This is a genomic window from Sinorhizobium terangae (assembly GCF_009601505.1).
Classification (GTDB): Bacteria; Pseudomonadota; Alphaproteobacteria; order Rhizobiales; family Rhizobiaceae; genus Sinorhizobium; species Sinorhizobium terangae.
On sequence record NZ_WITC01000026.1, the window covers coordinates 1 to 115343 of the forward strand.

108 protein-coding genes, 2 pseudogenes and 1 riboswitch (1 of these 111 running past the window's edge) are annotated in these 115343 nt (G+C 61.3%); of the genes and pseudogenes, 55 read left to right on the top strand and 55 right to left on the bottom strand.

Features of this window, described 5'->3' with window-relative positions:
- Window positions 1-53 precede the first annotated feature (53 nt).
- On the bottom strand, window positions 54-794 hold the full coding sequence (locus GHK62_RS04830; protein WP_184108779.1) for an ATP-binding cassette domain-containing protein: 741 nt from the start codon (window positions 792-794) through the stop codon (window positions 54-56).
- A 251-nt stretch (window positions 795-1045) separates the two neighbouring features.
- Here GHK62_RS04830 and GHK62_RS04835 point away from each other — a divergent pair, with 251 nt between their 5' ends.
- Both GHK62_RS04835 and GHK62_RS04840 read left to right on the top strand, forming a co-directional pair.
- Window positions 1046-2026, top strand: coding sequence for an NAD-dependent epimerase/dehydratase family protein (locus GHK62_RS04835; RefSeq protein WP_153437192.1), 981 nt, complete (start codon window positions 1046-1048; stop codon window positions 2024-2026).
- A 48-nt stretch (window positions 2027-2074) separates the two neighbouring features.
- Window positions 2075-3064: a sugar-binding protein gene (locus GHK62_RS04840; RefSeq protein WP_153437193.1), complete on the top strand. Its 990-nt coding sequence runs from the start codon at window positions 2075-2077 to the stop codon at window positions 3062-3064.
- Window positions 3065-3120: 56 nt separating this feature from the next.
- On the opposite strand, the gene eglC is transcribed toward GHK62_RS04840, so the two are convergent.
- Entirely contained in the window at window positions 3121-4518 is a 1398-nt protein-coding gene (gene eglC / locus GHK62_RS04845; protein ID WP_153437194.1) for an endo-1,3-1,4-beta-glycanase EglC, read from the bottom strand.
- Between the two features lie 203 nt (window positions 4519-4721).
- Between eglC and GHK62_RS04850 the strand changes: the two genes are divergently transcribed.
- Together GHK62_RS04850 and GHK62_RS04855 are read left to right on the top strand one after the other, a co-directional pair.
- On the top strand, window positions 4722-7592 hold the full coding sequence (locus GHK62_RS04850; protein ID WP_153437195.1) for a PAS domain S-box protein: 2871 nt from the start codon (window positions 4722-4724) through the stop codon (window positions 7590-7592).
- Window positions 7589-7954: a response regulator gene (locus GHK62_RS04855; RefSeq protein ID WP_153437196.1), complete on the top strand. Its 366-nt coding sequence runs from the start codon at window positions 7589-7591 to the stop codon at window positions 7952-7954. Before GHK62_RS04850 ends, GHK62_RS04855 begins: the two co-directional genes overlap by 4 nt.
- Window positions 7955-8052: 98 nt before the next feature.
- Here GHK62_RS04855 and GHK62_RS04860 read toward each other — a convergent pair whose 3' ends face one another.
- Window positions 8053-9276 (bottom strand): MFS transporter, encoded by a 1224-nt coding sequence (locus GHK62_RS04860; RefSeq protein WP_153437197.1) that lies wholly within the window; start codon window positions 9274-9276, stop codon window positions 8053-8055.
- Between the two features lie 116 nt (window positions 9277-9392).
- On the opposite strand from GHK62_RS04860, the gene GHK62_RS04865 reads away from it, so the two are divergent.
- Window positions 9393-10025 carry a TetR/AcrR family transcriptional regulator gene (locus GHK62_RS04865; protein ID WP_153437315.1) on the top strand — a complete coding sequence of 211 codons (633 nt, stop codon included), beginning with the start codon at window positions 9393-9395 and terminating at the stop codon, window positions 10023-10025.
- Between the two features lie 32 nt (window positions 10026-10057).
- Here GHK62_RS04865 and GHK62_RS04870 read toward each other — a convergent pair whose 3' ends face one another.
- Both GHK62_RS04870 and GHK62_RS04875 read right to left on the bottom strand, forming a co-directional pair.
- Entirely contained in the window at window positions 10058-10747 is a 690-nt protein-coding gene (locus tag GHK62_RS04870) for an alpha/beta fold hydrolase (RefSeq protein WP_153437198.1), read from the bottom strand.
- A gap of 244 nt (window positions 10748-10991) precedes the next feature.
- Window positions 10992-11243, bottom strand: coding sequence for a helix-turn-helix domain-containing protein (locus GHK62_RS04875; RefSeq protein ID WP_153437199.1), 252 nt, complete (start codon window positions 11241-11243; stop codon window positions 10992-10994).
- Between the two features lie 625 nt (window positions 11244-11868).
- Between GHK62_RS04875 and GHK62_RS04880 the strand changes: the two genes are divergently transcribed.
- Window positions 11869-13680 (top strand): ABC transporter ATP-binding protein/permease, encoded by a 1812-nt coding sequence (locus tag GHK62_RS04880; protein ID WP_153437200.1) that lies wholly within the window; start codon window positions 11869-11871, stop codon window positions 13678-13680.
- A 219-nt stretch (window positions 13681-13899) separates the two neighbouring features.
- Here GHK62_RS04880 and queE read toward each other — a convergent pair whose 3' ends face one another.
- The 5 genes and pseudogenes from queE to GHK62_RS04905 all read right to left on the bottom strand — a co-directional run bounded on the left by queE (window position 13900) and on the right by GHK62_RS04905 (window position 16903).
- Complete coding sequence (queE, locus tag GHK62_RS04885) at window positions 13900-14637, bottom strand: 7-carboxy-7-deazaguanine synthase QueE (RefSeq protein ID WP_153437201.1); 738 nt, start codon at window positions 14635-14637, stop codon at window positions 13900-13902.
- The gene (queD, locus tag GHK62_RS04890) at window positions 14634-14990 is read right to left on the bottom strand and encodes a 6-carboxytetrahydropterin synthase QueD (RefSeq protein ID WP_153437202.1); all 357 of its coding nucleotides are present in this window, start codon (window positions 14988-14990) and stop codon (window positions 14634-14636) included. Before queD ends, queE begins: the two co-directional genes overlap by 4 nt.
- A complete protein-coding gene (gene queC / locus GHK62_RS04895; RefSeq protein WP_153437203.1) occupies window positions 14990-15700 on the bottom strand; it encodes a 7-cyano-7-deazaguanine synthase QueC in 711 nt (236 codons plus the stop codon). Before queC ends, queD begins: the two co-directional genes overlap by 1 nt.
- Before the next feature lie 238 nt (window positions 15701-15938).
- Window positions 15939-16714 (bottom strand): annotated as a pseudogene (locus GHK62_RS04900) (amino acid ABC transporter ATP-binding protein).
- A 15-nt stretch (window positions 16715-16729) separates the two neighbouring features.
- Window positions 16730-16903: a hypothetical protein gene (locus GHK62_RS04905; RefSeq protein WP_234886771.1), complete on the bottom strand. Its 174-nt coding sequence runs from the start codon at window positions 16901-16903 to the stop codon at window positions 16730-16732.
- Between GHK62_RS04905 and GHK62_RS04910 the strand changes: the two genes are divergently transcribed.
- The gene (locus tag GHK62_RS04910; protein ID WP_234886772.1) at window positions 16887-17114 is read left to right on the top strand and encodes a hypothetical protein; all 228 of its coding nucleotides are present in this window, start codon (window positions 16887-16889) and stop codon (window positions 17112-17114) included. The two genes, GHK62_RS04905 and GHK62_RS04910, sit on opposite strands and share 17 nt — an antisense overlap.
- Window positions 17115-17211: 97 nt before the next feature.
- Here GHK62_RS04910 and GHK62_RS04915 read toward each other — a convergent pair whose 3' ends face one another.
- Window positions 17212-19068 (bottom strand): ABC transporter ATP-binding protein, encoded by a 1857-nt coding sequence (locus tag GHK62_RS04915; protein WP_153437204.1) that lies wholly within the window; start codon window positions 19066-19068, stop codon window positions 17212-17214.
- 489 nt (window positions 19069-19557) lie between these two features.
- Here GHK62_RS04915 and galE point away from each other — a divergent pair, with 489 nt between their 5' ends.
- A complete protein-coding gene (gene galE, locus GHK62_RS04920; RefSeq protein ID WP_184108781.1) occupies window positions 19558-20544 on the top strand; it encodes a UDP-glucose 4-epimerase GalE in 987 nt (328 codons plus the stop codon).
- Between the two features lie 67 nt (window positions 20545-20611).
- Here galE and GHK62_RS04925 read toward each other — a convergent pair whose 3' ends face one another.
- From GHK62_RS04925 to GHK62_RS04940, 4 genes are read right to left on the bottom strand one after another with little or no spacing between them, the layout of a single operon-like run.
- Entirely contained in the window at window positions 20612-21607 is a 996-nt protein-coding gene (locus tag GHK62_RS04925; protein WP_153437206.1) for an acyltransferase family protein, read from the bottom strand.
- A gap of 25 nt (window positions 21608-21632) precedes the next feature.
- Window positions 21633-22913: an O-antigen ligase family protein gene (locus GHK62_RS04930; protein WP_153437207.1), complete on the bottom strand. Its 1281-nt coding sequence runs from the start codon at window positions 22911-22913 to the stop codon at window positions 21633-21635.
- 8 nt (window positions 22914-22921) lie between these two features.
- Complete coding sequence (locus tag GHK62_RS04935; protein ID WP_153437208.1) at window positions 22922-24193, bottom strand: polysaccharide biosynthesis/export family protein; 1272 nt, start codon at window positions 24191-24193, stop codon at window positions 22922-22924.
- A 60-nt stretch (window positions 24194-24253) separates the two neighbouring features.
- Window positions 24254-24934, bottom strand: a complete 681-nt coding sequence (locus tag GHK62_RS04940; RefSeq protein ID WP_153437209.1) for a sugar transferase — start codon at window positions 24932-24934, stop codon at window positions 24254-24256.
- Window positions 24935-25714: 780 nt separating this feature from the next.
- Between GHK62_RS04940 and exoX the strand changes: the two genes are divergently transcribed.
- The 13 genes from exoX (at window position 25715) to GHK62_RS05005 (ending at window position 37984) form a co-directional block, all read left to right on the top strand.
- Window positions 25715-26005, top strand: coding sequence for an exopolysaccharide production repressor ExoX (gene exoX, locus GHK62_RS04945; protein WP_153437316.1), 291 nt, complete (start codon window positions 25715-25717; stop codon window positions 26003-26005).
- A 193-nt stretch (window positions 26006-26198) separates the two neighbouring features.
- Complete coding sequence (locus GHK62_RS04950; RefSeq protein ID WP_153437210.1) at window positions 26199-27224, top strand: glycosyltransferase family 2 protein; 1026 nt, start codon at window positions 26199-26201, stop codon at window positions 27222-27224.
- A gap of 114 nt (window positions 27225-27338) precedes the next feature.
- Window positions 27339-27671 carry a hypothetical protein gene (locus GHK62_RS04955; RefSeq protein WP_153437211.1) on the top strand — a complete coding sequence of 111 codons (333 nt, stop codon included), beginning with the start codon at window positions 27339-27341 and terminating at the stop codon, window positions 27669-27671.
- 290 nt (window positions 27672-27961) lie between these two features.
- The gene (locus GHK62_RS04960; RefSeq protein WP_234886776.1) at window positions 27962-28429 is read left to right on the top strand and encodes a thermonuclease family protein; all 468 of its coding nucleotides are present in this window, start codon (window positions 27962-27964) and stop codon (window positions 28427-28429) included.
- A gap of 18 nt (window positions 28430-28447) precedes the next feature.
- Window positions 28448-28705, top strand: coding sequence for a hypothetical protein (locus GHK62_RS04965; protein ID WP_153437212.1), 258 nt, complete (start codon window positions 28448-28450; stop codon window positions 28703-28705).
- 494 nt (window positions 28706-29199) lie between these two features.
- Window positions 29200-29595 carry a hypothetical protein gene (locus GHK62_RS04970; protein ID WP_153437213.1) on the top strand — a complete coding sequence of 132 codons (396 nt, stop codon included), beginning with the start codon at window positions 29200-29202 and terminating at the stop codon, window positions 29593-29595.
- A 5-nt stretch (window positions 29596-29600) separates the two neighbouring features.
- The gene (exoK, locus tag GHK62_RS04975; RefSeq protein ID WP_153437214.1) at window positions 29601-30392 is read left to right on the top strand and encodes an endo-1,3-1,4-beta-glycanase ExoK; all 792 of its coding nucleotides are present in this window, start codon (window positions 29601-29603) and stop codon (window positions 30390-30392) included.
- A 109-nt stretch (window positions 30393-30501) separates the two neighbouring features.
- Window positions 30502-31710 (top strand): glycosyltransferase family protein, encoded by a 1209-nt coding sequence (locus tag GHK62_RS04980; protein WP_153437215.1) that lies wholly within the window; start codon window positions 30502-30504, stop codon window positions 31708-31710.
- Window positions 31707-32699 carry a glycosyltransferase family 2 protein gene (locus GHK62_RS04985; protein WP_153437216.1) on the top strand — a complete coding sequence of 331 codons (993 nt, stop codon included), beginning with the start codon at window positions 31707-31709 and terminating at the stop codon, window positions 32697-32699. The genes GHK62_RS04980 and GHK62_RS04985 overlap by 4 nt, the downstream gene beginning before the upstream one ends.
- On the top strand, window positions 32696-33646 hold the full coding sequence (locus tag GHK62_RS04990) for a glycosyltransferase family 2 protein (protein ID WP_234886773.1): 951 nt from the start codon (window positions 32696-32698) through the stop codon (window positions 33644-33646). Before GHK62_RS04985 ends, GHK62_RS04990 begins: the two co-directional genes overlap by 4 nt.
- On the top strand, window positions 33643-34656 hold the full coding sequence (locus tag GHK62_RS04995; protein WP_153437217.1) for a glycosyltransferase family 2 protein: 1014 nt from the start codon (window positions 33643-33645) through the stop codon (window positions 34654-34656). Before GHK62_RS04990 ends, GHK62_RS04995 begins: the two co-directional genes overlap by 4 nt.
- Window position 34657: 1 nt before the next feature.
- Window positions 34658-35563 carry a UTP--glucose-1-phosphate uridylyltransferase gene (locus GHK62_RS05000; protein WP_153437218.1) on the top strand — a complete coding sequence of 302 codons (906 nt, stop codon included), beginning with the start codon at window positions 34658-34660 and terminating at the stop codon, window positions 35561-35563.
- Window positions 35564-35617: 54 nt separating this feature from the next.
- Window positions 35618-37984: a polysaccharide biosynthesis tyrosine autokinase gene (locus tag GHK62_RS05005; RefSeq protein ID WP_153437219.1), complete on the top strand. Its 2367-nt coding sequence runs from the start codon at window positions 35618-35620 to the stop codon at window positions 37982-37984.
- 129 nt (window positions 37985-38113) lie between these two features.
- On the opposite strand, the gene GHK62_RS05010 is transcribed toward GHK62_RS05005, so the two are convergent.
- The 3 genes from GHK62_RS05010 to GHK62_RS05020 form a co-directional block, all read right to left on the bottom strand.
- A complete protein-coding gene (locus tag GHK62_RS05010; protein ID WP_153437220.1) occupies window positions 38114-38326 on the bottom strand; it encodes a hypothetical protein in 213 nt (70 codons plus the stop codon).
- A gap of 148 nt (window positions 38327-38474) precedes the next feature.
- Window positions 38475-39269, bottom strand: coding sequence for a bifunctional hydroxymethylpyrimidine kinase/phosphomethylpyrimidine kinase (thiD, locus tag GHK62_RS05015; protein WP_153437221.1), 795 nt, complete (start codon window positions 39267-39269; stop codon window positions 38475-38477).
- Window positions 39270-39381: 112 nt separating this feature from the next.
- Window positions 39382-39485: riboswitch (TPP riboswitch) on the bottom strand.
- A gap of 86 nt (window positions 39486-39571) precedes the next feature.
- Window positions 39572-40165 (bottom strand): TetR/AcrR family transcriptional regulator, encoded by a 594-nt coding sequence (locus GHK62_RS05020; protein WP_234886774.1) that lies wholly within the window; start codon window positions 40163-40165, stop codon window positions 39572-39574.
- Between the two features lie 73 nt (window positions 40166-40238).
- On the opposite strand from GHK62_RS05020, the pseudogene bdcA reads away from it, so the two are divergent.
- Window positions 40239-40950 (top strand): annotated as a pseudogene (bdcA, locus tag GHK62_RS05025) (SDR family oxidoreductase).
- Between the two features lie 249 nt (window positions 40951-41199).
- Window positions 41200-41637, top strand: coding sequence for a hypothetical protein (locus GHK62_RS05030; RefSeq protein WP_153437222.1), 438 nt, complete (start codon window positions 41200-41202; stop codon window positions 41635-41637).
- Between the two features lie 282 nt (window positions 41638-41919).
- On the opposite strand, the gene GHK62_RS05035 is transcribed toward GHK62_RS05030, so the two are convergent.
- The gene (locus tag GHK62_RS05035; RefSeq protein ID WP_153437223.1) at window positions 41920-42435 is read right to left on the bottom strand and encodes an acyl-CoA thioesterase; all 516 of its coding nucleotides are present in this window, start codon (window positions 42433-42435) and stop codon (window positions 41920-41922) included.
- A gap of 302 nt (window positions 42436-42737) precedes the next feature.
- Between GHK62_RS05035 and GHK62_RS05040 the strand changes: the two genes are divergently transcribed.
- Entirely contained in the window at window positions 42738-43136 is a 399-nt protein-coding gene (locus GHK62_RS05040) for a GlcG/HbpS family heme-binding protein (protein ID WP_327791091.1), read from the top strand.
- A gap of 29 nt (window positions 43137-43165) precedes the next feature.
- On the opposite strand, the gene GHK62_RS05045 is transcribed toward GHK62_RS05040, so the two are convergent.
- The 13 genes from GHK62_RS05045 to GHK62_RS05105 all read right to left on the bottom strand — a co-directional run bounded on the left by GHK62_RS05045 (window position 43166) and on the right by GHK62_RS05105 (window position 58829).
- The gene (locus tag GHK62_RS05045; RefSeq protein ID WP_153437225.1) at window positions 43166-43987 is read right to left on the bottom strand and encodes a carbohydrate ABC transporter permease; all 822 of its coding nucleotides are present in this window, start codon (window positions 43985-43987) and stop codon (window positions 43166-43168) included.
- Window positions 43988-43990: 3 nt separating this feature from the next.
- The gene (locus tag GHK62_RS05050) at window positions 43991-44857 is read right to left on the bottom strand and encodes a carbohydrate ABC transporter permease (protein WP_153437226.1); all 867 of its coding nucleotides are present in this window, start codon (window positions 44855-44857) and stop codon (window positions 43991-43993) included.
- A gap of 55 nt (window positions 44858-44912) precedes the next feature.
- Entirely contained in the window at window positions 44913-46244 is a 1332-nt protein-coding gene (locus GHK62_RS05055) for an extracellular solute-binding protein (RefSeq protein WP_153437227.1), read from the bottom strand.
- A 53-nt stretch (window positions 46245-46297) separates the two neighbouring features.
- Window positions 46298-47824 (bottom strand): putative N-acetylmannosamine-6-phosphate 2-epimerase, encoded by a 1527-nt coding sequence (locus GHK62_RS05060; RefSeq protein ID WP_153437228.1) that lies wholly within the window; start codon window positions 47822-47824, stop codon window positions 46298-46300.
- Window positions 47825-47892: 68 nt separating this feature from the next.
- Window positions 47893-48642 carry a GntR family transcriptional regulator gene (locus GHK62_RS05065; protein ID WP_153437229.1) on the bottom strand — a complete coding sequence of 250 codons (750 nt, stop codon included), beginning with the start codon at window positions 48640-48642 and terminating at the stop codon, window positions 47893-47895.
- Between the two features lie 150 nt (window positions 48643-48792).
- The gene (gene gpmI, locus GHK62_RS05070; RefSeq protein WP_272950337.1) at window positions 48793-50319 is read right to left on the bottom strand and encodes a 2,3-bisphosphoglycerate-independent phosphoglycerate mutase; all 1527 of its coding nucleotides are present in this window, start codon (window positions 50317-50319) and stop codon (window positions 48793-48795) included.
- 28 nt (window positions 50320-50347) lie between these two features.
- Entirely contained in the window at window positions 50348-51310 is a 963-nt protein-coding gene (locus tag GHK62_RS05075; protein ID WP_153437231.1) for a LysR family transcriptional regulator, read from the bottom strand.
- A 37-nt stretch (window positions 51311-51347) separates the two neighbouring features.
- Window positions 51348-52853: an ethanolamine ammonia-lyase reactivating factor EutA gene (locus GHK62_RS05080; protein WP_202982036.1), complete on the bottom strand. Its 1506-nt coding sequence runs from the start codon at window positions 52851-52853 to the stop codon at window positions 51348-51350.
- 155 nt (window positions 52854-53008) lie between these two features.
- Complete coding sequence (locus tag GHK62_RS05085; protein ID WP_193571412.1) at window positions 53009-54235, bottom strand: cupin domain-containing protein; 1227 nt, start codon at window positions 54233-54235, stop codon at window positions 53009-53011.
- Between the two features lie 308 nt (window positions 54236-54543).
- Window positions 54544-55551, bottom strand: a complete 1008-nt coding sequence (locus tag GHK62_RS05090; protein ID WP_167528152.1) for a Bug family tripartite tricarboxylate transporter substrate binding protein — start codon at window positions 55549-55551, stop codon at window positions 54544-54546.
- A gap of 38 nt (window positions 55552-55589) precedes the next feature.
- Complete coding sequence (locus GHK62_RS05095; RefSeq protein WP_153437233.1) at window positions 55590-56594, bottom strand: Bug family tripartite tricarboxylate transporter substrate binding protein; 1005 nt, start codon at window positions 56592-56594, stop codon at window positions 55590-55592.
- 199 nt (window positions 56595-56793) lie between these two features.
- Window positions 56794-57321: a tripartite tricarboxylate transporter TctB family protein gene (locus tag GHK62_RS05100; protein ID WP_153437234.1), complete on the bottom strand. Its 528-nt coding sequence runs from the start codon at window positions 57319-57321 to the stop codon at window positions 56794-56796.
- Window positions 57318-58829: a tripartite tricarboxylate transporter permease gene (locus tag GHK62_RS05105; protein ID WP_167528153.1), complete on the bottom strand. Its 1512-nt coding sequence runs from the start codon at window positions 58827-58829 to the stop codon at window positions 57318-57320. The genes GHK62_RS05100 and GHK62_RS05105 overlap by 4 nt, the downstream gene beginning before the upstream one ends.
- Window positions 58830-59424: 595 nt before the next feature.
- Here GHK62_RS05105 and GHK62_RS05110 point away from each other — a divergent pair.
- From GHK62_RS05110 to GHK62_RS05125, 4 genes are all read left to right on the top strand, one after another.
- Window positions 59425-60012 (top strand): chromate transporter, encoded by a 588-nt coding sequence (locus GHK62_RS05110; protein WP_167528154.1) that lies wholly within the window; start codon window positions 59425-59427, stop codon window positions 60010-60012.
- Window positions 60005-60544, top strand: coding sequence for a chromate transporter (locus tag GHK62_RS05115; RefSeq protein WP_167528155.1), 540 nt, complete (start codon window positions 60005-60007; stop codon window positions 60542-60544). The genes GHK62_RS05110 and GHK62_RS05115 overlap by 8 nt, the downstream gene beginning before the upstream one ends.
- Window positions 60545-60756: 212 nt before the next feature.
- Entirely contained in the window at window positions 60757-61623 is an 867-nt protein-coding gene (locus GHK62_RS05120) for a substrate-binding domain-containing protein (RefSeq protein ID WP_153437238.1), read from the top strand.
- A 58-nt stretch (window positions 61624-61681) separates the two neighbouring features.
- Entirely contained in the window at window positions 61682-62722 is a 1041-nt protein-coding gene (locus GHK62_RS05125; RefSeq protein ID WP_153437239.1) for an amidohydrolase family protein, read from the top strand.
- Window positions 62723-62785: 63 nt separating this feature from the next.
- On the opposite strand, the gene GHK62_RS05130 is transcribed toward GHK62_RS05125, so the two are convergent.
- On the bottom strand, window positions 62786-63079 hold the full coding sequence (locus GHK62_RS05130; protein WP_153437240.1) for a hypothetical protein: 294 nt from the start codon (window positions 63077-63079) through the stop codon (window positions 62786-62788).
- Window positions 63080-63240: 161 nt separating this feature from the next.
- Here GHK62_RS05130 and GHK62_RS05135 point away from each other — a divergent pair, with 161 nt between their 5' ends.
- The 3 genes from GHK62_RS05135 to GHK62_RS05145 all read left to right on the top strand — a co-directional run bounded on the left by GHK62_RS05135 (window position 63241) and on the right by GHK62_RS05145 (window position 66064).
- Window positions 63241-64350: a zinc-dependent alcohol dehydrogenase gene (locus GHK62_RS05135; protein WP_153437241.1), complete on the top strand. Its 1110-nt coding sequence runs from the start codon at window positions 63241-63243 to the stop codon at window positions 64348-64350.
- Between the two features lie 29 nt (window positions 64351-64379).
- The gene (locus GHK62_RS05140) at window positions 64380-65057 is read left to right on the top strand and encodes an RraA family protein (protein WP_153437242.1); all 678 of its coding nucleotides are present in this window, start codon (window positions 64380-64382) and stop codon (window positions 65055-65057) included.
- Window positions 65058-65194: 137 nt separating this feature from the next.
- The gene (locus tag GHK62_RS05145; protein WP_153437243.1) at window positions 65195-66064 is read left to right on the top strand and encodes an alpha/beta fold hydrolase; all 870 of its coding nucleotides are present in this window, start codon (window positions 65195-65197) and stop codon (window positions 66062-66064) included.
- A 24-nt stretch (window positions 66065-66088) separates the two neighbouring features.
- On the opposite strand, the gene GHK62_RS05150 is transcribed toward GHK62_RS05145, so the two are convergent.
- On the bottom strand, window positions 66089-67024 hold the full coding sequence (locus tag GHK62_RS05150) for a LysR family transcriptional regulator (RefSeq protein ID WP_153437244.1): 936 nt from the start codon (window positions 67022-67024) through the stop codon (window positions 66089-66091).
- A gap of 165 nt (window positions 67025-67189) precedes the next feature.
- On the opposite strand from GHK62_RS05150, the gene GHK62_RS05155 reads away from it, so the two are divergent.
- A complete protein-coding gene (locus GHK62_RS05155) occupies window positions 67190-67786 on the top strand; it encodes a HupE/UreJ family protein (protein ID WP_153437245.1) in 597 nt (198 codons plus the stop codon).
- A gap of 216 nt (window positions 67787-68002) precedes the next feature.
- Here the strand turns inward: GHK62_RS05155 and GHK62_RS05160 are convergent, their stop codons facing one another.
- The 7 genes from GHK62_RS05160 to GHK62_RS05190 all read right to left on the bottom strand — a co-directional run bounded on the left by GHK62_RS05160 (window position 68003) and on the right by GHK62_RS05190 (window position 74368).
- Window positions 68003-68206: a hypothetical protein gene (locus tag GHK62_RS05160; protein WP_153437246.1), complete on the bottom strand. Its 204-nt coding sequence runs from the start codon at window positions 68204-68206 to the stop codon at window positions 68003-68005.
- Window positions 68207-68398: 192 nt separating this feature from the next.
- Complete coding sequence (locus GHK62_RS05165) at window positions 68399-69334, bottom strand: ABC transporter substrate-binding protein (RefSeq protein WP_153437247.1); 936 nt, start codon at window positions 69332-69334, stop codon at window positions 68399-68401.
- A 240-nt stretch (window positions 69335-69574) separates the two neighbouring features.
- The gene (locus GHK62_RS05170; protein ID WP_153437248.1) at window positions 69575-70540 is read right to left on the bottom strand and encodes a LysR family transcriptional regulator; all 966 of its coding nucleotides are present in this window, start codon (window positions 70538-70540) and stop codon (window positions 69575-69577) included.
- A 21-nt stretch (window positions 70541-70561) separates the two neighbouring features.
- Window positions 70562-71563 (bottom strand): FAD-binding oxidoreductase, encoded by a 1002-nt coding sequence (locus GHK62_RS05175; protein WP_153437249.1) that lies wholly within the window; start codon window positions 71561-71563, stop codon window positions 70562-70564.
- A gap of 2 nt (window positions 71564-71565) precedes the next feature.
- Entirely contained in the window at window positions 71566-72405 is an 840-nt protein-coding gene (locus tag GHK62_RS05180; protein ID WP_153437250.1) for an IclR family transcriptional regulator, read from the bottom strand.
- An 83-nt stretch (window positions 72406-72488) separates the two neighbouring features.
- A complete protein-coding gene (locus GHK62_RS05185) occupies window positions 72489-73010 on the bottom strand; it encodes a hypothetical protein (RefSeq protein ID WP_153437251.1) in 522 nt (173 codons plus the stop codon).
- Between the two features lie 71 nt (window positions 73011-73081).
- Complete coding sequence (locus GHK62_RS05190; protein ID WP_153437252.1) at window positions 73082-74368, bottom strand: aromatic ring-hydroxylating dioxygenase subunit alpha; 1287 nt, start codon at window positions 74366-74368, stop codon at window positions 73082-73084.
- A 227-nt stretch (window positions 74369-74595) separates the two neighbouring features.
- Between GHK62_RS05190 and GHK62_RS05195 the strand changes: the two genes are divergently transcribed.
- The 5 genes from GHK62_RS05195 (at window position 74596) to GHK62_RS05215 (ending at window position 79813) form a co-directional block, all read left to right on the top strand.
- On the top strand, window positions 74596-74913 hold the full coding sequence (locus GHK62_RS05195; RefSeq protein ID WP_153437253.1) for a non-heme iron oxygenase ferredoxin subunit: 318 nt from the start codon (window positions 74596-74598) through the stop codon (window positions 74911-74913).
- Between the two features lie 97 nt (window positions 74914-75010).
- On the top strand, window positions 75011-75781 hold the full coding sequence (locus GHK62_RS05200; protein WP_153437254.1) for a class II aldolase/adducin family protein: 771 nt from the start codon (window positions 75011-75013) through the stop codon (window positions 75779-75781).
- A gap of 314 nt (window positions 75782-76095) precedes the next feature.
- Window positions 76096-76845, top strand: coding sequence for an IclR family transcriptional regulator (locus GHK62_RS05205; RefSeq protein WP_153437255.1), 750 nt, complete (start codon window positions 76096-76098; stop codon window positions 76843-76845).
- A 209-nt stretch (window positions 76846-77054) separates the two neighbouring features.
- Complete coding sequence (locus GHK62_RS05210; protein ID WP_153437256.1) at window positions 77055-78293, top strand: cupin domain-containing protein; 1239 nt, start codon at window positions 77055-77057, stop codon at window positions 78291-78293.
- A gap of 11 nt (window positions 78294-78304) precedes the next feature.
- Window positions 78305-79813: an ethanolamine ammonia-lyase reactivating factor EutA gene (locus GHK62_RS05215; protein WP_153437257.1), complete on the top strand. Its 1509-nt coding sequence runs from the start codon at window positions 78305-78307 to the stop codon at window positions 79811-79813.
- Between the two features lie 64 nt (window positions 79814-79877).
- Here the strand turns inward: GHK62_RS05215 and GHK62_RS05220 are convergent, their stop codons facing one another.
- Window positions 79878-81491 (bottom strand): FAD-dependent monooxygenase, encoded by a 1614-nt coding sequence (locus tag GHK62_RS05220; protein ID WP_153437258.1) that lies wholly within the window; start codon window positions 81489-81491, stop codon window positions 79878-79880.
- Window positions 81492-81743: 252 nt separating this feature from the next.
- On the opposite strand from GHK62_RS05220, the gene GHK62_RS05225 reads away from it, so the two are divergent.
- From GHK62_RS05225 to GHK62_RS05250, 6 genes are all read left to right on the top strand, one after another.
- Window positions 81744-82733, top strand: a complete 990-nt coding sequence (locus GHK62_RS05225; protein WP_167528156.1) for an ABC transporter substrate-binding protein — start codon at window positions 81744-81746, stop codon at window positions 82731-82733.
- Window positions 82734-82818: 85 nt separating this feature from the next.
- Complete coding sequence (locus tag GHK62_RS05230) at window positions 82819-83511, top strand: class II aldolase/adducin family protein (protein ID WP_153437260.1); 693 nt, start codon at window positions 82819-82821, stop codon at window positions 83509-83511.
- A gap of 40 nt (window positions 83512-83551) precedes the next feature.
- The gene (locus GHK62_RS05235) at window positions 83552-84568 is read left to right on the top strand and encodes an amidohydrolase family protein (protein ID WP_153437261.1); all 1017 of its coding nucleotides are present in this window, start codon (window positions 83552-83554) and stop codon (window positions 84566-84568) included.
- 248 nt (window positions 84569-84816) lie between these two features.
- Window positions 84817-85899 carry a substrate-binding domain-containing protein gene (locus GHK62_RS05240; protein WP_153437262.1) on the top strand — a complete coding sequence of 361 codons (1083 nt, stop codon included), beginning with the start codon at window positions 84817-84819 and terminating at the stop codon, window positions 85897-85899.
- A 178-nt stretch (window positions 85900-86077) separates the two neighbouring features.
- Window positions 86078-88330 carry an ABC transporter permease gene (locus tag GHK62_RS05245; protein WP_153437263.1) on the top strand — a complete coding sequence of 751 codons (2253 nt, stop codon included), beginning with the start codon at window positions 86078-86080 and terminating at the stop codon, window positions 88328-88330.
- On the top strand, window positions 88323-89105 hold the full coding sequence (locus GHK62_RS05250) for an ATP-binding cassette domain-containing protein (RefSeq protein ID WP_153437264.1): 783 nt from the start codon (window positions 88323-88325) through the stop codon (window positions 89103-89105). The genes GHK62_RS05245 and GHK62_RS05250 overlap by 8 nt, the downstream gene beginning before the upstream one ends.
- 13 nt (window positions 89106-89118) lie before the next feature.
- Here the strand turns inward: GHK62_RS05250 and GHK62_RS05255 are convergent, their stop codons facing one another.
- The 7 genes from GHK62_RS05255 to GHK62_RS05285 all read right to left on the bottom strand — a co-directional run bounded on the left by GHK62_RS05255 (window position 89119) and on the right by GHK62_RS05285 (window position 96215).
- On the bottom strand, window positions 89119-90123 hold the full coding sequence (locus GHK62_RS05255) for a ScyD/ScyE family protein (protein ID WP_153437265.1): 1005 nt from the start codon (window positions 90121-90123) through the stop codon (window positions 89119-89121).
- A complete protein-coding gene (locus tag GHK62_RS05260; protein ID WP_153437321.1) occupies window positions 90102-90863 on the bottom strand; it encodes a formylglycine-generating enzyme family protein in 762 nt (253 codons plus the stop codon). The genes GHK62_RS05255 and GHK62_RS05260 overlap by 22 nt, the downstream gene beginning before the upstream one ends.
- Entirely contained in the window at window positions 90856-91917 is a 1062-nt protein-coding gene (locus GHK62_RS05265; RefSeq protein WP_153437266.1) for an ABC transporter ATP-binding protein, read from the bottom strand. Before GHK62_RS05265 ends, GHK62_RS05260 begins: the two co-directional genes overlap by 8 nt.
- Before the next feature lie 3 nt (window positions 91918-91920).
- Window positions 91921-92787: a carbohydrate ABC transporter permease gene (locus tag GHK62_RS05270; RefSeq protein ID WP_153437267.1), complete on the bottom strand. Its 867-nt coding sequence runs from the start codon at window positions 92785-92787 to the stop codon at window positions 91921-91923.
- A gap of 5 nt (window positions 92788-92792) precedes the next feature.
- Window positions 92793-93716, bottom strand: coding sequence for a carbohydrate ABC transporter permease (locus tag GHK62_RS05275; protein WP_153437268.1), 924 nt, complete (start codon window positions 93714-93716; stop codon window positions 92793-92795).
- Window positions 93717-93796: 80 nt separating this feature from the next.
- Window positions 93797-95056 (bottom strand): ABC transporter substrate-binding protein, encoded by a 1260-nt coding sequence (locus GHK62_RS05280; RefSeq protein ID WP_153437269.1) that lies wholly within the window; start codon window positions 95054-95056, stop codon window positions 93797-93799.
- A gap of 223 nt (window positions 95057-95279) precedes the next feature.
- Window positions 95280-96215 carry a LysR family transcriptional regulator gene (locus GHK62_RS05285; protein ID WP_153437270.1) on the bottom strand — a complete coding sequence of 312 codons (936 nt, stop codon included), beginning with the start codon at window positions 96213-96215 and terminating at the stop codon, window positions 95280-95282.
- A gap of 111 nt (window positions 96216-96326) precedes the next feature.
- On the opposite strand from GHK62_RS05285, the gene GHK62_RS05290 reads away from it, so the two are divergent.
- Genes GHK62_RS05290 through GHK62_RS05305 form a run of 4 tightly spaced genes read left to right on the top strand, consistent with a single transcriptional unit; the run spans window position 96327 to window position 100059 of the window.
- Window positions 96327-97409, top strand: coding sequence for a 4-oxalomesaconate tautomerase (locus GHK62_RS05290; protein WP_153437271.1), 1083 nt, complete (start codon window positions 96327-96329; stop codon window positions 97407-97409).
- 47 nt (window positions 97410-97456) lie between these two features.
- The gene (locus GHK62_RS05295) at window positions 97457-98458 is read left to right on the top strand and encodes an ABC transporter substrate-binding protein (RefSeq protein ID WP_153437272.1); all 1002 of its coding nucleotides are present in this window, start codon (window positions 97457-97459) and stop codon (window positions 98456-98458) included.
- Between the two features lie 13 nt (window positions 98459-98471).
- Window positions 98472-99302, top strand: coding sequence for an ABC transporter ATP-binding protein (locus GHK62_RS05300; protein ID WP_153437273.1), 831 nt, complete (start codon window positions 98472-98474; stop codon window positions 99300-99302).
- Entirely contained in the window at window positions 99286-100059 is a 774-nt protein-coding gene (locus tag GHK62_RS05305) for an ABC transporter permease (RefSeq protein ID WP_153437274.1), read from the top strand. Before GHK62_RS05300 ends, GHK62_RS05305 begins: the two co-directional genes overlap by 17 nt.
- A gap of 94 nt (window positions 100060-100153) precedes the next feature.
- Here GHK62_RS05305 and GHK62_RS05310 read toward each other — a convergent pair whose 3' ends face one another.
- Window positions 100154-101038, bottom strand: coding sequence for a DUF930 domain-containing protein (locus GHK62_RS05310; protein WP_234886775.1), 885 nt, complete (start codon window positions 101036-101038; stop codon window positions 100154-100156).
- Between the two features lie 321 nt (window positions 101039-101359).
- Here GHK62_RS05310 and GHK62_RS05315 point away from each other — a divergent pair, with 321 nt between their 5' ends.
- The 8 genes from GHK62_RS05315 (at window position 101360) to GHK62_RS05350 (ending at window position 110272) form a co-directional block, all read left to right on the top strand.
- Entirely contained in the window at window positions 101360-102277 is a 918-nt protein-coding gene (locus GHK62_RS05315) for an aldo/keto reductase (RefSeq protein ID WP_153437276.1), read from the top strand.
- Between the two features lie 47 nt (window positions 102278-102324).
- Window positions 102325-103005, top strand: a complete 681-nt coding sequence (locus GHK62_RS05320) for a DUF6064 family protein (RefSeq protein WP_153437277.1) — start codon at window positions 102325-102327, stop codon at window positions 103003-103005.
- Between the two features lie 111 nt (window positions 103006-103116).
- Window positions 103117-104094 (top strand): LacI family DNA-binding transcriptional regulator, encoded by a 978-nt coding sequence (locus GHK62_RS05325; protein WP_184108801.1) that lies wholly within the window; start codon window positions 103117-103119, stop codon window positions 104092-104094.
- Between the two features lie 39 nt (window positions 104095-104133).
- Window positions 104134-105372, top strand: coding sequence for an ABC transporter substrate-binding protein (locus GHK62_RS05330; RefSeq protein WP_153437279.1), 1239 nt, complete (start codon window positions 104134-104136; stop codon window positions 105370-105372).
- Window positions 105373-105438: 66 nt separating this feature from the next.
- Window positions 105439-106356 (top strand): carbohydrate ABC transporter permease, encoded by a 918-nt coding sequence (locus GHK62_RS05335; RefSeq protein WP_153437280.1) that lies wholly within the window; start codon window positions 105439-105441, stop codon window positions 106354-106356.
- A gap of 23 nt (window positions 106357-106379) precedes the next feature.
- Window positions 106380-107243 carry a carbohydrate ABC transporter permease gene (locus GHK62_RS05340; RefSeq protein ID WP_153437322.1) on the top strand — a complete coding sequence of 288 codons (864 nt, stop codon included), beginning with the start codon at window positions 106380-106382 and terminating at the stop codon, window positions 107241-107243.
- 22 nt (window positions 107244-107265) lie between these two features.
- Window positions 107266-109194, top strand: a complete 1929-nt coding sequence (locus tag GHK62_RS05345) for a glycoside hydrolase family 127 protein (protein WP_153437281.1) — start codon at window positions 107266-107268, stop codon at window positions 109192-109194.
- 4 nt (window positions 109195-109198) lie between these two features.
- Entirely contained in the window at window positions 109199-110272 is a 1074-nt protein-coding gene (locus GHK62_RS05350) for an ABC transporter ATP-binding protein (protein ID WP_153437282.1), read from the top strand.
- A 51-nt stretch (window positions 110273-110323) separates the two neighbouring features.
- On the opposite strand, the gene GHK62_RS05355 is transcribed toward GHK62_RS05350, so the two are convergent.
- The 5 genes in view from GHK62_RS05355 to GHK62_RS05375 are tightly spaced (at most 9 nt apart) and all read right to left on the bottom strand, a layout consistent with a single transcriptional unit that may run on beyond the window.
- Window positions 110324-111217 (bottom strand): intradiol ring-cleavage dioxygenase, encoded by an 894-nt coding sequence (locus GHK62_RS05355; RefSeq protein WP_153437283.1) that lies wholly within the window; start codon window positions 111215-111217, stop codon window positions 110324-110326.
- Between the two features lie 8 nt (window positions 111218-111225).
- Entirely contained in the window at window positions 111226-112980 is a 1755-nt protein-coding gene (locus GHK62_RS05360; RefSeq protein ID WP_153437284.1) for an FAD-dependent oxidoreductase, read from the bottom strand.
- A complete protein-coding gene (locus tag GHK62_RS05365) occupies window positions 112973-114058 on the bottom strand; it encodes a branched-chain amino acid ABC transporter permease (protein ID WP_153437285.1) in 1086 nt (361 codons plus the stop codon). The genes GHK62_RS05360 and GHK62_RS05365 overlap by 8 nt, the downstream gene beginning before the upstream one ends.
- 9 nt (window positions 114059-114067) lie before the next feature.
- The gene (locus GHK62_RS05370) at window positions 114068-114931 is read right to left on the bottom strand and encodes a branched-chain amino acid ABC transporter permease (RefSeq protein WP_153437286.1); all 864 of its coding nucleotides are present in this window, start codon (window positions 114929-114931) and stop codon (window positions 114068-114070) included.
- Window positions 114918-115343 carry the 3' portion of an ABC transporter ATP-binding protein gene (locus tag GHK62_RS05375; protein ID WP_153437287.1) on the bottom strand. Its footprint extends 294 nt past the window's final position, so only the last 426 of its 720 coding nucleotides appear in the window; its start codon lies off the right edge, out of view; the stop codon is at window positions 114918-114920. The genes GHK62_RS05370 and GHK62_RS05375 overlap by 14 nt, the downstream gene beginning before the upstream one ends.

Below are 115343 nucleotides of genomic sequence, written 5' to 3' on the forward strand. Positions count from 1 at the left end.
AGTGCTACAGCGTCCTTTGCGCGTCTGATAAGACGCGCGGCGCTGTAGTCCGATCATACTTGCTCGATCGCGCCGGTAATGAGTCCGGTAACTTCTTCCGGTGAGCTTGAGGCAATCGGCTTGTCTGCAACCTTTCGGCCTCGCCTCATCACGATGACGCGGTCGGCGACGTCGAAGACGTCGGGCATGCGGTGGCTGATCAGGATAACGCCGATGCCTCGGTCGCGCAGTTCCCGGATCAGGTTCAAGACTTCCGCCACCTGGCGAACCGAGATCGCCGCTGTGGGCTCGTCCATGAGCACGATCTTTGCCTCGGAGAGCATCGTGCGGGCGATTGCCACCGCTTGTCGTTGACCGCCCGACATCTGTTTGACGAGATCACGCGGCCGTGTTTCCGATTTCAGCTCCCTGAAAATCTCGCCGGCACGCTTGTACATCCTCTTGTGGTCGAGAATGCGCAGCGGACCGAGACCGCGCCGCAACTCTCGTCCGAGAAACACATTCGCCGCAGCCGTCAGGTTGTTGCAGAGCGCCAGGTCCTGGTAGACGATCTCGATCCCGTACTGGCGCGCCTCCACGGGGCGGTGAAGCACGAGTTCCTCGCCATTGAGGCGCATTGTCCCGTGGCTTGGCCGAAAGTTGCCGGCGATCATCTTGACCAACGTGGACTTGCCGGCGCCGTTGTCGCCCATCAGGCCGACCACCTGCCCCGCTTCCAGCGAAAGCGAAACGTCACTGACCGCCTGGATGGCGCCGAAATGTTTGGAAATGTTGGCGAGTTCGAGAACCGCCACGGCCTTCTATCCTCCCGATGGCTCCAGGCTTGCGGCCCCTCCACCTCGGATGCGGAGCCGTCGCGATCTCGCTTCTCCGATTTCCTCCCCGAAAGAGCGATTAAGCGAATTTACGCAAAACCTTCCGACAGCGTCAATCGATTGTCGTGCGATTCAAGTCGCTTCGCGCGGACAAGAATTCATTTTGTATTACAAATACTCGTTGACGAGCGAAGCGCGCGGATATTAGCTTTGAAAAGGGGAGCAAGAGCATGCTTATCCTTGTCACCGGTGCAACGGGCAAGGTCGGGCGGCACTTCATTGCTGGGCTGCTTGACGATCCGCGATTTTCCGAGGCGCGCATCCGTGCGCTTTGTCATAATCGCTTGTGCCCGGAAACCGACCGGGTCGAGGTGGCGCGGGGATCGATCGCCGACCGGCGCATCGTGTCCGAAGCGCTCGCCGACGTCACCCATGTGGTGCACCTCGTCACCTGCAAGGAGACTCCCGACGACGTCATGGATGTTACGGTCAAGGGACTTTTCTGGCTGCTGGAGGAGTTCCGCGCAAGCGCGACCGCGTCCCAGTTCATCCTCATCGGCGGCGATGCCGGCATCGGTCATTTCTATTATCGCCATGATGGGCCAATTACCGAGAAGGTGCCGCATCAGGCCTATCCCGGGTGCTATGCACTGTCGAAGGTGCTGGAAGAGGTGATGCTGGAGCAGTTCGGCATTCAGTACGGCCTCAATGGCTGCTGCCTACGCGCGCCGTGGATCATGGAGAAGGACGACTTCAAGTATACGCTGTCGTTCGGCAACGACGTCTTCGGCGGCCCAGTGTGGAAGAACCTCGTTCCGGAGGCCGATGCGAAGCGCTACGCCAGAGACGGCACGGTGCCGCTGCTGCGCGATGCCGACGGGCGGCCGCTGAAACGCAATTTCGTGCATGTCGATGATCTGGTCTCCGCCATATTGGCGGCGATCGACAATCCACGCGCGACGCGGCAGCTCTTCAACATCTCAATGGACAGGCCGGTCGACTATGGCGAAGTTGCCACCTATCTCGCCCGCACCCGCGGCCTCGGTTCAGTCGATATAGCAAGCCAGTTTCACTCGAACTGGATGGACAACAGCAAGGCGAAGTACCTGCTGAACTGGCGACCTGACTACGACATGGAAAAGCTTATCGACTCGGCTTGGCAGTACGAGCGTTCCCAGGATGATCCGCGCATCGTCTGGTACCCGGGTTGATTTGTGGAGCGGGCACGTGGGTGCCCGTTTGTTTCAAGGGAGGAAGGAATGAGGAAGGCACTATTGCTTGCCGTTGCCGTCTTGGCACTCAGCGCCGGAACGGCCATGGCCCAGAAGAAACAGCTCGTCATCGTGGTGAAGGGCCTCGACAACCCGTTCTTCGAAGCGATCAACCAGGGTTGCCAGAAGTGGAACAAGGAAAACCCGGATTCGGAATATGAGTGCTTCTACACTGGCCCGGCATCAACGTCGGACGAGGCCGGCGAGGCACAGATCGTCCAGGATATGCTGGGCAAGGCAGAAACGGCGGCCATTGCCATCTCGCCATCCAACGCAAAACTCATCGCCCAAACACTGAAGACGGCCAATCCGTCGATTCCGGTGATGACGCTGGATGCGGATCTTGCTGCAGAAGATTCAGCACTGCGCAAAACCTATCTTGGCACCGACAACTACCTGATGGGCGCGCGGATCGCCGAATACATCAAGAAGGCCAAACCGAATGGCGGCAAGATCTGCACGATCGAAGGCAATCCCGGTGCCGACAATATCCTGCGCCGGGCGCAGGGGATGCGGGACACACTGACCGGTCAAAAGGGTCTCGCAGAACTGAAGGGCGAAGGCGGCTGGACAGAAGTCGCCGGTTGCCCGGTCTTCACCAATGACGACGGCGCCAAGGGTGTCCAGGCCATGACCGATATCCTCGCGGCCAACCCGGACCTCGATGCCTTCGGCATCATGGGCGGCTGGCCGTTGTTTGGTGCCCCGCAACCCTATCGCGATCTCTTCAAGCCGATGGCCGACAAGATCGCCAAGAACGAGTTCGTCATCGGCGCCGCCGACACCATCGGCGACGAAGTCGCGATCGCGCGCGAGGGCCTCGTAACAGCGCTCGTCGGCCAGCGGCCATTCGAGATGGGTTACAAGGCGCCATCGGTCATGCTGGACCTGATCGCCGGAAAGCCCGTGGAAGACCCGGTGTTCACCGGTCTCGACGAGTGCACGAAGGATACCGTCGACACCTGCATTCAAAAGTAACGCCATATGATGGAGGCCGACCACTTGTCGTGCCGGCCCCCATCAAAGACTACATCTTAGATGTGCCAGCCGGCGTCGAGCGAATAGGCCTTGATGTAGTCGATCTTCATTTCAGCCCCGTCGACAAGACCGTCGGCCGGCGTGCCCGCGATACCTCCGACAGCGAGATTCACGAGCATATACATCGGATCGTGCATGTCCGAGGGTGTGTCGGCGTGTGCGATAGCGACGTCGTCGAAGTACCAGACGATCTCGTCTTCCGTCCAAAGCACCCCGTATTTGTGGAAGCCGCTGGTGTCGGCGACTTTAACGGCGCTGGCAATGCTGGTCTGCGAGCCGGTTTCGTTGGAGTGGACGGTGGCGATGATGGTGTTCGGGTCCTGCCCGCGCATTTCCACGACATCCAGTTCCGGCGGCCAGGAGCCGTCGGCCGGGAGCAGCCAGAAGGCCGGCCAGACGCCTTGGTCGTTCGGCATGTCGGCGCGAATCTCGAAATAGCCGTAAGTCTGGGCAAAGGACGAATGAGTCGTGAGCAGGCCCGAGGTATAGTCGTAACCGTTGATCTCAGCCTGAATGGCATCGGATGCCGGCGCCGCGGTGATCGTCAGGACACCGTTGTTGACCGAGAACGGATTAGCGGAAGCCGTCGGCTGATAGGCCGGGTTGATATACCATTGCAGTTCGCCGTTACCCGTGAGCGTGCTTCCCTTTTCCGGTGCCCACCAGAATTTTGCATCCCAGATACCGCTCGCGCCGTCACGGAGCTGCAGGGTATTAAAATCGTCGGAAAAGGTCTGGGTCAGAACGGACCGGTCGAGGCTCAACTGGAACTGGCTTGCCTGCAGTTCGTCGACCGTCGTATCGGCGAAGACCAGGCTCTCGCCGTTGGCGAAGCTAAGCCGGAGATTGCCACCTTCCTGCACCATATTGTCGAGGAGTTGGTTGAACGAAGTCACGCCATAGCCGTTAAGTCGCACGATGTCGTTCGAGCTGAAATCGGTGATCAGATCGCTGCCATTGCCCTTCGAGAAGACGAAGATGTCGGCGCCGCCCGCCCCGATCAGGACGTCATTGCCGCCGTCGCCGTCGATCGTCTGGCTTCCGGAGCCACCGGTGATGATGTTGTCGCCGTCATTGCCGAAGGCGAAACGTCCGTTGCCGGTGACGGTCAGGTTCTCGAAATTGTCCGGCAGGGTGTAGCTCATCCAGGTGTTGATTGTATCGACACCCTCGCCGGCCGCCTCATAGGCGCGGTTAATCCCTGAATAGAGATAATAAATGTCGTCGCCCTTGCCGCCGATCATGGTGACATTGACGGAACTGTCGCCCCAGATGGAATCGTTACCAGACGTCCCGTAGAGTGTGGGTCCCGATCCGGTGGCGGAAAACCAGGCCGTCGAACTTCCGCTGTAATACAGCGGCTTGCCCACGGCGTTCAGCACAGTTCTGCTCATAAAAACATCTCCGATTTTATCACTCGGTCCCCTCCACTGGTCATTCCAGTCTCTACTCCACCCGCCGGGAACCTAACATCGGGTTTGCCGACGATCTACAGTGTGACCTTGGGGGTTCTAAGGCAGGCGGCGTGCATGCCTATCCGGAACAAACCTGCCCATGCCGCGTTTCCCGGGGTCAGCGAGCGCTTGCGGAGGGACCTATGTGCAGCGCAGAGGCTCTGCCGAAAACTCTAGAGAGCAAAATCGGTGCTTTGAATTCGCCGGATTTTCGGGCGGTGCTGGATGCATTGCCTATGGCGGTGTACGCCACGGACCGCGAGGGCATCATTACCTACTTCAACCAGGCGGCCGCGGATCTCGCCGGCAGGGAGCCCAAACTCGGCAAGGATCGTTGGTGCGTCAGTTGGGAGTTGCGTCGCACCGACGGATCAATTCTGCCGCATGACGAGTGCCCGATGGCCCAGACACTCAAAGAAGGGCGAGCGATCACTGGGCGCGAGATTGTGGCTGTGCGGCCGGATGGAACGATGGTTCCGCTCCGTGCCTACCCGACACCGATCTTTGACAAGTCGGGGATGATCACGGGGGCGATCAATCTCCTTGTCGATATCAGCCAACGAAACGGCTCGGAAACTGTTCTGAGGGCGAAGCCAGAGCGAATAGACGTTCTAGACCCGGTCGTTTCCCGCTCCGGCGAAGTACACACAGCAACAGCGATCGACGACGCGAATTTACTGCTCGCCAGTCAGCTTGAGGCTGAACGCCGCCAGCGGGCCGAACAGGATTCCCGGTTTCTCGCAGCGATCGTCGAGTCCTCCGACGACGCCATCGTTAGCAAGGACTTGAATGGCATCATCACCAGTTGGAACAAGGGAGCCGAGCGTCTGTTTGGGTATGCCGCCGACGAAGTGATCGGGAAGCCGATCACCATTCTCATTCCGCCCGGCCATGAGAATGAGGAGCCGCATATCCTCGATCGCATCCGCAATGGATTGCGTATCGATCACTACGAAACGAAGCGTCAGCGCAAGGACGGACGCCTTGTGGATATCTCGCTCACGGTGTCCCCCGTTCGTGACGCCACAGGTCAAATAATCGGCGCCTCGAAAATCGCCCGCAATATCACGGAATGGAGGCAAGCCGAAGAGACTATGAAAGCGCGGCTGCGCGAGCAGGCTGCGCTCTACCACCTCACTGAAAAGCTTCATCGCGCCAAAGGCCTTGAAGAGGTCTACGACGCGGCGCTGGATGCCATCAAAGCGGCGCTCAATTGCAGCCGCGCGTCGATTCTGTTGTTCGACCAGTCCGACACAATGCGCTTCGTGGCGTCGAGCGGATTGTCGGAACATTACCGTCATGCCGTCGACGGCCATTCTCCATGGACCCGGGAGGCGCACGATCCGGATCCGATCTTCGTCGAAGACGTGGCCGGAGCCGACCTCTCCGACGATCTCAGAGCGACAATTGCATCGGAAGGCATTGCCGCGCTCGGATTTATTCCCTTGATTTCCGGAGGAAGGCTGATCGGCAAGTTCATGGCCTATTACGACGAGGCTCATGTGTTTACCGAGACGGAGATCAGCCTTGCGCTGACAATCGCCCGACAGCTCGGATTCAGCATACAGCGCATCCGGGCCGAACAGGCGAGGCAACTCGCGGAAGAGCAACTGCGATGCAACGAGGCCAGCGAACGGGCACGCGCGGCCGAAATGCAGGCCATTATGGAGGCCGTCCCGACGCCCATCTGGATAACACGAACGCCTGACTGCCGTGTCATCGAGGGTAACCGAAGCGCCTACGAGTTGCTTCGGCTACCGCCAGGTTCGAACCTCTCGTTTTCGGCGCCCCCTGAGGAGCGGCCATCCGGCTTTCAAGTTTTCTCGGCGGGCAGGATATCGTCAGCCGATGAACTGCCCGTGCAGCGCGCCGCACGCGGAGAAGAGGTCGAAAACTTCGAACAGGACATCCGGTTCGATGATGGTAAGTCGCGCCATCTCCTCGGCAACGCGACCCCGTTGCGGAACGCTCTTGGAGAAGTAACGGGCGCCGTGGCCGCCTTCATCGACATCACAGAGCGCAAGCAGACAGAGGAAGCCCTTCGAGAGAGCGAGCGCCGGCTCAAAATGGCTCTGGATGCCGGGCGGATGGGTGCCTGGGAGTGGAACCTGCAGAGCGGCAGAGTGATCTGGTCACCCGGACTTGAGGTGCTTCATCATCTCGAGCCGGGAACATTCGAAGGGACACTTGCAGATTTCAAGCGTGATATTCATCCCGCTGATCTTCCGGCCGTCGAACAGGCGATCGAGAGGGCCCTCGCGACCCGCGACGACTATCATGTCGTATACCGCATGCGCCTGTTCGACGGAACGATACGCTGGATGGAAGCCTTTGGCCGGTTCTCGCCCTCAGACAGCGCGGCGGGTGAGCGTCTGGCCGGAATTTGCATGGACATCACCGAGCGAAAGGAGACCGAGGCGCAGAGGGACCTGCTTGTCGCTGAACTCAGCCACCGCGTGAAGAATACGCTGGCCACGGTCAACTCGATCGCACGACAGTCATTTTCGATGAACCCGGACGCACGCGATGCGCAGCGATCGTTCGATGCCCGCATCCGGGCGTTGGCACAAGCACATACCCGTCTTGCAGAGACCAGGTGGTCAGGAGTTTCTCTTGAGACGATATTTTCCGATGAGCTGGCGCCCTATCGAAACGAGAACGTAGACAACATCTCTCTCTACGGCCCACCAACGACGCTGCCGCCAAAACATGCCCTGACCCTTGGTATGGCCGCGCATGAACTTGCCACCAATGCCGCCAAGCACGGCGCGCTCTCCGTAAAAGCTGGTCGCGTAAGCGTCGATTGGACTGTCGACCCGACCGACCACCGGCTTTGCATCCGCTGGAGGGAGACGGGAGGCCCTTCCGTCTCGCCGCCAAGCCGAAACGGTTTCGGGCGCTTGCTTCTCGAACGGGTCCTCGCTTCCGACCTGGGCGGTGATGTCCGCCTGGAGTTTGCGTCCAAAGGACTGAACTGCACGATCGACGTGCCCTATCTCAGGGGTGCCGAATGACCGAGTCCGAAGGATGCCGGGTCTTCGTCGTCGAAGACGAGTTCCTGGTGGCATTGCAGATCGAAGACGACCTCGTCGCAGCCGGCTACGTCGTGGTGGGCCCCTTCACGACCTTGCAGGGGTCAATCATAGCGTCGCGCGAACAGCAGTTCGAAGTCGCCACGCTGGACCTGAATCTACGTGGCGAATTTGTCTATCCACTCGTCGATGAACTGCTCGAGCGCGGCGTGCCCGTCCTGCTGCTGACGGGTTATACGGCGGCGGACTTGCCGGAGCGGTTCCGTGCGTTGCCTCGCCTGGCCAAACCCTTCGACGGCCCCGAACTGATCCGGCAGGTCGAAAGCCTTCTGCCCGCGACGTGATGGCCGCCCCGGTTTCCGTGCGATTCCGGGTCCGGGACGACAGATTGCTCCTGTTTGAATGACCTGCCCGCAGGGTTGTCGGTGAGTTGGGCTCTTTCCTACTCCGCGGGTTGGGGCAATGTCTCCTCCGCAGCCTCCGTTCTGCCTCCGGCCAGGATCCGCTGACCCGAAGCGATGATTGCCACGGACGCCACTCCGGCGATCACGGATACGAAGAAGCCGTGTTGCGCGCCGAAATTATCGACCACCCAACCCGCGACGAAGGCCCCAAGTGCCATGCCAATTCCAATGCCGGTCATCACCCACGTGACGCCCTCGGTCAGCATTGACTCCGGAACCCGACGCTCGATCAAGCCAAAGGCCGTGATGAAGGTCGGTGATATTGCGATGCCGCTCACGAAGACCGCGAGAGCCAGAAGCGGCACCGTATCGGCAACAGTGAGCGGCAGGGCCGTCACCGCAAGGACACTGACAGCGATCAACAGCTGCCTCTGCAGCGGCATGCGTGGGTTCAGGGCCCCGATGATCAGCCCGACGACGAACGACCCGATCGCGTAGACGCCGATGACAAGGCTTGCGGCATTTGGTTGCCCGAGCTCCTTGGTGATTGCAACGGCGCTGACTTCGGCCGTAGCGAACATCGAGCCGACGAATACCAGGGCGAGCGTTATGATCTGCACCGGTCGCAGCCGAATTGCCGATCCGTGGGAAACGCCGTGCTCCAGGTGACGCACTTTCGGTTCAGTCGACCGCTGCAGGACAAAAGCCGCAGTTCCGACCACAAGGAAGACGGTGCTGACCAGCATTCCCGCTTCCGGAAACAGCGCGACCGCCAGCCCGACCGAGAGCGATGCGCCGGCGATGTAAACCAGTTCGTCCGCTGCCGACTCAAAGGCGAAGGCCGTGTTCAATTCGGGACGGTCGCGGAAGAGCTCTGTCCAGCGCGCGCGCAACATCGCGGGAATGCTTGGCATTGCCGCCGCGAAAAAGGCGGACACGAACAACGCCCACGCTGGCCAATCCTGGTTCGCTCCTACTATGAGAGCAATGAAAGCCAGGACCGAGATCGCTGTCGTCGGCACCATGATGGCCGACTGGCCGAGCCGATCGACCAGTCGCGAGATTTGAGGAGAGACGAGCGCATTCGTAAGGGCGAATATTGCTGAAACCGCGCCCGCGATCCAATACTCCCCGCGTGTCTGCGACAGCATGGCGACAATGCCGATCGGTGCCATGGCAATAGGCAAGCGAGCAAAAAAGCCCGCGGCGGAGAAGCCTTTCGCGCCCCGCACACTGAATATTTCTCTGTAAGGATTAGACATGAGGTGTTCCTTCGTCATCAGGACGCCCTACTTACATACGTGGCGTATGTAGACGCTAGTTGCATACGTCACGTATGTCAAATAAAATACGCAGCGTATGTGAAGAAGGAGAACGCATGAGCAAGCCGCGCCCGGTCATGATCGCCGAGACACGCGCGAAGTTGCTTGCCGCTGCCAGGCACGCCTTCGGGACGGTAGGCTATGCGCAATCCTCGATGGATGATTTCACGGCAGATGCCGGGTTGACACGTGGGGCGCTCTATCACCACTTCGGAGACAAGAAAGGGCTGCTGCAGGCCGTGATTGAAGAGCTGGATGCGGAGATGACGGCGCGGTTGCACAGCGCCGCCTCACGAGCACCAACGCGCTGGGAGGCATTCGTCGACGAGTGCGTGGCCTATATTCAGATGGCGCTCGAGCCCGAAATTCAACGAATCATGTTTCGCGACGGCCCCGCGGTCCTCGGAGACATATCCCAATGGCCGAGCACCAAAGGCTGCATCGCAGCCCTCAGTCGAAGCCTGAGCCACCTCAAGGCGGACGGAGCGATTGTCGACGTCGACGAAGAAGCGACCGCGCGCCTGATCAATGGTGCCAGCAGCCATGCCGCCTTGTGGATCGCCAACTCGGAGGAGCCGCAGGAAACATCGAAAAGGGCAGTGGAGGCCTTCCGTGCATTGCTCGAGCGACTAAAGAAGCCTGACGGAGATGCGGCCGAAGCTCGCGCGACGATTTCAACAGGCTCTTGAATGCTCAGCCGACAGACGCATTTTATCGCCAGTTACTGAGCCAGGCGGCCCTCTAACCAGCGTGTCATGATCGCCGCGAGTTCCTCGGGCGCCTCCATGGGGATCATATGCCCGGCGTCGACCAACACCATGACTGCGCCAGCAATACGATCGCGTAGTTCTTCGGCCTCCTCGAGACTGCGGAGGCGGTCGTGTGTTCCCGCTATGATCAGGGTGGCGCAGCGGATCTCGACAAGGCGTTCAAGATCGCCATCGCGTCGAAACATCGTCTGCTGCTGAAAGACCCTTCCTCCAAGACGAACGCTCATCGCCTGGATACGATCGATCAATCCAACATCGTTCGCTCGATCCGGATGAACAGAGGTGCGCAGCGAGGCATGGCTAAGCCCCCGGAAGGCGGCGGGGTCGAAAGCGGAGGCTGCCGACCTGCGCCGGGCTTGAACTTCCCCGTCTCCCCGCGCAGAGGTAGCAATCAGCACAAGCGACGATATCCTCTGTGGTGCAAGCCGTACCATCTCACGCGCGACGTAACCTCCCATGGAGAAACCGACGAGCATGAACTGGTCTGGAGCGTCGAGCAGTGCCTGGCTGGCCATTTCCTCAATCGACTTCGCCCGCGTCGGATCGACATGGACGATTTGGCTGCCGGTCGGCAACCGGCGAAGCATGTCTGACCACAGCTCGCGGTCGGTCATGAAACCCGGGACGAGGACGATGTTCATCCGGTCGGTTCTCTCAAATGGTTACTGCTCGACCTGCCAAGCCGCGGTCTTTCACCGACATGCAGTAGTGGATACACATTGAAAAGTCAGCGGACGGCTGGGAAAAGAGCGTCGGTGCTTGAACCACCGGCGCGGCGCTCCAGCCTCGACGAAAGACCGGAATTACCTGAATAAAAAGAGCCGCGTGCAGTGAACCGCGAGACCTTCCGACCGGCCCGCGCGGCGGGACCGGCCGGCTCGTCCGTCAAATTTCCACGGTCAAGAAGTCCGATAGCTGCAGTTGTAATGCGGCAGCGATACGTTTCAACTTTGCCGGATCAGTATCCAGGCCACTTTCAATTTCGCTGATTTCGACGTTGGCGAGGCCACAAGTGACAGCAAGGTCTTCGATGCTGTAGCCGACAGCCTCACGAGCGGCCCGAACGCGGGCGGCGACGTCGTTGCTGACGACGGCAGCGGCTTGATTGTTGCTGAAACTTTCGAGTGAAATGGACATAAATGTCTCCTTCTCTTGGCATTGAATTTTTTTAAATTCGATGTTGAGGGGGGTGACACGCGCCTTGGCGACGGCGGTAACGTTTTATGTCATCGATGTAACATAGACAAGCTACCATACCGCGAAACGCGCTGCACCGGGCTCGCCTTGCGTCATCAAAATCAAGTGCAATCACGATTTGGACTGGGTTGCCGGCGCTCACGGAGTTTCCAGGATCCGGGGGCGAGATCCTGCTCCTATCCTTAAAACTGGTTTCCAGCGGGCGCCATTGGCCATAGACTGGGACTCATGAGGGTTTTCAGTTTCACTGCATTTCAGCACCTCCAGATCTTCAGTGGCATATTTGCTTTGCACAGGCTGCTGCTCGACACGGACACGCGACATCGCGACGGCGGCAATGAGGCCGGATATCTCGGTTCTCCACAAAACAGACGGTTGCCGCCGATCCCTGTAACCGGCTCTGCCGGTTGGACATGGCACCTCGCGGAATTGTTTCCGTCGCCGAGCCAGGTGCGGCCGCAAGGTCCCCCAATCCGATGGCGGTGCCTCGCTCTGGACGACAGCCCGACCTGCGGCACCCGAACGACTTTGGTGGATTGCCCCTTCTGAAGGGAAGGAACTGAAGATGACGAATCAAGCCGGAGCGAACCGAGCCCAAAGACCCGCGGGCGTCGAGAGCACGACCCTCCGAGACCAGTTCGATATGATGCGCCACGCCTTCATGGCGTCCCCGCTGCTGAAAACAATCCTGTGGCTCAGCACCGGCAGCTTCGCGATCATCATCGCGACAGCGATCGGACAGATCATCCTCAACCGCTGGAACCGGCCCTTTTTTGACGCGATCGAGCGGCGCGATCTCAACGCCTTTTTCTATCAACTCCTGCTGTTTGTTGCTATCGCCGGTGGCCTGCTGGTGCTCAACGTCACGCAGCAATGGCTTAATCAGATGGTCCGATTGAAGCTGCGCGAGGGGCTGACGATCGACCTGATCAACGAATGGATGCGGCCGCTGCGCGCCTTCAGGCTCGCCAACTCCGGGGCAATGGGCATCAATCCGGACCAGAGAATGCAGGAAGACGCCGGCCATCTTGCCGACCTCACCACCGATCTCGGTTTCGGCCTTCTGCAGTCGTCCATCCTGCTCGCATCTTTCGTCAGCGTCCTCTGGGCGCTGTCGGCAGGCTTTGTTTTCCACATCGGCGGCTACGCGCTCGAGATTCCGGGCTACATGGTCTGGGCAGCGATCCTTTACGCCGGCTCGGCATCATGGCTGAGCTGGCTTGTCGGGCGGCGGCTGATCGTCTTGAACGGCGACCGCTACGCACGTGAAGCCGAACTGCGGTTCTCACTGATGCATGTCAGCGAACATATCGACGCCATATCGCTTGCCGGGGGCGAGACCGGCGAGCGGCGGCGTCTGGAGCTCGATCTCGCGACCGTGCTCGGCGCCATGCGCAACATCTACCGTGCCCAGATCAACCTCGCCTGGGTTCAGGACGGCTACGGCTGGGTCACGGTCGTCGCGCCGATCTTGGTCGCGGCACCCGTCTATTTCGCCGGCGAAATCAGCTTCGGCGGCCTGATGATGGCGGTCGGCGCCTTCAACCAGGTTCACACGTCGCTCAAATGGTTCGTCGCCAATATCAGCGCCATCGCCGACTGGCGGGCGACGCTTCTGCGCGTCGCCGCATTCCGCCGCGCGCTGATCATGACCGACGTGCTGCACGACGCGGAAAAACGGATCGAATTCGCCGAGAACGACACGAACAAGCTGACCTTCGACAATCTCGAGGTCGCATCGTCGAGCGGACGGACCAGGCTTTCCGAACCGCACATCGAGATCGGCGCGGGCCAGCGCGTGGTCATCAGCGGCGACCCCCGCGCAGGAAAAACACTGCTCTTCCGAGCGCTCGCAAGGCTTTGGCCCTGGGGAAGCGGGCGCGTCGGGTTGCCGGCTGGCGAGATGGTCGCGTTCATCCCGCGCTCCCCCTATTTCCCGCGCGGCAAACTGCGCGACGCGCTTTCCTATCCGCGCGCCGGTGACTTCTCGGATGCGAGCCTTGTTGCAGCACTGTCGAAAGTCGGGCTTGATCAGCTGACCACGTTGCTCGACCGTGAAGCGCGCTGGGAGCGCGAACTTAGCGATGACGAGCAACGTTCACTCGCCTTCGCACGGCTTGTTCTCCATCGGCCGCGCTGGGTGATCATCGACGAGGCGCTCGAGACGATGGATGGGGAAGCGATGAAGCTAGCCTTATCCATCTTCGAAGACGACCTCCGCGATACCGCGGTCGTCAAGATTGGCCGCACGCCGCGAAATGGACCATTGTTCTCCCGTGTCATCCATCTCGTGAAGGACGCCGAAGGCCCAGTCCTAAAACCCATTCACCTCAAGGGTGCTGTGCACGAGAAGGAACTCGCGGCGAGCGCGACTTGACGGCGTACCGCTGCGGCATTGCATTCGCACTCGGGAACACCTGTAGCACCGCACGGATTTTCGTTCGTATCCTAAAGCGTGTCGCGTTCAATCAGACTCATGCGACGCGCTTTAGGTCATTGCTTTTATGCATTTCATTGTCCCAAAACCGCTGCACACTTTTTGGCGACATGCATTAAGGTCCTGTCATAACGCTTTGAAATAAGGCGATTTCCGGACTTAGACGCCGCGCTTGTTGCCCCAGAGCAGGACATGTAGTTGCGGCAGCACGCGCGCCTCGAACCAGCGGTCCTCGGCAACCTTGTCGATCAGCCAGCGCATACGCTCCATTATGCCATCGATGTCGATCGCCGCATCGTCCTGATCGGGGGGCGGCGGTGTGTGGTTGCCGGGTTGCAGATAGACGGGCAGTTGCGGATAGCGCGCTGCCGCCGCCCGGGCATAGGCGTAGTCCGCTTCGTCGAAGATGACTATCTTCAGCACGGTTTGCGGCCTGCCCTCAGACATCCGCAGACACGCGTCGAAGGCCTGCCAATCCGTTTCCATCGCGCTCGACGGCGGCTTCGGACTCAGCACCAATACGTCGAGATCGGCAAACCAGTCCCTGGCAACCGAACCCTGCGTTTCGAGGGCAAAACGATAGCCTTGGTGGTGACCGCGATCGATGAGTTGGCCAAGCGGCTGGATGGCCGGATTGCCGCCGGAGAGCGAAACCATAAGCGGTTTCCCGTCGGAAAGCCGCGTGACCTCCCGCCAGACATCTTCCGTCGACATCGCCCGCCATTCGTCGCGATAGCGGCTGTCGACCGCGTGCAGGCTGTCACACCAGGAACAGCGATAATCGCACCCGCCGGTCCTGACAAAGACCGTTGGCAGGCCGATCAGCACGCCCTCGCCCTGTATGGTCGGCCCGAAAATCTCGCTGACGCGGATCTCGGCGGATCGTTCGGAGGTCATGGCCGGTATTCCGCCCAGGTCTTCGCCGTTTCGCTGACGCGCACCGCGGTCGTCTCCGGCAGCCGCGCCTTGCACCAGTCGTAGAAGTGTCGCGCCAGACATTCCGCCGTCACCCGGTTGTGGCCGAGAACGTCGTTGAGATGCCGGTGATCGAAGGTCTCGTCGATGTAGCGCTTCAAGGGCGCGAGCTCATGATAGTCACGAACGAAACCGTGTTCGTTCAATGTTTCGGCCGAAAGCTCGACCTCGACGACATAGTTATGCCCGTGCAGCCGGGCGCATTGATGCTCAGGCGGCAGGTTCGTCAGTTGATGCGAGGCGGAGAAATGGAATTCCTTGGTAATGCGGAACATTATTTCACCTCCTCGGCGGAGAAGGCGCCTGTAGCTGCGACCCAGAAATCGGGATCCTCGTATTGCGTCGGATCCTCGACGCCGGCCAGATGAAAGGCTTCGCGTCGTTCGACGCAGGTGCCGCAACGGCCACAATGATGCGCACCGCCCTTGTAGCAGGACCAGGTCTCGGCGAATGGCGTTCCGTTCCTCGCCCCGTCCGCAACGATCTCAGCCTTGGAGACATTGACGTAGGGCGCATAGAGCGTGACGTCGGCATAGCCTTCCAGCGCATGGTTCTGCATCGTCTGGAACGCGTCGATGAATTCCGGCCGACAGTCGGGATAGATGAAGTGGTCGCCGCCGTGTACAGCGGTCGCCACCGCATCAGCCTTGCGCGCCGCGGCAACGCCGAAAGCGATCGAAAGCATGATGGCGTTGCGGTTCGGCACAACCGTTACCTTCATGGTTTCTTCGGCGTAATGTCCGTCCGGAACGTCGACATCGTCGGTCAATGCCGAGCCGCTCAAGTGGCGGCCGATCTCGCGGATATCGATGATCTGGTGAGGCACGCCAAGACGTTCGGCGCAGGCGGCGGCGAAATCGAGTTCCTTGCGATGCCGTTGGCCATAGTCGAACGACAACAGGCCGACAAGTTCGTGTTCCGCCGCTATCTTGTGGGCAAGCGAAACGGAATCCAATCCGCCGGAGCAGATCACAATGATTTTCATGACAGGTGTCCTTGTTTTGACCGGGTAGGCTGCGACCGGAGTTTTACCTGCGCGTTCTTTAGGCCAAACGGCGAGCCTTGTGAATACCAGACAGGTTGTAGATCACCGTCGTGAAGTCTTGTTGCCTGCGGCGACCCATGTGGGGCGGAACCCGCGGAGCAGAGGTCCGGCGTTGCGGGAGCGGCGAAGACCGGACCTCAGCCGGTCGCGCGTCAGTCGCCGCTACGCCGCCCCACACTCAGAAGCTGTTGCGCTCATGATAGGTGCGCAGAAAGAACTGAATGCGCGCGTCCTCAGGATGATGCAGGATGCGGTCAGGGCTGTCCACGCCGACCAGCTCACCTTTCTCCATGAACACGACCTGATCGGCGAGATGGGCGGCAAAACCCATCTCGTGCGTCACCACCACCATGGTCATCCCCTCGGAGGCGAGCGCCTTCATGACGTTCAGCACCTCGCCCACCAGCTCCGGGTCCAGCGCAGAGGTCGGCTCGTCGAACAGCATCAGCTTAGGCTCCATGGCGATCGCGCGGGCAATCGCAACGCGCTGCTGCTGGCCGCCGGAAAGCCGCGAGGGGTGGTTTGCCATCTTGTCCGCCAGCCCGACCTTGGTCAGCGCCTCGGCGGCACGGCTCTCCGCCTCGGATTTCGACATGCCGCGCACGCGGATCAGCCCTTCGGCGACATTCTCCTCCTTGGCGGTCATGTGCGGCCAGAGGTTGAATTGCTGAAACACCATGCCGATCGAGCGGCGCATCTCGCGCAGCTTGCGGCCCGACATCTTCTTGCCCGGCGCTTCATAGCCGATCAGCTGACCGTCGATGCGAACTTCACCAGAATCATAACCTCAAGGAAATTTATGCACCGCAGGAGGGTCGATTTTCCCGAGCCTGAAGGTCCGATCAGGCAGGTGACCTTGCCCGGCAGGATCGACAGGTCGACATTCTTCAAAGCATGAAAGTTGCCGAAGTATTTGTTGACCTTGCGGATTTCGACGGATGACGCAGCAAGCATCTTACGTCCTTTCGATCAGATGTTTCGTGATGCGCGTTTCCAGTCTGTGGCCGACACGCGAGATCGCCTGACCAGCCCCCAGAAGAACAGCGCCAATACCAGGTTTGCTTCCAAATAGCGGAAGATTTCTGCCGACATGCGCTGCACCTGATACAGCAGCTCGGGAACCGTTATGATCGACAGGATCAATCCGCGCGCCGCGCCGGGCCTGCAGCAAGCCGGCTTCCACGCCGACCGGCGCGACGCGCGATTGCTGCAGACAAGGCAAGGTCAGGCGCTGCTGATCCTGCATCGCATGGCCTGGAACGATCTCGGCCCGATCACCACCGTCCGGGTGGCGTTCCAGCCCGGCCACTGTTTCGGCGCCGGCGAGGGCCGCGATCACGGCGCCAACACCTAATGCAAATCTTAGGGAAGCGAATGCGCAATTCGCTTCCCTAAGTTCGCGCCGAACAGCCGAAAACCGCTCAAACCGACGCTAAAGGCCGCGCGCCCTGTCAGACGCGCGGCCTTTGAATTCCTGCTTGAACGCGGGCGATCTCAGCCGTCGTTGAGGACAACCCCTTGGTGAGCTCCAACGCCTGCCGTTCGAAGAGTCCGCGGTAAATGCCGCCTTTCACACGAATGAGCGTGTCGTGATCGCCCTCTTCCGCGATGCGCCCGCGGTTGAAGACCAGCAACCGGTCGAGCGCGCGCACCGTCGACAGCCGATGCGCGATCACCAGGGTCGTGCGTCCCATCATCAGCCGCTCCATAGCCTGCTGGATCAGCACCTCGGATTCGGAATCGAGGCTCGATGTCGCTTCGTCGAGGATCAGGATCGGCGCGTCCGCGAGGAACGCCCGGGCGATGGCGACGCGCTGGCGTTCCCCGCCGGAGAGCTTGACCCCGCGCTCGCCGACCAGCGTCCCGTAGCCTTTCGGGAGAGCCGCGATGAAATCATGCGCGCTCGCAAGCCTTGCTGCCTCCTCGACCTCCCGCTGGGTCGCTCCCGGGCGCCCATAGGCGATGTTTTCCGCAAGCGAACGATGGAACAGGATCGGCTCCTGCTGCACGATGGCGATCTGCTGACGGAGCGACGCCTGCGTCACGCCGGCGATATCCTGCCCATCGATCCTGATCTCGCCAGCCTTCAGGTCGTGGAGCCGCTGGATCAGCTTGACGAAGGTTGTCTTGCCGGAACCGGAATGCCCGACGAGGCCGACCCGCTCGCCGGCACGGATGGACACCGAGAAGCGGTCATAAAGCGGTGCCCGGTGCGCGCCGTAGTGGAAGGTCACGTCCTTGAACTCGATCTTGCCGTCGGTGATGCGGATCGGCTTCGCACCGGCCCGGTCTTCGATGCCAAGCGGCTGGGCATGGATGTCGACAAGCTCCTCCATGTCATTGATCGACCGTTGAAGGTTGCGGATGTGCATGCCCACTTCGCGCAAATATCCTTGCAGGATGAAGAAGGATGTCAGCACGAAGGTGATATCGCCGGCGCTCGCCTGCCCCCTCGCCCACAGCACCAAGGCAAAACCGATCACCGCCGCGCGCAGAAGGAGCAACATAGTGCCTTGAGCGGTGCCGTTGACCGTTCCGCGAGTCCAGGTGCGCCGCGTCCGGTTCTGCCACTTGGCGAGCACTTTTGCGAGGCGTTGATCCTCGCGACGCTCGGCGCCGAAACCCTTGACGACGATGTTGCAGCTGATCGCGTCGGCAAGCGCACCGCCGAGCCTTGTATCCCAACTGTTGGCAAGGCTTGCCATCGGCGCCACATAGCCGAGCGAAAGGGCGACGGTGACCGCAATGAAGGCGATCGAGCCAAGCCCGATGATCACGCCCATCATCGGCCAGTACCAGGCCATCAGCGCCGTCGACCCGATCAGCATGATCACCGACGGGAACAGCGCGACCAGCAGCGTGTCGTTCAAGAGATCCAGCGCCCACATTCCGCGAGTCACCTTGCGCACGGTCGAGCCGGCGAAGCTATTGGCATGCCAGTCGCTGGAAAACCGCTGGATGTGATGGAAGGCGGCCGAGGCGATATCGGACATCATCTTCAGCGTCAGGCTGACAATGCCCATGAACGTCACGTGCCTGAGCACAATGGCGCCGAGCGACAGCGCCATCAGCATGAGAAAAGCCGAGACAGCCGCGTTCCAGGCAACTTCGTCGGTAGCTGCACCAGAGACGACGGCGTCGACGAGCCGGCCGGAATAAAGCGGCGTCAACACGTCGGCAAGCGTGGAAAGAAGCACGGCGCCGAGGATAACCGAGAGCCGCGCCGGCTGCCTCTGCCAATGGGCCCAGCAAAAGCGGAAGACACTACGGAACGCGCGGTCGCGCGCCACAAAACGGGTAAAAGCCATATGATTTGCCCGGTGACGCGTGCACCGGCCTCAAAATCAGGTCACGAAAGGAATGCCGACAGGGAAAGCAACTGGTGCGGCATCAATGAATCGGCGCAGCCTCCAAGACGGAGAGCACCGGACGAAGCCAATCCCCTAAAATGCGATCAGAAGCGCAGGCGCCTTGTCACACGGAGAATATTGGATCGCCCGATAGGGAGAAGGAAAAAACTGTCATCTTAGCCTCCCTGATTCTGATTGCCGGAAGACCCTTTATAGTTGAATGCGGCCGAAGCGCCAAGCGCGGATATTGTATTTTCATCTCGCCGCGGGCAAGGTGCAGCCCGTTTGCAACAGTTGCCCGTTACCCTTCGGCGCGAAACAGCCGCGTTCGATGAAAATGCCGCCCGCTTCGCAGAACTTTTACAATCTGCTGGGAATTTCGCCGCTATTCGTTGCGAACGGTGCAACGGTTCCTATTGAAACTAGATGTGAATCTCGAGGTTGCCTGTGCAGAACAACAACATTCTTGTCGTCGGCGGCGCCGGCTATATCGGCTCCCATACGTGCCTCCAACTGGCCGCCAAAGGCTACCAGCCCATCGTCTACGACAACCTCTCGAACGGCCATGAAGAATTCGTCAAATGGGGCGTTCTCGAAAAAGGTGATATTCGAGACCGCAAGCGTCTCGATGACGTTCTCGCACGACATCGACCGCGCGCGATTCTGCATTTTGCGGCCATGATCGAAGTCGGTGAGTCGGTAAAGGATCCGGCCGCATTCTACGACAACAATGTCATCGGCACGCTCACCTTGCTGTCGGCAGCGCTTGCTGCCGGGATCGACGCCTTCGTATTCTCGTCCACCTGCGCCACTTACGGGCTGCCCGACAGCGTGCCGATGGACGAAGCGCACAAGCAAGCGCCGATCAACCCCTATGGGCGCACGAAATGGGTCTGCGAGCAGGCACTGAAGGACTATGACCTCTACAAGGGCCTGCGCTCCGTGATCCTGCGCTACTTCAACGCTGCCGGCGCCGACTTTGAAGGACGGATCGGCGAATGGCATGAGCCGGAAACCCACGCGATACCGCTCGCGATCGATGCGGCACTTGGCCGGCGGGAAAGTTTCAGCGTGTTCGGCACCGACTACGATACCCGCGACGGCACCTGCGTGCGCGACTATATCCATGTGCTCGACCTTGCGGATGCGCATGTGCGGGCGGTCGACTACCTGCTGGAAGGCGGCAAGAGCGTCGAGCTCAACCTTGGCACGGGCACGGGCACGACCGTCAAGGAGCTCCTGAGCGCAATCGAAAAGGTTGCGAAGCGGCCGTTCAATATCCGCTATACCGACAGGCGCGAAGGCGATTCGACCACGCTGGTCGCCAATAACGACAAGGCGCGCGCGGTGCTTGGCTGGGAGCCGCAATACGACCTTGCGGCGATCACCGAGTCCGCCTGGAATTGGCATTCACGCAGAAATCAGGGCGTCTGATTTCGGCGAGTCTGCGGAAACAATTCGAAGCGCTCCGGCGCCGTGCCTGTGAAGAGGCGCGGCGCTGCTAGCCAGCGAGACTCTGGGCCGCCGGTTGCATGCGCTTTCGATAAAGCAACGGACGCTCCAGCATCGCATAGCCGGCAATGCCGATCATCGTGCCGCAAAGCACCGAAGCCACCATCGCTATCCAGGCATCGACCCCGACCATCGAAGCGGCCCTGGCGGCCACGGAAATCGCGAAAGTGTGCCAGATGTAGATCGAATAGGAAGCATTGCCGAGAAGGTTCGGCACCTGCAGCGAACGGATATATCCGCGAGCCTCGACGGAGAGGACGCCGACGACGAGCATCACCGCAAGCGGGCCGGTTGTGAATTCGTCGAGTGGCAGGCGAAGAAGGCCGACAAGCGCGAAACCGCCGAACGAGCAAACGATCAGCGCCACGCCGGGAGCGAGCGAGGGCACCCTGCCCTTCAGCCACAACTCGCCAATCACCATGCCCGCCACGAATTCAAGGATGGCGGGTCGCGTGTACGTCAGCATCAAAGCATTGTCGAAGCTGATCACCGATCCGGCCAGGACCAGGAGCAAGAACAGACCGGCGATCGCAGGCAGGCGCCAGTTTCGCGGCAGAAACAGCGAGAGTGCGAACACGGCGTAAAAGAGCATCTCGAAATTGAGCGTCCAGCCCTGCACCAGGACAGGCCATATCTCGCCATTGCTCGGAGAGCGCATTGGAATGAAGAACAGCGAAGCAAGCGCATGCTTGACAGACAGGACCATGTTCGGGAAGAGCCCAGCGATCCCTCCGGCGACCATGACCATGATCGCCAGCCAATAGATGGGCACGATACGGCGAATGCGATCGACCATGAACCGCACCGGTGTGACGGGACGGCGATCGCTGATCACCCACATGATGAAGCCGCTGATGACGAAGAAGACGTCAACGCCGGCCGCACCGATCGCAAAATAATGGCCGGTCTTTTCAGCGGCATGGAATATCACGACCGCCAGCGCCGCCGCAGCACGCAGGTATTGGATCCCGTAGATCGTTTTCATTCAAGCGCCCCCAAGACGCAAGCTACTATGCGCTGAAATGAACTCTGTAGGCTGTAGAACGCCCGTGTTCCGGCCAGAGCCAGTTCATGGTCGGTCGCGTGCGCTTGATCGTCAGTTTGCCCGCCGCAAAATACAGCAAGAACGAACCGACGTGATACGGGTTGAGAATGTCGACCTCGACGAAAGATCGGATGAGAAGCAGTATTGCTATGCCGAAAAGCACCATCGAATCCGGATCGCGTTCTTCCGAAAGCAACCGCTTCAGGTGGCCGAAGACCGTTGTGACCAATACCATGGTCAACAACAGGAGGCCGATCGCCCCCGTTTCCACGATTGCCTCGATATAGGTATTATGAAAATGGAAGCCGGTGCGCGCGGTGATAAAAAACTCTTCCCAGAGCCGCTCCGCCTCCGAAAATCCCTGGATCCAATAGGCCTGGTAGCCCATCCCGACGATCGGGGATGCCATTGCCGCCTCGATGCCCTGCTGCCACAGATAGGTGCGGCCGGTGAGGGTCGAATTCTTGCCGAAGGCGCCCAATACCACATCGATACCGCCGCTATAGGCGATCGCGACGGCTGCGACGACGCTGAACATTGCCGCGGCGAGGAAGAGACCCTTGCGGTTCGACGGCCGCAAGGCTGATATCACCCGCATTCCGAGCGAGAGGCCGATGATTGCCACGGTCGTCAGAACCGAGGTCGCCGACTGCGAAGCCAGCAGCGAATAGGCAGAGATCAATCCGGAGACACCCGCCGCGGCCATCCAGATGCCGCGCTCGCCCAGGGTGAAGACGGCAACGAAGGCAAAATATATGCCCAGCGAAGCGTAGAAGCCCAACTGGTTCTTCGATGAGAAGGCGCCGACAAAGCTGAAGGTACCGTCCAGCATATCATAGTGATACGCGCCGAAAAGCAGCGAATAGACAAGGACAAGGGCAACGCCGGCGATCCCTCCGCGCGTGAACGTCGGGATATCGATCGTCCGCATGGCAATAAGCGCACAGACGACGTGGCTGAGATATTGCACGCCGGTGCGCATCGTCATCCCCGGCGCCGCCGACCAGAAGAAGGAAAGGCAGGCAAAGATGGTAAAGGCGAAGATCCAGAGATACTTGCCGTAATTACCTAAAACCTTGCGGTAGTCGACGAGGACGAGAGGCAGCCACAAGGCGTAATAGAGCAGGATCGAAACCTGGCCGAAGCGCGGCGAATAGGCGAAGACGAACAACGACAGCGCCACGGCGAACGTGCCGTAAAGCTGATTCGTCCCGGGGCTGACGAGGCTCGCCTTCGAAATCCGCATGCTGGAACTCACCGCATCGCCAATGCAGCGCTTACCTTGATGACGTCGCCAGGCAGCACCTCGGTGTTCTCGTTCGCCGCGATCTCGGTCGGCTTGCCATCCTTGTCACGGATGATCGAATAGGTGATGTTCGCCTCGGATTTTTGATCTTCCAGTCGCGCCGCTTCGGCCGATTGCAGCAGCGCCTCGGCCATGAGGTCGCGGTTGGTGCCGACCTTCAGCGAAAGCGTGTCGAGCTCGGACTCTGTATTTTGCAGCTCCTGAGCGAGCTGTTCGTCCCAATCATTGCGGAGATTGGTCTCGTCCTGGGTCGCCTTGTTGTAATCCTGCTTGGCCTTGAGCGCATTGGTGTCGATGTCGAGCAGCGACGTCTGCACGTCCGCAACCCTTTGTTCGAGCGCGAGCTTGCGCTGGCTCAACGCCAGCCCCTTTTCGGCGAGGCTGTCGACCTTCTCGCGATCTTCCTTGACGAGTTCAAGCTGGCGGGCCTGCGTCTCTGATTTTTTCCCGAGCGACTCGATCTCGCTTTGAAGAAGAGATTTGAGATCAGCAAGGGCGGCCAGTTGTCGCTCCTGCCGCGTGCCGCGCGACTCCATCAAAGCCACCTCATCGGCGAGCAGCTTGTCGACACCCTCGACGTTATTGAGTTCGCGGGGCAATTCGATCTTGTTGCGTTTGCCGATTTCAGCCTGGAGCCGGGCGCGGCGAATGAGCAGCCTGTTGCGCTCGGCGACCTGCACGGCGGATTCGCCGCTCGCCACAATGTAGTCCCGGACAAAACGCCCGCCGCTTTCGGCCCGGCGCAATCCGCCGCCGAGGCTGACGGCCTTGAGTACGGTCATCTTCGGCACATAGGGATACTCGCCCGGGGTCTCCACTTCGCCGGTAAGATAGACGGGACGGTATTGCGCCATTTCGACCGACGCCGAGGGCCGGTCGCGCAGACCGAAAAGCTTCTGCATCTGGATACCGATCTCGGCCGCGACTTCCGTCGTCGTCTTGCCCGAAGCAGGCAGGTCGCCGACAAAAGGCAGCGAGATACTACCCGATGCGCCGATCGTGTACTCGCCGCTGACGGCCGACCAGTCGCGCACGGCCCCCTGGGCCGTCTGCCACTCGGCAACGCGGACGCGCAGCTTGTCCATCACGCCAAGTCGATATTCGTCGGCCCCCGCCGCAGTCGCTCCTGACGCGACAACGACCGCGATCAGAGCGACGCGGGCGAAACGGGAAAACTTTTTGGAGACGTCAAGCGTCCCCGAAGTTCTGATAGGTTGCATTTTCGTGATTTCCTGATGCCTGACACTGTATCGACCCCGGGGGTCATCAGCGCCAGGGTTTCAATAGCTGCCGCGGGAGAAGCAGACGGCAGGGATCGTCTTGACGACGATGGCAAGGTCGACAAGGAGCGACCAGTTCTGGACGTATTGCGTGTCGAAGGCCACTCTGGCGGCGTAAGATACGTCGTTACGGCCGCTGATCTGCCAAAGACCGGTCAGACCAGGCCGGGAGCGCAGGTAGTAGACGGCAGCCGAATCATAAAGCTCGAGTTCGTCCTCTACGACCGGGCGCGGACCGACAACGCTCATTTCGCCACGAATAATGTTGAGGAGCTGTGGCAGCTCGTCGAGGCTGAGCTTGCGCAACACGGCTCCTACCGTGGTTACCCGTGGGTCATCCTGTAGCTTGCGAGTTGTGCGCCACTCTTCGTAGGCGTGAGGATTCTCCTTGAAATAGTCCTGCAGCACGCGATCGCCATTCTCCATCATCGTCCGGAATTTCAGGCACTTGAAGGCCTGACCGTTGTGACCGATGCGGCGGTGTCCATAAAAAACACTCCCTCCATCGGAGAACTTCACGAGCGCCATGATGAGCAGGAAGAGCGGGCTGAAGAACACGAGAGCCAAGGACGCGGCGGCAATGTCAAAACTTCGTTTCGATATGCCTCCTATCGGCCGGAATACTCCGGTCTCTTTGGCGATGAAAAACGGCGAACTGGCCGAGCGAGTCGCGGACTTCATAGAGGTGACTCCATTTACGTTTTGCGATTGTCGGTCCCGCAGGACGCGGGTCATCTAGCGCGAGTGTATGGTGAGAATTTGTTTTTTGAAGGCGAAATCAAGGCCGCGTCGGGGCACCCCGTCGCCGACCCGTTTCGGCCGACCGGACGCAGGCACTATTACTAAAATTTAATTATAACGATCCGAAATTTATAACTAAGATAGTTTGTCGCATGCCTGCCACGTTGAAACATCGGGCGGACTTAATGCTTTCGGATCGCGAAGTATTACACGAAACGAATCATTGTTTCACTCAGACGGCCAGAGGCAGCGCCGGTGCGAAATTGACAAGGGGTAATTCCGGCTCAGCTTTTTGCATCGCACCATTATTTTGCGGCGCACATTTTTCTCGGTCTTTTTGCAATAAACTTGTAACAAAAGTTGATCGGACAAACGCGTTTCGCAATGCGGAAAGATGCAGCAATCAGAATGAGTTCGCATTTACCCCTCTAATCACAGGGGCCAGCGAAACAAGCCGTTCAGTATCCCATTTTCCTCGGTTGTATTGTATTTTTCCTTACACACCATCTTTAATTGCATGCCTGCACACGATCACTCCGAAGTGATTTGTCCACGGTCGCGGGTGAAGATGGCGGAAAGAATTGCGCGGTAGAAACTGCAGAAACAAAGTTGCGGCTTGCATGTTGAAGAGAAAAGCGACCACTAATATAGTGGGAATGGGAGGAGAGGGCTTAGTGTCGAATGACGGTACCAGTCGAAAATCCGAAGGGCGGTAACGCGATGTTCGCGCCGCGCGTTCTTGCCAGCATGATTGGCGCGTTGGTGGCTTTTGCCATCGCAACCTATCTCCTGAACGGCTCACTGCTTTCGACCGCGATACAGACCCTGATCTGTGCCGTGCTGTTGCAGGTCGGATATTTCATCGCCGTCCTGTTCCTGGTCTGGAAGGAAGCCCGCGACCGACGCAAATTGTCTCCCGGCAAGGCGTCGATCGAATCTGCGTCCGACGACAAGCAATCGGGCAAGATCTCCATTCGCCGTTTGAACCGCCCGGGCCACTCCAACACCTGAAATCATTTCTCCCCGCGCAGTTTCTCCAGTCAAGGCAGGCACCTGACCACGGCCTTGGCGGCGGCGTCCTTCTGCCGCACCGCAAAAAAATTTGCGCTTGACGCGTTTGCGACATGATCGCCGGCCATGTTTTGCAAAGCCGTTGGAAACCAAGATTACACCGACGCATCTCGATCAACTGCTGGAGTCCAGTATGACCGTAGCCGCGCCGACGAATGTCTGCATCATCATTGCCGCAAAGAACGCCGCCGACACGATCACCAGAGCGACCGCCTCCGCCCTTGCGGAACCAGAGGCTGCCGAAGTCATCGTCATTGACGATGGTTCGACCGATGACACTGCCCGCACCGCACGCGCCGCGGATGACGGAAGCGGCCGTTTGAACGTGGTCCGCTTCGACGAAAACCGCGGTCCCGCCGCCGCACGCAATCATGCGATCGCGATCTCGCAGTCCCCTCTTCTTGGCGTACTGGATGCCGACGACTTCTTTCTTCCGGGTCGGCTTCGTCAACTCCTTTCCGAGGATGGCTGGGACTTCATTGCAGACAATATCGCGTTCATCGACGCCAGCGAGGCGGAAACCGCCCATGGTCGGATCGGCCGTTTCACGGCCAGTCCCCGCCTGCTCGATCTCGTCGGTTTCGTCGAAGGCAACATCTCCCGGCGCGGCGTTCGCCGCGGCGAGATCGGCTTCCTCAAGCCGCTGATGCGGCGCTCGTTCCTCGACAGCCATCTGCTGCGCTACAAGGAAGACCTGCGCCTTGGTGAAGACTACGACCTCTACGCCCGCGCGCTTGCGAAGGGCGCCCGTTACAAGATCATCCACAGCTGCGGCTATGCCGCTGTCGTGCGAGGCAATTCACTGAGCGGCAGTCACCGCACGGCAGACCTGAGGCGCCTCTACGAGGCGGACCGGGCGATCCTCACCGAAGGCGCATTGAGCGCCGATGCCGCCACCGCCATCCGGCGCCATGAGCGCCACATCCGTGACCGCTACGAACTGCGGCACTTTCTCGACCTCAAAAACCATGCGGGCTACATGAGCGCGATAGGTTACGGACTCACAAATCCCGGTGCGCTGCCGGCGATCGTCGGCGGAATCCTTGCCGACAAGACAGAACGTTTTCGGCCCCGTGAATCCGTCGCGCCGGTCGCGCTCGGCGGCTCGGGCGCCATCCGCTATCTGCTTGACGCACCCATGACCGAGCCGGGGAAATAGCCGAAGCTCACAGGTCTGCAGTGACTTGCGCGACGGCCTCCCCCGCTCCGCTCCAGGCGGCGGCGCCGGACGGATATCAGGATCGCGGCTTCCGTCGAGTAGTGTGCGAAAAGATTGGGCGCGACCGCTCTTGTAATCGTTCTGTGGAATTCCGACATCCGCGTCGACAGATTGCCTGTTCAGATGTCGGCGAGATCGCCTGACCTGCAGGCAGGCTTCGCGCTCGGAACGCTGACCACGGATGTACTGGCAGATAGAGCAGCGAAGGGGAAAAGGTCGGGGCGCCCCGGCCTTTTTTGTTGCCTGCAGGCCAAAAAAGGAACGCTTCTTGAGCCTTCGCGTTTATCGCGTAACGATATGGAGGTAAGTGGCATGAAAGGCATCATTCTCTGGCTAATGGGTGTTCCCCTGATCGTTATCGTTCTTCTTTACATGTTTGTCTTCTGAGAGCCTCGCCGACCGCTCGTACTGCGCATCTCGGCTCGCTGCCGCGGGCTTAATCAGCGGAAATGCGCCTCACACGACCATTCACCCCAAGTTTTGCAGGATGCGAAAGGCAGGCTAGCTGCGTTAGGCTGATAGCGACTGAGGCTGGATGGGACCTGGGCATGATCGGCATGGCCGCAACGGCGTTGGGCGACAGCCGTCCTTCGTCTCGCCCCCGAATGAAATCGAATTGCAACGTCGCCTCGTCTCCAGTAACGAAGGGGAAAATTAAGCTTTTCCTGGTTCTGCTGATGACGGCGAACAGTGCGCAAGCGGACGAGCCGATCATTGGTCAAGCGTCGGTTGTGGATGGCGACACCATTGAAGTCGCTGGCGAGCGGATCCAGTTGAGTGGCGTCGACGCACCGGAAGGCTGGCAAGTCTGCTTGGACGAGAAGGGCCTGGACTACCGATGCGGCGACGAAGCGGCTTCCGCGTTGGACGCGTTTCTGGCGGCTTCCCGCCCGACGCGTTGCGAACTCGTCAAGCGCGATCGTTATGGCCGCTTTGTCGGCACGTGCTTTCGCGCCGACGGCAAAGACGTGAACCGCTGGCTGGTCGAGACCGGTAATGCAATCGACCGGGAAGAGCACAGTAAGGGCGTCTATGCCGATGCGCAGGCGACCGCCCGTTCAGCCGGCGCCGGCATTTGGCGCAGTCAGTTCGGCCAGTTGTGTCCGGCACCGCCCGGGCGCGTGAACGGAGGGCCGACGTGTTGAAGGCAGCAAGCGAAATCGATGATCGTTGAAATCTGGATCTTATGCAGCATCGTGACCGCGGTCGTGGCCGCGCTCAGGGGCGGACACAGTCTCCGCTGGCTGCTGATTGGTTGTGTACTTGGCCCGATCGGCATCATCGTCGCGCTCTTGATGCCCTCGCTGAAATCAAGAGACAGGGGAGTGGCCGAGAGCCGCGAAGACGACGCGGAGGAGGTCGCCGGCTCCCTGCTGGAGAACGAGACGCGAACCGTTTCCGCGAAGCACGACGACGAGTGACGCCGCAGATACTGTGTGGGCGCCGTTTGTCCTTAAAACGGTTCGTGAAGAACCACGCCGCGGCCCCACGCCGAATATCCGAGCATGTTCAACGGCTTTGCCACTCGCCGATTCGCTCTTCCTGCGAACGCCAAAAACTGCCCAAACCTTGCCGCAATTCATCATGTCGCCGCTCCAGCGCCCGATTGGTCGTCCAAAAGCTCAATCGTTTGAAAAAATCATATTTCTGTAACTCAACTTTTGCTTGTCCCAAAATTTTGCGGGGCACAATTTCTGCAACATGCGACGAAACCGAGCTTTTTCGTAGAACGGCGGCATGAAGCAGCTACCGCCGGTTTTCAACGGGTTCGCCGCTTAGGTGCAGTGCAGCATGGTCCGTTGCATTTTCCTATTGCACCGCCATATTTTTTCTTCGCCGATGCCCTAGTTTATTTCCCGTGGGCTCAAGACTGCTCTGTTGAAACGGCTGCCGCCGAGGCGCTGCCAGATAGGGAGTGACTGACATCGTGGGTATGGACGCGAGTGTGTCGATCGATCTGATGCGCATCGTGCCGGTTTCCGGCATCGTGTTCGTGCGCGTCCCGTTTGATCAGCAGACGAGCCTGTTCCGGGGCGCTTTCGGCTTGAGCGTCTGGACTCTCTGCGCCCATTCTTCGTTGCTCGTCCTGTTCTGGATGCTCTGGAACCGCAGCGGGCTGACGTACTACCCCCTCTTCTACTTCACGATGCCAGTCCTGGTGATCGTAATCCTGTTCGCTTCCCGCAATCTCATGGGACGACTGGCACCCGACCTGCTCGGCGCCCTCGCGGGCAGCCGAGGAGGTACAGAGCGAATGGCCCTTCCGGCACAAGTTGGAGGACATGCGAGCTATTCGCCGCAACAAAGGTAATGACAATGATATCCGACTGTTATACGCGCCTGCGCCACCTCACACTCGTCACGCTCCCGCTTGCGGGCCTCGCCGGAACGGCAGTCGCCCAGCCGAGCGCCAATGGCGCGTCCTTCATGGACGATTTCGACGGTTTGAACACCGGCTTCTGGTTTGTCTCGGACGGATGGAACAATGGTGCCCACCAGAACTGCACCTGGTCCAAGAAGCAGGTGAAGATAAACAACGGCATTCTGGAACTTACCTTCGAGCATCGAAAGGAAGGCGAGCGCAATTTCGCCTGCGGTGAAATTCAGAGCCGCAAGCGCTTCGGCTATGGCACATACGAGGCGCGGATCAAGACGGCCGACGGGTCTGGGCTGAATTCCGCCTTTTTCACCTACATCGGCCCGGCCGACAAGAAACCGCACGACGAAATCGACTTCGAAGTGCTCGGCAAGAATCCGGCGAAAGTCCAGGTCAATCAATATGTCTCGGCCAAGGGCGGCAACGAGTATCTTGCCGATGTTCCCGGCGGCGCCAACCAAGGTTTCAACGACTACGCTTTTATCTGGGAGAAGGATCGGATCCGCTACTTCGTCAACGGCGAACTGGTCCATGAGGTGACCGATCCGGCGAAGATCCCGTCGAACGCGCAGAAGATCTTCTTCAGCCTCTGGGGCACGGACACTCTTAGCGACTGGATGGGCACATTTTCCTACACGGAGCCCACGACCCTTCAGGTCGATCGCGTCGCCTTCACGGCCCTTGGCGAGGAGTGCCAGTTCGCCGAATCAGTCGCTTGCCGCATGGATTGAGCGGATACTGAGCATTTGACCATCAATTGAGCATATCTCGCATTTTGTTGCGTTGCACAAAAAACTGAACTAAGCTCGGCTGGGGCTGAGCAGGGAAACGGATGTTTTCATGCTGCAGATACTTTATTTGGCGCAGGACCTTGCCGATCCTGCTGTACGCCGTCGGATTCTGACGCTTGTCGCGGGCGGGGCGAACGTAACGCTTGCCGGCTTTCGCCGGGACGCCAATTCGCTCGCCGCCATGCCAGGCATGGAACCTGTCGAACTGGGGATCACAGCCGACGGTCGCTTTGCGCAGCGTATCGGCGCGGTTGCCGCCGCCTGCCTTTCGCTGAAGAGCAAGCTGGCGAATGTCGGCAAACCCGACCTGATCATCGCACGCAATCTCGAGATGCTGGCCGTTGCCAAACGGGCCGTCACGATTTTCGGCGGCCAGGTGCCGATTGTCTACGAGTGCCTCGACATACACCGCCTGCTGCTGCGCAAGGATGTCGTCGGGCGTGCGCTGCGTGCCACCGAGGCTCGTCTCGGACGCGATGCGCGCTGGCTGATAACCAGTTCTCCAGCCTTCATCGAACATTATTTCCGGCCGCTCTCGGGGGTCGATGCACCGGCACTGCTTCTCGAAAACAAAGTTCTCGAAATCGATGGCCCCGCGGATCGGATTGCTGATTCCGCGCAATGCCCGGTGCCTGGTCCTCCATGGAAGATCGGTTGGTTCGGGGCGTTACGCTGCGCCAAGTCCCTCGCGCTGCTTTCCGAGTTCTCCCGCAGGATGGAGGGCCGCTTCGAAATCGTTTTGCGGGGTAGACCCGCCCATTCCGAATTCGAGGATTTTGATGCGTTCGTCCGCAATGAGCCTTTCGTAAGCTTCGAGGGCGCCTATCGCAATCCGGAAGACCTCGCCGACATTTATGGCGACGTCCACTTCACATGGGCGATCGATTTCTTCGAGGAGGGCCAGAATTCCGCATGGCTGCTGCCGAACCGCCTCTATGAGGGATGCCGTTATGGACGGGTGCCGATCGCCATGAAAGGCACGGAGACGGCACGTTTCCTCTCGGTTCGCGGCATCGGAATGGTGCTGGAAGAGGTCACCGCAGAGAGCCTTGCGACGCTGATCGGATCGATGACACCAGATCGATACATCGAAGCGGCTAACGGCGTCGCCCAATGCAACCCGGGAACCTGGGTCTTCGACCGCACGGACTGCGAGGCATTGGTGCGGAGCCTCGCGGCGCTCGCAGTCGAAACGCCCCAAACAATACCGACCCCGGCCGTACCGGAGCCCCGCCACAATGAGGGGGGATTGCTATGAACCCGAAACGTTTGACCTCCAGCCTGATCGTCATCCCTTGCCTCAATGAGGCCGATCATATCGAAGGGCTGGTCGCAAAGTTGCGTCCGTCGCTGGAGCCGCTGAACGCAAAGATCGCGATCGTCGACGGCGGTAGCACCGACGGGACGCGCAAGATCGCGAGCCGTCTTGCCGCCGACGACGAGCGTGTCCTTTTCCTCGACAACCCGAAGCGCATACAGAGCGCCGCGATCAACCGCGCCGTTTCGGAACTTGGGTCCTCCTTCGACTACCTGATCCGCGTCGACGCGCACGGGAGCTACCCGGACGACTATTGCCAGCGTCTCGTCGAAGAGGCCGTGGCGACCGATGCCGATTCCGTGGTCGTGGCGATGCAGACCGTCGGCTTCAGCACCTTTCAGAAGGCAACCGCCTTTGCCCAGAATTCGAAGCTTGGCAACGGCGGCTCCAAACATCGGGCCGGCGCGGCTGGCCACTGGGTCGAACACGGGCACCACGCGCTCATGCGTATCGCGGCTTTCCAGGCGGTCGGAGGTTACGACGAGACCTTCAGCCACAATGAAGATGCCGAGCTGGATTACCGCTTGGCGAAAGCCGGGTACCGCATCTGGATGACCGACAAGACAAACATGGTCTACTACCCGCGCGCAAAGGTCGGTCCGCTCTTCCGGCAATATTTCGGTTACGGCCGCGGCCGTGCAAAGAACTTCCTCAAGCATCGCGCCATGCCCGGCTTGCGGCAGATACTGCCGCTGGCGGTCGCGCCGGTGGCGGTCGGGGCACTGCTTGCGGTCGTCAACTGGGTCGCCGCCATTCCGTTCGGCGTCTGGGCTCTCGCGTGCCTTGGTTATGGCGCATGGATGGCGCTCGGCCAGAGAAATCCCTATGGGCCGCTGGCTGCTGTCTCGGCAATGGTCATGCACCTCGCCTGGTCGGCCGGTTTCTGGCGCGAAGTTCTCGATTTGCGACGGTTTCGGGTGCACCCATGACCGCCGCAATCAACGAAACATCCGCGAAACCGATGCGGATCGATATCGCTGTTTGCACCTTTCGGCGGCCGGAGGTCGTCCAGACGCTCCGTTCACTCGCGGCAATTACGGTGCCCGATAGGGCTGTGATCCGTATCATCGTCGCAGACAATGACGTCGAACCGACCGCGAAGCCTCAGGTCGAGGCTCTCCGCCCGGAGATGCCCTTCGAGATTACCTATGTCCATTGCCCGGCGTCGAATATCTCGCTCGCGCGCAACGCCTGCCTGGACAGTAGCACGGGCGATTTTCTCGCCTTCATCGACGACGATGAGACCGCTTCGAAAGAGTGGTTGGCAGCCCTCGTGGAAGCGGCGCGGACCAGCGGTGCCGAGGCGGTCCTGGGCCCGGTCCGCGCGGCCTACGGCACGTCGGCGCCCGCCTGGATGCGTCGCGGCGACTTTCATTCGACGAAGCCGGTCTGGGTCGGCGGCGAAATTCGCACCGGCTACACCTGCAATGTTCTGCTGAACCTCGGGGCCCCGGCGGTGGCTGGCCGTCGCTTCAAGCTCGCACTCGGCAAGAGCGGCGGCGAGGACACCGACTTCTTCGCCGCGATGCATGACGCTGGAGGAGCGATCGCTTTCGCCCCGGGGGCCTGGGTTCACGAACCGGTGCCGGAAAAGCGGGCCTCGTTTTCGTGGCTTGCGAAGCGTCGCTTTCGCTCCGGCCAGACGCATGGCCGCCTGCTGTCGGAGAAATCGAACCGTTCACGGCAGCCCTGGAACCTCGCCCTGGCGTCGGCCAAATCGGCCTATTGCTCGCTGGCGACCCTGCTTTTCCTGCCCTCGCCGGTACATCGCTATCGTTTTGCGTTGCGCGCAATCATGCACGCCGGCGTCGTGAGCGGACTCCTGGGGCACAAGGAACTTGAACAATACGGAGCAACGGGGGTGACATCGCAATGAGCGGGTTCGTTCCGGACGTCACCTTCGTCGTGGCCGCCTACAACGCCGCCGACACCATCGTGCGCGCCGTCGAGAGTGCACTTCGTCAGGAAGGCGTTACCGTCGAGGTGGTCGTCGTCGACGACCGTTCATCGGACGGGACGGTGGAGATCGTTTCGACAATCGCCGACCCGCGGGTGCGCCTGATCGCCCTCGAGCAAAATCGGGGGCCGGGCGGGGCCCGCAACGCCGGCTTGGCGGCAGCACGCGGCAAGTGGATCGCCGTGCTCGATTCGGACGACACCGTCAGGCCGGACCGGCTGGCGCGCATGATTGAGCGCGCCGAGAAGACGGCAGCACAGGTCGTCGTCGACAATCTCGACGTCGTCTCGCTCGACGGGCGGAGCGTCAGAATGTTTGCGGAGGCCGAGCTCGCCCGGCAGCCGCTTTTGACGCTCCCCGCCTTCATCGAGTCGAACGTGATCTTCCGTTCGCAACACAACTTCGGCTACATGAAGCCCGTCTTCGAACGGCGCTTCCTCGAGGAGCATGACCTTCGTTTCGACGAGGCGCTACGGATCGGCGAGGACTATATCCTGCTTGCCTCGGCGCTTGCCTCCGGCGGTCGCTGCGCCATCGAACCCTCGGCCGGCTACATCTATCATATCCGCGAGGGTTCCATCTCGCGGGTGCTCAAGCTCGACCATATCGATGCCATGATGTCCGCGGATGAAGCGTTCCTGCGTCGCTACCCCCTTGATGTCCTGTCGGAGAGAATGCAGCGCAAGCGTACCCGCGGCTTCCACCAGGCGCGCTCGTTTCTCCTCCTCGTCGAGCAGTTGAAAAGCAGATCGTTGGCTGGCGCGCTGAAGGCTGCGCTCGCCGACCCGCTAGCGCTTCGGCATCTGCACATGCCGATCGTCGTACGACTGCGCCGCCTTGCGGCGCGCTCGGCAAACACCGCCCCCATGACGGCGGCGGCCGAACCACCCCCGCTGGGCGAGAGCCCTTACACAAGCAAAGGACGATAGAATGGACCGCATCAGGACCGTCAGGAAAGCAGTGATTCCCGTTGCCGGAAACGGAACCCGATTCCTTCCCGCAACGAAGGCCGTGCCGAAGGAAATGTTGACGATCGTCGATCGGCCCGTGGTTCAATACGCCGTGGACGAGGCCCGTCAGGCCGGCATCGAACACATCGTTTTCGTCACCAGCCGCAACAAGCAGGCGATCGAGGACCACTTCGACGATGCGCCGGAACTCATCTCGTCCCTGTCGCGCTCGGGCAAGAATGCGCAGATTTCCGAGCTTGAAAGGATGCTGCCGAAAGCCGGCTCCGTGAGTTTCACGCGCCAGCAGGCTCCGCTCGGCCTTGGCCACGCAGTGTGGTGCGCACGCGACCTTATCGGCGACGAGCCTTTCGCACTGCTACTTCCCGACATGGTCTCCTTCGGGGCGCGCGGCTGCATGGCCGGCCTGATGGATCTCTACCAGGAGGTCGGAGGCAATGTCGTCGCCGTCGAGCAATGCGCCCCCGAAGACGCCTCCAAATACGGCATCGTCGGCAAGGGCGGCACGGTGCGGCACGGCTTTGCGGTAACCGAGATGGTGGAAAAGCCCGCCACAGGCCAGGCTCCCTCGAACTACTATCTCAACGGGCGTTACATCCTCCAGCCCGAAATCTTTTCCATCCTCGCGCACCAGCAACGCGGCGCAGGCAACGAAATCCAGCTGACCGACGGGATGCTGAAGCTTTCGGCAAACCAGCCCTTCCACGCCCATCCCTACGAGGGCAGGACGTTCGATTGCGGTTCGAAGCAAGGCTTCATCGAGGCGAATGTCGCCTTCGCGCTGAACCGAACGGATATCGGCGACATGGTCTTCGAATCCGTTCGCGAGATCGTTTTGTCTCACGAAAGCCGCATCCGAGCGGCATAAGCAAATGTTTCCCGGCGGCTCCATGAGCCGCCGGCTCACGGACCGGAGAAAAAAATGAACAGAGCGGCCCCCATGAAACAGAGAAGTGCCCCCTTGAGCATCGTGCCCCGCGAGGAAGAATCCGACGGCTTCATCGATCTTGATCGGCTTCTGGCTATTGCCGTCCGCAGGGCCAAGCTGGTAGCGGCCTTTGTTGTCCTCTTCATCATGCTGGGTGTTGCCTACCTGTTGTTTGCGACGCCGACCTACACGTCCATGACGCAGATTCTGCTTGACGAAAATCTGTCGAAATTTGCCGAGGAAGAGCCGACTCCGGTAAACAGCCAGATGCTGGACACCCAGATCGCGAGCGCCGTGGAGATCCTGAAGTCCGGCGAGCTTGCCTTGCGGGTCGTCGACAAACTCAATCTCTCCGAGAACGCCACGATCATGAATCCGCCGCGTTCGCCGATGGCGTACGTCAAGGACTGGGTAAAGACAGCGACCGGCCTCTTTTCGTCCGGCCCCACGGTTTCGGAGGAGGCATTACGCAAGAATCGGCGACTGGCGGCGGCGGCGTTGATCCAGCAGGCCCTGACGGTCGAGCGCGTATCGCGAAGCTCCGTGGTGGCTCTCTCCTATAAGTCGAACGACCCCCAGCTTGCCGCAACGGTCGTGCGCGGTTATGCGCAAGCCTATCTTACCGATCAATTGAACGCCAATTTCGAAGCGACGGAACGTGCTTCCGTCTGGCTGCAGGAACGCCTCACGGACTTGCGGCAGCGCTCTCTGGCGGCGGCACTCGAGGTTGAGCAGTTCAGAAGCGAAAACGGCCTGACGGCCGCACGCGGCGAGCTGATGTCCGAACAGCAATTGTCGGACCTCAACAGCCAGCTCATCGTCGCCCAGGCCGACACGGCCAGCGCCTCGGCGCGCTACAACCAGTTCAAGTCGATTGTCGACCAGGGGCCGGAGACCGCCGTCAACAACGCGACGATTTCTCCCAAAGAGGGAGACAACATGGTTATCCGCGATCTCAGGGCCCGCTATCTCGCTGTCGTGAAGCGCGAGCAGGAGGTCTCTCAGAACTTTGGCAAGGACCATCCGCAGGCTGTATCACTGAGGGCCGAGCAGGCCGACATGGGGCGGCAGATCTACCAGGAACTGCAGCAACTGACGGCAAGCTACAAGAACGAATACGAAGTCGCCCGCTCGCGCGAGCAGTCGCTGCGTGAAAGCATCGAAGGAGTCGTGGGGAAAAACACGAACGCCAACAAGTCACTGGTTCAGTTGAGGGATCTGGAGCAGAAAGCGGCGGCGCTGAAGACGCTTTACGAGTCCTATCTCGGCCGCTATGAGCAGGCAGCACAGCAACGCTCGTTCCCGATCGCCAAGGCTCGGGTCATCTCCGAGGCCGGCGTTCCCACAGCCCCCTCGAGCCCGAAGAAGACCCTGACGCTTGCTCTTTCCGCCGTGCTCGGCTTGATGGCCGGCGGCGCCTTCGCCGCCTTCCAGGAGTTCCGCGAGAGAACCTTCCGGCTCGAAGACGATGTGCGGGCAATCCTCGGTCACAAGTCGCTCGGTTATGTGCCATTGATCGGCACACGGACGAAGAAGAGTGCGGAACTCGTACGCACGCGCTTTGCGTCCGACAGGCAACCGGACGTGATCGGCGAAGACTCAGTGGCCTTCCAGCGCTTGGCTCGCATGGTCCTCGAAGCGCCACAATCCTCTTTTGCCGAGACTTTCCGGAACGCCAAGCTTGCCTGCGATCACATGTTGCACGGCAACGATAGCCGCGTGATCGGGATCGTGTCCGCGGTTCCCGACGAGGGCAAGTCAGTCATCGCCGCAAACTTCGCGGCGCAGTTGGCCGCGAGCGGAAAGCGGACGCTCTTGATTGATGGCGATATCCGCAAGCCCGGCCTCACCCAGATGATCACGCCCGCCCCTCGCACCGGGCTCGTCGAGACGCTGATGGGTGAAGCCACCTGGCCCGCCGGCATCAAGGTCGACCAGCGCACCAAGCTTGCGATCTTCCCTGTCGGCGGGGGCGCATCCAACCATCAGCCCCATCAAAGTCACGAGCTACTCGCCTCGGCTGCCATGGCAAATCTGATCGAGAATGCGCGCAATGCGTTCGACTACGTGGTCGTCGACCTTGCGCCGTTGGCGCCTGTCGTGGACGCAAAGGCCTTTGCTCCACTTGCAGATGGTTTCATCTTCGTCGTCGAATGGGGAAAAACGCCGTCTCGCCTGGTGCGCGACGTTCTGCATTCCGAGCCGCAGATCAATTCCAAGGTGCTCGGGGTCATCCTCAACAAGACCGACATGGATGAGCTTTCCAAGTACAGCGACTTCGGCGGCGTCGAGAAGTATCGACATCGTTACGGCAAATACTACGTCGAGCATTCGGTCAGCGGCGACCGGCCCGCAGCCTGAGCCGAGACTGGCGTCCGCATCTGCCATCTAGCGCCGCGTGTCTCTCAGACACGCGGCGCTGCGTTTCATCGGTTGGAAGCAGCAAAATGATCTAACTCTTTGAAATTTTGCAATTCTGGACGAAAGCCCTTACGACGGCTTTCGATCGATCCTGAAGATCCACGCCAGCACCATCAGTGCAACCACGCCCGCCAAAATGGCGAGCGTCAGGAGATAGAACAGGGAATATTCGAAAAGACTCGGAACGAGCCGCAGCGCGCGACCCAACACCGTCGGTGACCGACGCCAATCCGGCAGTTCGTCCCGGTTGAAAGCTTCCAAACGACGAGCAAAGAACTGCATAAATCGCTGCCTTCGTGGAACCCGTCCATTAACCATGGACGAATACATGTTGCGTCGCAACAGTGGCGACACCGAGGCGGCGGCTCGCATTCGACCTTAGCTATGGTGTGCAGGATGCGGCTCGACTACGTCCCCGCGGATCCCCCCATCACCACCAGCGGTGGAAGTGGTGCACAGGCCCCCGCCCTTCGCCCACCGACAAGGCATTCGCTGCGGAAAGCGCCGCGTGCAGGTAGGCCTTTGCGTCGCGCACCGCGTCCACCAATGGCCGTCCGAGCGCGAGACCGGCAGCGATGGCCGCCGAAAGCGTGCAGCCCGTGCCGTGATCGTTGATCGTCTCGATCCTGTCTGCCGGGAGGCGGACAATCCTGTTGCCGTCAAAGAAGAGGTCGATTGCCTCGCTGCCCTGCCGGTGGCCACCCTTGACCAGGACGGAACGGGCACCGGTCTTGAGAATGACTTCGGCCTGCCGCGCAATCTCCGTCTCATCCTCGGCGATGGAACGGCCGGTCAGCAATGCGGCTTCCGGCAGGTTTGGCGTGGCGACCAGCGCCAGCGGCAAGAGTTCATCGACCAGCGCCGCCACGGCGTCCGGGCGCAGCAACCGGTCGCCGGAAGTCGCCACCATGACCGGATCGACAACGGCCTGCTTGCCGAAGCGGCGCAACCCGCCGGCAATGGCGGCGATTGTCTCCTGACGAGAGACCATGCCGATCTTGACGGCAGCGACGTCGAGATCGGAAAGGACCGCATCGATCTGTGCCGTGACGATTTCCGGTGCAAGGTCGGCAACGGCGGTGACGCCCTTCGTATTTTGCGCCGTCACGGCGGTGATGACGCTCGCGCCATAGACACCGAGAGCGGAGAAAGTCTTTAGGTCAGCCTGTATGCCGGCCCCACCGCCGGAATCGGAGCCGGCTATGGTCAGCGCGATTGCACTCATCGGATTTGCACCACGACAACAGATGGAAACGGAGGAAAGCGCATCTTGGTCGGTCTCCAGATTGGAAAATCACGGAGATCCAGGAAATCGCGAAGAAGTGGCTAGAGCGCCGCAAAGGCCCTGTTCCCGTTCCTACGCCGGCATGACCCGGATCAGGTTCAAAGGGTCCGGCTCACCGCCGTCTCAGCACCGCTCGGTGCTCCCCTCGGAATATTGGCATTGTATCGGACAGCGGCGCCTATCTGTCAACAAAGCCGCTTCACGCCAAGACCGACTGGTCGAGCACGACTGACGGTATCTCGCTATGCCTTCTGGTGCGTGAAGGCTAACGATGCGCTGCGCCCGATCCGACGCAGGCGGTCGACGTCGAGACCGTCTCTCGCACTTGCCGATATGCCCGCCAACACCGCCGTCACATAGTCGGCGATCTCGTCCGCACGGTCTGTCTCCCGGCGGGCGATGGCATCGCGCACCACCTGCCGGCTCTGACGCCAGAGCGCCTTTGCCATGTCGCAGGCGGCGGCATCGGTACCGCCACGCGCACCTTCGATGACCAGACAACCGGTTGCGCCTGGATCTGCGGTATAGGCAACCGCCGCCGCCTCGAACAAAGCCGCGAGCGCCTCGTCCAACGATTTTTCCGGCGCGAGCAGCCGCTCAAAGTCCAGCCCCTCCGTCTTCGCGTAGCGCTCCAGCGCACGCCCATAGAGATCGGCCTTGCTGCCGAATGCGGCATAGAAGCTCGGCGGATTGATCCCGAGGGCCCCCGTCAGGTCCGTAAGACTGACCGCGTCATACCCCCGCTGATGGAACATCGCCTGCGCCTTGCCAACGGCTTCGTCGACGTCAAAGGCACGGGGCCGACCGCGCGGTTTCGTCTTTTTTGTATCAATCACTACAAAATTCCTTGCACTCACCTCCGATTACATTTATGTAGCGCTTACTACACTTTTTCTCAAGGAGAGAACCATGGCAAATTTCAATGGCAAGAAAGTCTTGGTCATCGGCGGCAGCCGGGGCATCGGTGCGGCAATCGTCCGGCGCTTCGCCGGTGATGGCGCGACCGTTGCCTTCACCTATGCTGGAGCGACTGAGGCGGCAAAGGCGCTGGCTTCGGAAACCGGCGCGGCTGCGATCCGGTCCGATGCCGCGGACCGGGACGCTGTCATCAACGTCGTGAAGGATCAAGGCGCGCTCGATGTACTTGTGGTGAACGCGGGAACCCTGGTGCTTGGCGATCCGCTTGAGGTGGATGCGGATGCGGTCGACCGGATGATCGACGTGAATGTGCGAGCGCCCTACCACGCGGCGGTCGAAGCCGCACGACAGATGCCCGAAGGCGGTCGCATCATCATCGTCGGCTCGGTAAACGGCGACCGAATGCCCTTCGCCGGCGGAGCGGCCTATGCACTGACAAAGTCAGCCGTGCAGGGCATGGCCCGCGGTCTCGCCCGAGATTTCGGCGCCAGGGGCATAACTGTCAATGTCATCCAGCCCGGACCGACGTCGACGGACATGAATCCGGAAGACGGCCCGATGAGCGACTTCATGCACAGCTTCATGGCGATAGCGCCACGGCCGCCCGGAGGAAGTCGCCGGCCTTGCGGCCTATCTCGCCGGCCCCGAAGCCGGTTTCACGACGGGAGCGCTCCATACCATCGACGGCGGCTTTGGCGCCTAACTCGCCGTCATGATCCGACCCCGTGCGGCGGTGGTAGCCGGCACGGGGTTGTGGCCTTTCGGCAATACATCCGGACACGCGCAAAACGGGCCCGCAATGCGGCCACGCCGTTGCGAAAGCTGCACATTTTGACGAATCCGGCCCTCCACGACAGATCGTGATTGGACTTCGGCACGCGCAAGAGTCACCTTTATAGCGGGCTGAATTCGGAACTGGGGCGGAGCAACTATCGTCTGAATGGAGGCCAAAATGAAGCACCATGCACTCGAGCAACTGCAGATCGTCGCAGAGGTCAAACAGGACTTCCCGCGCCGGCTTACAACGCGCGCAGAGCGTCTGGAACGCTGGGCGGAACTCCTGGAACAAATTCCGCACAGACACCTCTCGACGCTGCACGAGACCGAGTACCAACCGGCCAGAGTGCGTGCGACCATGCGCGGCGACGACTCGCCGATCTCGGTCGCATTCAAGGATCCCGTCCTGCGGGCGGCCGGAATGGAAAATGACACTTATGGCGAAGCAAAGCGGTTCTTCGAACTGAGCGACGAGCAATTGCACAGGGTTATCTGCTACTGCCACTTCGGTGCAACGGTGAGCGCTGCGACGGCAGCCCGTCACATCCGCTCGGCGATCGCCGGGAAGCAGACAGGCCTGTTCGCGCGTCTGCGCGCCATATTTGTCGGTTGAGGCCAGCCGGCCACGCTTTGCGGGCACTGGTTGAAGCGGTTGGCCGCTTGGCGTGACCGCAAAGCAGATGCTCATGGCTGGCACGCTTGTATTACAACCCGGCCGCTTCGGCCGGGATGAGAGCGTTTGGTCTCCTGGGCTACTGTCGGGGCCCGCCTGTGGCCCCGTCTCTTCATGCGCGCGGAGATTCGCCACTCGCGGCAGCCGCCGTTACATCGGTTTTCCGCGTGGTGTACGAGATAAGCCAATCGTTTCGCGGCAGAAGAACGCTCGTGCGGCGATCTAGTCTCCTGCCCCCTCCACATCGCGACCAGTTTGCGCAACCGCCTCCAGTCGGGTGGCAAACTCGCGTCTCAACGTCCGGCGTAACTCGGCCGCGCGGTGTCGGCGCTGGTCAGTTGCCGTCTCGGGATACCACTGCGGCACTTCAACCGGGCGGCCGCTGCTGTCCACGGCCACCATGGTGAAATAGCAGGAATTCGTATGCCGCCGGGTCCCGGCACGAATATCCTCCGCCTCCACGCGAATGCCGACCTCCATGGACGTCCGGCCGGCATAATTGATCGAGGCGCGGAAGGTCACCAGTTCGCCCACGTGGATGGGTTCCTTGAAAATCACCTGGTCGACGGACAACGTCACTGCATATTGCTTGGAAAAGCGCGAGGCACAGGAGAAGGCCACGCGATCGAGCAGATTGAGGAGCGCACCGCCGTGTACCTTGCCACTGAAGTTGGCCATGTCCGGCGTCATCAGAACCGTCATTTCAAGGCGTCGCGCATCCAGCTCGTTCGATGTCATGGATCCCTGTCCTCTCGTTTTCACCACTATGGCCGAAACATCATGCCGCGCATAGGCAGCAGCATCAGCCTTTGCACCCCAAAACCATCGCGGCCCGCCGACTTGTTGCCCGGCGGTGAAAGTGCTTCACCGAATGCGGGCATTCTCACTTTCGCTTGTCATTGTAGGGTCCTACTGCACGAATCCCTAATCGGAACCGATTTAGGGAATCACGCAGTAATTCAAAGTGTTACAGCGCGTCTGACAAGACGCGCGGCGCTGTAGCGAGAAGGGAGAGAGCGATGGCAAATTATTAAGAGACGATCAGTCTTGCCCACGAAGGCGCAATGACTGCACTGGCGGCCGCGGTGCGCCACGCAGAGAGTATCGGCGTTCCGCAATGCGTCTTCATCGTCGACGCAAGCGGAGAGACGATCGCCAGCATCCGCATGGATGGTGCGAAATATCTCAGCATGCATACCGCCCGCGCCAAGGCCCGCACTGCAGCTTCGATCAACGGGCCGACCGGTGCAATGGCGGTCGAGTTCGGGGTTGCTGCGGGGATAGCATCGCAGGGCGGCGTGACGCATCTTGCAGGCGGCCTGCCCATTCGCTTCGGGGGCAAACTCGCCGGTGCCATCGGGGTCGGTTCCGGCACCGGTGAGCAGGATTTCGAAGTAGCCCGCGCGGCCTTGAAGACAATCGGCGCCGATCCAATCTGAGAGCTCAAGTAAGCACCGCACTCGCGGGTCTAACCTTTAACTGCACCCGCGGTCAAAGATGCCGAGATCTGCCGGTACATCAACAGGCCCAGCAAGGCGGGAGGCAGCGCCCCGAGCAGCATGACGGCGGAGGCGGTGCCCCATTGCACGCCTCCGCCGCTCGCGGCGAAGAAGAACGACGCTCCGACGGTCATCGGAACCGCCCGGCTCGTCGTCAGCATCAGGCCGAAAAGGAACTCGTTCCAGGCGGTGATGAACCCGAAGATGAAGGTCGTGACCAGGGCCGGACGCACCACCGGACGGATGATCTTCAACATGACCTGCCAGGAACTGGCGCCGTCCATTTTTGCCGCCTCATCGAGCTCCGACGGCACGTCGGAGATCGCGTTGACGAGGATGACGAGCGCCAGCGGCGTGTTGACGATCGTCAGGATCAGGCCGAGGCCGAGCTGTGTGTCGAGCAGCCCCAGCCACTGGTACATCATATAGAGCGGGATCGCGAAGATGATCAGCGGCACGGCGCGCAGATTGATGATCAGAGGCAGCAACGTGCGCTTTCCCGCCTCGCTCCGGGCGATGGCATAGGCGGCCGGAAAGGCGAGCGCAATCGCCAGCCCCGTACCGATCAGCGAGGCGACGGTGCTGTTGATGAGATAGCCGTAGATGTTGAAACGGTCGGTCTCGCCCAGCACCCGCGTGTAGTTTTCGAGCGTCGGTTCGCCGATCCAGAACCCCGGGTTGAACGACAGTTCGCGCGCGCTCTTGAACGACGTGATTACCGTGACGATGACGGGAAAGTTCATCGCAAGCACGGCAATCGAGAAGACAAGCCAGCGCAGCAGATTAAGCATCGATCAGCGCCTCCCGCGGCCGGTTATCCAGTTGAGGCCGTAAAGCACGGCGAGCGACGCGAGGAAAAGCACGACGGATGCCGCAACGGCCTTGCCGATCGCCCCGCCCTTGAAGAAGGCCTGGTAGATATAGATCGAGAGCGAGGTCGTCGAACCACCCGCCCCGCTGCCTGTGAGCGCGTAGACGTTGTCAAACACGCGGAAGCCGTCGATGAAGCGGATGAAGAAGGCAATCACCAGCGTCGGCAGCATCAATGGCAATTCGATCCACCAGAGCGCCTTCAGCGCTGACGCGCCATCAAGTGAGGCGGCTTCGCGGACCTCGAGTGGTATCGCGGCATAGGCCATGTAAAAGAGCAGGAAGGCGAATGGCGTCCATTGCAGGATTTCGACGACGAGCAGCGTTCGGAAGGCGTTGTTAACGTCGAGGAAGGCCGGGCTGTCGCCGAACCATTCGAACAGATAATAGGGCACCGGGCCGGCGAACTCGTGCAGGACAAGCCGATACATGAGGCCGATCATCGCCGGAGCGACCATCAGCGGCAGCATCAGCGGCGCCATCAGGTACGACCGCTTCGCCAGCAGCGGCGTGAGGAAAACTGCCAGAAAAAGTCCGATCAGGTATTCGGCGAGTGCCGTCAACACGCCGAACCGCATGGAAAAGGAGACGGCGCCCCAGAATTCGCGGTCGGCAAGCACCGCCGCGTAATTGCCGAAACCGCTGAGGCTCGGACTGCGCAATGTCTCGAAGGAGACCGTCGAGATCGAATAGATGAGATTGACCGCCGCGGGAAAACCCAGAAAAAACAAGAGGAATCCCACGAGCGGCGTGAGATAGGCTCTGCCTTCGGCGCGGTTTACAATAGCCATTTCCATCCGCCAGCTGCACCGGACGCCGGGCTCTTGCCCGGAGTCCGGCTCAAAATCACTTCTTCAGCAGGTCCTGCATGCCGGTCTTTGTATGCGCCAGGGCATCTTCGAGACTTTGCTGGCCAGCCCAATAACCGGTGAATTCCTTTGCCTGCAGCTCGTAGACCGAAAGCGCGTTTGCCGAGGTGGCGCCATTCATCACGTAACCGTACTGGCTGGCGAATTCCCCAAGCTTGATGAGGTCCGGCCGCTCCTTTGCAACCTTGGCCGCGACGTCGGGAGCAAGCGCCGGCGAACCGCCGCTTTGGGCATAGAGCAAGGCGGCCTCTTCGGTGGCCAGCCATTTCAGGAACTTGACAGCGCCTTCCTTGTTCTTGGCATTCTTGTTGAGGCCGAGACCGAGGCCGTGGATATGGTCGGCGCGGCCATTCGGGCCGGCCGGAGGCGCGACGATCCCGGTGACAGCAGCAACCACAGGGGTCTTTTCCGTATTCGTCAAATCAGCGGCCGCGGCGTTCCATTGCAGCGCCGTCGCCGCCTGCCCGGAACCAAAGGCAGCGTTCGTCTCCGCATATTCGTAGCTTAGCGAATCCTTCGGCGAGGCACCGGCGTCGTAGAGCTTCTTGTAAAGCTCCAGGCCGGTCTTGTACGCGTCGGAATCGACCGCCACGTTGCCGTCCTGGTCCGTCCAATCCGCACCGTAGGAACGCGGCAGCGACTGGAAGACCATCATGTTGAAAAGCAGGTTCTTCATTTGCAGCACCGTGCCGTAGCGGACCGGGCTTTCGGAATTCACCTGCTTGCTGAAATAAAGCGTCGTCGCCGCCCAATCGTCCCAGGTCCAGCTGTCCGGATCCTTCGGCTGCAGATCCTTGCCGAGATGCTCCTTGGCGATTTCCGCATATTTCTTCTTGGCGGCATCGTCCTGCATCAGCGCGTCAACCAGGTCCTTGCGGTAGTACATGAAGTGCAGGGACAGGTCTGTTGGAACGCCATACTGCTTGCCATCGAACTGCATCGTCTTCAGCACGGACTCGCCGAACACCTTGCTGGCATCGGCGCCGAGATCTACCGGCTCCATGTAGGGCGCGTAACGGCCGATCGAATAGGTCGCGACGAGATTGACATCGAAGGCGTCGGAGCCAGCCGCCATGTCCGCCTGCAATTTGTCGAAGAAACCGTCGCGGTTGAAGAAGAGCAGTTCGACCTTGTCGGCATCGGCAATGCCGGACTGGGCGTTGTAGGCTTCGACGGTTGCGCGCAGCGCGGTCTCCTCCGAACCGCCGGGCCAACCGAGAACTGTCACCGTTGCGTGGGATATGCCCGGCAGGGCAACGCTTGCGAGAAGAACGGCCGCGGCCGAAAAAGACGTCCTGTTCAGTTTCATAGTTGTTCCCTTTCTTATCTTTTGACGTTCGAAATGCATGCGAGACAGCGTCGCTACCCGCCCTCTCCCGCGAGATCGGCGACGCCGACAATGCCCGCGCGGCTGCCGAGCTTGGCCGCGACGAGACGAGGGGCGAGGCGCGGAGCGACGTCCTGCAGATGATCTCGCATCTCATCGATGTAGCCGGCGGCAAGCCCGATACCGCCGCCGATGACGATCTGGTCCGGATCGAACATCAGCTGGATATCGCGACAGAGCGTTGCCACGCGAAGAGCCGATTGCGAAACGATCGCCCGCGCCCATGGCGCGCCCTGTCTCGCTCTTTGGAAAACCTCGGCGGCCTCCACTTCATGGCCGGCCTTCAGCGCTTCGGCGGCAATCCAACGGCCGGACGTCTCATCCTCCAACGGCGCACGCCCCTGCGACGGGCCGCGAATGAGACCGAAATGACCCGCCAGCCCCGAAAGCGGCCGGCCGTTGATGACGATGCCGCCTCCAATGCCGGTCGAGATGGTCAGAAAAACGAGGTTTCCGCCGGATCCGGCACCGAACTTATATTCGCCCCAGGCGGCTGCCTGCGCGTCGTTCATGGCGAAGACCGGCTTGCCTAAGAGGCGTTTCGCCCTGTCAACCAGATGATAGCCGTCGGGAATGCCGAGTGTCGCCGGATTGAGCGCCGACCAGTGCCCATCGCGAACAAGACCGGTGACTGCAAAACCAATGCGAGCATAACGGCCGCGCCATTGGGCCGTGCTCTCGGCGATGGCTTCGAGCCACCCATCGGGCCCCGCCTCGCGCGCGGTCGGGATGACGATCTCGTCGATGATCGCGGCACCCTTGACCAGTGCAGCCATTGTTTTCGTGCCGCCAATGTCGACAGCGAGCACCGTTTCCGCCGACCTTCCCTCCTGCCTGGTGGAGGCCTTCGCCACGGCCTCATGAAACCACGAAGTGACGTGCTCCGTGCGGGTGATGGCCGATCCCACGACGACCGCATAGGCGCCGGCCTTGACGGCGGCGGCCGCCTGCTCCGGCGAGCGGATGCGTCCCTCAGCAATGACATAAGGCGTGAGCCTCCGCATGGCCGCAATGAGCTCTATGTCCGGATCGACCGGTTCGGGGCCGCCCACATATCCGGAGAGCGTCGTGCCGACGAAGTCAACACCGGCAGCGAGCGCACGCTCGGCATCCTCCAGCGAGGAACAATCGGCCATCGTCAGCTTGCCCTTCGCCTTCACGGCCCGAACCAGCGCGTCGATCTCCGCCGGGCGCACCCGGTCCGTTGCATCGAAGGCAACGATGTCCGCGCCAGCGTCCGCCAGGGCCTCAGCGTCGGAGACGTAGGGCGTGATGCGCACGGGGCTGTCGGAAAGGTCGCGCTTGACGATGCCGATGATTGGCACTGTGACCGCGGAGCGCACGGCCTGTACATAGGCGACGGATTCAATACGCAGCGCGCAGGCGCCTGCATCGAGCGCCGCCTTGGCGAAGCCGGTCACGAACTCGGCATAGTCCATCGGACCTGCCGGAACCGGCTGGCATGAGACGATCAGGCCGTTCTTTATCTTTTCGCGATGCAATCGTGACACTCCCCTTCGGCATCACGATAGATAGAAAATACCAGATTACAACCAGTTTATGACTGGTATTATCGCTGCAGTTCAAACACGAAGTCGTAGACGTCGCCCTTGTAGCGTGTCTCGCAAAACTCGACGATCTGCCCGTCCGCGAGGAAGCAGCGTCGCTCGGTCATCAGCAGCGGCGCGCCGACATCGCAATTGAGGTGCTGCGCATCCTGCTCGCTGGCTGCTCTCGACCGCATCCTCTGGATCGCGCGCTGAGGTAGAAAACCCCGCGCCTCCAACGTCTCATAAAGGGAATCGCCGACGAGCGCTGGCGACGGCAAGAAGCGAACCGGGACTGCGGAAATCTCTACTGCGATCGGCACGGAATCCGCGGTTCGAACCCGTTTCATGCGAACGACATTGGCGTTGCCGGCAATCCCCAATGCCATCATCTCGGCCGGCGAGGGGCGGCTTATCTGCCTGGAAAGCCAGATGCATCCCGGCGTCAGGCCACGTGCGCGTATGTCCTCGGAAAAGCTCGTCAGCGTCGACAAGGATTTTTCGACGCGCGAACCGACTTCCGTGCGGAAGCCATGTCGGCGATTGAGCAGCCCCTCCTCTTCAAGCAGAGCGAGCGCTTTTCGCACGGTGACACGTGATAGCGAAAATGCATCGGCGATGACGCGCTCGCCCGGCAGGGCCGCACCAGCCCTCAAAGCGTTGGAGCGGATCGCGGCCTCGATCGCCGACTTCAATCGCTTGTAGAGCGGTGACCCGGGCGCTGCATCGGCGAGTTCCTTGCCTATCAGGTCGATGAAAAGATCGGTTTCCATTGCCACTCCACGCAAATTCTGCCGCCTGTGGATTTCGTCCACAAACGCTAGCTGGAGCTATACTGGTATTATCGTCTAAGCGCAAACCCGCCGAAGTGCCGGCGGGTTCATCTCGCCGGTTTCGCCGTCAGGCGCTTTCCGTAAGCGTGATCATCGATCCGCAAAAAGCGCACGACCCGTCATCGCCTCTGGCTGCCGGATCCCCATGAGCGCCAGAATGGTGGGGGCAACATCGGCGAGAATGCCGTCGCGCAGGCGCACGTCACGTGACGCGGCTGAAAGCAGGACGGGCACCGGATTGGTCGTATGAGCCGTGTGCGGCTCGCCATTTTCGGGATCGATCATCGTCTCGCAGTTGCCGTGGTCGGCGATGACCAGCATCGAGCCGCCCGCGCGAGCAACGGTCGCATCGATTTCACCGAGCGCGCCGTCGACTGTTTCCACCGCGAGAATGGCCGCATCCAGCTTACCGGTATGACCGACCATGTCCGGATTGGCGAAGTTCACGACCACCAGGTCGTAATGTCCGCTCTCGATCGCGGCAACGACCTTCGTCGTCAGTTCCGGGGCCGACATGGCGGGCTGCAGGTCATAGGTGGCGACTTTGGGCGAAGGAACGAGGATACGATCCTCGTGTTCATATGCGGCCTCGCGCCCGCCGTTCAGAAAATACGTCACATGCGGGTATTTTTCCGTTTCCGCCAGGTGGATTTGGGTCTTCCCTGCCTTTGCGACCGTCTCGCTCAATCCGTCATCGAGACGCTGAGGTGGAAACAAGGTGCGCATATACGGGTCGAGCTCTGATCCGTAGGAGACCATTCCAACGGCGATCGACAGTTCTGGGCGCCGCCCGCGCTCGAAGCCATCAAAGTCCGGAAACGTCAGGGCTGCCAGGATCTCGCGCACACGGTCCGACCGGAAGTTCGCACAGACAATCGCGTCCCCATCGCGAATGCCCGCATAGTCGGCGATGACGCTCGGGGGAATGAATTCATCCGTCTTGCCCTGGGCGGCCGCGGCATTGATTGCTTCCTCCGCAGTAGCAAAACGGTCCCCCTTGCCCAGGGCGATCGCCTGATAGGCGAGGCTGACCCGATCCCAGCGGTTGTCCCTGTCCATCGCATAGAACCGGCCGCTGACGGTGGCGACAACAGCATTGCCCGGAAGCTTCTGAGCGAGTTGGCGAAGATATGGCGCCGCCTGCCCCGGCTGCGTATCACGGCCGTCGGTGAACGCGTGAACGATCGGCCGCAGGCCCAGGCTCGCAAGGTCCCGGGCGACCGCCGCGACATGGTCCATGTGCGAATGCACGCCACCCGGCGAAATGAGACCGAGGATATGGCACGCGCCCCCCGTCCGCTTGAGCTTGTCCGGCAGCCGGCTTTCCGCAAGCAGATTGCGTAGCGTGCCGTCCGCGATTGCGGCATCGATGCGCGGCAGCTCCTGCATCACGATGCGCCCTGCCCCGATGTTCAGATGTCCCACTTCGGAATTGCCCATCTGCCCCTGGGGCAAGCCGACCGCCGGGCCATGGGTCGTCAGGAACGCGTGCGGACACGTTGCCCATAAACGATCGAAGTTCGGCGTCTTGGCGAGCAGGACGGCATTGCCCTCCGTCTCTTCCCGCCAACCCCATCCGTCCATGATCATCAGGACAGTCGGTTTCTTCTTGTCCAAGGTCATTCCCTCCGATCCAGTCCCGAGCTCATTCGGTGCCCGGGCGTATTGCATCCTTCAGCCGCGCTTCCAGGATAGCCAGGAAGGCCCGAAGCTTCTTTGGCACGAAACGGCTGCGCGGATAAAACGCCTTGATCACGCGGTGCGAGACGATTTCGCCGTCGAATACCGAAAGGAGCCTGCCGGCACGGATTTCTTCAACGACGCTATAAAGGGGAAGACGGGCGATGCCGGCGCCCTGAAGGGCCGCAAGAAGGATCGCGCTCTCGAAATTCGAATGAAACGTGCCGTCCACTTGCACGGTGATCTCTTCGTTGTCGAAGCGTGCACTCCAGATCCGCGGATCTGGCTTCTGCGTCGTGTGGATGAGGCAGTTGTGTTCCCGAAGGTCGACCGGCCTCATCGCTCTCGGCCGCTCGGCGAAGTAGGAAGGCGCGGCGCAAATAACATACGGCGCCGGCCCGAGCTTGCGTTCGAAGAGACCGGTGTGAAAGGACTCGTCGTCATCGAAATCGCGGCTGCCGATAACGACATCCACGCCGCGTTCCATCAGATTGACCGAGTAGGCGCTGACGGTGAGCTCAACCTTTATCGAAGGATATCGCGCGTTGAAATCGACGATTGCCGGCGCGACAAGCGCCTGACCGACGCCGGGGGTGCTGTGAACCCGCAGCGTGCCTATCAGTTCGCTGCTGAGCCCGCTCGCATCCGCCTTCGCGGCGTCGATTTCGGCGAGGATGCGTGTGCAATGATCGAAGAAGACACTCCCCGCATCGGTCAGAAAGACGGCATGCGTCGAGCGGTTGAGCAGGGTCAGCTTCAACGCCTCCTCAAGCTGGGAGACGTGCTTGCTCATATAGGACGGCGACTTCCCAAAGATCTTTGCGGCGGTCGTGAAGCTGCCATGCTGCACCACGCGCGTGAAGATCACGATGTCGTTGAGATCGAGTCCGTCGAAGCTCGATCTCGGCATGTCGGAAGTCTTGACCATCTCCGGCGTCTTGGCACAACTCTGCGCCGGGGACAATTCAAGAAAAGAGCAGCGACTTGATAACAACGGGAATAACCCCCGGCGGGTTCATAAACTCGCCGAGATCGACGAAATCCAGATCCTTGAGCCGCACGCCGTCGATGGAAATCAGGTGAGACTGGATGCCGAGCTCCCGGTCGAGGATGCGGCCGATCGTCTGGCCGACGTCGCCGTCGATCATCAGCACCAGTAACTCCTTGCGCCCGCCTTCCGGCGCGGCGACCATCTTGATCGCCTTGGCCATGGCGAGCAAGCGTTGGTAGTCCGGTGACCCGGCCCACGAGAAAGCGAGCGCCGTCACCGCGGAAACATCGTGATCCTGCCTGCCGGCACTTTCACGGAATGCTGCGGCGATTTCCTCCGGATCGATATCTTCGGAAAGCGCCTTCCCGAGATGAACCACCGGGATGTTGTGCTTCGGTAAGGCTTCGGCGCCATTCATGTAGAGCGTCTTGCCGCTCACCTGGACGGTAAATTGCGAGGCGCCGATGACGGTCGCGCGAATGCGTTGCCCGGCATCGACGATCGGTATCTCGATCAGCGGCTTGAGCTGCTCGATGATCTCGCTGGCTAGGTCCCGCGCTATATCGCCATGGTCATTCTGCTCGTAGTCGAAAATGTATTCGGAGACGCCACCGGAAAAGGTGATGTAGGTGGGCTGGACAGACCGTTCGAGAGGCTCTGTCAGGAGAAGGCGCTCGCCCAGCGCGTCGAGCGGCTCCCCGAGAATCTCATCAACCGCAGCCGCAGCCAGGCGCTTTGCAACAGCGCGGCGGTTCTCGGCGCTGGCAATCGTCGCGGGATCCGTACCAAGCCCAAGTTCCTCGGCAACGATCCGGGCAGAATCGTCAACGCGCGACCAGGTACCCTGGCTATCCTGTGCCAGCAATCGCCCGCCGACGGCGAAGGCCGCGACGCTTATGATTTCTCCCTTGTCGATCAGGGCAAGCTTTGTCGTGCCGCCGCCGACATCGACGTGCAGGCCACAGGCATCCCTTTTCTTCGAGAGCGCGGTTGCGCCCGAACCATGGGCCGCGAGCATGCATTCGAGCTTGTGGCCGGCGGTCGCACAGACGAAGCGGCCGGACTCGTTTGCAAAGATCTCGTCGATCGCCCGCGCGTTCTTTCGCTTGATCGCCTCGCCGGTCAGGATGACGGCGCCGGTGTCGATGTGGCTGCGCTTGTAACCGGCATCGTGATAGCAGTGCTGGAAAAAGTGCCTCAACTCGTGCGCGTCGATCGTCCCGTCCGGCAGAAATGGCGTGAGCAGGATCGGCGAGCGCCAGACCACCCGCCGGTCGACGACCACGAACCGGCTGGAAAGATCGTCCGTCTCCCGCCGCAGCACGACATTTGCAAACAAGAGGTGAGAGGTGGAGCTGCCGATATCGATGCCGACCGTCAAGAGGTCGACGCTTTCCTGCTTCCACAGCCAATCCGCGATCTGCTGACGTTCGCTGTCAGACAGATTGTCATGCTCGTGGTCGAAATCGAGATCGTGCACGCAACTCCTCCTTCTCTACAGCGCCGCGCGTATCAACCCGCAAAGACGCTGTAACACCATGAACTGCCGCATGATTTTGTCCTTAGAGCGGCTCCGATTTAAGGAATCATGGAGTGAAGCCGAACCCCGACCCGGCTTCACTCCCTGCCCCCGTCTTACGTCGCCGGACCGGCAAGGATCGGCGTCTGGATAACGCCCGTCAGGCTCTCCTTCGGCAGGGCCATGATCGCCGCTTCGTCGAAGATGTCGCCCATGGCCGACGGAACACCGGTCTTCTGCAGTTCCTCGAGGAACTTGCGATGCACGCGCGGATCCTGATCCTCGTATTCGATCTGCCGTCCGCCGTCCTTGACCGAAGTCGCTCCGCCGCCTTCCGCACTCTTGCGCCGCAGCGAGATGAACGGGTAACGCCGGCTGCCGAGACTGCAGGCGACATAACGCGCCGGCTGGTCGCAGGTGTTGAAATGCTGATGGTACATCCAAAACGGCGGCGTATACATGAAGCCGTGGCGCCACGGGATCTCCTTGAACTCGGAGTCACCCTCGTACCACATCAGCGAGTAGCCTTCGCCGTCGACGGCGTGAACGTGCGTTCCGGCGGCGTGGCGGTGCGCCTTCTTGTAGCGACCGACCGGCATTTGCGAAACGTGGGAATGCATCGTTCCATCCGCCAGCACGAAATTGACGTTGAGCGAGCCCTTGCCGCGCCCCTCGAATTCATAGAGCTTGAAGCTTGTCAGATCGTGGACGAAGTTGGTTTCCCAGATGTTCTGTACCTTTCGCGCCGATTCCAGGCCGTAGGAATAAAGCGCGCCCTCGCCTTCGAAATGCTTGGTTTGGCCGATGCGGTCCTTGAAAGCGAAATCGTTGTCAAAGACGAAATCGAGGTTGTGGTAGAGGTTGATCGTCAGCGGCGCATTGTTGGTGCAGGAGAGGCGCACCGTATCGACACCCGAACCGTTGTTGAACTGGTAGAGGCAGTTCAACGGGATAGCAAACAGCGCCTTCGGCCCCCACTCGAAGGTGCGGACCTCGCCGTTCGGAAGCCATACAGTCGTCGAACCATAGCCTGAGAGGACATAGAAGAAGGCTTCGTAAAGATGCTTGACCGGGCGTGTCTTGCGGCCGGGCAACACTTCGATGACGTAGTTCGCCATGAAGTCGCCCATGCCATGGGTATGCGCGAAGCAGCCGCGCGCATCGTAGCGATCCCACGGGCCGGTTTCGAGCGCGAGCAGGTCATGTCCGAGATCAAAATGGATCGGGATACCTTCACCCTTGGACCAATCCTTATAAGGATCTACGAGGAACTTGGTATTGCCGGGATCAGGAACCGCAACCGGTTCACCACTGAGCGGCTTTGTATCAACAGTACTGGCCATCTGGTTCACTTTCATTTGCCTTTGTCGTTCCGCACTCGGCGCGAACTATGAGTCTTTTGGGGCGGTATCGGTAGTGCGTTTTCGGAAAAGGCATTTTCCCGACACCACTGCCGACTCCAGCGCCGCACCCCCTCTCGGGCGGGAAAGAAGCCTACGTAACGCTTTGAATTGGCGGATAGTTTACCCTTAAGTCGGTTCCGATTTAAGGAATGGCGGCGGCACATCGCGCAAGGCGTCGATCGCGCCCAAGTTCTGGCATCACCAGATGAACGGACGGCGGCAAACCGCCGCCCGTCGAGCCGCAAAGCTCAGTTCCGCGACAGAAGGGTCTCTTTCAGAAACTCGACGACTTCGGGTTTCTGATCCAGTGCCGTCTTGACCGTTTCCGCAACCTCTTCGCCGACCTTCGGGTCCACCGGCAGGCTGAGCGACTTTGCCTTCTCCAGGAACTCCGGATCGGTTGTCGCGGCAGCGTAGGCGTCGCGCAACGCCTTCAGCCGGTCTTCAGGAATACCGGCGGGACCTGCCGTCAGGCGAGAAATGTTGCTTTGCGATGCCACCAGCGCAATCACCTTCTGCGCATCCTGATCGTCGACCAGCGAGGAGAGCTGCGGCACGTCCGTCTGCGAGCCGCCGATCTGGGCGATGAAGCGGCCATTGCCCTCGTCCACGAACTGCTGGAAGGAGGAACGCGAGGCGATGATCCCCTGCACTTCGCCCCGGCGCAAGGCGAGTTGGTCGTCGCTGCCGTTGTAGCCGGAAACGATCTGGATCGGCAGGTGGAGCGCGTTGACCAGCATCGTGGTCTCGATCGTCGAAGCGCTGCCGACACCGGCGGAAGCAAACCGGATCGGCTCCTTCAGAGCCTTGAGCTGTTCGTAGCTCTCGATGCCGGAATCCTTGCTCACGACGATTACGCGCGGGTCGGAAGAGACCTTTCCGATCCAGGACATGTCCGCGAGGTCGAACTTGATACCAGGGTCACCGCCGAGCTGCCCGTAGATGAGGCCGGTGTTGAAGGTACCGAAAGTCAGGCCATCCGGCTCGGAAGCGTAAATATAGTTCGCTCCGATCAGGTGACCGGCGCCGGGCATGTTCTGGACGACGAAGGTCGAGCCCGGCAGATATTTCTGCATGAACTGCGCCACGAGACGGCCATTGGTGTCGTAACCGCCGCCCGGTCCGGTCGCGACGATGTAATTGACCGTCTTGCCGTTGAAGAACTCCTTGCCTTCCTGCGCCCAAGCGCCGGTCGTCGAGATCGTAAGCAAAGCCGCGGTCGCGCAAGCAGCCATGCGAATTGAATGCCATTTCATTGTATTTTCCTCCCAGTTGAAGCTTGAGATTGCGCGCATCAGCCTTCGCTCAGCGCCTCTTTCAGAACGTTGATGACCTCCGGCGCCTGGTCCAAAGCCTTGTTAACCCGCGTTCCGACCTCGTCGCCGACCGCAGGATCGACGGGAAGACCGAGCGCGCGGGCTTTCTCGATGAATTCCGGATCAGACGTGGCGGCCTTGTAGGCGTCCCGGAGAGCCTTCAGGCGATCCTCCGGAATTCCGGCCGGGCCGGCCGAAAGGCGCGAGATTCCGCTTTGCGACTCGATGAGGGCGACGACCTGCTTTGCCGTCACGTCGTCGACCATCGAGGAGAGCTGCGGTACATCCGTCTCGGTGCCGCCGACCTGCGCGATGAAGCGGCCCTTGCCCTCATCGACGAACTGCTGAAATTCCGACCGGGATCCGATCACGCCCTGAACCTCACCCCGCATCATCGCGAGCTGGTCCTCGTTGCCGTTATAGCCGGAGACCACCTGGATCGGCAGCTTGAGCGCATTGACGAACATGGTCGCCTCGATCATCGAGGCGCTTCCCTTTCCGGCCGTCGCGAACTTGATCGGCTCCTTCAGGGCCTTCAGCTGTTCGTAGCTCTCGATCCCCGACTCCTTGGTGACGAGAATGATCCGCGGGTCGGATGCGACCTTACCGATCCAGGACATCTTCGTCAGGTCGAACTTGATGTTCTGGTCGCCACTGAGCTGACCGTAGAGCAGCCCGGTATTGAAGGTGCCGAAGGTCAGGCCATCCGGTTCGGAGGCATAGATGTAGTTCGTGCCCAGCAGGTGCCCGGCACCCGGCATGTTCTGCACGACGAAGGTCGAACCCGGCAGGTATTTCTGCATGTATTGTGCAACGAGACGTCCGTTGGTGTCGTACACACCGCCCGGCGCCGTCGCGACTATGTAGTTAACGGTCTTGCCGTTGAAGAACTCAACGCCATCCTCGGCCAGGGCGAGACCGGGCCATAGTGCCGACAAGATCGCAGCACCCGATACCGCGATGCGAAGTGTTTGAATTCCCATTAAATCCTCCCTTTGCCTTTCGGCGTAAGCTGCCGCTCTTGCGGACACCTGATTTCCGACAACATCTGCAAGCGACAAACCAAACCCGCTCACGGAGGCGCTGCCAACGTGAAACCATCCTTGCAGTGCACGTGGTGTTTCTTTTTGCGCGCGCCTGGAGGCGCGCTTTCTTTTCGAACCGCCTCCTCGCGGATCCTGGTCAGGCTGCTCCGATCCCGATCGTTTGCACCAGCCACGGCGTTACGAAGCCCGGATGAAGCTGGATCTGCAGCAGCGCGCCGAACATCAGGTAGAGCACCAGCGTCGCGACTGCCGCCAACGAGAACGCGAACCGCCACGACGCTTCGGCTTCCCTGCGAAGGAACGTCAGCAGCAACACAGGCACGCTCACATAGAACCCGAAGGTGAGGATTCCGGCGACAAAGGCCACGAAATAGACCCACATCAGGATTTCCTGCGAGACCGTGTGCGGTCCGAATTCCGGCAGTTCCGGCTCCAGACCGGCCTGCTGTGCCAGACCGGCCTGCGGCGCACCGTGGAATGCACTCTTCGACGTCGGCATCAAATCGATGCCGAGTTGGACGAGGCAAAGCGCGATGGCCGGCAGACCGACGATCAGGGGCATGAAGCGCGCCTTGGCCGGAAATTCCATCGACAGCCCCACCATGACGATGAAGAAGGCGAGCATGACGATGGTGAGCCAAGTGCTGAAGGAAAGGTTTTTCACGTGTTTATCTCCACGCTAGGCTGGCGATTGCCGGGCCGGAAATTGCGGTAGAAGGCGTAGACCATCAGCGCGACGATCATGCTGATGAGGACCAGCGACAGCGGGCGCAGGAAGAAGGAGTAACCCCACAGCTGCAGCGCCTGATGCAGCGACGCTTCCGCCTGGCCGCCGAGAACAAGGCCGATGACGAAGGGCGAGCGCGGCCAGCCGGCCCGCTGGAAGCCATAGCCGATCGCGCTGAAGAGCACGAGCACCACGAGGTTCTGCCACTGCACATCGCTGACGAAGCACCCGATCGTCACGAAGACGAGGATGAATGGGGCCAGCATGCGGCCATTGACGAAGGTCAGAACCGCGAGCCACCGACAGACGACAAGCAGCATGGCAACAGCAATGAGGTTGCCCACGACCAGCGCCCAGATCAGCGTCCAGACCAGATCGAGATGCTTGGTGACCATCATCGCGCCCGGCTGGATGCCGAGGATGAGGAAGGCGCCGAGCAGCACGGCCATGCCGGAGCTGCCGGGAATGCCGAAGAAGAGGGTCGGAAGCAGAGAGCCGCCTTCCTTGCCGTTGCTGGCGGTTTCCGGCGCGATGACGCCCTCGATCGCACCCTTGCCGAAGCGCTCCGGTGTCTTCGAACTCTGCACCGCATGGCCATAGCAGAGCCATGCTGCAGTCGAGCCACCGAGACCGGGGATCATCCCGATGACGGAGCCGATGACCGAGGTGCGGACCACGAGCCACCAGTGACGCGGGACTTCCATGACGCCGGAAAACAGCTGACGATAGGAGAAGGCCTTGTCCATCGGCACGGCCGAGATCGAACCGCCCTTGGTGGCCAGCGAAAGCATTTCCGGCACGGCGAACATGGCAAGCACAGCGGTGACGAGGCTGACGCCGTCCCACAGGAAAAGCATGTCGCCCGCATAGCGCGGCGTACCGGTGATCGGATCCATGCCGACAGTCGACAGCATGAGACCGTAAAAGCCGACGATCAGGCCTTTGACGATCTTGCTGCCGCTCGCGAGAAACGCGATGAAACTGATGCCGAGAAGGGCAATCAGGAAGAACTCGGCGGGGCTGAACATCAGGATGACCGGTTCCAGCACCGGAATCATGATCGCGAAAACGACCGCGCCGATGATGCCGCCGACACCTGAGGCGGTAATACTGGCGCCGAGTGCGCGGGCCGCCTGCCCCTGCTTGGCGAGGGGATAGCCGTCAAGCGTGGTTGCCGCATCGTCACCGTCACCGGGGATGCCGAACATGATACTCGATATCTGGCCGCTGGTGCCGTTGACGGCGTGCATGGTCAGCAGGAAAACGGCGCCCGCCACCATGTCCATGCCATAGACGAAGGGAATCGCCATGGCGATGGAGAGCTTGCCTCCGATCCCAGGCGTCACGCCGACGAGCAGTCCGAAGACAACCGCGATCAGCATGAGACCCATGGTGTGGGGGGTGCTCACAAGATTAAAGAGCGCCCCGAACATAGTCTCGATCATTTCTGGTTCCAATCCTCCCGTAGAATGGAGTTCCCGCCGATCAAATCGCGGCTCCATCGGGCAATCACTTGCGAACTCCTCCTGTAGACAGGGCGATTGCCATCACTCGCGCTGACCCCTGCCTATTGCGTGGTTTCATTAGTGTCATCACGGGGAACTTTGTCCAAAGCAAAAAATTATGCTTAGTCCAGTAGTTTTCGCGCGGACAGAAATTTGCGCGCTGATCAACGGCGCCGCTGCAGCCATGCGCAACCACACGTTTATCCATTTGATATCAGCGTGATTTTGTTTCTTTAGGAGATGATAATCTGCATCGGGACGACCATTCCGACCCATTCTGGTTGTGACCTCGTCAGGCGGGACAGGCTTCAGCTGGCACGCCCGTTGGACGTGTTCTGCGCAGAGGGGTACGCGTCGATAAATTTTTCTTAGTGCGCAGCTAAGGCGAAATGGCATGGACTTTCCGTGGCTTACGCCACTAGCATTCCAATGCTCACATGCGCGCAGGGCAAGCGCGCCGCGCCAATCGCATCTCTATCATTGCTCTCCCGCGGCTTCGGGCAGCCGAGGGGAGATTGCGGCTATCGGAGTACCAATGGACAAACCCGTCGGCGACATCGGTATGGAGAGGGAAGAGAATGTGACCTCTCTTGCCCTTCTCGCTTCGTTTCTGCGGCTCGGCGCCTCCTCTTTCGGTGGGGGAATGGCGGGCTGGACCCATCGCGAGATCGTCGAACGCCGCGGCTGGCTGACCGACGACGAGTTCCTCAAGACGCTGACCGTCGCCCAGATCATGCCGGGCGCCAATCCGGTCAACCTAGCCGTCTATATCGGCCTTAAACTGCGCGGCGTCGCCGGCGCCTGCATCGCACTTTTCGGCATGGTGCTTCCCGCCTTTGGGGTGATCCTGACCATGAGCGTCGTCTACCAGCAGCTCAGGTCCCATCCCGAGGCGCAGGCGGTGTTGCGTGGACTTGCCTGCGTTGGCATCGCCTCGTCATTGACGATGGGTATCAAGACCGCCCGCCGGCTGAAAGGACATGCGCTGCCTATTGCGATGGCGGTGGCCGTCTTCCTGATGGTCGGCGTTATGCGCTGGTCGCTGGTCGTCGTCGTCGCGGGCGCCATACCCGTCAGCGTGGCCGCCACATTCTGGATTGAACGGGAGAAAGCGCGTGGGTGACGACAAGCTGCTTAATCTGATTCTCCTCTGTATCCCGCTGTCCCTGGTTTCCTTCGGCGGGGGCCAGACGATCGTGGCGAGCCTCCAGCATCAGACCGTCGATATCCTGCATCTGCTGAGCGGCCCGCAGTTTACCGATCTCTACGCCATTTCGCGCGCAGCCCCCGGCCCCGGCACCTTGATCGTGGCGCTGATCGGATGGGAGGTCAGCGGGCTGTGGGGGGCAGTGCTCGCAACGCTGGCGATATTCATTCCCTCGTCCATCCTGCTCTGCATTCTGGGCAGCTATTGGCAGCGCCATCGCCACTCGGCCTGGGCGATTGCCGCGGAGAAGGGCCTCGCGCCCGTTGCCGTCGGCCTGATTTTCACCGGCGTTTTCGCCGTCGGCCAGTCGGCCAGGTTCACGCCGCTCGAACTGGCTACATCGCTTGGCGCGATTGCCGTCTTGCTGACGACGAAGACCGGCCCCTATCCGCTCCTTGGAGTTGTCGGTGTCAGCTATTTTCTGCTGAGCCTGGCCGGAATGGCCTGACCCTATCGCAAGCCCATGCGTGTCGAGTCGCGGCCTCACCGGCCGCGGCGGAGGCTGTCCGTCTCCGGATTGGCTGCAGCCGCATCCCCCGAACCTGACGAAAGATAAAATTCTGCCGGGGCGCGATTGACCCGAGGGTGATTCACAGTATGATACTTAAATCAGAACATCGTTCCGTATAAAGGAACATCGATTGGGAGGTAAGCACGCAAGTGGCCGAAACATTGGTTTTGCGGACAGCGGTCGGGAAACACGACCACGTCAAGCCCCTGAAGGATGGCAGGGTGCGATCCAGCCGGGTAACGCTCGAGTTCCAGGAATTCGACCCGCTGCCCAAGGCGTTCCGCACGATGGTGCGCGGCGGCGACCTCGATCTTTCGGAAATGGCGATCGTCACGCATCTCTTGGCACACCACTATGGGAAGCCGATCACCGGCCTTGCGGTGCCACTCTGGAGCCGGCTGCCGCATACCAATCTCGTCTGTCCCGTCGAATCAAAGGTCGATGGGCCGCGTGATCTCGAAAATACGAAGGTCGGCGTGCGTGCCTATGCGCAGACGTCCGGCGTCTGGGTCCGTGGCATCCTGCAGCACGAATATGGCGTCGACCTCAACAGCATCACCTGGGTCACCATGGAGGATGCGCATCTCAGCGAATACGACGATCCGGCGATTGCGGTGCGCAATCAATCGACGATGGCTCTGCGGCCACTGATGCTCGCAGGCGAGCTTTCCGCGATCATGGGCGAACGCGAAGTCGATCCGGCGGGGATCCGCAGCGTCGTTCCCGATGCCGAGAAGGCTGCGAAGGACTGGATTGCCGCGAGCGGCATCGTTCCGATCAACCACGTCCTGACGGTCAAGACTGCTCTGATGGAAGAGCACCCGTGGCTCGCCGGGGAGCTGATGGAATTGTTCGACGAGGCGCGTCGTGTGGCCGAGGCCGACGGCGCGGCACCGCCTCCGCCTTACGGGCTCGAGGAAAACCGCCGGTCGCTGCAGCTCGCCTTTAACTATTCGGCCGAGCAGCAGATCACGCCCCGCGTCTATGACGTGGATGAACTTTTCCCTTCGATTTGAGGCTTGAGGAAGTGACGGACGAGGTCCGCCCTCGCGATTGCAGCACAAGGATGCCGCCATGATCATCGACATTCACGGACACTACACGACAGAGCCGCAGGCGCTCCACCAGTTCAGGGACAAGCAGCTCGCCGGTCTCGCAGACCCGATGCGCCGGCCGCTTTCGTCGGATCTCGGCATCACCGACGAAGTGCTCATGAAATCGGTCGAACCGCAGCTCAAGTTCCAGAAGGAGCGCGGAAGCGACCTGACGATCTTCTCGCCGCGCGCCGCCGGCATGGCCCATCACGTCGGAACCGAAGCCATCAGCATGCAATGGTCGGCGATGTCGAACGACCTGATCCATCGAATCTGCAGCCTGCTGCCCGACAATTTCGCGGCGGTCGGACAATTGCCGCAACATCCGGGCGCGCCGCCGAAGAACTGCATTCCCGAGCTTGAGCGTATCGTCAACGAGCTCGGTTTCGTCGGCGTCAATCTCAATCCCGATCCATCGGGCGGCTATTGGACCGATCCGCCGCTCACAGACCGGCAGTGGTACCCGCTCTATGAGAAGCTCTGCGAGCTCGAGGTGCCGGCGATGATCCACGTGACATCCTCGTGCAATCCGTGTTTCCACCATACCGGCGCGCACTACATCAACGGCGACACGACCGCCTTCATGCAACTGATCCAGGGGGACCTCTTCAAGGATTTCCCGACGCTGAAGTTCGTCATTCCACACGGCGGTGGCGCGGTGCCGTTCCATTGGGGGCGCTATCGCGGGCTTGCCCAGGAGATGAAGAAGCCGCTGCTTTCGGAGCACCTTCTGAACAACGTCTTCTTCGACACCTGCGTCTATCACTATCCCGGCATCGAGCTGATGGCCAAGGTCATCCCGGTCGACAACATCCTCTTCGCCTCAGAAATGCTCGGCGCGGTCAAGGGCATCGATCCCGAGACCGGGCACCACTACGACGACACGAAGCGCTACATCGACCAGCTTCAAACGCTCGACGAGGAAAGCCGCTACAAGATCTTCGAAGGCAATGCCCGCCGCGTCTATCCGAGGCTCGATGCCCAGCTCGCAAAGCGCGGGCGGCCGGCGCGGGCGGCGTGACACGTCATGGGAGGCGTTTCACCGATCATCCGCCGCTGCCCGCCGGCTCCCAGTTGGGCCGCGTCAGCAGCAGGACGCGTCGTCGTCCGAAATGATCGCGTTCTTCATCCAGGACGGCGGCAGATCGTCCTCCCGAACTTCGACGGCGCGTTTGAAGACCTTGAACTGGTGACGCCGGTCTGGCGCCGTCCAGAAGGCGACCACCGTTTCGAGCGGCGGGCACCCCGGCAGACCGCACGCGATCTCCGACACCATGACCGCGACATCGTCGGCAAGCGCGAAGCGTTCGCGCGTCCAGGCCTTCACCTGGCGGACGGCGGCGAGATGTTCGGGTTTCGAAGCGGCGGTCTTCAGCATGATTTTGAACCAGTCGCGCCGGCACCTAGGCCTGGGGCGATCGCTCTCTACATAGGGCGCCGCGGTCGCGCCTGTCAAAAACGAATTCGGAAAAACCAGCCGGACCGGAACACCATGCCGTGCATGAGGCCGGACCGGCAGCAATCGAAAGGAAAAAAGAGATGACGGAACAGGTCCTCGCGGCGGTCCGCACCGGTCCGGGCAAGATGGAAATGCGGGAATTTCCCATGCCGGACATCCCGGAGGATGCCGCACTTCTGAAAATGGAAGTTGCCGGTATCTGCGGCACGGACGTGAAGCTCTTCAAGAGCCCACCCAACATTGCCCCCACCATCATGGGCCATGAGAACATCGGCTATATCGCCAAGGCCGGCCGCGAGTTCACCCGTCGCAAAGGCTTCAAGGAAGGCGACCTCGTCTTCGTCGAGCACTACGTCATGTGCGGCAAGTGCCAGTGGTGCCACCAAGGGCAATACCGCCATTGCGAAAACACCGACTGGCGCAACAATCCGGATGGCATCCGTTACGGCTACACCTCGGCGGAACGCGCGCCGCATCTCTGGGGCGGTTTCGCACAATATGTCTACCTGCCGTGGAACGCGGTCGTGCACCGGGTGCCGAAGGGCGTGACGCCGGAGCTTGCCGGTCTCGTCACGCCGATGGCGAATGGCGTGGAATGGTCGCTCTTCGATGCCGGCGTCGGCTACAACTCCACAGTACTTATCCAGGGGCCGGGCCAGCAAGGCCTGTCGCAGACGGTTGTGTGCAAGCAGGCGGGCGCATCGCTGATCATCGTCACCGGAACCTCGAAGGACGCGGCCCGCCTGGAGGTCGCGAAAACGCTTGGCGCCGACTACGTTATCGATGTGCAGAAGGAAGATCCGCTTCAACGCATCATGGAGATCACCGGCGGCAAGGGCGTCGACATCTCGCTCGACTGCACGGCCGGCGCCGGCACGATCCCGATCCTCCTCGGCGTGGAGGCGTTGAAGCGAAAGGCGGGCACCATTCTCGTTCAGGGCGAGATGAAGGAGTTCCCGAACTTCCCGCTCGAGAAGGTGACGACCAAAGCGATCACCATCAAGAGTGCGCGCGGTCACAGTTATCTCGCCTGCGAGCTGGCGCTGGAGCAGATCGCATCGAACCGCTTCCCGCTCGAAAAGATCACCACGCACCGCTTCGGCCTCAAGGACGCTGACTTGGCAATCAAGTCCGTCGGAGGACAGGGCGTACCCGATGTCATTCACGCATCGCTGATGCCGTGGATGTGAGCCGTAGCGAACGAGGGAGGAACAGGCAGATGACACTCGGATTCAGGATCCTTGAACGCCGACGTCGCGTCAGCGCGACGATGGTCAAAAAGTTTCTCGACCTGCCGGTCGCGAACGTCAGCGACATCATGTCCCGCATGACGGCCGGCGGGGCAGCCCTCAGGCCGCTCCATGCCTCCGGCGTGCTTGCCGGCGCCGCCTTCACGGTCAAGACGCGACCGGGCGACAATCTGATGATTCACAAGGCGCTGCTGATGGCCGGCCCCGGCGACGTCATCGTCGTCGATGCCGGCGGGGATCTCACCAACGCTCTCGTCGGCGAGCTCATGCTGTCCCATGCAAGGGCGATCGGCGTCACCGGCGTCGTGATCAATGGCGCTGTCAGGGACTATGGCTGGATCAAGACCAATACCTTCCCGGTCTTCGCCGCCGGCATCACCCACCGCGGCCCCTACAAGGACGGACCGGGCGAGATCAACGTTCCGATCTCCCTTGGCGGAATGATCATCGAGCCGGGCGATCTGATGCTCGGCGATGACGACGGCCTCGTCTGCGTACCGTTCGACGAGGTGGAGGACGTCTATACCAAGGCGAAGACCAAGAACGAGGCGGAGGCGAAAACGCTCGCCAACACGCTCGCTGGCAAACTCGACCCGAAGCTCTGGGTGGACGAAAGCCTGAAGAAGCTCGGCTGCGGGGGCGTTTGATGCGCCCTGCCGGGCGCTACACGTTCAGGAGCCGCTTGGTCCGAGGCGTCACCGTGCCTTCCAAAGCACGGTCCGCAGGCGCGGTTATGCCAAGCGGCTTTGAAAAGGATGATGCGCCGTTTCGAGGAGGATTGAATATGGCAATGACAACGATCGACGGCATCGCAACGCGCTTTGAAGTAATTGGTTCGGGGCCACCGCTGCTGATGTATTCGCCCGGCGGCTTCGATGCGACCATCGAGAAATGGCGGACGCAGGGCATCTATGCGGAGATCCAGTTCCTGGAACAGCTGCCCCAGCACTTCACCTGCATCACCTTCGACCGGCGCGAAACCGGCCAGTCCGGCGGCCGCGTCGAGCGGGTGACCTGGTCGGGTTATGTCAGGCAGGGGAAGGGCCTGCTCGACCATCTCGGCATCGACAAGGCCTATCTGATGGGCGGCTGCATGGGCTGCAGCGTCGTCGCCGCGTTTGCAGCCGAGCTTCCCGAATCCGTGCTCGGCATGGTGCTCTTCTGGCCGGTCGGTGGCGCCCGTTACCGCATCGCGGGCCATCAGCGCTTCGCCGAGCACCTGGCCTTCGTCCACCAGAACGGCCTGGAGGCGGTCGTCGCGCTGGCGAAAGAGAGCAACAAGGCCTTTGGCGCCGATCCTCGCGGCGGCCCCTGGGTCTCGGTTCTCAGGAACGATCCGGAGTTCACGGAGCGCTATGTCCGGCAGAATGTCGATCACTATAAGGCGATCCTCGCGGGCATGCCGAGAACGCTGCTCGACAGGGACACCTCGCCCGGCGCCGAGCCGGAGGACCTGCTGCGCCTGAACATCCCGACGCTGATTATCCCGGGAGCCGACGCCTCCCACGCGACATCTGCCGCGCGGTATCTCCAGGAATGCATCCCCGGATCGCAATATTGGGACGTTCCCGTCTCGGAGCAAACATCCGCCGCCACCAACGCGCGCGTGATCGAATTCCTCCGCCAGACGGAAGCATCGCGCAGCGGCCAATAAGAAGCTTCAAAGCGGTCCCGACGATCAGGGGGCCGCATCCTCCGCGGCCAAGAGGTCCGGCAGGAACTCCTTCCCCTGGGTCGCGAGAAACTCCTCGAACGCTGCAATGACCGGCGTCATCGCGCGATCGGTCCGGCTGACGGCGAACCATTGCCGGCGGATCGGCAGACCTACGACATCGAGGATTGTCAGTTCGCCTGCCTGAACCTCGGCAGCGACGCTGTGCGCGGCAAGAAAGGCGACGCTGGTATCCGCCATCACCGCCCGTTTGATATCCTCAATCGACTCCATCTCGGTATTGGGGCCATCGGCTCTTCCCGGAATTTCGCTCATGAACCGGTCGAAGAAATTGCGAGTCGCGGAATCCGGGCTGCGCAGGAAAAAATGCTCGCGCGCAATTTCCGCCTTCGAAATAGCCTGACGCTTGGCAAGCGGATGATTGGGTGCGCTGACGACGACCAGCGAATGCTCGCCGAAGACGGCCGCGCGCACCGAGAACTCCCGCGGCGGGCGCCCGAGCAGCGCGACGTCGATCGTTCTGTTCTTCAAACGCTCGACCGTTTCGGTGCGGCGGTCGATGAAGAGCTCGAGGTCGATGTCGGGATAGGCGCTCGAAAACGCGGCGACCATCGGCTTTGCGAAGTACTTGACCGTCGAAACCGCGCCAACGGCAATGTGCCCGCGCTTCACGCCCTTGAAGGCATCAAGCTCCGTTCCCAGCAGTGAAAGGCGCTCTTCGATATCGCGCGCGGCAGCCAAAACCGCGTGTCCGGCTTCCGTCGGAAACATTCCATGGGCCATGCGCTCGAACAGCGGCACGCCGGCTTCCGCCTCGATCTGCTTCAACTGCAAGGTGACGGCCGGAGCGGTCAATCCGAGCGCTTTTGCAGCGCCGACGACCTTGCCGTGCGCCTCGATCGCTCGTATCGACCTCAACTGCCGAAACGTGATGTTTTTCATGCGGGGAGCATAAAAAAACTTAACGCACACGTAAAGAGATTAAAATTTACTTTCGTGCGTAGATGGTTGATTGTCAACGTAGCAGGTTCGCCCCCAATGAGATCCGCACAGGTACCGAGCGGTTGGCATCTGCAAAATCGTTCGCAACATCAAGGGAACTGAAAGATGAAAGCAGCAATCAAAAGCGGTCTGCTGGCATTGGCCGCAGCAGCCCTCCCGGCTGTAGCCCATGCCCACCCCGGCGTCGGCGCGGCAGGCGGCCTGGCACACGGCTTCATGCACCCGGTCGGCGGCCTGGACCACATCCTCGCCATGGTCGCCGTCGGCACATTCGCCTCCATCATCGGCGGACGCGCTCTCTGGCTCGTTCCGGCAAGCTTCGTGCTGATGATGGCCGCAGGTGGCGCCCTGGGGATCGAAGGCATCGCCGTGCCGTTTGTCGAAATCGGCATTGCGGCGTCTGTAATCGCGCTTGGCCTTGCGGTCGCGCTTCGCTGGAACCCGCCGACGGCCGTTGCAATGGGCGTCGTCAGCCTCTTCGCAATCTTCCACGGTCATGCCCACGGCGCGGAAATGCCGATGGATGCGTCGGGCCTTCAATACGCGCTCGGCTTCATGGCTGCGACTGCATTGCTGCATGTCGCCGGCATCGGCTTGGGTTTCGTCCTTGGACGCGTCGGCGTCAAATCCCATGTCGCGACGCAGCTCGGTGGCAGCGCCATGGCCCTCGCCGGCCTCGGCATCATGACCGGCGTCCTCTAAGGACGGCTCCTGCAAAGGCAGGTCCTTATTAAGGCTACAAACAATAAACGGGCTGCTCGCGGAGCGGCCCGTCTTCATGTCTTCGGAACAATGTGTGCGGCGCTAATCGCTGGAATCACTTCCGCGCTGCAGCCGCTCATCTGCAGAGCATGCGCTGGTTCGCGAGCCGGTTCAGAAAGCAGCGCCAGCGATGCCGTAGCTCGTCCGCTATTAGCGTTAGCGACGCCTGATGGTGCGGCCGAAGGCAGCCTCATCGATACCGAGCGTGTTGAGCGCTGCTGCGGACGGGCGGCGGCGCTCTCTCGTCGCCATCGCGCACTCATGCGCGGCGCTGAACAGGCTCATGCCTTCCATAAACCCGCCGAACATGCTGCGAACCCATTCTGTATTGGCGGGACGACGTGCTGCGAGCGCTGTCATTTCGATCTTCTCTCCGTTGCATACGGATAAAATTTAATCCTGCCGTGCAACTATAGGAAGACCAACGCCGACAGCCCTGCCATGCAGTCATTGCATGACAGGGTGGGCGTTTCCCAATGTCCCCGCTAAAGCCTTACGGGGGTTCAACAAATCTGCGTTTGGCGGGCTTCGCCAAACAAGGTCGGCTCGGCCCTAGATGACGAAACTCTCCATCGTCTCCGGTGCGAAAATATCCTCCGCGCAAAGCTTCCGCTTCGACAACCCCTGCTCGTAGGAGTAGCGGAGGAACGTTTCGAGCGTCTCCCTATTTTCTTTGAAGCCGTAGCTCCAGTAATCGTCACCCATAAGCCGACGCGCCTCCTCGACGTGTGCGTTCAGCCAAGGCAGCATGACCTTCAGCGCCGCCGTCTCTTCGAGCTCGCGGTAGACGCGCGCCTGCGCCTCGGCAAAGGCCTTGTAGAGCGATTGCGCGATCCAGCGGTGCGCCTCGTAGACCTCCCGCCGGATGACGATCGTATGCATGATCGGAAAGATGCCGGTCCGCTTGAAATAAGCCCGCTCGATCTCGACGAAGTTCTCGAAGAGGCGCCGGACACGACCGGTCGGCCCCTCATAGGAAGAGGGCTTCCTGGCTGTGTAGAGCGCGTCGATCTCGCCGTCGCGCAACATGGCCGAAAGCGTCTGCGTCGGACCGATGCGGTTGACGCGGATATGGCCCGGCAGGTTGAGCGGGAGCTTTTCCGGCCGGTTCGGCTGCTCTTCCCCACCAGCGTAGTAGGTGACGTCGTCGACCTTGACGCCATACTCGTCGGAAAGGATGCCGCGTATCCAGACCGGTGCCGTCATCTGGTACTCGGGCGTCCCGACACGTTTGCCGATCAGATCCTTCGGCTCGCGAATGCCCGAAGCGGCGTTCACGTAGATCGACGAATGCCTGAAATAGCGGGATGGGAAAACCGGAATCGCCACGAACGGACGCGTTTCCGCGAAACAAGACATGACGTAGGAGGAAAGCGACATCTCCGCGATGTCGAATTCCCGATGGCGCAGCATGCGAAAGAAAGTCTCTTCCACCGGCATGTTGAGATAGACGAGATCGATCCCGTCTGGTGCGACCGTTCTGTCCATGAGGGGGCGTGTCCGGTCGTAGTTCCAACAACCGAACGATAAGCGAAGCGACGAAGTCAGAATAGTCTCCCTAGCACTACCGGGGTCAGGAAAGCCTAGTTTGGCCGAGCGCAAGTCCGCGACTTACAAGCAAAATCCTGGACGGCTCCTCCGCCGTATCCCGCCTTTTTCACATCTCCAATCTGTGTCGATCATCGAATGCGAGGGCCGAAATGTCCAAGATAAAACCTATTGGCTTGCTCAAAGAGAATCCGCTTGCTCCATCGGAACCAGGCGATCGATCGGGTGCGCGTAAGGCCCGACCTCGGCCATCAGCCGGTCAACCATCTTGTCGATGAACGCAAGGAAAGGCTTTTCATCCGCGATCCCCCTATGGGCCGGATGAGCGAGAAACAGCGTCCGCTTGACGCCGGGCCGGTCAACGCGCCGCCCGATGATCTGGCCCGTCTTGATCTCCTCCGCCACGATCCCATAGGGCATGATGCTTTGCGCAACGCCGTGCAGCACCAGCGCCTTGATCGCCTCGTTCGATTGAACCTGATAGGTGATCTTGACGTCGACGGAGAGGCGCGAGGCCGTTTCGTGCACCCGCCGCCAGATGATGTCGCGGTTCGAAACCAGGGCGAGATCGCCGGCGACCGCTTGCCGGAAGGAAATATCGCCGCCCTGCTCCCCGCCGTTTGCCGCCGACACATGAAGGAGGTCCTCCTCCATCAGCGCGACACGCCTGATACCCGGGTTTTCCTCTATGTCGTAAGCAAGCACATAGTCGAGTTCGCCGCGCTCGAGTGCATCGGCCAGCACGAAGCTCAATTCCTCCACGACATGGAGCGCGATTCCGGGAAGTTGCGCATTGGCGGCGACGAGCAGTTCCGTGCCGATCAGCTTGAGAATGCTCGGCGTTGCCCCAAACCTTATGCGTACCCGCTCTCCGCCGAGCGCGATCAGGTCTCGGCGCGTCTCCTCGAGCCGTTGCAGAATTTCAATCGAGCGCTCGTAAAGCAGCATGCCTGCGGGCGTTGCGCTCACGCCGCGCGAATGGCGGTCGAGCAACTGGATCTGCAGGGCGTCCTCGAGATTGCGGATCTGGATGCCAAGCGCGGTCTGGGCGAGATTGAGCTGCTCTGCCGCCCGCGTAATGTTGCCCACTTCGACGACCTTGACGAAGTAGGCAAGCTGGCGGAGCTTCATTGCATGTCCAAGCATTCTGATGCGCGCCTTTCACCGTCAGTAGAACTGGTCGAAATGAACCTGGGCCGGCGGAACGCCGAGGTCAATCAGCATCTTCTGGATCGACTGGCCCATCAGCGGAGGACCGGCAAAGTAGACCTCGCATTCGGGAAGGCGATCGGAGAAGAGCTTTCCCGCCAGCTCGTGCACGAAGCCGCGATGACCATCCCAAGCCTCGTCGTCACTGGAAACGACGGGATGGTAGTGGATATTGGAGCCGAAACCGGGAAGTTCGGCCAGTATGTCCTTGCCGCAGATATCGCGAGCCGTCCGTCCGCCGTAGATGAAGTCGATCCGCCGTCCAGCCAGGAGCGGCGTCGCCGCGGCGGCGCGAGTAACCGATACCATCGGCGAAAGACCGGAACCGCCGGCAAGGCAGATGATATCGCGATCCGATTCGGCCCGCAGGTAGGCCATTCCGTAGGGACCGTCGACACCGATGCGATCGCCGACCGCAAGGTCGTCGAAGAGCTTGCCCGTCGCCGCCCCGTTCGGCACACGGCGGATCTGGAAATGCCATTCGCCCGCGTCGTTGTCCGTGTTGGCCATGGAATAGGCGCGGTTACCCGTGACGCCGGGCAGATCGAGGATGGCATATTGGCCGGCGAGAAAGCGGACCGCCTTGTCCAGCCGGAAGCGAAACTCGCGGATGTCGTGCGTGATGTCGCGCACTTCGATCAATTCGGCCTGCTGCCGCACCGGCGGGAAGCGGCTTTCGTACTGCGGCATCAGCCGGAGCTTTACGACACAATCCGTCAGGGGGCGGGCCTGGCAGCCGAGCCGGCGGCCGCGCTCCCGATCGCGATCGCTGAGACCGGGCGCATCGGGACGCAGTTCCTCGATCTCGCCTTCGAGAAGATCGAAACGGCAGTTGCCGCAGGAGCCGACATTGCATTCATAGGGAAAGCCGAGACCCGCGCGCAAAGCCGAGCGCATGATCGTATCGTCATCTCCGCAAGTCCATTGGACATCGCTTCCCTTGAGTGCAATTGCCGGCATGTTCAACTCCCTAAGTCGTATCTCTCTCGAAAGGCCGCCGTGTAACCGAGGCGGGATGAAATGGCGGCGACCGCTTCGAGAAGCGCAGGCGAAAAGCCTTCAAGCACCTCAAGCGACAGCCGCTGCAATGGACCTGCGATGCCGACGGCACCAACGACGGCGCCGGTCGAATCGCGCACCGGGGCAGCAATGCCCCGGATTCCGGGTTCGCTTTCCTCGTCTTCGATGGCAAAGCCCCGCTGGCGGACCTCGGCCAGCATCTCCTTCAGGCGCACCGGATCGGTAACTGTCTTCGCCGTTCGCCGCTGCAGCGGCCCAGCCAGCATGCGTTCGACCGCCTGCTCCGGCGCAAAGGCGAAGATCGCGCGCCCGACGGCACTGCAATGGGCGGGCTTGCGCGCACCGAGGTCGGATTTCATCGCCAGGGCCTGCGGGCTTTCCAGATCGTAGACGTGCATCACCTCTCCATCCGAGGGGACGCCCAGAATAATTGTTTCGCCCGTCAGCTTGCGCAGGTCGAACAGGTAGGGCCTCGCCTCGTTGGAAAGGTCCATGCGCCGGCGGACAAGCGTACCGAGAGCGAAGAGGCCGACCCCAAGCCGATAGCGCTCCGTTTGCGGGTTCTGCTCGAGCAAGCCCTCGGTCACGAGCGTCACCGCCAGGCGATGGACCGTGCTCTTTGCGACCTTCAGCCTTTGCGCCAGCGCACTGACGCCGATCTCGGCCTCATCCTCCGAGAAAGCCTTCAGGAGACGGATCGCCGTCGTGACCGATGAGAGGCGGTTGCGCTTGCCGGCGGGGCCTTTTCCTCCGCGCGCGGGTGGTTTGGTGGGTGCGTTCATGACGTGATTGTCCGTTTCATCGCGAGAGTTACGGCTCGTCCATAACACAGTTGTCATGGTCTCACATCACCACCCTGCTGATCTCAAACCCTGAGCGCGCTCAGCATTTCGCCGACATATTCGTCCCCGTTGGAGATCACGAGCATTGCCGCGAAAGGACGCATGGTCGTCAGCGTACGCGCAAGATCCTCCGCCGAGACACCGTCGGCGTTGCGCACCAGGCCGGTTGTCAGCTTGTTGCGGACGAAGCAGGCATTGCCGATCACTTCAGCGGCATCCGCCGCAGTGCCGGCCGTCGTTATCATGACGATGATATCGGCATCGGCGATCTCGTCGGCGAGACTGACCGTCCTGCCTTCAAGATCCTCCAAAACCGCGTCGACCGGCAGCATGTGCAGAGAATCGGTTGCGCCCTTTGCACTCACGTATCGCAAAAAATGCGCCCCGCTCCAGGACATGTCGGCAAGGGTGCTGAGCAGCGCCAAACTCGGCTCATCCAGGGCGATGATACGCGACTTGCGTGGGCTGGAATTCGGGTATTCGATACGGAAACGGGCTTCCTCCGCAGTGGCGAAGCGCGCACTTTCGCTCAGTCCGAGTTGCATGACCTTTCTCCTCATTGATGGGGCGGCATCCCCGCCGCATCGCGCCGGGGCTCACCATGATGGCTGCAGCCTCAGACGCTGGTCGGCGCCTTGCCTTCGATCACGCTCAGCGCCTCTTCGGCGACATCGACATAGGACTTGTCGACGGGCAGCACGATCGCCGCCGAGCGGACGCGGTGATGCGCCGGATCGACGCCAGGGGGAACAACGCCCTTGTCGCGCAGGGCGCGGGCGGCCTTCAATAGACGATGGCGCGCCATGATGATGCCGTTGTCGGTCGACACCAGGTTTTCCTTGCTGCGATCGACGATCGGACCCATGCTTTCCTGCAGCGAGGCGTCCTGCATGGCGATGCCTTCGACGCCGGAATAGGTGATGCCCTTGCGCTGGGCCTCGCGGTCCATGAGATAATCATTGTCCTTGTTGGCGAGCGGCCGGTATGTTCCCGGCACATAGGCGACGTGGATGCCCTTTCCGGCCTTCATCGCCCCGCGCTCCTCCGTCGTCAGCGCACGTACCGGGTGATAGTCGAAGCTCCAGGCCCAGCAGTTCTCGTCGTCGATCGGGATCCAGAAGTGCCCGTGAACCGGATGGTCGCCGCGCGGCGGCACCATGGTGAAGGACGGCATGACCCAGGGCGTGACGCGCCAGTAGTAGTGGCCTTCTTCGGCATTTCGCCGTGCGCCGATGAACAGACCACCCTCGTTGTCGGTCACCTCGAAGAAGGGTCTCGCATCGGACATGTTGTACTTGTTGCCGCGCGCGCCCTTGAAGAGCGGATCACTGTTGAGATTGCCGCTGTGGAGCCAGGACACGTGGCTGGAGTCGATGCCACCTTCCATGGCCTGCAGCCAGTTGCACTCCTGCCAGCGCTTCGACGTGAAGGTCTGTTCCGAGGGAACCAGCGCAAATTCCCATTCAGGATGCGGAGGCTGCTTTTCGGCCGGCCCCATATAGGTCCAGAGAATGTCGCCGATCTTGATCAGCGGATAGGACTTCAGCTTGATCTTGCCGCAATAACCGCTTTCCTTCGGCTCCGAAGGAACTTCGACGCACTGGCCGGTGTGGTCGTATTTCCAGCCATGGTAAGGGCAGCGCAGGCCGCCCTGCTCATTGCGGCCGAACCACAGTGAGACGCCGCGGTGGGCGCAGAATTCGTCTATCAGGCCGTAGCGGCCTTCGCTGTCGCGGAAGGCGAGCAGGCGTTCGCTCAGGAGCTTCACACGGACCGGCGCGCAGTCGTTGTCCGGCAGTTCCTCGGCGAGCAGCGCCGGGATCCAATAACAGCGAAACATGTCGCCCATCGGCGTGCCGGGGCCTGTCTGCGTTAGCAGATCGTTCTGTTCCTTCCTGAGCATTTCACTTCCTCCATGTTGCGGACCGCCTGCGCGGTGCGCCGATTTGCATCGCTACGTCCCTTTTCCGACCGCCTCGCGGCTTTTCCGAATTCCGGGTTGACGTTCTCGACCGATCAGGTATCTTCTCTGTGTTCCTTTATACGGAACACTGTTTCTTTTTAAGCAACGTACAATCTGATGACCGTCCCGTCAAGCGGGCCTGCAACGCAACGAAGGAGGAGCCAGGAATGGCCGAGGCAAGCACCAGAATCAGGCTGTGTTCCACGAGTGACGTCGACTGGGACAGCGCGATACGGGTTGAGGAAGGCGACCTCATCCTCGCCGTCTTCAACGTCAATGGCGTGTTCTACGTTACCGACGACCTGTGCACGCACGGCCCGGGTTCGCTTTCCGAAGGCTATCTCGACGGCCATACGATCGAGTGCGACTTCCACAACGGCGCGTTCGACATCCGCACGGGCGAAGTGGTCACGCCGCCCTGCATGATCCCGATCAAGACCTACAAGGTGGTGATCGAGAACGAGAACGTGACGATCGAGGTCTGACGCGACTCAGGCGCAGCCGGTGAGTGATGATCCGGCGCGCTTGCGGAAGCGATAAAGTCGTATATTGTGGGATTTATTCACTCTCACGGAGGAACGCATGCAGGTTCATGGAAAAAGCGACAGCGCGGCGGCAGCGGACGCACCATCCGAGGCGTCCCTGCGGCTCGATGTGGCGATGAGCACACGTTTGCTCAACAGCCTGAAAATACTGGAGTATAGCGGCCATGTCAGCGCGCGCTTGCCGGGAGGCGTGACCTTCCTGATCCAGCCGCAGGAGAAGAGCCGCGCGGAAGTGTCTCCCGACGATCTGCTCGTCTGCGACCTTGACGGCAAGGTCGTGTCCGGCCCCTCGGGCGTCAAACCGCCTTCCGAGGTATTCCTTCATTGTGAGATTTATCGCGCAAGGGCGGACGTCAATTCGATCGCGCACTTCCACCACGACGTGACCAACGTCTTCACGCTGGTCGAGGACGTCCCGCTGCTGCCCTTCAAGAACCATGCGATCCGCTGGACGAGCGGGATCCCGGTACATCCGGATCCCGCCCATGTGGATGATGCCGAAAGGGGACGGAGCATCGTCGCGACCCTTGGACCGCACCACGCCATGCAGATCCGCGCGCACGGGCAGATCGTCACCGCCGAAACGGTGCGCGGCGTCTTCATCGATTCGATTCATCTCGTCGAGAACGCCGAGGCCGCCTATCGCGCCGCTGCGATCGGCAAGGTGAAGCCGCTGACCGAAGCCGAAATCGAGTCTTTCTCCCATGGGTTCAGGCGCGGGCATCACATCCGCAAGCTCTGGAGCTATTACGCGCGCGGCGCCATCCGCGACGGCATCTTCCCTGAAGCGTGGAACGCGGTTGCCTGAATCAGGCAGCAATTCAAAATGCTACAGCGTCCTTTGCGCGTCTCAAAAGACGCGTGGCGCTGTGGCCAAGAAACCTCAACGAGGCCGGGCGACCCGGCCTCTCAAATTGCCGCTTGATGGAAGCGATGGGCTGGCCCAAAATGCGCGCGAATCCCACATTGACGGACAGGTAATCTCCGGTCCGTCACGCAGAACGAGCCACCCGCGCCGTTTAAGCTTCGAGTACAAGTATCGATGTCGTCATCAATCGGCCTGTCTCCGCGATCTTCCCTCTTTTCCGCTTCCCGTTCTGCCGACCTTCGGGAGTCTGTCGCGTGAACAGCCATGAGAAGATGCTCGGCATCCTCGATCTTTTCGACAGCGGCGAGGACGCCCTCGCCGTGACGTTCGATGAGATGCATGAACGGCTCGGCTATACCCGTTCGACGCTCTATCGCTATTTGAAAACGCTGACCGACGCGGGCCTTCTCACCTCGCTGCCCTCGGTCGGCTACATGCTCGGCCCGCGGATCGTCGAGCTCGATTACAAGATACGGACGGGTGACGTGCTCATCCGGGCGGCGCGGCCGGTGATGGAAGAGCTTGCCAGCCAGTTCCGCGGCATCGCCCTCCTCTGCCGCCGATACCGGTTCGATGTTCTGTGCGTTCATCAGGAAAGCGGCACGGATACGATCCACAGCAACTACGAGCGCGGGCGCAGACGCTCGCTCCTTCACGGCGCCGCATCGCTCGGAATCCTCGCCTATCTGCCCGACCATCAGTTGCGCAAGTTCTATGGCCTGGTACCGGAACAATTCGCCACTGCCGGCCTTGGCACGACACTCAAGGAAGTCAAGGCCGCGCTGAGGGAGCACCGGCAGCGAGGCTGGGTGAGCACGACTGGCGATGTGACGCCCGGGGTCACCGGTGTGGCGGCGCCCGTCTTCGACAGCCGTTCGGAAATTCTCGGCAGTCTCAGCCTGACCCTCCGGGACTCCCGCACCAACCCGAAAGTGATCGAAGACGTCGCCGAGCGGGTCGTGTTCTGCGCCGGCATCATTTCCAAGACCGTCGCACGCAGCTGAGAAACGACGCAGTACGCGCCCTCTCTGCTTGCCAATGTCCGCGCAGACTTTCGATCGGATCGGAAAGGAGGCCTTTCCGAAAACGCACTACCGTCATTTCCTCCGTCTGTTAGCGTTTTGGCTGAAACGGGCAATCCGGAGCAGACACGCTTCCCCCGGCGCGAGCGCGGCTCGCCCTGCCCGACTGCGACAACCGAGAGGAGACAGGAATGCATCAGGACCCACTTGGCGGCGGCACCGGTACGCATTGGCACGAGCCCGCCGGCACCAAGAAGGCTGGCTTCGGCGAATTCAAGAAGCAGCCGACGCCCTATGACCAGTTCATGGAAGAGGAAGGCATTCCGGTCTTTCGCGATCTCGGTGTTTCGAGCGTGAAGAATCTGCCGTTGAAGCCGTGGAAGCGGACGGGCGGCAACGGCACTTATATCCAACTCTACGGCACTGAAACCAAATGGGGCTGCCACCTCGTTGAGATTCCCGCCGCCGGCGCGCTCAATCCCGAGAAGCACATGTATGAGGAAATCTACATCGTGGTCGAAGGACGCGGCTCCACAGAGGTCTGGCTCGAGGGCGAGGGCCGCAAGCATGTCTTCGAGTGGCAGGAGGGCTCCATGTTCTCCATCCCGATGAATGCATGGCACCGCATCGTCAATGCCACCAACAGCCCGGCGCTGCTGCTTGGCGGCACGACGGCGCCGAACGTGCTCAACCAGATCCAGAACGTCGACGCCGTCTTCAACAACCCTTACGTCTTCCGCGACCGCTTTTCGGGCGCCGATGACTTCTACAAATATCGCGAAGAGATCGAGCCCGATCCAGTGCGTGGTCTCGCCATGCGGCGTACGAACTTCCTGCCGGACGCCGTCAACTGCGAACTGCCGCTCGATAACCGTCGCTCGCCCGGCTACCGCCGCGTCGAGCCTTTCATGACCAACAATACCTTCTATTACTGGATCGGCCAGCACGAGAACGGCCGCTATTCCAAGGCGCACGCCCACACCTCGGCGGCGATCCTGATCTGCCTGAAGGGCGAAGGCTATACCTATACCTGGCCGGAACAATACGGCGTCAACCCCTGGAAGGACGGCCACGCCGACCAGGTGCGTCGCCTCGACTACGGCCCGTTCGGCATGGTGACGGCGGCACCTGGCGGCGCCCGCTGGTACCACCAGCACTTCAGCGTCTCCAAGGAGCCCTTCCGGCTGATGGCCTGGTTCGGCCCGCACAACCCCGGCCGCGATCCGGGCGCACCTGGCGAAAAGCATACCGACTATACGGCGATCGACGTCAATGAGGGCGGCACCGCCATCCCCTACTGGATGGAAGATCCCTTCATCCGTAACGAATACGAGGCGCATCTCAAGCGGAACGGCGTGGACATCCGCATGAAGCCGGAATGGTACGAGAAGCCGGCCGACACGACCAAGAAGATGTCGACGGTCGTCTGATTGGCGAAGTGATGTCAGAGGAAGAAGAACAGGGCGGCCGGATATTCTTTTCGAATGTCGGCCGCAGCATGGAACTCGAGGACGAGATCCGGCTGACCAGCGTCGGCATCGACATTGGTTCGTCGACCTCTCACCTTGCCTTTTCGCGTATCGTGCTCGAGCGGCTCGATACGCGATACATGGTGGTCGAGCGCACGCTGCTGCATCAGTCCGAGGTCTTGCTGACGCCTTATGCGGGCGACAACGAGATCGATGCGGAGGCACTCGGCGCGTTTATTGCCGAGCAATACGAGGCAGCCGGTCTCAAGCCGGAAGCGATCGACACCGGTGCTCTCATCCTGACCGGCGTCGCGGTCCGCCGCCGCAATGCCCGCGCGATCGGCGAGATCTTTTCCGCCCAGACCGGAAAGTTCGTCGTCGTCAGCGCCGGAGATGGGCTGGAAACGACGCTCGCCGCCTTCGGCTCGGGCGCGGTTGCGCGTTCCGGCAAAGGCGAGCGGGTGCTGAATGTCGATATCGGCGGCGGCACGTCCAAGCTCGCGCTCTGCGAAAACGGCGCGATCCGGAATATCAGCGCCATCGATGTCGGCGCGCGCGTCATCGCCTTCGACGCCGATCGTCGCATCACGCGGATCGAAGAGGCAGGCTACTATTTTGCGCGTCGCGCGGGGGTCGCAGTCAACCTCGGCGCCATATTGACGGCCGAGGATGCTCAACGCATCGCCGCGTCGATGGTCGACGTGCTGTTCGAGGCCATGCAGGGGGGCGAGATGCGGCGGCAAACCACTGACCTCCATCGGTTGCCTCCTTTGCCGGCCGGTCCGACGCCCGACGTCGTGATGATCTCGGGCGGTGTTTCCGAATTCCTCTATGCGGATGCGGAACAGGATTTCAGCGATCTCGGTCCCCTTCTTGCCTTGGAACTTCGGCAGCGCCTGGCGAACTGGTCTCCGCGGCTGGAGCGGCCCCAACAGGGCATCCGCGCAACCGTCGTCGGCGCCTCGCAATATACGGTGCAGGTGAGCGGCAGCACGATCTTCGTCGATCCGCTCGACATGCTGCCGGTGCGCAACGTGCCGGTCATCAAGCCGGCGCTCGTCTTCGATGAAGAGATCGATGCGGCCGCCATCGCCGAAGCGGTGCGGGAGAGCCTGGCGCGGCTCGATCTCAGCGATGGCGAGAGTGCGGTGGCCGTCTGTTACGAATGGGAAGGCTCGGCGAGCTATCGGCGCCTCGCCGGTTTCTGTCGCGGCATTGTGGAAGGCCTGGCGCCGATCCTTCAAGGCGGTCATCCGCTGATCCTCGTCGGTGAAGGCGATATCGGTGGCCTTGTCGGAATGCACTGCAAACAGGAGGCCGGCATCTCGAAACTCGTCTCCATCGACGGCATCAAGCTCGACGAGTTCGATTTCATCGACATCGGCGCCATGCTCGAAACGTCCGGCGCCGTACCGGTGGTGATCAAGTCGCTGGTCTTCCCGAGCCTCGGTCTCGGCCATGAAGCTTTCGACCGCGACTGAGCGCAGCAATCAACCGCTGTCTACGCCTGACGCGAAGCCTCGGAGGCTTCGCGGCATTTGCCGTTCAGTGGCCTGTCACCATGGCCGCGAGTGCGGCCGCGTCCTCCGGCGCCTGGTTCCCACGCCAGACGACATGCATATCGGGGCGCACGAGGATGAGATTGTAGCCATAGATATCGCGCGCCCTCTGCTCCGCAATATCGATCGTCCCGAACGGCACGCCACGAGTGCGAAAAGCCTTGCCGAGAGCGCCGTCGTCGGCGCCCGTGCCACCGAGCCTCAGCAACGTATAGCCTTGGCCGATGCGGTCCTGCACCGGCTCGCCGTTGTCGAGCCACAGATGCGGCAGCCGGGCGCCGGGCCAGGTAGTCGGATGGTACTCGCGGAAGAGGTGTTCCGGTCCTCCGGGCTCATCGGTGATGACAGGAGAGCCGACATAGCGATAACCGAGCTCGGCACCGATCATCTCGTTTGTCTTGCGCTGCTCGACGTCTGCGACACGCGCGAGATTGTCGCGCGTCGCCTGGCCCGCCGGCGTCGCGTCGCGGATATCCGGCCGGTACTCAGAGCGCCACTTGCGTCGGCCGAGCGAGGCATAGCGCGAGGCGCCGACGTTCCGATCACCCACCTGCCGTCGCTCGATCTCGTAGGAGCGCAGCAGGTTGGGTCCGCCCCAGCCCTGCAGCACCGCCGCAAGCTTCCAGCCGAGATCGACGGCGTCACCGACGCCGGTGTTCATGCCAAGGCCACCGGTCGGGATCACGAGGTGCGCCGCGTCTCCCGCGAGAAAGACCCGTCCGGCGCCGTAGTGATCCGCAAGAAGCAGGTTCTGCTTCCACTGCCCGACATAGAGCATCGTATAGTCGAGCGGCGCACCGACGGCCTTCTCGAACTGCTGGGTCATATCCTCGTCGCGTTCGACGACGGCATGCAGCGTCCAGTGCTTGGTCGAATCCTGCATGATGAGGAACGTCGCCTGCCCGTCGGCGACATGATAGTGCCGCCCGCGCCCGGGACCGTCCCCGATCGGAATGCGGTCATAGAGCGTCTCGCTGTAATAGAGCGCCTGGCGCAGGTGCAGAAGGTTGCCCTCGCCGCGCAGTTTGATGCCGAGTTGCTTGCGTACGGGGCTCCCGCCGCCGTCGCAACCGACCAGGTACTTGGCGCGGAAATGCTCGATCGCACCCGTCGCATCCGCGGTCCGTACCGTCACGCCGCCTTCGTCCTGTTCGAGCGACAGGAATTCGCAGCCATAACGCACGGTGACGCTCGGCAGGCTCTCGGCGACCGATTTCAGCAGCGGCTCCAGCGTATATTGCGAAATGAGTTGATAGGCTTCGAGCGGCTGCGAGGCATCTGTGCTCCGCGCGATCTCCGCCAGGGACTCGGCAACCGACGGATAAGGCAGGCGCAACAGCGGCGGTTCGTTCATCGCCAGCACGACATAAACGTCCATCGGGATCGAGACATCGAGGCCGGCCGCCCTGATCCGCTCGGAAAGCCCCATGCGCCGGAATATCTCCATCGTACGCGCGTTGCAGCGCTCCATCTTCGGCAAGAACTCCGGCGCCGCCTTCTTCTCGATCAGCGTGCAGCGCACGCCCCTTTGGCCGAGATCGATCGCAAGCGTCAGCCCGACAGGTCCGGCACCGACAATAAGGACATCCGTTTCGCGCATGCTAAGATTCCATCACCATTTGTTGACGACCCAACCGGACCTAGCGAACTCGCCCCGCTCATAGCCAGGATGCCGGAAGCGCTGTTTGATAGGGATGCTGACTTGTACTTTCAGATTATTTCATTCGTCAAATGGAAAATCATAAAATCTCATATTACGAGAAATAGTGAGATTCTGCTGGACATTCCAATCGCGTTTGGCGCATGGTGCGTTCGCTGATGCCGCAGGGCTCGCATGAGGTGGGAGGAACGGGTGACGAAAAAGATCGAGCTGACGCTCGCCTGCGGCGATTACGAGATCGTGCGGGCACTGAAAGAGGGAGACGTACGGCCGGACGGGATCGAAATGACGATCCTGACCGAGATGGATTCGACGACGCGTCACTGGCGTTTTCTGAGGAACGGCGAATTCGACGTTGCCGAGGTGTCGCTGTCGTCCTACATCGCCGCGAAGACACGGGGTCTGCCCTTCGCGGCAATCCCGGTCTTCCTGCATCGCCGCTTCCGACACGGCTTCATCTTCACCAACACCCGAAGCGGAATCCGCGAACCGAAGGATCTGATCGGCCGCAAGGTCGGCGTGAAGAGCTATCTCGTCACCGCGACGCTCTGGCTGCGCGGAGTTCTCGAAAGCGAGTACGGCGTCCCGCACAAATCGATCGATTGGTATGCCGAACTCGACGAGGATGTCGATTTCACGCCGCCGGAAGGGCTCCGGCTTCACCGCCTGCCCGACGACAAGTCGGTCGAACAGATGCTGCTCGACGGCGAGATCGACGCGCTCCTCCATCCCGACCTGATCGAGCCCATCGTTAGGCGCGATCCCCGCGTCGGCCGGCTCTTCCCCGACTACAAGCGGGAGGAGATCGCCTATTACAAGCGGACCGGCATTTTCCCCATCATGCATGTTCTCGGCATTCGGCCCGAGATTGTCGAGCGCCATCCGTGGGTGCCGATCAATCTCTATCAAGCGTTCAACGAGGCGAAACGCATCGCCATGCGGCGAATGGAAAACCCGCGCATCGTGCCGCTCGCCTGGTACCGCGAAGCCTGGGAGGAGCAGCAGGAAATTCTCGGCGACGATCCGTGGGCCTACGGGCTCGACGGCCAGAACCGCAAGACGCTCGAAACCGTTGTCGGCTATGCCCACGAACAGGGCCTGATCGATCGCAAGGTGCCGCTCTCCGAGCTTTTCCTCGACGTGTCTCAGGGTCGCAAGCGGGGGGACAAGCACCGTGTGTAGCGCCTGCGACCTGCAAGACCCGGGCGGAGCAGCCCTCCCGAGCGGTAATCCTTTCCTGTGCAATGAGCCATCGGAGCAAAAGACGATGCATGAGGACGTGAAACAGAGAATGGTCGAGGCCGGCAAGATCCTCGAACAGGCCGGACAGGGCGACTGGACGCGCGGCCATATCTCCGTGCGCGTGCCGGATGCGCCGGATCGCTTCTACATGAAGGCCTCGAAGATCGGCCTTGAGGAAATCACGCTCGACAACCTCATCACCGTCGGCCTCGACGGCGAGAAGATCGCCGGTGATCTCGGCCGCCACAACGAGGTCTACATCCATTCGGAGGTGCTGAAGGCGCGGTCCGACATCAATGCCGTGGTCCACACGCATGCGCCCTACGCCGTCAGCTTCTCCGCACTCGGCAAGCCATTGCAGGCGATCGGCCATGCCGGGTCGATCTTCTCGGAAGGGCTGCCCGTCTTTTCCGAGACGACCGAGCTGATCACCACGGCCGAACGCGGCCGCGCGGTTGCCGCGACACTCGGCGGCCACGGCGCCATGCTGCTCCAGAACCACGGCATCGTCACCGCCGCCGCCAGCATCGAACAGGCGATCTACCTAGCGCTTTCGCTCGAAACCGCCTGCATGATGCAGCTTTGGGTCGAGGCGGCGGGCGGCGCCAAGGCGCTCGGCAAGCCGGAGGATATCAAGGCGAAGCGCCGGCACATGTTCCGCGAAGAAATGTTCAAGGCCACTTTCGCCTATCTCGTCCGGCGCCTGAAGCGCGGCTGATCATCGGCACCCACCAGCAAATCGCACCAAGAGGAAGACGATGCACTACATCGATGCGTTCAATCACTTTTTCCCGAAAGCGCTGTGGCAAAGGATCCAACAGCTCGACGGGGCCGGCAAGGACATCGGCCGCAGGATGCAGGGCATCCCCTGTATCTACGACCTGGAGGCTCGCTTCCGCGTCATGGACGAGTTCAGGGACTATACGCAGATCCTTTCGCTCGGCATGCCGCCGCTCGAAGCCATGGGCGGTCCGGAACTGGCAACCGAGTTTGCCAAGCTCGGCAATGACGGCCTGGCGGAACTCGTCGAGAAGCACCCGGAGCGGTTCGCCGGCTTCGTCGCCGCACTCCCGATGAACGCTCCCGAAGCGGCCGTCAGGGAAGCCGAGCGCGCCTTCACCGAACTCGGCGCGAACGGCCTGCAGATCCACACCAACGTCAACGGCGCGCCGCTCGACGAGGAGCGCTTTTTTCCGATCTTCGAAGCCGCTGCCCGCCACGGCAAGCCTGTGCTGCTCCACCCGTCCCGGACCTCGTCCATGCCGGACTATGCGACGGAGGACAAATCGAAATACGAGATCTGGTGGACCTTCGGCTGGCCCTACGAGACCAGCGCTGCCATGGCCCGCCTCGTCTTTTCCGGCTTCATGGACCGGCTTCCGGCTCTCAAGGTTCTCGCCCATCACATGGGGGCAATGGTCCCCTATTTCGAAGGGCGTGTCGGTCCCGGCTGGGACCAGCTCGGCAAGCGGACCTCGGACGAGGACCTGTCGCTCGTGCTCAAGCGGCTGAAGAAGCGCCCGCTCGACTATTTCAAGGATTTCTATGCCGACACCGCAGTATTCGGCTCGCGCGCGGCGACGCTCTGCGGTCTCGAATTCTACGGCAGCGACCGCATCCTCTTTGCGTCCGACTCGCCATTCGATCCGGAAAAGGGCCCGGGCTATATCCGCGACACGCTGAGAATCCTGAACAGCCTCGACCTGCCCAAGGAGGATCTCGAAAAGCTCTGTTTCCGCAATGCTCAGGCGCTGTTCGGGCTTTCCCCGCATTGAAGTTTGGGGGCAGTCGACGCCGGCGATGGGTGCGCCCCGCCGGCGTCGACAGCGCAAGACGTTATCACCCGTACCGATCATCGAACGCGAACCGGCCTAATAAATACGACAATTTGGTGAGTTCACCATTTACTTCGACCGGAATGCGCAGAATATTAGCATCTTGGCAAATGGGAGGAAGCTTTTCGGACCCTCTCGTTACATCCGCCCGAACGGCTTCCGACCCTTGACCACAAGGGAGGACCAACATGAGGCGAGTTCTACTGTACGCGGCGTCGGTCGCGGCGTTATCTCTTTGCGCCCAAAACAGCTTTGCCCAATCCGGCAGCGTCGAAAAGGCAGTCGGCGGCTACAACTTCGATGAAGCGGCCAAGGAAGCGCCAGAAACGAAGAATTTCCATTCGGCCGACGGCCATCTGACTTTTGCCATCGTCACCCACACGGCCGGCAACGGCTTCTTCGATCCGGTCTATGTCGGGGCCAAGGTCGCCGGCAACATGATCGGCGCCAACATCCTGTTGCTCGGCTCCGAGTCGCCGGTGGACGATCCCGCCCGCGAAATCGAGATCCTGAACCAGATCGTGCAGGATCCGACGATCGACGGGATCATCATGACGACGCCGCAGGCCGGGGCCTATAACGACATCGTCAAGGCCGCCGAGGCCTCAGGCATTCCGGTCGCCACGACCAATTCCTTCGACGGCACGATCGTTAACCGCAGCAGCATCAGCCATACCGGCCAGGACGCTTCGGCTGCCGCGATCGGCGGTGAGGCGCTGGCCAAATGCGTGCTCGACAGCGGCGCCACGTCCGGGTCGATTCTGCTGCCGTCGTCGACCGCGATGGGCAATATCGAGGTCAACAACCGCGTTACCGCCGCCTTCAACGCAATCGTCAAGACGCTGAAGGATGCCGGCAAGCTCGACACCTTCAAGGTCGATGCCGGTCCGGAGAACGTCGGCATCGATACAAACCCGAACGATCCGGTCAACGCGCTTGTGTCGCTTTTCGAGTCGCGCGGTGACGTGGTCGGCGCCTTTACCGCCAACAACGTCTTCACACCGCCGCTGGTCAAGGCCGTTGAACAGAAGGGGTGGACAAACAAGTTCTGCGCCTTTGGTTTCGACCTTGGTCCGGCCCAGCAGGAAGGCATCGCTGCCGGCAACCTGACCGGCTCGCTCGGGCAGCAACCGTTCCTGCAGGGCTTCTGGCCGGTGATGCAGCTTTACCTGCAGATCGACCGTGGCATCTCGGCCGCCAATCTCGACACACGCGCCCAGCTCGTGACGAAGGATACGGTCGCGAAGGTCGGCAAGCGCTTCGAGAACTGAGGCTGCACTGCATGTTTCCTCATCCGAACTAAAGGTAAAAACATGCAGCGATTCAAAGTGCTACAGCCGCTTCTTTGCGCGTCTGATAAGGCGCGCGGCGCTGTAGGAGCATTTGTGCAATGGCGGGAGGGTGCGTCTCTCCCGCCTCCGTTGGCAAGGACCGACCGATAGGGACCCTATGGCGCTCACGACGACGACATCGCTCGGCCGTGCACCACCGCAGCTTTTCGGCGGCTGGGAAGTTGGTCTCCTGATCTTCCTCGCCCTGCTCTATTTCGGTGGGGCGCTTGTCAATCCGGCCTTCTTCGGGTCGACAGGGGCCCTTCACGCGCTTTTGCGTGACACGTCCCGCGTCGGGATCATCGCGGTCGGAATGACCTTCGTCATCGCCAACAAGGATCTCGACCTGTCAGTCGGCTCGACCTACGGGCTGATCGCCGTGATTTTTGCCCGGCTCTTCGCGCCGAGCTTTCTTGATCTCGATATCGCAACGTCGGTGATCCTCTGCGTGCTCCTCGGCACCCTGATCGGACTCGTCAACGGCACACTCGTCACGATCCTCAAGGTGCCGGCATTCATCGCCACATTGACGATGCTTTTCATCGGCCGCGGCTTCGTGCTGGCACTGACGCACGGCCAGGCGATCTATTACTCAGGCAAAGCAAAGGATTACCCGCTCTTCTTCCACCTCGGTGAGAGCAACGTCCTCGGCTTCAACAACCAGATCGTCATCTTCGCTGTTGTCGCCGTGGTCGGTGCGCTTGTGCTCGGCAAGACCCGCTGGGGCTACGAGACCTTCGCCACCGGCGGCAACGAACAGGCGGCGATCTATGCCGGCATCCCGACCAGTTGGGTGCGCATCCGGGCCTATCTGATCTCGTCGCTCTCGGCGACCCTTGCAGCACTGCTCTCGGCCGCTCAGGACAAGGGCGTGACGCCTCTCTACGGCGTTACCTGGGAGCTTACCGTCATCGCCTCCGTCATCATTGGCGGGGCGTCGATCCTTGGTGGGCGCGGCCGCGTGATCGGCTCCTGCCTCGGCACCGCCGTGGTCGTGCTGATCGACAAAGTGCTGCGCGAGGGCTGGTCGATCACGCGAACCGTCGTGATCGACGGCGAGAGCATCGCCGTCAATGCCCGATACACCTTGCCGGCGGGCGCTGTACTCGTGTTCCTCGGGCTCCTGCTCGTCATCGCCGTGCTGATCGAGCCTCATCTCATTCGTCGTCAGCTTGCTGGCCGGTTCTGGGCGTGGCTGCGCGGCCAGCCGCCGCCGCCGGCCTACGAGATCGGCGGCGTGGCATTGGAGGGCGTCCAGACCAAGGGAGCGATGGCGACCGACATTGAAGTGTCGGCGACGGCGTTCGGCCGCTTCTTCGCCCGCCGGGATGCGCTCGCCATCATCCTGGCTGTGCTCCTGTGGCTGACGGGTGTTGCCTTGCGTCCCGACTACTGGTGGCACCTCTCCAATACTTTCGCAATCCTGCTCAATTATACCGAACTGGCACTGATCACGGTCGGGCTCGTCTATGTCATCGCCGCCGGCGACATCGATCTTTCGGTCGGCGCGGTGCTCGCGCTCGCCGGCAGCACGGCGGCCTATTTCCTGAAGGTGCTCGGCGCCGATCCCGTCACCGCCGTGACGATGGGTCTTCTAGCGGGTATGGCGGCCGGCCTCGTCAATGCCGTCGTTACCGTCGGTTTCAAGCTGCCGGCCTTCATCGCCACGCTCGGCATGTTCTACATCGCCCGCGGCCTCGCCGCCTGGTTCGTCGCCGGCCAGCAGTTGACGGGCTGGCCCGAGGGCTACAACCTGCTGGGCCGCAAGGTAAACGACATTCTCCTCCACATGCGGATCGTGCTGCCGGAAGGGTTGTTGCGCGCAATCGCCCAGGTCGTGAGCGTGCAAACGATCTGGATGCTCCTCGTCGCGCTCGTCGCCGGCGTCGTCCTTGCCTACACACCGTTCGGCCAGAAGGTTTATGCCACCGGCGGCAACATCCGCGCCGCCGCCTATGCCGGCATCAACACCAATCGGGTGCGCTTCCTTTCGCTTCTTCTGGCCGCTCTCTGCGCGACCATGGCCGGGATCATCAACGTCGCCTATTTCCGCAGCTTCAACCCGGTCGCCGGCCAGTTCCGTGAGCTCGATGCGATCGCCGCGGTCATCATCGGTGGCGGTTCGATCTTCGGGGGCTACGGCACGATGATCGGCGCGCTCGCCGGCGCGGCCGTGATCACGCTCGTGCGGGCGCTGTTGCAACTGAATGTGCAGGGCTTCAGCATGCCGCAGCATTGGATCAACGTCTTCATTGGCGGCATCCTGATCATCGCGGTGCTGGTCGACATCTGGGTCCGCCAGGCCAACCTGTTTGGCCGCTTGCGCGAGCGCATGGCGCGCCAGCGAGCGCCGGAGACCAGCCATGCCTGATACCCCCAGAAGTCCTCCGCTCGTAGAGATGCGCGGCATCGAAAAGGCCTTCGGTGCGGTGCAGGCGCTCCGCAGCGTCGATCTCGTGCTCTACCCGGGCGAAATCCTCGGCCTCGTCGGCGACAACTCGGCCGGCAAGTCGACGCTGATGAAGATCCTGACCGGCGCCTATCAACGTGACGCGGGCGAGATTCTCGTTGCCGGCGAGCAGGTCTATTTCAAGAGCCCGCATGAAAGCCGCGCGGCGGGCATCGAGATGATCTACCAGGACTTCGCCCTTTGCGGAAACATGGACGTCGGCCAGAATATCTTTCTCGGTCGCTGGCCGCGGCGTGGGCTCTTCGTCGACCGGCGGCGCATGTATGCGGAAGCCGACAGCGTGTTAAAGCGCCTCAAGGTGGACGTGAACTCGGTCTATCAGAAGGTCGAGAGCCTGTCGGGTGGCCGCCAGCAATCGGTGGCGATCGCCCGAGCGATCTCGTTCGAGCCGCGCGTGGTGATCCTCGACGAACCGACAGCCAACCTCTCGGTGATGGCGACCGAGCGGCTGCTTGAGACCATGCTCGAACTGAAGCGGCAGGGTGTCGCCCAGATCATCATCTCCCACCGCCTCGTCGACATTTTCGCCGTCGGCGATCGCGTCATGGTGCTGAAGCGCGGCGAATATGTCGGCGACCGCTACATCAAGAACACCGACGAGCACGAGGTGCTGGAGATCATCGTTTCGGGGACGCGCGAGCAGGCGATCACGGCTGATCGGGCAAGAAACGCCTGAATGCTCATCGACGTCATGGCCTCGATTCCCGCGTCAGGAAATGGAGATTGCCGGCGAGTTCGGAGACGACAAGCCGCCGCTCGTCCCAGACAAGGACCGCCACCGGTCGTGTCAGGCCCTCGAGAACGGTCTGCCGGGTGCCCGTCGTCTTATCGAGTTTGAGCAATCGGCCGCTGCCCTTCAGAAAACCTTCCTTCTGCTCATAGCGGCCATGTTCGAGGACGAGCATGCCGCCATCCGTCTCGAAGGCGATCGCCACCGGCGCGTTCAGGCCCTCGATATCGACCCTCGGCGACGCTGCTCCGCCTGTCTCTGGAGCTGACACGACCTTTCCCGCGCCGTCGAGGAAGGGAAATCCACCGAACAGCGCGACATGAATGCGCCCGTCGCGAAGGGCGATGCCGGTCGGCACCGCATCGACTTCGTAGCTCTCGTCCGTGAACTCCGTCGGCGAAAGTTGCTGCAATGCCGTCGTTTCCTGCTTCAGGCGGCGAAAGGTCATGAGCGTTTGCTTGCGACCATCCGCCTGCATGCGTTCGACACTGTTTCGCGCCGAGTCGATGACGTAATAGGTTCCATTCACGACGGCGAAGTCGAAAGGGTTCCAGAAATCGCTGCTGATAACGCGGGTGTTGCCGTCGTCACCGATCGCCACCAGGGCATGGTCAAGCGGGCCTTCGCCGGCATCGACCGGCGTCCACCCTTGAGCCACGACAAGAGCATCGCCAACGCGCACGACGCGGTAGGGGCCGGTCGGGTCGCCGATCACGTCGAGGCCGTGAGGAAAAGCCGGACCGAAGGCGACAAGCTCACCATTGGCCTCGCGCCGCTGGAGCCGGCCACTGGCAAGATCGGTGACGAGCAGTGTCTCCCCGTCGCGCGAAAGGCCGGAAAAAGCCGCGCCCGGTTTGCTGACGGTTTCCAGCCTATAGCCGGGGGCGACCACGGGATCGGCGGCGGCCCCGGCTGCGAGGAACAGAAGACCGGTCGCCGTGATCAGGGTTCGGAGCGAACGCATCGGAAGCCGCCATTGGCTGCAAATCGGAATTCCGGATCATAGGCGAGGCGATAGGTCGTGGTAAGGTGGCTCGGATCGCTGTTCCAGGAGCCGCCGCGAAGTACGCGGTATTGCCCGGCGCTCTCTCCCGAGGCATTGCCCTCGTAAGGTGCGTAGATGTCGCTCGTCCACTCCCAGACATTGCCGACGAGATTGAGGACGCCTTCTTCGCTTGCACCATCGGTAAAGGCATCCGCCGGCGCCGTCATCGGATAGCCGTCGCGCGCGTCGCCGGAACAGCAGTCGTCGGTGCCAAAATTCGCCGGCACCACGTTACCATGCTCGCCCCACGGAAACGCCGCTCCGTTTGCCCCCCGCGCGGCTCTCTCATATTGCCGCTCCGACGGCAAAGATAGGCCGTAGTGACGGCAGAAGGCTGTCGCGTCTCCCCAACTCACGCCGACCACCGGCCTGTCATCCAGCCCGAGCGCGGGGTGATTGGCGTAGAAGGCCGAGCGATGACCGGTTTCCTCGACGAAGCGGCGATATTGGCGATTGGTGATCTCCGTGCGGTTGATGGCGAAGGCCTGTCCGTCGAGCACGCGGCGCGGCCGCTCGTTCTCGGGACCATCGTCGCGACCGAACACAAACGGACCGGCGGGAATGCCGATCAGCGGATTGCCGGCGATCGGTCCGGCATCGGCGGCAGCCGCGTGAGGTGTGAAAGCAAGGAGGAGTGCCGCGGCGCAAAGATCAGACATCGACACGGGCTTGTGTCTCCCCGTCGAACAGAAACACCCGATCCGCCGCGACCTTGACGCCGATCCGCTGGTCGATCTGGCCGGCAAAATTCTTGTCGGCCCGAAGCGTCATGAGTTTTGCGCCGAGCCGCAGGCTGACGAGGGTACTGTCGCCGGTGAGTTCGACAGAGTAGATCGGCGCAACCAGATTGACGTCGGGATCGTCGGCGCGAGCGGCATGGACGTCCTCCGCGCGGACGCCGAGAACGGCGCGCGCAAGGCTCACGCGGCCGAGCCCCCCGACCCTCAGACCAGCACTCACAAAAACGCCGTCCCGTACCTCCCCCGGGATGAGGTTCATCGAAGGCGAGCCGATAAAACCGGCAACGAAAAGCGTGCGCGGATCGTTGTAGATTTCCCTCGGCGTCCCAAGCTGCTCGATCACGCCCTTGTTCATAACGGCGACGCGGTCGGCGAGCGTCATCGCCTCTATCTGGTCATGGGTGACATAGATCGTCGTGACCTTGAGTTCATGCTGAAGATGCTTCAGCTCCGAACGCATCTGGGTGCGGAGCTTGGCATCGAGATTGGAAAGCGGCTCGTCCATCAGGAAGACGCGCGGCGTGCGCACGATCGCACGGGCAAGCGCCACGCGCTGCCGCTGGCCGCCGGAAAGCTCCTTGGGAAGACGGGACAACAGCGTGTCGAGCTCGACACGCCGTGCCACCTCGACAATCCGCTGCTTGCTTTCGGCCGGCGGAACTTTGCGGATTTTCAGCGGATAGCCGATATTCTGCTCGACGGTCAGGTGCGGATAGAGCGCATAGGACTGGAACACCATCGCCACGTCACGATACTTGGGCAGCACGCCGTTGATGCGGTCGGCGTCGATGTAGATGTCGCCCGACGTCGCCTCCTCGAGCCCCGCGACCATGCGCATGGTCGTCGTCTTGCCGCAGCCGGAAGGACCGAGCAGGACGAGGAACTCCCTGTCCCTGATCTCGAGGTTAAAATCCGTGATTGCAACGAACTCGCCGAACTTCTTCGAGACGTTCTTGAAGGTGACCGACGCCATGGCTCAACCCTTGACAGCCCCAAGGGAGAGCCCCCGGACAAGATGCTTTTGGACGATGAAGGCGAAGATGACGATCGGCACGCAGGCCATGAAACCGGCGGCGCTGATCTCGCCCCAATAGGTGTTGTACTGTGTCACCCGCCCGGCAATGCCGATCGGCAGCGTCTGCGACTGCTCGGTCAGTGTAATGATGAGGGACAGCAGGAACTCGTTCCATGAAATGATCAGGCAGAAGATGGCGGTCGCGGCAAGCCCCGGCCGGGCAAGCGGCAAGGCCACATGGAGGAAGGCGCCCCAGCGGGTGTCGCCGTCGACGACCGCGGCCTCCTCCAGTTCGACCGGGAGGTCCTGGAAATAGCTCTTCATCATCCAGGTCGCAAACGGCAGGTTGAAGGCGGTGTAGGCGATCACGAGCGCCGACTTCGTGTTCAGCATGTCGAAGTAGTTGAAGAACAGGTAGAGCGGAATGATGCTGACGATCGGCGGCATCATGCGTGTCGAAAGAATCCAGAACGAGATCTGCTTGCGCCACTGCCACGGATAATTGAACCGCGCCAGGGCATAACCCGCCATGGTGCCGAAAACCACCGAGACGATCGTCGTCCCGACCGCGACGAGGAAGCTGTTCAGCGCGTAGCGCAGGAAAGGACGCTGGATGAAGGCCTCGTTGTAATGCTTCAACGTCGGGTTGCGCGGCAGCCATTCCGGTGGCACGGCGAAAATGTCGATGTCGAACTTGAAGGAATTGGCGGCGATCCAATAGATCGGGAAGAGCGTCAGGATCAATGCGACCACGATCGCGAGATAGGCCGTGAGACGCGTGAGCACCTCTCTCGTACGGCTGCGTCTATGGAGGGTTCTCGTCGCCATCGTCTTCAATCCGCCAGCCGCATTCGTTTCATGAACCAGGTGCTGAGAACGATCGTCACGAACAGCACGAACAGCGATATCGCGGCCGCATAGCCGGGGTCGGCGAAACGGTAAGCGACCTGATAGATGTAAAGACTCAGCACCTTGGTGCGATCGGCCGGACCTCCACCGGTCAGGATGAAGACCAGGTCGAAGAGGCGCAGCGCATCCATGACCCGCAGCAGCAGCGCGATGGCGATCACCGGCTTCAGGAAGGGAAGCGTCAGGTCCCAGAACTGTCGCCAGGACGAAGCGCCGTCGAGCGCGGCCGCCTCGTAGGGCTCCACCGGCAGGCTCGCCAGGCCCGCGAGCATCAGGAGAAATATGAACGGAGTCCACTGCCAGACGTCGGCAACAATGATCGAGAACATCGCGAGGTTCACGTCGCCCGCCCATGCCTGCAAGGGAAGACCGAGGCGGTACATGATTTCGTTCAGTACGCCGAATTGCGGCTCGTAGATCAGCTTCCAGGTGATGGCGACCGCAATCGGCGGCAGCATCATCGGGATCATCAGCACGGTTTTCAGAAACGTCAGCCGGCGGATGAACTTGTCGAGTAGCAGGGCGAGGCCGAGGCCGAGCAGAAATTCGACCGTGACTGCCACCACGGTAAAGACGATGGTGTTGCGGAGCGCGACATGAAACTGCGCGTCCGAAAGCAGCCGTGCAAAATTGCCCGTACCGACGAACTCCCACGGCAGATCGGGGTTCGGGCTGATCCTGTGAACCGCCGCATAGAACATGTAGAGGCTCGGGAAGATCGTCAGCGCCAGCAATATCGAAACTGTCGGCGCAAGCATCAGGTAGCGCAGATGGCGCTCTGCCCACCGCTCCAGCCCGCCACCTGGTTGAGACTGTGCGGTCAATGTGCCGTCCGCGGATTTCAACATCCGTCTCTCCTGCAGACCTCTTATCGACCTCGAATCCCGACGCGAACGGGGCCCGAAAGCCCCGCTCGTGAGAACTCCGGCTATTTGAGGCCGGTGATCTGCTCGACCGCCGCCTGCGCGTTCTTCAGCGCCTCCTCCGGCGTGATGGTGCCGGCGACCGCCTTCGAGAGTTCGATCCCAAAGGCATTTTCGATCTCCGGCCATTTCGGATGGCGCGGACGCGGGGTCGAAGCCTGGATCGCCTCCATCAGCACCGGATAGTGCCGGAATTTCTCCTGCTTGGTCAGTTCAGGATCGGTGAAAACCGAGGCCCGGACGGGCGGATTGCCGCGCTCGGCGGAAATCTTGATCTGCTCGGGCGACGTTGCCCAAAGCATGAAGTCGAAGGCTTCCTGCTTGTTCTTCGATGCCGACATGATGCCCATGGTCCAATGGCCGATTTCCGAACTGCCCGGCTTCGTTCCGGCTGGAATAGCAGTATAGGAGATCTTGCCAACCATCTTCGACTGGCTCGGATCCTCAAAGGTCGCGACCCAGTTCGGCCAGTTGATCGACGAAGCGGAGGTCCCTGCGGCAAGCGCCGTGCCGACCTCGTTGGCGTTGTAGCTCTCGACCCCCTTCGGCGAGACATCGCGCAACGCCATGAACATCTTCATGGCGGCGGCACCTTCCGGCGTGTCGATCGTGACCTTGCTCCGATCGGCATTGAAGAGATCGGCGCCATAGGACCAGAAGATAGGCATGAAATCGGCAACGACCGGGTTGCCCTGCCCACCGCGGAAAACATAGCCGAAATAGCGGCCGCCGCCGTCTTCGGTCAGCTTTTTGCTCGCCTTCAGCACGTCGTCCCAGGTTTTCGGGGCGTCAACGCCGGCTTCCTTGTACTTGGCGGCGTCATAGAAGAACATCTGCGCATTTCCCACATAGGGCAGGCAGACATAGGGCCCGGAATTGTAGGGGTTGCGGCAGATCGCCAGCGACTTCGACAGGAAATCGTTGTCCGGTCCTTCCAGTCCGGCCTTCTTGAAGTAGGGCGTCAGGTCCTCCAGATGCCCGTTTTCGGCAAAAAACGGAATCCAAGGATCGTCCATCAGGATGATATCGAAGACCCCGGACTTGGTGGCGCCGGCATTGGCCCCTTGTTCGAAAACGTTGGCATAGGGCGCCTGGACGGTCTCCACCTTGGTGCCCTTCATCTTCGCGTAGTCTGCGGCCGCGGCTCTCAGGCCGTCGCCTTCGCTGCCGGATGGCACGAGGACCGTGATATCGGCCCATGCGGCACCGCTGATCGCGAGCGCGGACGCCGCGGCAGCCAAGGTGAGAAACAGTTTACGAACCATCATACACCTCCCATTCCGAGTTGTTATTCAGAGGCCGCTTTTTCGAAAGGGGGACCCCACCCTATCCGGCATGACGGAGACGCTGCTTCGAAGCGCGTTACGGCAGATTGAAAATTTCCGGCGCCTCCCTAAGCCGGAATTGCTCCCGAGTATAATTTTATCACACTGCGCGCTTTCCTCATAAGCACAACATTAGCGACAACTTAGATGACACCTTACGCAATTAGGAGGTCGCGGGGGGCCGATCTTCGGGTTGACGGCATTCGACTCTCCATGTCCCGATCAACATGTCGAGAAAGCGCTCGGCGGCGGGAGAGAGCGTCCCGCCCCGACGCCTAACGACGCCGATCGTTCGGGAAATTTCGGGAGTGCGGATCGGTCGGGTTACGAGGAAGGGGTGATCGCCCTGCGGCGTGGCCATTTGCGGTAGCACGGAAATACCGAGACCGGCTTCGACGAGCCCCAGCGAGGTCGAAAGATGCGTGACCTCGTAGAACCAGCGCAGCTTGATGTTGGATCGCGCAAGCGCGGCGTCGAGCAGCGTTCTGTTGCCGCTCGACCGGTGCACAGTGATCAGCCGGAACGGTTCCAGATCGCTCCAGCCAACCTCTTGCCTGCCGGCGAGTGGATGGTCCTTGCGTGCCGCGAGCACGAAGGGATCTTCCACCAGCCGATCGAAGATCAGGTCGGGGTCGGAGGTGCCCATGATGTTGATGCCGAATTCGACCTCGCCCCGCGCCACCGCCTGCAGGCCGTCGGTCGCCGGAAGGTCGAGAATTCGAAACCGGATGTTTGGATACTCGGCATTGAATTGCCTGATGACAGTGGGAAGAAAGTAGAAGGCCGCCGTCGGCAGGCACGCGATCGTCACCAGGCCGCTTCGTTGCACACCGACGTCCCTGACGGCAAAGAGCGACCCATCGAATTCCTCGAGCATGCGACGCACCAGCGGTATCAGCTCCGTTCCGAGTGCCGTTGGCGAGACATGCCGCGTCGTGCGCTCCAGCAGGGGCGCACCGATTGCCATCTCCAGCTTCTGGATGCGGCGGCTCAGGGCCGGTTGCGAAACATTGAGCGCCTCTGCCGCCCTGTGGAAGCCTTCCAGTTCCACCACGCTCAGAAATGCCCTCAGGTCGAGGATCTCGCAATTGATGCTCATATCGGATCAATACTCCAAAAATTTGCATTTCACATATCAATCGTGCTGCCGCTAAATGCAATAAAGCCGATCATTGATACGGCGTAAACATAAGTCTCGTGGATTTTGGCGATGAACGACCTGATTTCCGTACCCTGCGTCTTGATGAGAGGCGGCACCTCCAAAGGTCCGTTCTTTCTCGCGTCGGATCTGCCGGCGGACCAGGCCGAGCGGGACCAGATCCTGCTTTCGGTGATGGGCTCGGGCCATCCCCTGCAGATAGACGGCATCGGTGGCGGCAATCCGGTCACCAGCAAAGTCGCAATCATCGGTCCCCCCACCGTCCCCGGCGCCGACGTCGATTATCTTTTTGCGCAGGTGCGCGTCGATCAGCAGATGGTCGACACCTCGCCGAACTGCGGCAATATGCTCGCCGCCGTCGGCCCCTTCTCGATCGAAGCAGGATTAGTTTTAGCGCGAGGCGCAACGACCGTCGTCCGTATTCACAATGTGAACACCGGCAAGCTGATCGAGGCAGAGGTTCCGACGCCGGACGGCAGGGTCGCCTATCTTGGCGACGCATCGATCGACGGTGTCCCCGGCAAGGCCGCACCAATCGCGCTGACATTCATGGACGCGGCCGGAGCGCGGACCGGAAAATTGTTCCCGACCGGACAATCCCTCGAATACATCGACGGCATCGCGGTGACCTGCATCGACTGCGCCATGCCCATGGTCCTTTTTGATGCGGAGGCGATCGGCGCAACGGGAAACGAAACGGCCGCAGAACTCAATGCCGACAAGGCTGCGCTCGGCCGGATCGAAGCGTTAAGGATGGAGGCCGGCCGGCGCATGGGCATGGGCGACGTAAGCGATCAGGTCACCCCGAAGCCAGTGTTGGTCAGCAAGTCCAAGGGCAACGGCGACATCAATGTTCGGTACTTCATGCCGCACCAATGTCATCCCTCGCTTGCCACCACGGGCGCCGTCGGAATAGCCACGGCCTGCATCGCCAAGAACACCGTGGCTTCCCGGTTGACCGGCGTGCGCGCGCCACCGCTTGTACTGTCGATCGAACACCCAAGCGGCCACCTCGATGTGAAGCTGCAAGAGAGGGACGGAAAGATCGTCGCCGGCATCTTGCGAACCGCGCGACGCCTGTTCGAGGGGCAGGTTTTCGCGAAGCCTACCAAGCGCCTGTTTTGCGCGGCATAATTTGAAGTGGCTGCCGGGAGGGCGCCACGTAACCTGGAGGAACAATCATGCGTAAGCTCATGCTCGCCCTCGCGGCCACCGTTGCGTTTGCCGGATCCGCCTTTGCGGAACCGGTTCGCATCAGCGTCGGCTCGTACAATCTCAACAATCTTCCCTTTCCCGTCGCTCAGGGTCTCGGGCTTTACGAGCAGGAAGGTCTTGAGGTGACCGTCGAGAACTTTGCCTCCGGTGGCTCGAAAACGTTGCAGGCGCTGGTAGCCGGGTCGACCGACGTTGCTGTAGGCTTCTACGACCACACGATTCAGATGCAGTCACAGAACAAGGCCGTCGTCGGCTTCGTACAACTCGCGCGCAACTCCGGCCTTGTCCTTGCCGGCGGCAAGAATGCCACCTTTGACCCGGCAAAGCCGGAAACCATCAAGGGTGCGAAGATCGGCATCACTTCGCCCGGATCGTCCTCCGATTTCTTCGTTCGCTACTATCTGCAGCGTCACAATCTGTCGGCGGATGACGTTTCGCTGATCGGCGTCGGCTCCGGCTCTGCTGCCGTCGCCGCGCTCGAACAGGGCAAGATCGATCTGCTCGTCAACTACGATCCGGCGGCGACCTTCATCGAAGCCAAGGGCGTCGGCAAGATCCTCGTCGATGCGCGCAGCGACAAAGGCGCCAAGGAAATCTACGGCGGGACCTATCCCACCTCCGTCCTCTATGCCACCCAAGACTACATCGACGAGAACCCCGAGACGATCCAAAAGGTCACGAATGCGACTGTCAAGGCGCTGCAGTGGATGAACAATCACTCGGCCGAGGAGATCGTCGAGAAGCTCCCGAAAGAATTCATTTCGGGCGATAGAGAAACCTACATAAAAGCCGTCGAGAACGCGAAGGCGATCTTCTCGACCGACGGCCGCTTCAACGACGAGGACGTCAAGACGCCGCTCGCCGTTCTCAAGAGCTTCAACGAGAAGGTCGCGGCGGCGGATATCGATCTATCGAAAACCTATACCAACGACTTCGTCGGCAAAGCGCCGCACGATGTCGCGAACTGATGAGGAGGAAGCCATGTCGCTGGCTGTCGTGAAACCCGTGCCGCATGCTGTCGGCGGGCAAACGCCCAAGGCGATGGTGTCGATCGATGCGGTCACCATGTCATTCGGCGCCTATGTCGCCGTTCAGGATGTCAATCTCACGGTTGCCGATGGCGAATTTCTCGCGATCGTCGGCCCGACCGGCTGCGGCAAAAGCACAATCCTCAACGCGATCGCCGGCCTCCTGAAGCCTGCGGCCGGTACGGTCTCGATCGACGGTGCGGCGGTCAAAGGCGTCCAGAACGCTATCGGATATCTCTTCCAGCAGGATGCGCTGCTTCCGTGGAAAACGGCGTTGGAAAACGTCGAGCTGGGTCCGATGTTCAAGGGCGTTGACGCTTCCGAGCGTCGTGAGCGATCCATCGCCTGGCTCGCCAAGGTCGGTCTCAAGGGTTTCGAGCACCGCTATCCGCATCAGTTGTCGGGTGGCCAGCGCAAACGCGTCCAGATGGCCCAGGCGCTGATTACCGGCCCAAAGGTCATTCTGATGGACGAGCCGTTCTCGGCGCTCGATATCCACACGCGTCATCTGATGCAGAATGAACTCTTGCGCCTGTGGCAGGAGGAGCGGCGCGCCGTCGTGATGATCACACATGACCTCGAAGAGGCCATCGCGCTCGGTGACCGCGTCGTGGTTCTGGCGGCCGGGCCGCGCAGTCGCGTCATCGACAGCTTCACGGTCGACCTCGACCGGCCGCGCGATGTGGCGGAAATCAAGCTCGATCCACGCTTCATGGATCTTTATCGCAACATCTGGGCGTCACTGCGCGGCGAAGTGGAGAAAAGCTATGAACGCCATGACTGAACGTTTGATCCAGCTCTGCCTCCTGACCGTCATTCTCGGCGGCTGGCAACTTGGCGTCGCTGCCGGTGTGATCGATGTCTTTTTCTTCCCGCCACCGGTCGACATCTTCAACCAGGTCATATCCTGGGTGACCGACACCGATTTCTATCGCCATGTGACGATCACGCTGACAGAGACCGTGCTCGGTTATCTCATCGGCACAGGCCTTGGCGTCGCTGCCGGCGTCTGGCTCGGACTTAGCCGCAGGACGGCTCGCATTCTCGATCCATTCATCAAGGGTCTGAACGCGATCCCGCGCGTCGTCCTCGCGCCGATCTTCGTGCTGTGGCTCGGCCTCGGCCTCTGGTCGAAGGTGGCACTCGCCGTAACGCTCGTCTTCTTCGTCACGTTCTTCAACGCCATGCAGGGCGTGCGTGAGGTGAACCCGGTCGTTCTGTCGAATGCCCGCATTCTCGGGGCAAAGCGGTCGGACCTTTTGCGCCACGTCTATTTTCCGGCCGCGGCAAGCTGGATCCTGTCCTCGCTGCGCACCTCCGTCGGCTTCGCGGTCGTTGGCGCCATCATCGGTGAGTATCTCGGCGCCTCTGCCGGTCTCGGCTACCTGATCGCTCAGGCCGAAGGAAACTTCGATGCAGTCGGCGTATTTGCCGGCATCATCATACTGGCAATCTTCGTGCTGATCATCGACAGCCTTCTCGACGTGGTCGAAAAAAGGCTGATCAAATGGCGGCCGAGCGCTGGCGAGCGTCCCGCCTGAAGCAAACTCCGTAAGCCGGAAACAGGGCCTCCCGAAACGGAGGCCCTGTTGCTTTCGCGCGAGTGTCCGACCGCGCCGTCACCTCCGCCCCACATCAATTCAGCGGCAGTCGGCGCGCATTCCACTCGCTTTTCGGCACTGCGCCACCGATGGCAAAACTGAAGGAAACCACCGATGTCGCCTCGGCGTCGACCTCGCATTTGAAGTCGACGTTGTACCAGTTCGCCTTGCTCCGGTAGGCGCTGCCTATGGCGGTAACCGCCGAAGTCGAAATAGTTCCGGCGCGGGCGAGCATATCCGGGAAAGTACCCGGCCTCTGGTTGCGGATCTGCTCCAGCGCCTCGATGCTGCAGATCTGCGCGACGCGTGCCTTGACGGGGAGCTTGCCGAGCGCCTGCTTGATGCGCGGGTTCGACAGCGCATTTGGCGAAAAGAGTTCTTTCGCCGGCACGAGCTCGTCGGATTTCTGTTCGACTTTGGCGCCTGCCGGCTCCGAGGACTGCTGTTTCTCCGCCGTTTCCGGCAGTGGCTTTTGCGCGGGAACCGGCACGCTTTCAAGGGACGCCGCTTCCGCCTCGCCCTCTTGGGTCGCCGCATCCGGTTGCGGTGTCGCCAGCACCGGCGGCGCCGGTTTGGGCTCAGGCATTTCGCGCGCGGTCTCTGTCGCCGGTGCCGTCGGCCTCGGCTGTTCGACGACTTTCGGAACGTCCTGTGCGTCACTCGGGCCTTGCGGCGGCCGCTGCGCTTCCTTTACTTCGGCGCGCACTGACCCGGATTCGAAGACCTGCGGCTGCGCGGCGGATGGGGTGGCGGTTGATTTCGCAGGCTCCGTCTGCGGCTTTTCTGCCGGCTTCGGGGACGGCGGCGGAACCAGTTCGACCTTGACGCTCTGCTCTTTCGCCGGTTCCGGCGTTGCTTCGGGCAGCTGGAAAAGCAACAGGAACGCGACGGTCAGATGCAGGGCAACCGACGTCGGCATGCCCCATCCGATCTCTCTCTTCGGCGCGTTGGCGAACTGTTGCATTGCTCAAAAGACAGCGGGCTGCACGGGCGGAGGCCAGGCAGGACGAGGCAGTTTCTCATCCCGTTCCAGCCTGTAACGGTCATCGTCAAATAAGGACTCGCGTGGCCGTGAACAAGCGGAAAGTCCCGACGCGTCTCCCACGCTCCGGCCGACGGTCTCTCATCACGACTTCGTGGCTTCGGGCCTCGGCCGTCGCGGTTCATGATCTCGCCGGATGTCACGCGTACAGTTTCGCGTGCCTCTGTCAATTGCCCAGCGCGGAAAGGAGGTGCTTCGATGAGGTTCACACGGCGAAGCGTCCTTCAGGGACTTGCATTGGCTGCATCATTGCCGGCGATGGGTCACTCGTCGCACGCCGAGCCTGCCGGCGCGATCCGCAAGGTGATCCCGTCGAGTGGCGAGGAAATACCGGCGATCGGACTCGGAACCTGGATCACCTTCAACGTCGGCGATGATCCGCTGCTGAAGGACGAGTGCGCCGCCGTGATGGCTGCCTTCTTCGAGGGCGGCGGACGCATGATCGATTCCTCTCCCATGTACGGGTCCTCGCAACCGACCATCGGCTACGGTCTTAAGAAGCTCGGATATCCCGATCGCCTGTTTTCGGCCGAGAAGGTCTGGATTTCCGATCCGGCAAGCGGGGCGGAACAGATCGAAGCCTCTCGCGCCCATTGGGGCGTTGAGAAATTTGATCTCATGCAGGTCCACAATCTCGTTTCCTGGGAAGATCATCTGCCGATGCTGTTCGAGATGAAGGCAAAGGCGCAGCTGCGTTATGTCGGCATCAGCAGCTCGGAAGGACGCCGACATCGGGAAATCGAACGCATCATGGCGAGCGAGCCCATCGATTTCGTGCAGGTCACCTACAACATCCTCGATCGTGAGGCGGAGGAGCGCATCCTGCCCCTGGCGCGGGAGAAAGGCATCGCGGTCATCGTCAACCGACCGTTCCGCCAGGGCAGCTTGATCCGGCAGCTCGACGACGAACCCTTGCCCGAATGGGTTGGCGAGACCGGGGCGCGGAGTTGGGCGCAGTTCCTGCTCAAGTTCATCATCTCGCATCCGGCCGTCACCTGCGCCATACCGGCGACGACCCGCGTCGACCATGTGCGCGAGAATCTCGAAGCCGGCGGCGGCGTGCTGCCTGACGAGACGATGCGGCGGCGCATGGTCGACTATGTGGAGGCGTTGTGACCGCCGCCCTCCAGTGTCCCCGAACGGACGAGTCGTGAGGTCGATGGATGTCGGAATGGTGGACCTACACCCCTGCCGATTTCCTGATGTTTTCGCCACGCGTCTATGTTCGCCTCATCGAGCGCTACAATCAGGACTTCTGGCCGCTTCACCTCGTTTTCGTGGCCGGCATGCTGGCGATCATGGTTCTCGTGCTCAGGGAGGTGCGCTTGGCAAAGGTCGCGCTTCTGCCGACCTTGGCCGTGGCCTGGATCTTTTGCGGATGGCAGTTCCTCTGGCTTCGCTATGCAACCATAAACTGGGGCGCGAGCTATGCAGCGATGGCGTTCTTTGTTCAGGCGGGGCTCCTGGCACTTCTCAGCCTTGATCCGAACCATTGCGTCGCCGTGAGCCGATGGCGCCGCTACGGCGGGTCGGTTCTTGCCCTGTTCGCGCTCCTGGTTCACCCGCTTCTCGCCCCGTTGTCGACGCGTTCGCTGGCCGCCGCCGAAATCTTCGGCATGATGCCCGATCCGACCGCGATCTCGACGCTTGGCGCGGTGCTGGCGATCAGAGGACGACGTCTCTTGCTGCTTCTGCCGATCCCGCTCCTGTGGTGCGGGTTCAGCAGCCTGACCCTCACGGCGATGGAGGATCGCGGCGCAATCGTCCCGATTGCCTCCATCGTCCTTGTCTCAGTTTTGCTGCTGATCCCTGACCGATGCCGAACCTCGCCCAAAGAGCGATGAGAAAACCTTTTTCCTGTTGACAGACCGCGTGAGAAAAGGTTTTCTCTAGCTTAACTACGGGAGGGTGCTGCACTGGACAATCCGGCCAACAGACGCGTGACCATTCATGACGTGGCTGCGGCAGCAGGCGTCAGTATTTCAACGGCTTCGAAGGCGCTGAACAATACTGGCCGCATGGGCCCCGAAACGCGCGAGAGGGTGAAGCGGATCGCGGGCGAAATCGGCTTCAGGCCGAACGCGCTTGCGCGCGGATTGCTCAGCAAGCGCAGCTTCACGATCGGGCTCCTGACGAACGACACCTACGGCCGTTTTACCTTGCCGGTCATGGCGGGAATTTCGGAAGCATTGGTCGATCACGGTGTCTCGGTATTCCTGTGCGCCATCGAAGACGATCCGGCGCTGGGGCAGATCCATGTCCAGGCCATGCTCGACAAGCAGGTCGACGGCATCATCGCCTCCGGCAAGCGCCTGGACCGACGTTTGCCGGTCGATCTGTCGAGCCTGCCGGTCCCGGTCGTCTATGCCTTTACCGAAGGAACCGAAAACAGCGTGACGCTGCGCTCGGATGATGCGCAGGGCGCGCGTCTTGCGGTCGAATGGCTGGCAAAGCTCGGACGCCGCCGGATCGCGCATATCACCGGGCCGGAGGATTTCTTCTCGGTCCGGGAGCGCGCCAGCGCCTACCGGGACGTTGCCGGCGATGTCGAGCCCGTCCTTTACGGCATCTGGGCGGAAAGCTGGGGTCATGAGGCCGTCGGGTCGATCTGGGCTCGGCCCGGCGAAAAGCCGGATGCCATCTTCTGCGGCAACGACCAGATCGCCCGTGGCGTGGTGGACGCCTTGCGCGAGCGCGGCGTCAGGGTCCCGGAAGATGTGTCGGTGGTCGGCTTCGACAACTGGGAGATCGTCGCGGCACAAACCAGACCGCCGCTGACGTCCGTCGACATGGATTTGAAAGAGCTTGGCCGCGAGGCCGGCCTGACCGTGCTCGCGCTCGCAGAGGGGCACCGCGTCGAGCCGGGCGTGAGGAAATTGCCGTGCCGGTTGGTTGTCCGGCAATCGTGCGGGGGCGTGAGCCCCACGGAATAACGAAACGGCGCGAGGAGGCGCCACAACGGGAGGAGTGCCATGATCAAGCGTCTATTGGCAGCAACGAGCATCATTACCTTGTGTCTGGCGTCCGGCGCGTCGGCCGCCGAGAAGATCGAAATGTGGGTTCGTTCCGGCATCGGCGAATCCTTCAAGAAGGTCGTCGAGGCCTACAATGCCAGCCACGAGAACCAGGTCGCCATGACGGAGGTGCCGTTCTCCGAACTGGTGCAGAAATATGCGACCGCGATCGCGGGCGGGCAGGCCCCCGACGCGCTTTCGCTCGACCTCATCTACACTCCGGCCTTTGCCGCCGCCGGCCAGCTCGAGGACCTGACCGATTGGGCGAAGGCCCTGCCCTACTTCAATTCGCTCTCACCGTCGCACGTCAAGCTCGGTACCTACCAGGACCGCATCTACGGCCTGCCGCTTTCGGTCGAGACTTCGATCTTTGCCTGGAACAAGGACCTCTACAAGAGAGCCGGCCTCGACCCGGAAAAGGCGCCGACCAGTTGGGAGGAGATAGAAGCCAATGCCGAAAAGATCCGCGCGCTCGGTGACGATATCTATGGCTTCTACTTCTCCGGCGGCGGCTGCGGCGGCTGCATGATCTTCACCTTCACCCCGCTCGTCTGGGGTTCGGGTGCCGACATTCTCTCTGCCGACGGCAAGACGGCGACGCTCGATACCCCGGAAATGCGTAAAGCCGTCGATATCTATCGCTCTATGGTCAAGAAGGACCTGGTGCCGGCGAGTTCGGCCAGCGACAACGGCGTAAACTTTCTGACTTTCACGAACGGCAAGATCGGCCAGCAAAGCATCGGTGCCTTTGCCATCGGCACGCTGGTGACCGAAAACCCCGACATCAACTTCGGCGTGACGCTGATTCCCGGCGTCAACGGCGGAACCTCGTCCTTTGCCGGCGGCGATAACTTCGTCATCACCAAGGGCACGAAGAAGATCGACGCAGTGAAGGAATTCCTCGAATACACCTATTCGATGGACGGCCAGAAGGTGATGGCGAAATACGGCAGCCTGCCGACCCGCGGCGATATCGCCGACAAGGTGCTTGAGGGTCTCGATCCGCGCATGCAGGTGGGAATCAAGGCGATCGAAGTCGCCAAGACACCCTACACGCTGCAATTCAACGATCTGATCAACAGCGCCAACGGCCCTTGGGCGACGTTCACCAATGCGGCAATCTATGGCGACGATGTCGACGGGGCATTCTCGAACGCCCAGTCGGAAATGCAGTCGATCATCGATACTGGCCAGTGATTGCAGGCTAGAACCGGGGCCGAAGGCAATCCTCCGGCCCCTCTCTTGAACAGGCGGAGAATCGCGATGGCCGGCCCTGGCCCAGGAAAAGCATTGCCCGTGCGCAGGAGACGGCGCCGCTCGCAGTGGCGCGGGCTTCTTTATATCGCCCCGGCGATGGCCCTCGTCATCGTCTTCTTCGTCATGCCGGTGCTGTTTACCGGGTGGATGAGCCTGCACAACTGGCCGCTGCTCGGTTCGCCGCGCTGGATCGGCTTCAACAACTATTTCCGCATGGCGAACGACGCGCGCTTCGTCTCGGCGCTGCGCTTCACCACCTACTACACCGTGATCGTGACGATCGCGATCTTCGCCGTCGCCTTCCCGCTGGCGATCTTCGTCGAGAAACACCGTCGCTTCGTCGGCGCCTACCGCACCATCATCTTCCTGCCTGTCGTCGTCGGTCTCGCGTCGGCGTCGTTGCTCTGGGTTTGGCTCGCGAATGTCGACAGCGGCTTCATTGGTCCTGCCCTGAAGGCGCTCGGGCTCGTTGAAAAGAGTCCCAATCTGCTTGCGACTTTCGATAGCGCCTTCTTCACGATCATCGTCATGGTCGTCTGGAAGATCGCCGGCTTCACGATGATCATCCTGCTCACGGGCCTACAAGCGATTCCATCAGAACTGACCGAAGCCGCCCGCATCGACGGCGCCGGTCGGTGGCAGCGGTTCCGTTATCTCACCTTGCCATTGATGCGCCGGACGATTGCGCTGGCGCTGATCATTTCGGTGACAGGCTCGATTCTCGCCTTCGACCAGTTCTACATCATGACGAGCGGCGGGCCGCAAAACCGCATGATCTCCGTTGTCTACTACATCTTCAACCAGTCCTTCGTGTCCTTCAATCTCGGCTACGGCGCGGCTCTCTCGATCGCGCTCCTGGCTATCCTCGTGGTTATCAGCGTCGTGCAATTGCGGCTGCTTCGCGTCGGGGAGGATCGTCCTTGACCTTTTCCAAGATGAACCCCTCCATGAGCCTCTCCAGCCGGCGCCGGGCGCGCAAGGCGTTCCAGGCAGAATCCACCTATCACGCAACGGGTGTGGCGATCGCGCTCTTCTTCCTGGCGCCCTTCGCCATCACCCTGCTCGCGTCGTTCCGACACGGAACGGAGGCCCGTCTGCCGCCATTGCCGCCGTGGCCGGCGAACGGCATCAGCCTCGACTCCTATCGCTCGCTCGACACCTTCGGCGCCGGTGTCTGGCAGCACACGTTCAATTCACTGCTCGTGTCGCTCGCAACCGTCGCCTTGACCGTCGCCGTCAGCGTCCTCGCCGGCTACGGCTTCTCGCGCTACCGCTTTCCGTTGAAGAACGTGCTGTTCGTCTTGATCATCGCCACGCTGATGATCCCGTTTCAGTCGATCCTCACGCCGCTCTTCATCATCCTCGCCAGGCTCGGGCTCAACAATTCGCTGTTCGGGCTGACGCTCGTCTATGTGACGCTGCAGCTTCCCTTCTCGGTCTTCATGATGCGCAATGCCTTCGATGCGGTGCCGAAGGAGATCGAGGAGGCGGCCCGTATCGATGGTGCCCGCGACCTCAAGCTGCTCTTTCGGGTGCTGATGCCGCTGGTGCTGCCGGGCATCGCGACCGTCGCGATCTTCGCTTTCCTCAATGCCTGGAACGAATTCCTGGCAGCCCTCGTGCTCTTGTCGAGCAACGAGAAATATACGCTCCCGGTGCTGATGATGGCGGTGCGCGCCGGTCGTCTCGGCGCCGTCAACTGGGGCGCGGTTCAGGCCGGCGTCGCCGTCATGACCCTGCCCTGCCTCGTCGTCTTCCTGCTTCTGCAACGCTACTACATGCGCGGGCTGATGGCCGGCGCCGTCAAATGAACTCCAGCAAACGGATGAAGTCATGAACAAACCTCGACACGATCGCCAGTTCCGCCCCCTCCCTGTTCCGAGCGTTGAAGTGCACGGGCTTTTCGGCGATCGCCAGGACGCGATCTGCGAATCCACCGCCGAAGTCCTGCTCGACCGCTGCGTCGAGGCTGGGATGCTCAGGGCGATCGACGTCGACCAGCCGAGCCCCGGCATCGTCATCCCGCTGCAGGCCTGGTCGGGCTCGACGCAGATGTTCTGGGACAGTGACCTCGGAAAATCGATCGAGACGATTGCCTATTCGCTCTACCGCAAGCCCAACGCCAGGCTCGAGGCACGGGTCGATGCGATCGTCGACATGTATGAAAAGCTGCAGGACAAGGACGGTTACCTGAACGCCTGGTTCCAGAGGGTGCAGCCCGGCCGGCGCTGGACCAATCTTCGCGATCATCACGAGCTCTACTGTGCCGGTCACCTGATCGAGGGAGCCGTCGCCTATTATCAGGCTACGGGAAAGCGCAAGCTGCTCGACGTCATGTGCCGCTTTGCTGACTATATGATCAAGGTCTTCGGCCATGGCGAAGGGCAGTTGCCGGGCTACTGCGGCCATGAAGAAATCGAGCTCGCGCTCGTAAAGCTTGCCCGCGTCACGGGCGAGAAGAAATATCTCGATCTCGCCAAGTTCTTCATCGACGAGCGCGGCAGAGAGCCTCATTTCTTCACCGAGGAAGCGATCCGCGACGGCCGCGATCCGAGGCAGTTCATCCAGAAGACCTACGAATACAATCAGGCGCATCTGCCGGTCAGAGAGCAGAAGAAGGTCGTCGGCCATGCCGTGCGCGCCATGTATCTCTACTCCGGCATGGCGGACATCGCGACCGAATACAACGACGACACCCTCACCTCGGCGCTCGAAACCCTTTGGGACGACCTGACGACCAAGCAGATGTATGTCACCGGCGGCATCGGGCCGGCGGCTTCGAACGAAGGCTTCACGGAGTATTACGACCTTCCGAACGAGAGCGCCTATGCAGAGACCTGCGCCTCAGTCGGTCTCGTCTTCTGGGCAAGCCGTATGCTCGGACGCGGCCCGAACAGGCGCTATGCGGACATCATGGAGCAAGCGCTCTACAATGGCGCCATGGCCGGTCTTTCGCTCGACGGGAAGACATTCTTCTACGAGAACCCGCTTGAAAGCGCGGGCAAGCATCATCGCTGGGTCTGGCACCATTGCCCCTGCTGCCCGCCGAACATCTCGCGGCTGCTCGCCTCCATTGGCTCCTACATGTACGCCGTGGCAGACGACGAAATCGCCATCCATCTTTACGGCGAGAGCAAGGGCCACTTCGAAATCGGCGGAAAGAAGGTCGAGCTTGCGCAGAAGACCCGTTATCCCTGGGAGGGGGCAATCCGCTTCGACGTCACGACGCAGGATCCGGCGCGGTTCTCGCTGTCGCTGCGCATTCCCGAATGGGCGGAAGGCGCAGCGTTGAAACTGAACGGCGAGGCGATCGATCTTTCGGAGGTAACGATCGACGGCTACGCTCGCATCGAGCGCGAATGGCGAAGCGGCGACCGCGTGGAGCTCGATATCCCGCTGACGCCGCGCACGCTCTGGGCCAATCCGCAGGTGCGGCAGGACACTGGCCGCGTCGCGCTCATGCGCGGTCCGCTCGTCTATTGCGCAGAGGCAACCGACAACGGCGCGGGCTTGAACGGGATCGTGCTTGGTTCCGATGTCTCGAAGGCAAAGACTGCAGAAATCGCTGAGCTGCGCGGGGCAGTCGCACTCGACATTCCCGTCGCCCGCGACAACGCGGATGACTGGGGACCCACGCTCTATCGCACGACGCCGCCGAAGGTGAACCAGGCGACCGCCCGCTTCGTTCCCTACCATCTATGGGACAACCGCACACCCGGCGAAATGCTCGTCTGGCTGCGCGCCGGTGAAGTCGGGCGGTGATGGCATGAATGAAACCGGAGTTGTATTGACGGATATTCGCAAGAACTTCGGCAGCGTGGAGGTCATCCATGGCATCGACCTCAGGATTGCCGAAGGCTCTTTCGTCGTCTTCGTCGGCCCGTCCGGCTGCGGCAAGTCGACGTTGCTGCGCATGATTGCGGGCCTCGAGGAGGTCACCGATGGCGAGATCGAGATCAAGGGGCGCAACGTCACCGATCTCGATCCCTCCGACCGCGGCATCGCCATGGTCTTTCAATCCTATGCCCTCTACCCGCACATGAGTGTGCGCGAAAATCTCGCCTTCGGCCTCAAGATGGCGCGCACCGAAACGGTGGAGATCGATGCGCGCGTGAAAGCCGCCTCCGCAATCCTGAAGATCGACCACCTGCTCGACCGTCGCCCAGGCCAGCTTTCTGGCGGCCAGCGCCAGCGCGTCGCGATCGGACGGGCGATCGTGCGCAAACCCGATGTCTTTCTGTTCGATGAACCGCTTTCCAACCTCGATGCGGAGTTGCGCGTTTCGATGCGCATCGAGATCGCCAGACTTCATCGCGAGCTCGGCAATACGATGATCTATGTCACCCACGATCAGACCGAGGCGATGACGCTCGCCGACAAGATCGTCGTGTTGCGTGACGGCCGCATCGAGCAGGCAGGAACGCCGCGCGAGGTCTACGAGAATCCCGCCAATATCTTCGTTGCGGGCTTCATCGGTTCGCCGCGTATGAACCTGCTCGACGCGGTCTGGTTGGGCAATGGACGCGTCCGCGTCGCGGGCAACGAGATGTCGGTGCCCGTCGCCGGCGAGGGTTTGCAGATCGGAGAAAAGGTTTCCTTTGGAGCGAGGCCGGAGCACCTTTTCGTGACCGACGGCGGACAGGAACACATTCCTGCAAAAGTCGATTTTGCCGAATATCTCGGCGGCACCCAGTATCTCTATTGCCAGCTTGCCGATGGCCAGCCGCTCATTGCCGAATATCGCTCGGGACCGGAAATCAATGCCGGCAGCACGATAGCCCTTTCGGTCGACGACAATCAGCGGCGGCTGTTCGCGGCGGACGGGCGGCGACTGAGCTGATCCGGGATACTGCTGGAGCGGCAGGCCGGTATCCAAGGCTTGCCGCCTCCCTCACCTTCCTCTTTCGCCGACGCGCGCCAAGACGAAGTCGTGCTCCACCTCCCAGAAGTCGCCTTCGAAGTCATATTCCTTCGCACGCACCGGGTCGTGCGTCCGCTTGAACTCAGCGAGCAGGCTTTCCTTCACGCCGAAGACCGCGTCGGAACTGATGTAGGGGTCGTCCGGATCGAAGATGTGCGTGATCAGTGTCTCGAAGCCACCGGCCTTGATGATGTAGTGCAGATGGGCCGGACGGTTGGGATGGCGGCCGAGATGGTCGAGCATCTGACCCACCGGCCCGTCGTTCGGGATCGGATAGTATTTCGGCTTCACCGCGCGAAACCAGTAGCGCCCGTCGAGCCCGGTCCGGAACACCCCGCGCAAGTTGAAGTCCGGCTGGATACCTTGCTGCTGGACGTCGTAGAAGCCCTCGTCGTTCGCCTGCCAGACATCGAGCACGGCGTCGGCGATCGGGTTGCCGCTGGTATCGAGAATCCGCCCCTGGATGAACAGGTCCTCGCCCTTTTGGTCGAGGCAGATATTGGCGCCCATCTCAAGTTCCGGAGCTCCCTTGACGTGGAAGGGGCCGAGCACGGTGCTTTCGGAGGCGCCGGAAGGCTTGCGGTTGTTGATGGCGTCCACGAGCATCGAGACGCCGAGCGTGTCCGACAGCAGGATGAACTCCTGCCGCCACTCGTTGCACATCTGCCCCGTTCTGGTCAGGAACAGGATCGCTTGCAGCCACTCCTCCTGCGTCGGCTCGATTTCCTTCACGGCCTCGTGCAGCTTGCGGATGACGACTTCCATCACCTGCTTCAGCCGCGCGTCCTTGGCGTTCTTGTTGCGGCCGGTGACGACCTCGATGGAATTCTCTTCGGTGAAAAAACCTCGTTCATGCGCTTCCATAGTGGTCCTCACTTGTCGAGTATCGCCGTCATCACGCGATAGAGTTCGGCGACGGGATCCGCAGCGATGACGTCGCTGCGCCAACAGACGTGATGATCCGGGCGCACCAGTACGATGCCGCTGTCACGCACCTCGCGCGCGTTCGCCCAGTCGCCGGAAAAATCCTGCCAATGCTGGCGCGGCCCGATCACGTGGGCGGCGATCTCGATGCCGAGCTCGCGGCCGACCGCGCGGGCGGCCTCGATCCAGCCCTCCCCGCCGATGCCAGTCAGAACCGTGAATTTGCCGTGGCCGGTCAAATCCAGGGTCGAGGCCTTGGTCCCGTCGCCGGAGAAAACCCATGCATGCGGCAGCCGCGCCCCCGGCCATGTCGTCGGCTGATAATGCAGTTCCGCATCCTTGGTGAAGGCGGGCTCGGCCTGCCCATCGGTAACGATCGCATCGGAACGGTAACGCTGGTTCATCTCTACACCGTGAGCATCGAACTCATAGACCTTGTCGGCGATCGATTTGCGGATCGCTGCGCGCTGCTCTTCCGCGGCCGCTGTGTTGTTACAGCGGGCATCCATATTCTGCTGCATCTTCACCGGGTCAATGGAGTCAAGCAGGCCGAGCGCCTTGAAGATCGGGCCGAATTCCTCGATCGACTTGTTGGCCCGGGTGACGATCTGCTTGGCAACCGGCGCACGCTCTGCGCAGTAGCTGTCGAGCAGCTTCGAGCCGGCCTTGCCCTTGAGCACGAAGGCAAGCTTCCAGGCAAGATTGAATGCATCCTGAATGGACGTGTTGGAGCCAAGCCCGTTCGAGGGCGGATGGCGATGGGCCGCATCCCCCATGCAGAATACGCGGCCGTTGGACATGGTCGTCGCATACATGTTGTTGACCGTCCAAGTGGAGACCTGTTTGATCCGCGGCTCCAGATCCGGTACCCCGACAAGATCGCGCACCACCTTCTTGGCATGCGCCTCGTCTACCTCCGGCGGCGGCTGGTTGATGTCGTAGCCCCAGACGATCAGCCATTCGTGCCAGGGCCGAACCATGCGCACGAGACCCATGCCGATGCCGCCGACATCGGCGCCCGGCTGAAGCACCCAATAGAGCACCGAAGGTCGATGCGCGACATAGCGCGAGAGATCGGCTTCGAACAGGATATTCATCGAACCCGCGACGCCCATCTTGCCCTCGAAGGTAAGCCCCGCATGCTCGGCGACCTTCGAATTGCCGCCATCGGCGCCGATCAGATATTTCGAGCGGATCGTGAACTCCTTGCCGGTCAAGCGGTCGACGCACGTGGTCGTGACGCCGTCGGCATCCTGCTGATGGCTTATGTATTCCGTAGACATCCGGGCCTGCGTGCCACGTGAGCAGGCGGTCTTGAACAGGAGCGGCTCCATGAAGGTCTGCGGCAGGTCGTTCATGTGGCTTGGGGAGGACAGCTGGTGCTCGGCGCGGCTCAGCGGGTGTTTGCCCCAGCTCTTCATGCGGCCAATCTCTTCGCCTGCAAGGGAGGTGCAGAACACGTTCTCGCCCATCAGGTCCTGCTCGGCGGCGAACATATAGGCCTCGTCCTCGACGTCACGGCCAAGATCGCGCAGCACCTCCATCGTGCGCTGGTTGGTGATATGCGCGCGTGGCGTATTGGCGAGCCACCGGTAGCGATTGATCACCACGTTTTCAATGCCATAGGTCGAAAGCAGCGCGGCCGTGGCCGATCCCGCAGGCCCGGTGCCGATGATGAGTACGTCCGTAGTGATGTCAGCCATGAGGCCCTCCCTTATGCGCTCGATTGAGTGATCCGCCCCGCAAAAGGCGGCGAACCGGAAAAAGCTGGATACCGGTGCGGTCCGAGAAGAGGCCCCAGAGACCGCGCGGCGCGAAAAGCATGACGAGAATGCCGATCAGGCCCAGCATCAGGAGATACCAGGAGCCGTAGCCGGCAAGGAGATTCTGCAGGAAAAAGAAGAGGATGACCCCGACGATCGGCCCCTCGACCGTGCCGATGCCGCCGATCACGACGATGAAGATCACATAGGCCGTCCAGTCGATCACCGAGAAGGCCGCGTCCGGCGAGATGCGCGCCTTCTGTACGTAGATCAGCGCGCCGGCGATGCCGGTCATGAACGAGGCGGCGAGATAGACGAGCGCCTTCATTCGTCGCGCATTCACGCCAACCGCCCGCGCCGCCTGCTCGTTGTCGCGCACCGCCGCCAGGCCAAGCCCCTGCTTGCTGCGCAACAGCCCGTAGACGAAGCCGATGGTCGACACCAACAGGATCAGCGCGATCCAATAGGTCAGCGCATCGCTGGACGCAGACGCCTTCATGCCGAAGACGTCGCGCATCAAACCGACACCGATCATCTCACGGGTCGCCTCTCGCGGCAGCGACGTTCCGGTCCCGCCACCGAGCGCCTTCCACTGCGCCAGCAAGAGACGAACGACCTCGGCGATCACCCAGGTCCCGATCGCGAAATACGGCCCCTGAAGCCGGAAGGTGAAGAAGGCGGTCGGGATCGCGAGCAGCATCGAAAGCACGCCTGCAGTCAAGATGGCAATGAGTGGATCAACACCGAACAGGATGACGCAGGCGAACATCGCATAGGCGCCGAAGCCGACGAAGGCCTGCTGGCCGACAGAAATCAACCCGGCGTAACCCGCGAGCAAATTCCAGTTCTGCGCGAGCACAAGCATCGTCAGGATGAAGAACAGATCCTGGACGACACCGCGCGATACGAGGAACGGGACCGCAAAGGCGAGCAGCAACGCGGCACCCGCTGCAAGAGCGAAGGCTGCCGACGTCTTGTTTCGGGTTTCGACCTGCCAGGATGGAATGACGAGCGACATCGATGCACCTCAATCCACGGCGCGCGGGAAAAGGCCGCGCGGTTTGAAAAGGAGAACCAGGAGAAAGGCGAGATGCCCGGTGAGGATCTGCCATTCGGGGTTGATTGCAGCGCCGACCGTCTGCGCGATTCCCAGAATGACGCCACCGGCAAGCGTGCCCCAGAGCGAGCCAAGTCCGCCGATGATGACAGCCTCGAAGGCGTAGATCAGCCGCGCCGGTCCTGACGTCGGTTCGAAATTGGCGCGCGTGCCGAGATAAAGGGCTGCAATAGTCACGACCACCATCGCCAGGCCGGTTGCAAGCGCGAACATCCTTTGCGGGCGGATGCCCATCAGGCCTGCAGTTACCGGATCGTCCGAGGTGGCGCGAAAGGCGCGGCCGACGGCAGTGCGATAGATCAGCTGGTTGAGGCAGACGATAACGGCAACCGCAGAAAGAAAGGTCATCAGCGGCATGATGCCGGCATTGACGGGGCCAAGCGCGATCGATGCCGATTCGAGGCTGCCCGCAGAGACGCGGCGGCTATCGGCGGAAAAACCTTCGAGCAGTCCATTCTGGATCACGATCGACAGGCCGAAGGTCACGAGCAATGGCGGCAGGATGTCCTTGCCGAGCGCGCGATTGAGCAGGAAATATTGCAGCGCCCAACCGGCAGCAAACATCAGCGGGGCAGCAATGAGCGCGGCGACGAAGGGGCTGACGCCGAGCGCGGTGACAAGCGCAAGAATGACGAAAGCGGCGAGCACGATCAGGTCGCCATGGGCGAGGTTCACAAGCCGCATGATGCCGAAGACGAGGCTCAAGCCGGCAGCGAAAAGCGCGTAGAGCCCGCCGAGCAGCACTCCTTGAAGGATGGTATCAAGCCAGCTCATGGCGCTCCGCTCCGAAGTAAGCCTTGTGGATCTCATCATGGCCAAGCTCCGACGCGCGGCCGGAGAGCGTGATCCGTCCCTCCATCATGCAGTAGACGCGGCCAGCAACTTTCAGCGCCTGGCCGATGTCCTGCTCGACGATGACTATGGAGGCGCCGCTTGCGCGAATGCGCGGAAAGGCGGCATAGATAGCGCGCACGACTGCCGGCGCGAGACCGAGGCTGATCTCGTCGCAAAGCAGCACGCTCGGATTCGACATGAGCGCCCGACAGATCGCCACCATTTGTTGCTGGCCGCCGGAGAGGGCCATCGCCGGGCTCTTGCGCCGCTCTTTCAGAACCGGAAAGAGCGCATAGAGGCTGTCCAGCGTCCACTCGCCCTGCGCCCTGCGGCCGTATGCGCCGACAAGCAG

Coding starts and splice junctions, on each gene's coding strand:
- GHK62_RS05065 (WP_153437229.1), bottom strand. CDS start 48,642: ATGGAAACCGATCTTTTCATCGACCTGATAGGCAAGGAACTCGCCGAT.
- GHK62_RS05010 (WP_153437220.1), bottom strand. CDS start 38,326: ATGCAGTTCTTTGCTCGTCGTTTGGAAGCTTTCAACCGGGACGAACTG.
- GHK62_RS04855 (WP_153437196.1), top strand. CDS start 7,589: ATGACCGAGTCCGAAGGATGCCGGGTCTTCGTCGTCGAAGACGAGTTC.
- GHK62_RS05335 (WP_153437280.1), top strand. CDS start 105,439: ATGGCCGGCCCTGGCCCAGGAAAAGCATTGCCCGTGCGCAGGAGACGG.
- queD (WP_153437202.1), bottom strand. CDS start 14,990: ATGTTCCGCATTACCAAGGAATTCCATTTCTCCGCCTCGCATCAACTG.
- GHK62_RS05180 (WP_153437250.1), bottom strand. CDS start 72,405: ATGAACGCACCCACCAAACCACCCGCGCGCGGAGGAAAAGGCCCCGCC.
- GHK62_RS05265 (WP_153437266.1), bottom strand. CDS start 91,917: ATGGCGTCGGTCACCTTCAAGAACGTCTCGAAGAAGTTCGGCGAGTTC.
- GHK62_RS04990 (WP_234886773.1), top strand. CDS start 32,696: ATGACCGCCGCAATCAACGAAACATCCGCGAAACCGATGCGGATCGAT.
- GHK62_RS04880 (WP_153437200.1), top strand. CDS start 11,869: ATGACGAATCAAGCCGGAGCGAACCGAGCCCAAAGACCCGCGGGCGTC.
- GHK62_RS05075 (WP_153437231.1), bottom strand. CDS start 51,310: ATGGTCAAGACTTCCGACATGCCGAGATCGAGCTTCGACGGACTCGAT.
- GHK62_RS05255 (WP_153437265.1), bottom strand. CDS start 90,123: ATGCGTTCGCTCCGAACCCTGATCACGGCGACCGGTCTTCTGTTCCTC.
- GHK62_RS04835 (WP_153437192.1), top strand. CDS start 1,046: ATGCTTATCCTTGTCACCGGTGCAACGGGCAAGGTCGGGCGGCACTTC.
- GHK62_RS04960 (WP_234886776.1), top strand. CDS start 27,962: ATGACGGCGAACAGTGCGCAAGCGGACGAGCCGATCATTGGTCAAGCG.
- GHK62_RS05035 (WP_153437223.1), bottom strand. CDS start 42,435: ATGACATCGAACGAGCTGGATGCGCGACGCCTTGAAATGACGGTTCTG.
- GHK62_RS05310 (WP_234886775.1), bottom strand. CDS start 101,038: ATGCCGACGTCGGTTGCCCTGCATCTGACCGTCGCGTTCCTGTTGCTT.
- GHK62_RS05330 (WP_153437279.1), top strand. CDS start 104,134: ATGATCAAGCGTCTATTGGCAGCAACGAGCATCATTACCTTGTGTCTG.
- GHK62_RS05105 (WP_167528153.1), bottom strand. CDS start 58,829: ATGATCGAGACTATGTTCGGGGCGCTCTTTAATCTTGTGAGCACCCCC.
- GHK62_RS05210 (WP_153437256.1), top strand. CDS start 77,055: ATGCATCAGGACCCACTTGGCGGCGGCACCGGTACGCATTGGCACGAG.
- GHK62_RS05090 (WP_167528152.1), bottom strand. CDS start 55,551: ATGAAATGGCATTCAATTCGCATGGCTGCTTGCGCGACCGCGGCTTTG.
- GHK62_RS05050 (WP_153437226.1), bottom strand. CDS start 44,857: ATGGCTATTGTAAACCGCGCCGAAGGCAGAGCCTATCTCACGCCGCTC.
- GHK62_RS05230 (WP_153437260.1), top strand. CDS start 82,819: ATGCATGAGGACGTGAAACAGAGAATGGTCGAGGCCGGCAAGATCCTC.
- GHK62_RS05085 (WP_193571412.1), bottom strand. CDS start 54,235: ATGGCCAGTACTGTTGATACAAAGCCGCTCAGTGGTGAACCGGTTGCG.
- GHK62_RS05300 (WP_153437273.1), top strand. CDS start 98,472: ATGTCGCTGGCTGTCGTGAAACCCGTGCCGCATGCTGTCGGCGGGCAA.
- GHK62_RS05345 (WP_153437281.1), top strand. CDS start 107,266: ATGAACAAACCTCGACACGATCGCCAGTTCCGCCCCCTCCCTGTTCCG.
- GHK62_RS05240 (WP_153437262.1), top strand. CDS start 84,817: ATGAGGCGAGTTCTACTGTACGCGGCGTCGGTCGCGGCGTTATCTCTT.
- GHK62_RS04860 (WP_153437197.1), bottom strand. CDS start 9,276: ATGTCTAATCCTTACAGAGAAATATTCAGTGTGCGGGGCGCGAAAGGC.
- GHK62_RS04935 (WP_153437208.1), bottom strand. CDS start 24,193: ATGCAACCTATCAGAACTTCGGGGACGCTTGACGTCTCCAAAAAGTTT.
- GHK62_RS04865 (WP_153437315.1), top strand. CDS start 9,393: ATGAGCAAGCCGCGCCCGGTCATGATCGCCGAGACACGCGCGAAGTTG.
- GHK62_RS05360 (WP_153437284.1), bottom strand. CDS start 112,980: ATGGCTGACATCACTACGGACGTACTCATCATCGGCACCGGGCCTGCG.
- GHK62_RS05110 (WP_167528154.1), top strand. CDS start 59,425: ATGGACAAACCCGTCGGCGACATCGGTATGGAGAGGGAAGAGAATGTG.
- GHK62_RS04965 (WP_153437212.1), top strand. CDS start 28,448: ATGATCGTTGAAATCTGGATCTTATGCAGCATCGTGACCGCGGTCGTG.
- GHK62_RS04915 (WP_153437204.1), bottom strand. CDS start 19,068: ATGGCTTTTACCCGTTTTGTGGCGCGCGACCGCGCGTTCCGTAGTGTC.
- GHK62_RS05305 (WP_153437274.1), top strand. CDS start 99,286: ATGAACGCCATGACTGAACGTTTGATCCAGCTCTGCCTCCTGACCGTC.
- GHK62_RS04930 (WP_153437207.1), bottom strand. CDS start 22,913: ATGCGGATTTCGAAGGCGAGCCTCGTCAGCCCCGGGACGAATCAGCTT.
- eglC (WP_153437194.1), bottom strand. CDS start 4,518: ATGAGCAGAACTGTGCTGAACGCCGTGGGCAAGCCGCTGTATTACAGC.
- thiD (WP_153437221.1), bottom strand. CDS start 39,269: ATGAGTGCAATCGCGCTGACCATAGCCGGCTCCGATTCCGGCGGTGGG.
- GHK62_RS05175 (WP_153437249.1), bottom strand. CDS start 71,563: ATGCCGGCAATTGCACTCAAGGGAAGCGATGTCCAATGGACTTGCGGA.
- GHK62_RS04995 (WP_153437217.1), top strand. CDS start 33,643: ATGAGCGGGTTCGTTCCGGACGTCACCTTCGTCGTGGCCGCCTACAAC.
- GHK62_RS05165 (WP_153437247.1), bottom strand. CDS start 69,334: ATGGACAGAACGGTCGCACCAGACGGGATCGATCTCGTCTATCTCAAC.
- GHK62_RS05160 (WP_153437246.1), bottom strand. CDS start 68,206: ATGACAGCGCTCGCAGCACGTCGTCCCGCCAATACAGAATGGGTTCGC.
- GHK62_RS05355 (WP_153437283.1), bottom strand. CDS start 111,217: ATGGAAGCGCATGAACGAGGTTTTTTCACCGAAGAGAATTCCATCGAG.
- GHK62_RS05295 (WP_153437272.1), top strand. CDS start 97,457: ATGCGTAAGCTCATGCTCGCCCTCGCGGCCACCGTTGCGTTTGCCGGA.
- GHK62_RS05320 (WP_153437277.1), top strand. CDS start 102,325: ATGTCGGAATGGTGGACCTACACCCCTGCCGATTTCCTGATGTTTTCG.
- GHK62_RS04985 (WP_153437216.1), top strand. CDS start 31,707: ATGAACCCGAAACGTTTGACCTCCAGCCTGATCGTCATCCCTTGCCTC.
- GHK62_RS05245 (WP_153437263.1), top strand. CDS start 86,078: ATGGCGCTCACGACGACGACATCGCTCGGCCGTGCACCACCGCAGCTT.
- GHK62_RS04870 (WP_153437198.1), bottom strand. CDS start 10,747: ATGAACATCGTCCTCGTCCCGGGTTTCATGACCGACCGCGAGCTGTGG.
- GHK62_RS05285 (WP_153437270.1), bottom strand. CDS start 96,215: ATGAGCATCAATTGCGAGATCCTCGACCTGAGGGCATTTCTGAGCGTG.
- GHK62_RS05005 (WP_153437219.1), top strand. CDS start 35,618: ATGAACAGAGCGGCCCCCATGAAACAGAGAAGTGCCCCCTTGAGCATC.
- GHK62_RS05340 (WP_153437322.1), top strand. CDS start 106,380: ATGAGCCTCTCCAGCCGGCGCCGGGCGCGCAAGGCGTTCCAGGCAGAA.
- GHK62_RS05275 (WP_153437268.1), bottom strand. CDS start 93,716: ATGTTGAAATCCGCGGACGGCACATTGACCGCACAGTCTCAACCAGGT.
- GHK62_RS04850 (WP_153437195.1), top strand. CDS start 4,722: ATGTGCAGCGCAGAGGCTCTGCCGAAAACTCTAGAGAGCAAAATCGGT.
- GHK62_RS04875 (WP_153437199.1), bottom strand. CDS start 11,243: ATGTCCATTTCACTCGAAAGTTTCAGCAACAATCAAGCCGCTGCCGTC.
- GHK62_RS04980 (WP_153437215.1), top strand. CDS start 30,502: ATGCTGCAGATACTTTATTTGGCGCAGGACCTTGCCGATCCTGCTGTA.
- GHK62_RS05260 (WP_153437321.1), bottom strand. CDS start 90,863: ATGTCTGATCTTTGCGCCGCGGCACTCCTCCTTGCTTTCACACCTCAC.
- GHK62_RS05235 (WP_153437261.1), top strand. CDS start 83,552: ATGCACTACATCGATGCGTTCAATCACTTTTTCCCGAAAGCGCTGTGG.
- GHK62_RS05215 (WP_153437257.1), top strand. CDS start 78,305: ATGTCAGAGGAAGAAGAACAGGGCGGCCGGATATTCTTTTCGAATGTC.
- GHK62_RS05145 (WP_153437243.1), top strand. CDS start 65,195: ATGGCAATGACAACGATCGACGGCATCGCAACGCGCTTTGAAGTAATT.
- GHK62_RS05095 (WP_153437233.1), bottom strand. CDS start 56,594: ATGGGAATTCAAACACTTCGCATCGCGGTATCGGGTGCTGCGATCTTG.
- GHK62_RS05055 (WP_153437227.1), bottom strand. CDS start 46,244: ATGAAACTGAACAGGACGTCTTTTTCGGCCGCGGCCGTTCTTCTCGCA.
- GHK62_RS04950 (WP_153437210.1), top strand. CDS start 26,199: ATGACCGTAGCCGCGCCGACGAATGTCTGCATCATCATTGCCGCAAAG.
- GHK62_RS04925 (WP_153437206.1), bottom strand. CDS start 21,607: ATGAAAACGATCTACGGGATCCAATACCTGCGTGCTGCGGCGGCGCTG.
- GHK62_RS04840 (WP_153437193.1), top strand. CDS start 2,075: ATGAGGAAGGCACTATTGCTTGCCGTTGCCGTCTTGGCACTCAGCGCC.
- GHK62_RS05125 (WP_153437239.1), top strand. CDS start 61,682: ATGATCATCGACATTCACGGACACTACACGACAGAGCCGCAGGCGCTC.
- GHK62_RS04940 (WP_153437209.1), bottom strand. CDS start 24,934: ATGAAGTCCGCGACTCGCTCGGCCAGTTCGCCGTTTTTCATCGCCAAA.
- queC (WP_153437203.1), bottom strand. CDS start 15,700: ATGAAAATCATTGTGATCTGCTCCGGCGGATTGGATTCCGTTTCGCTT.
- GHK62_RS05200 (WP_153437254.1), top strand. CDS start 75,011: ATGCAGGTTCATGGAAAAAGCGACAGCGCGGCGGCAGCGGACGCACCA.
- GHK62_RS05250 (WP_153437264.1), top strand. CDS start 88,323: ATGCCTGATACCCCCAGAAGTCCTCCGCTCGTAGAGATGCGCGGCATC.
- GHK62_RS05045 (WP_153437225.1), bottom strand. CDS start 43,987: ATGCTTAATCTGCTGCGCTGGCTTGTCTTCTCGATTGCCGTGCTTGCG.
- GHK62_RS05290 (WP_153437271.1), top strand. CDS start 96,327: ATGAACGACCTGATTTCCGTACCCTGCGTCTTGATGAGAGGCGGCACC.
- GHK62_RS05150 (WP_153437244.1), bottom strand. CDS start 67,024: ATGAAAAACATCACGTTTCGGCAGTTGAGGTCGATACGAGCGATCGAG.
- GHK62_RS05185 (WP_153437251.1), bottom strand. CDS start 73,010: ATGCAACTCGGACTGAGCGAAAGTGCGCGCTTCGCCACTGCGGAGGAA.
- GHK62_RS05030 (WP_153437222.1), top strand. CDS start 41,200: ATGAAGCACCATGCACTCGAGCAACTGCAGATCGTCGCAGAGGTCAAA.
- GHK62_RS05350 (WP_153437282.1), top strand. CDS start 109,199: ATGAATGAAACCGGAGTTGTATTGACGGATATTCGCAAGAACTTCGGC.
- GHK62_RS05155 (WP_153437245.1), top strand. CDS start 67,190: ATGAAAGCAGCAATCAAAAGCGGTCTGCTGGCATTGGCCGCAGCAGCC.
- GHK62_RS05315 (WP_153437276.1), top strand. CDS start 101,360: ATGAGGTTCACACGGCGAAGCGTCCTTCAGGGACTTGCATTGGCTGCA.
- GHK62_RS05280 (WP_153437269.1), bottom strand. CDS start 95,056: ATGGTTCGTAAACTGTTTCTCACCTTGGCTGCCGCGGCGTCCGCGCTC.
- GHK62_RS05220 (WP_153437258.1), bottom strand. CDS start 81,491: ATGCGCGAAACGGATGTCCTTATTGTCGGTGCCGGACCTGTCGGGCTG.
- exoX (WP_153437316.1), top strand. CDS start 25,715: ATGTTCGCGCCGCGCGTTCTTGCCAGCATGATTGGCGCGTTGGTGGCT.
- GHK62_RS05190 (WP_153437252.1), bottom strand. CDS start 74,368: ATGCTCAGGAAGGAACAGAACGATCTGCTAACGCAGACAGGCCCCGGC.
- GHK62_RS05135 (WP_153437241.1), top strand. CDS start 63,241: ATGACGGAACAGGTCCTCGCGGCGGTCCGCACCGGTCCGGGCAAGATG.
- GHK62_RS05370 (WP_153437286.1), bottom strand. CDS start 114,931: ATGAGCTGGCTTGATACCATCCTTCAAGGAGTGCTGCTCGGCGGGCTC.
- GHK62_RS05270 (WP_153437267.1), bottom strand. CDS start 92,787: ATGGCGACGAGAACCCTCCATAGACGCAGCCGTACGAGAGAGGTGCTC.
- GHK62_RS05130 (WP_153437240.1), bottom strand. CDS start 63,079: ATGCTGAAGACCGCCGCTTCGAAACCCGAACATCTCGCCGCCGTCCGC.
- GHK62_RS05365 (WP_153437285.1), bottom strand. CDS start 114,058: ATGTCGCTCGTCATTCCATCCTGGCAGGTCGAAACCCGAAACAAGACG.
- GHK62_RS05195 (WP_153437253.1), top strand. CDS start 74,596: ATGGCCGAGGCAAGCACCAGAATCAGGCTGTGTTCCACGAGTGACGTC.
- exoK (WP_153437214.1), top strand. CDS start 29,601: ATGATATCCGACTGTTATACGCGCCTGCGCCACCTCACACTCGTCACG.
- queE (WP_153437201.1), bottom strand. CDS start 14,637: ATGACCTCCGAACGATCCGCCGAGATCCGCGTCAGCGAGATTTTCGGG.
- GHK62_RS05000 (WP_153437218.1), top strand. CDS start 34,658: ATGGACCGCATCAGGACCGTCAGGAAAGCAGTGATTCCCGTTGCCGGA.
- GHK62_RS04910 (WP_234886772.1), top strand. CDS start 16,887: ATGATCGACAGGATCAATCCGCGCGCCGCGCCGGGCCTGCAGCAAGCC.
- GHK62_RS05170 (WP_153437248.1), bottom strand. CDS start 70,540: ATGCTTGGACATGCAATGAAGCTCCGCCAGCTTGCCTACTTCGTCAAG.
- GHK62_RS05140 (WP_153437242.1), top strand. CDS start 64,380: ATGACACTCGGATTCAGGATCCTTGAACGCCGACGTCGCGTCAGCGCG.